We start from the raw sequence: 113,595 nt of genomic DNA on the forward strand, positions 1-113,595 counted from the left end.
TCTTCGGCTCTTGGCCCTCCCGACCTCCTGCGGCGGTTGAGTGCCCTGCGGGCGCGTCCTCAAGCGCCGGACAGGCTGAAAGTGAGCCTGTCCGGCGCTTGAGGACACCGCCGCGCGGCGGTGGTGCCCCGCGGGGCGCTCGCCGCAGCGGGCGAAGGCGCATCGGGCTGCCGTGCGGCGCGCCGCACGGGTAAGTTGAGCGCCCTGGGACTCCGCGTGGGCGGAACGGGGGGAGGTCGGTCGTGGACGCTCTGCTGGTGGCCGGTCAGGTGGCGCCGTACGTCACGACGGCGGTCGGTGCGTACGGGACGGCGGTGATGACGCGCGTGAGCGACGCGGGCGCCGATGCGACGGTGTCGCTCGGGCAGCGGATCCTGCAACGCGTGTGGCGGCGGGAGGAGAGCCGCGAGGACATCGAGGGAGCGGTCGACGCGCTCGCCGCCGCGCCCGACGACGAGGACCTCCAGGCCCTGCTGCGGGCGCAGCTCAAGCGGGCCCTGCTGGCCGACCCCGAACTCACCGCCGAGATCGCCCGGTTGCTGCCGCCCGCCGGGCCGGCGTTCACCGCCTCCGGTGCGGGTGCCGTCGCCGTGCAGCACAACTCCGGCATCATCAGCACCGGAAGCGAAGCCACCATCCAGCGATGACGCACCGGCACCAGGCGCCGGGAGAGGCATCCGGCCCCGGCGCGGTGGCCGCCGGCAGCAACCAGGGCATCATCAGCACCGGCGACGCGGCCACGATCGACAACCGCACGCTGCACCTTCCCGCCGAGGCGATCAGAGCAGCCGCCGACGTGCCGGCGCCACCCGGTCTGAACAACCTGCCCGCACCGCGCGGCACCGTCTTCGTCGGCCGGGACGCGGACCTGGCGCGGCTCGGCGCCGCGATCGACGGCGGGGGCGCCCCGCCCGTCGTGCACGGGCTCGGCGGCATGGGCAAGAGCACCCTCGCCCTGCATTACGCCCACCGCCACCGCGACCGCTACAACCCCGTCTGGTGGGTGCCCGCCGAGACCCCCGACGGCATCACCCTCGCCCTCGCCGACCTCGCCGCGCACCTCGACCCGTACGCCAACCTCACCGCCACCACCAGCGCGGAGGCCGCAGCCTGGGCCACCGCGTGGCTGCAGTCGCACGACGGCTGGCTGCTCGTTCTCGACAACGCCGAGGCACCGGACGCGCTCGCGCCGGTGATCGGCCCCCTCACGACGGGGCAGCACCTGATCACCAGTCGGCGCGCCACCGGCTGGCACCACCTCGCGCGGCCCCTGGCGCTGCGCACCCTCGCCGCCGACGCCTCGACGGACCTGCTCAAGCGCGTCATCGGCGAGCCGGACGCCCCCGACGGCGACTTCGGCGACGACCCCGCCCTGCCGGAGCTGGCGGCCGAACTCGGCCACCTCCCCCTGGCCTTGACCCAGGCCGCCGCGTACATCCAGCACACCGCCATCACCCCCGCCTCCTACCTGACGCGGCTGCGCCGCTACCCGGCACGGATGTTCGCCGCGTCCGCCACGGACGATCACGAGCGCACCGTCGCCCGCGTCTGGCAGCTCACCTTGCGGGCCATCGCCGCCCGGGACCCGCTCGCGGTCGACATCCTGCGGACGTTCGCCTGGCTCGGCCCCGACGACGTGCCGCGCGATCTGGCCGAGGCCCTCGACGACGACCCGATCGCCGTCGACGAGGCGCTGGCGCTGCTGCACGCGTACAGCATGATCACGCTCACCCCCCGGACCTGCACCGTCCACCGCCTCGTCCAGGCCGTGGCCCGCACCCCCGACCCGGCGGACGCCCAACGCGCCGAGGAGGCGATCGAGACGGCCCGCCGCCGTGCGGTCGGACTGCTCGTCGCCGCGCTTCCGGCGGACCCGCTGTTCAACGTGACCGGCTGGCCGCGCTGGCGGGAACTGCTCCCGCACATCGAGGCCCTCGCGACCCGGGTGACGTCCGACCGGGACGACGAGCACACCGACGCCCTCTGGCGTCAGACGTCGGCCTTCCTGCAGAGCGAGGTCCAGCCCGACCGGGCGATCACCTTCGCCGAGCGTTCCGTGGCGGCCTCGACGCGGCTGCGCGGCGCGGACGCCCCGCACACCCTCGCGTCCCGCTCCATCCTCGCCAGCGCCTACCGTTCGGCGGGCGAGCTGGAGAAGGCCGTCCCGCTGCTCGTCCGCAACCGCGACGACTGCGAGCGTGTCTTCGGCGCCGCCCACGAGGAAACGCTCGTCGCCCGGGGCAATCTCGCCTACCTCTACGGGATGACCGGCAACCTGGACCTGGCCACCGAGCAGCACAGCCGCAATCTCCTCGACTGCGAACGCCTCCTGGGCCCCGACGACGTGAACACCCTCTCCTCGCGCGCCAACCTGGCGAGCGCCTACCGGTCGGCGGGCGACCTGGCGAAAGCCGTCCCGCTGCACGAGCGGTGCGCCGCCGACTACGCACGCGTCCTGGGCCCCGACCACCCGGAGACGCTCACGGCCCGCAGCAACCTCGCGTTCGCCTACCAACTGGCGGGGGACCTCGCCCGGGCGGTCCCCCTCCACGAACACGTCCTGGCCACCCGCGACCGGGTCCTGGGCCCCACCCACCCCCACACGGAACTGGCCCGCGTACTGCTGTCCCAGGCCCGCCGGGACGCGGCGGCGCCGTAACGGGCTTGCGGTTTCCGTTGCGTCAACTTCTACGGTCTTCGTGTGGGGCCGGAGAGACCGGCCCGGCGATGGGAGGCGGGCCATGGCCTGGTCGATCGCGGAGGTGGCCCGGATGTCCGGTGTGACGTCCCGGACGCTGCGGCACTACGACGAGATCGGTCTGCTGCCGCCCGCGTGGATGGGGAGCAACGGGCACCGCTACTACGAGGAGGCCGACCTGCTGCGGCTGCAGCAGATCCTGCTGATGCGGGAACTGGGCCTGGGGCTGCGGGAGATCCAAGCGGTCCTGGACAGCCAGGTCGACCGGGTGGCCGTGCTCCGCGAGCACCACCAACGGCTGCTGGCGGAGCGGGACCGGCTGGAGACACTCGCCCGCACGGTCGGCCGCACCATCGCCGAACTGGAGGAACGGGAAGAAGGAGACACCGACATGGTGAAGATCAACAGGCCGGAAAACCTGTTCGAGGGATTCGACACCGCCACCACCGAGACCGACGCCGAGGTGCGGGAGCGATGGCCCAAGGCGTGGGAGCAGTCCCGGCCGGCCGTCGAGACGATGACCGAGGAGGACACGGAACGGTGGCAGCGGGAGGTGACGGCCCAGATGATCCGCTTCGCGGAGTTCATGGTCGCCGGCACACCGGTGGACGACCCCGCCGTGCAGGCCGAGGTGGACGCCCACTACCAGGGCGTCTGCCGGTTCTGGACCCCGAACGCGGCCGCGTACAAGGGCCTGGGCCAGACCTACGTCGACGACCCGCGGTTCCGCGCGAACTTCGACAAGATCGCCGACGGGCTGGCCGGCTACCAGCGCGACGCCATGGTCGCCTACGCCGACGCCCGGCTGAGCTGACCGGTGACGCACCCCCGGGGGCTGCGGAGCGGGGGGCCGCAGCCCCCTCGGGTGAGCACGTCCGGCCCGAGGGGGAGTCCGTCCGGCCCGAGGGGGGAGCACGTTCCGCCCGAGGGGGGAGCTTGTCAGCCGTCGGCCTTCGCCACGCCTACCGGGCAGCTCACGCCCGTGCCGCCGATGCCGCAGTAGCCCGCCGGGTTCTTGTCGAGGTACTGCTGGTGATGCGGCTCGGCCGGGTAGAAGGGGCCGGCCGGGAGGATCTCCGTGGTGATGTCGCCGTAGCCGGAGGCGCGCAGGACCGACTGGTAGGCCGTGCGCGAGGCCTCGGCCTCGGCCTGCTGGGCCGGGGAGTGGGTGTAGACCGCCGAGCGGTACTGCGTGCCGGTGTCGTTGCCCTGGCGGAAGCCCTGGGTGGGGTCGTGGGACTCCCAGAACAGCTTCAGGAGGGTCTCGTACGACACGGCCGAAGGGTCGAAGACCACGCGGACCGCCTCGGTGTGACCGGTCAGACCGCTGCACACCTCCTCGTACGCCGGGTTCGGGGTGTGGCCGCCCTGGTAGCCGACCAGGGTCGTCCACACGCCCGGGGTCTGCCAGAACTTGCGCTCGGCGCCCCAGAAGCAGCCGAGCCCGAAGTCCGCCACGGCCAGCCCCTCGGGGTACGGGCCCGCCAAGGGGTTGCCGAGGACGGTGTGGCGGTCGGGGAGGGCGAACTCCGGCTCGGGGCGGCCCTTGAGCGCCTCCTCCGGGGACGGCAGACGGGTCTCGGGGCGGTGGAACAGCATCTCGGCTCCAAGGTGACGCGGAAGGGGGCGGCACTCGTGGAACGGGCGGGGGCCTGGGCGAATTCCCCGGCCCTCGGCCCCCGGGCCCAGGCCCGCGCACCCCGGTCCGTCAGCCCCTCAGCCCCGGCCGCCCTGGGACTCCCAGCCCGCCACGGCCAGCGCCCGGTACGTCGCGTACGCCCCGACCGGGTCCGACTCGTACGTCCACGGCACCGCCCCGATGTGGCCGTCGACCTTGCGCAGCTGGTCCATGGCCTCCTGGAAGCGGTCCGCGCGCACCAGGAACCACACCAGCAGGTGCCGCACGTGCGGCAGCACGGGATGGTCGGCCGGCGCGTGCGCCACCGCGAACTGCGCGGCCTCGATCGCCTGCGTGACCACCGCGCTCTGGTAGAGACCGCGCACCAGGTTCACGTCCGACAGGTGGTCGTGGACGGCGAACAGCGGCAGCGCGGGCAGCAGGCTGCCCGCCGGGGCCGCGCCCGCCGCGCGCTGCGCGAAGGCGTCCGCGCGGTCCTGCGAGCCGTGCCACTTCGCGCTCCAGTAGCGCAGCGCCGCCAGATGCGCCCCCATGTGCCCCGGCGCGCGGGCCACGACGGTCTCCCACACCGACTGGAACTCCGCCTCGCTCGAACCGAGGCCCCGCTCGATGCCCAGCCGCACGATGTACGGAACGGCGTCGCCGGGGGCCAGCAGGGCCGCCTCGGCGCAGACCGTGCGGGCCTCCTCCAGGATCATGCGGTAGTCCTGCGAGGACGGGTCCCGCAGCGCCTGCTGGACCAGGAACTCGGCCTGCACGGCCGCGCCGCCCGCGTCCTTCGGCGCCACGACCCGCCAGTGCCGCAGCCACATACCGCCGGTGCCCGGCGCCTCCGCCAGCTCCTGGGCCGCGGCCCCCGCCAGGGTCTGCACACGCTGCCAGCGCAGCTCGGCGGCGGTGGTGGCGTCGGTGCGGGCCAGCAGTTCGGAGGCGGGCTTCCAGTCCTGCGTGCGGCGCGCCTCGGTGACGGCCGCGAGCAGCTCGGGGTCCGGGCCGGGCAGCCGCACGTCGAGCTGTTCGACGGGGACGAAGCCGTACGCCCCGGCCGGATCGACGGCGGCCCGGTGGCCGCGCACGGCGTCCTGCCCGGCGCGGCGGCGCCGCATCGCGGGCACCACCAGGACGCCGCAGATCATGACGAGGGCGAGCAGGATGAACAGAAACTCCATGAGGCGTCCTGAGAGCAGAGAACGTGGGCCGACGAGGGGACAACGCGGGGGACCGGCGGATCGTTCATCCGCCGGTTACAAGTGAACAGGAGTGTTTCGGTGAACCTGGTACTACCCTCGGTTCAATGAGCGACCAGCACTCCTTCGAAACCCTCGCCATCCACGCCGGACAGGAGCCGGATCCCTTGACGGGAGCCGTCGTCCCGCCCATTTACCAAGTCTCCACCTACAAGCAGGACGGCGTCGGCGGCCTGCGCGGTGGGTACGAGTACAGCCGTAGCGCCAACCCCACGCGCACCGCGCTGGAGGAGAACCTGGCGGCGCTCGAGGGCGGCACCCGCGGTCTTGCCTTCGCCTCGGGCCTGGCGGCCGAGGACTGCCTGCTGCGGGCCCTGCTGTCGCCCGGCGACCACGTCGTCATCCCGAACGACGCCTACGGCGGAACGTTCCGGCTCTTCGCGAAGGTCGTCAGCCGCTGGGGCGTCGAGTGGTCGGTCGCCGACACCTCCAGCCCGGACGCCGTCCGCGCCGCCATCCGGCCGGAGACGAAGGCGGTGTGGGTGGAGACCCCCTCCAACCCGCTGCTCGGCATCACCGACATCGCGGCCATCGCCACCGTCGCCCACGAGGCCGGCGCGAAGCTGGTCGTGGACAACACCTTCGCCAGCCCCTACCTGCAGCAGCCACTGTCCCTCGGCGCGGACGTCGTGGTCCACTCCACCACCAAGTACATGGGCGGTCACTCCGACGTCGTCGGCGGCGCGCTGATCACCGCCGACGCGGCCCTCGGCGAGGAGCTGGCCTACCACCAGAACGCCATGGGGGCCGTCGCCGGCCCGTTCGACTCCTGGCTGACCATGCGTGGCATCAAGACCCTGGCCGTGCGCATGGACCGCCACACCGCCAACGCCGAGCGCGTGGTGGAGCTGCTGGTCGCGCACCCGAAGGTGACGCAGGTCTACTACCCGGGCCTGCCCGAGCACCCGCTGCACGAGGTCGCGGCCAAGCAGATGCGCGCGTTCGGCGGCATGGTGTCCTTCCGCGTCGCGGGCGGCGAGGCGGCGGCGGTCGAGGTCTGCAACCGCACCAAGCTGTTCACGCTCGGTGAGTCCCTGGGCGGTGTCGAGTCGCTGATCGAGCACCCGGGGCGGATGACGCACGCCTCGGTGGCCGGCTCCGCGCTGGAGGTCCCGGCGGACCTGGTGCGCGCGTCGGTCGGCATCGAGTCGGCGGACGACCTGCTGGCGGACCTCACCCAGGCCCTGGGCTAGCCGCCTCCCTGAACACCGGACGGGCGGACCTCGGCTGAGCGCGGCCGGAAGCCGGGCCCGTCCGGCGGTCGGGGACGCCCTGCCGGGTGCCCGCCGCGGGTGCCCGTCATCGCGGGCGCCGGCATCGGTGGGCGCCGGCATCGCGGGCGCGGCATCGCGTACGCCGCGGAGCCCGTCACGGCTCCGGCGGTGGCGCCGACCAGGGCTGTTCGATCGCCGCCCAGACGGCGAAGGCCGCCACCGCGATCAGCAGCAGCACCCAGGCCACGGCCCGCACGGCCCGGCGGACCCGCAGGATCCGTTGGCCCCGGGCGGCGGCCCGCGCCGCCAGCTCCGGTGGGAGCCGCGGGTGCGGGAGATCCATCAGCCGCCGGACCTCGGCCTCCTCGCGGTCCTGCGCGCTCACGGCGCGGCGCCGTCGGACGCGGCCCGCCGCCCGGTGGCCGCCGGGGGCGGCGCCGGACGGCGGCGCAGGGTGCCGACCGCGCGGGAGCAGATGATCCGCACCCGGTCCGGTGACAGGCCCAGGGCGGCCGCGGTCTGCTCCTCGGCGACACCTTCGTGGAGCCGCAGGACGAGCACCAGGCGCTCCCGCGGGGTGAGCCGGTCCAGGACGCCGCCGCGGGGGCGGCGATGGCGCCGGGCGGACCGCGCGAAGCGGGCCGCCATCTCCTGCCGGGTGCGGGCGTAGGGATCCTCGCCGCGCAGCCGGTCCCAGTCCGCGTACGTACGGGCCAGGGCCGCCGTCAGCAGTCGCTCGGCGGCCTCGGCGCCATGGCTGGTGCCGGGGCCGGCGGACCGGCCCGGCTCCCCGGTCAGCAGGAGCGCGGCGCGCAGCAGCCGGCCGCCCGCGCCCGCGACGAACGACTCGAACTCCTGGGCGCGACGGCGTTCCCTGGCCGCACGCCGCTCGTTCACCGGGGCCTCCGTGGCACGTGCCCGTGGCGGGCATGTGCCCTCAAGGACACGGCAGCGACCCGCGCCGGGTCAAGAGGCCGGCGGCACCGGGGGAAGCGCGGTGTGCAGGTCGGACAGCGCCACGTTGAAACGGGTGAGCAGGGAGCAGAAGGAATCCCGCTCCGCCTCGGTCCAGCCCTCGGTCACCAGCGCCATCAGCTCACGCCGTGAGGCGCGCACCTCCTCCAGGCGGGCCTTGCCACGCGGGGAGAGCTGCAGGACGACGGCCCGTCCGTCCTCGGGGTGCGAGGTGCGCTTGACCAGACCGGTGTCGACCAGCGGCGCCACCTGCCGGGTCACGGTCGAGGAGTCGATGCCCATGCCCGCGGCGAGCGCCTTGACGCCCATCGGGCCTTCCTGATCGAGGCGGTTGAGCAGGAGGTAGGCGGCGCGGTCCATCGAATTGCGGACCTGGCCTACGCCACCGAGCCGGGTCTGTTCGGCGCGGCGGGCGAAGACGGCCACCTGGTGCTGGAGGGTGTCGAGGACACCGGGTGCGAGGTCGGTCGTCATGTCCGGAGGGGTGGGCATGGCCTGGGACTCACTTCGTGCGGCGGGGACGGAAAAAGGGCGGGGAAAAGCTCGGAAAACGCTGCGGAATGGGGGACAGAGTACGCGGCCGGACGGGCGGCCGTACCGGTGCTGCGCAAACCGGTCGGTTTGTGCGGCTCTGCGGGGCCGGGCCGGGGGCGAGCTGCGAGACTGGGCCCCATGGCTGCACGAGTTGGTGACGAGGACGGCCTCGGGGCGTCGCCCCGGCCCGCCGTACCCCACGCTGCGCCCGGGACCGCGCCCGAGATCGCGCGCGACGTCGAGCCCGAGATGCCCGCGAAGGTGCCCCCGCCGGCGCCCGCGCAGCGCCTTCCGATGTCCGGCCCGCCCCTTCCGGCGGCGGCGGGGGCCGTGCCGGCGGAAACCGGCGGGGGCGCCGGACCCGGTCCGCCGTCGGGTGGCCGGCCGTCGGGCGGGCCGTCGGCGGGCGACTCCGCTGCGACGAGCGAGGCGGCGACCGGACCGTCCGGCGGGCCCCCGCAAGATGCTCCCGTCCCGTCTGACCCGGCGCTCCTGCCCGTCCTGACCCTCGACGACGTGCGCCACGCGCAGAAGACGCTCTCCGGGGTCTCCCGGATCACGGCGCTGGAGGGCAGCCGCTATCTGTCCGGGCTGGTCGGCGCGCCCGTCCACCTCAAGTGCGAGAACCTCCAGCGCACCGGCTCCTTCAAGGTGCGCGGCGCGTATGTCCGGATCGCCGGTCTGACCGAGCGGGAGCGGGCGGCGGGCGTCGTCGCGGCCAGCGCCGGAAACCACGCGCAGGGCGTGGCGCTCGCGGCCTCCCTGCTGGGCGTGCGCTCCACGGTGTTCATGCCGGAGGGCGCGCCGCTGCCGAAGGTCGCCGCCACCCGTGACTACGGCGCGGAAGTACGGCTGCACGGCCAGATCGTGGACGACGCGATGCGGGCCGCCCAGGCCTACGCCCACGAGACCGGCGCGGTCTTCATCCACCCCTTCGACCACCCCGACGTCGTGGCGGGGCAGGGCACGGTGGGGCTGGAGATCCTGGAGCAGTGCCCCGAGGTGCGCACCGTGGTGGTGGGCGTCGGCGGCGGCGGGCTGGCGGCCGGGATCGCCGTGGCGGTCAAGGCGCTGCGGCCCGATGTGCGGATCGTCGGCGTACAGGCGGCGGGCGCCGCCGCGTACCCGCCCTCCCTGGCCGCCGGGCACCCGGTGTCGATACCGGCTCCGGTGACGATGGCGGACGGCATCAAGGTGGGGCGGCCGGGCGACGTACCGTTCAGGATCGTCGATGATCTGGTCGACGAGGTCGTCACGGTCACGGAGGACGACCTCTCCAGCGCGCTGCTGCTCTGCCTGGAGCGGGCGAAGCTCGTGGTGGAGCCCGCCGGGGCGAGCCCGGTGGCCGCGCTGCTGGCCGCGCCCGACTCGTTCGAGGGGCCGGTCGTCGCGGTGTTGTCGGGCGGCAACGTGGACCCGCTGCTCATGCAGCGCATCCTGCGGCACGGCATGGCCGCCGCGGGCCGCTACCTGTCGCTGCGGTTGCGGTTGACGGACCGCCCGGGGGCGCTGGCCGCGCTTCTGGAGGTGTTGTCGGGGCTGGACGCGAACGTCCTCGACGTGAGCCACGTGCGCACCGATCCGCGTCTCGGGCTCACGGAGGCGGAAGTGGAGCTGCATCTGGAGACCAAGGGGCCCGGACACTGCGCGGAGGTGGGTGAAGCCCTGCGGAATGCGGGCTATCTCGTCATGTGGTGACAAGTGGGGTGGTTCATTCCCGGGCGGGACGGGCCCCGCGAACGTAAAATCCTGTAATACGTCACCCGATACGGGGAGAACCTCCATGCCAGGCGCCATTTACGCCGAAGGCCTGGTCAAGACCTTCGGCGACGTCAGGGCTCTGGACGGCGTCGATCTCGACGTTCCGGAAGGAACCGTTCTAGGACTGCTGGGCCCCAACGGCGCCGGCAAGACCACCGCGGTACGCGTACTCACCACCTTGCTCAAACCCGACAGCGGCCGGGCCGTCGTCGCGGGCATCGACGTCCTGAGAAACCCCACCGAGGTCCGCCGTCACATCGGCCTGTCGGGCCAATTCGCCGCGGTGGACGAGTATCTGACGGGACGTGAGAATCTCCGGATGGTCGGTCAGCTCTACCAGATGAGCGCCCGCGACGCGAAGGTGCGGGCCGAACAGCTGCTGGAGCGCTTCCATCTCGAGGAGGCCGCCGACCGCACCGCCAAGACCTACTCCGGCGGCATGCGCCGCCGTCTCGACCTCGCGGCGGCCCTGGTCGTCAGCCCGCCCGTGATGTTCATGGACGAGCCGACCACCGGACTCGACCCGCGCAACCGGCAGCAGTTGTGGGAGGTCATCCAGGAACTGGTCGCCGGAGGGACCACCCTCCTGCTGACCACGCAGTATCTGGAGGAGGCCGACCACCTCGCCCACGACATCGCGGTCGTCGACCACGGCCGGGTCATCGCACGCGGCACCTCCGACCAGCTCAAGGCCCGTACGGGCGGGGAGCGCGTCGAAGTCGTCGTGCACGAGGCCGGCGACATATCCGTGGCCGACGAGATCCTGCGGTCCTTCGGCAAGGGCGACTCCAAGATCGAGGAGCACACCCGAAAGGTCACCGTCCCGGTCTCGGGCGGCGCGAAGCTGCTCGCCGAGGTCATCCGCGAGCTGGACGGGCGCGGCGTCGAGATCGACGACATCGGGCTCCGCCGGCCGACGCTGGACGACGTCTTCATCTCCCTCACCGGCCACGCGGCCGAGGCGGAGGAGGAGCGGAGAAACGGCGGCGACACGCGGGACGGGACGCCGACCGGGGCGCGGGGCGCGGTGCGGGAGGGGAAGCGGGAGCGTCGCCGTCCGGGGGCCGGAGGGCAGACGCGCGAGGACGAGGAGGCCGCCACATGAGTGCCATCGGCAACACCACCCTCGGGACGGCGGCCCCCAGAGCGCGCGGCGGTGTCATCCAGTCCGCGCGGGACTCCCTGGTCGTCGCCAAGCGCAACCTCATCCGCATGGCACGCATCCCGAATCCTGTTCGCGGAGATTCGATTCGATCCGACTCGCGCGGTTCCGGCTCCGGGAAGGAGCGGACCGCATGAGCGCCATGACTGACTCGCTCGTCATCGCCCAGCGGAACTTGATCAGAATGTCCCGGATTCCCGAGATGATCCTGTTTGGCCTCATCCAGCCGGTCATGTTCGTCGTCCTCTTCACATACGTGTTCGGCGGCTCGATGAAGATCGGCGACACGACCGACCCGGACGTCTACAAGAACTTCCTGATGGCCGGCGTCTTCGCCCAGACCGTCACCTTCGCCACCGCCGGAGCGGGCGCGGGCATCGCCGACGACATGCACAAGGGCCTGATCGACCGCTTCCGCTCCCTCCCCATGGCGCGCGGCGCGGTCCTGACGGGCCGCACCATGGCCGACGTCGCCCAGACGGCGCTGACGCTGACGGTCCTCGCGCTCGTCGCCCTACTCGTCGGCTGGCGCCCCGGCTCCGCGGAGCCGACCAACATCGGACGGATACTGAGCGGCTTCGCCCTGCTCCTCCTCCTGGGATACGCGTTCACGTGGATCGGCGCACTGATCGGCCTCTCGGTCCGCACCCCGGAAGCGGCAACGTCCGGCGGCCTGATCTGGCTCTTCCCGGTCACGTTCATCTCGAACGCGTTCGTCGACCCGGAGCAGATGACGCCGTGGCTGCGCCACATCGCCGAGTGGAACCCCTTCAGCGCGACCGTCCAGGCATGCCGCAAGCTCTTCGGCGACCCGGGCGTGGTCCAGTCCGACGCCTGGCCGATGCAGCACCCCGTGTGGGCGTCGCTGATCTACTCGATCCTGATCGTCACGGTCTTCCGCGCCCTCGCGGTCCGCAAATACCGTGCGGCGGACGGCTGACGTTCCGCCTGCCAGAAGGTGGCGCTCGGCCTCTCGGCTATCTAGAAACCCTAGAAAGCGATCGACGCGCGAGGCAAGAGGCCGGTATGGATCAAGGGCTTGCGGCGGTCCTAGGTTCTGTCCGACGGATACGGCAGTGCCGTAGCGATGCTTGAGCGCCGGTTGTTGCTCGCGGGCGGGCAGCAACCGGAACTCAACCACGGGTGGTACAGCGGTGGCCCGTTTGGAGATGGGCTCAGCAGAGCCGCTCGTCGCCTTCGGGTTCGTCCGCCGAGCGGCACCATTGCTGGAGAGGGCAACTGGCACAGTACGGTTCGCTGGGCAGGCAGTTCGTGTAGGCCAACTGCCTCAGTGCCGCCATGCGGACCGGTGCGTCGGCGCCGCCGCCGATGAGCCGAGCCATTTCGATACGTCCATCAGTAAGCCTGTTGGTACGATCCGAGTTGCTGGCAAACACCCTTGACGCCACACGCAACGGGCCTTGCTGGGCGAGCATGACATCCTCACCCAGGAGGAGTCGGAAGGTAGCACCCTCGGCAGGCTTCAATTTGAGCTGTCTGGCAAGCTCTTCCGTGTCTTGCCAAACATTCCGCTTCGACGTCAGTTCCTCTATGCGCTTCAGGCGCTGACGTGTCCGCGGATCGTCGATTGCCTCGTAGAGCTTTTGAAGCTCCTTTGATACCAGCTTCGGGCGCCCCTTGAGTTGTTGAATAGCCCATTCAAGATTACGGGCCCCTATGCGCTCTGCCCCAAGCAGCGACACTACGAGCGCGACGGCCTGCTGTACGTGTGGTCCAGGGTAAAGGAACCAGGACCTCCCATCACGTTGCCGATGTCCCCATGCTGCGAGCGCTCGGTGCAATTCAAGCCACTCGTTCTTATCAGGCGTGGATCCCGAGGTTGGCTTCAGCGCAGTCGCGGCTGCCTCACCGAGCCGGGGTGGCACAGCATTGCCGATCTGCCGGAACGCATCACTACGGGTACCCGAGAACCGAAAGTGGTCAGGGAAGGTCTGGATCCGAGCGGCCTCACGCACGGTGAGAGTGCGATGCTGCGAGGGGTGAATGTACCAGTAACCATCCTTTGCGATATGCGCAGTGATGGAGCGGCTATAGTCATCCCAATTGAGGCGCTTGTACTTGTCGTCAAAGGTGTCCGCTTTGTAGCGGCGAAGGTGTTCAGGAATGTCAGAGTAAAGCGTCTTGTGGGTCATACGCTTAAAGACTTCAAGATCATCGGCGCGTACCGGCCGGGTCATGTGATCGTGAATTACGTCAGGCTCCTCCGTCTCTTTCCTCATGAGCATCAGGAAATTAGACGGTTCCCCCGAGGGGGCGTAGGTTAGACGTCGATCGCCGACAGGGTTGTCCTCGGGGAGCGCGGGGAGATCGCCGATGGCCTGCCGGAGGTGAACGGGGTCGCTGGGGGCGGGCCAGGTGAATTCGGAGCTGTCCCGTCGCGCCAACACGATCAAGCGCTTTCGGTGTTGGGGGACGCCATACTGCCAGGCATCGACCAAGCGCACTTCGGTGAAGTAGTCGGCTTCTTCCAAGGAGTCAACGATCGTTCGTACGACGTGGAAGTCGTCGCCAAGCGCCATGTCCGGGACATTTTCCATGAGCACCGCACGCGGCTGGACCTCAAGGACGACTTCGAGGTAGGCACGCCACAGTTCCCTGCGGATGTCATTACTGTCACGAACCCCAGCGTCGACGAGGCTCTTGATCTTGCTGCGCCCAGCTCGACTGAAAGGCTGGCATGGAGGACCACCGGCGATCAGGTCGATGTCTGTCTGCCGCAACAAGCCGATGAGGCTGGCTCGCTGGTCGTCATCGCCTAGGTCCGTGCCCAAAGCCAACCCGGGGAAGTTCGCTCGGTGAGTCTCGAGTGCGCGTTGATCGGAGTCAACGGAGGCAGCGACAGTCCACCCAGCATGTTCTAGCCCCAGGCTCAAGCCACCCGCACCGGAAAAAAGATCCACAGCCAGACGGGCACCGGAGTTGATCCGGCTCGCGCACCATGTGGCGAAGGTCTCCTCGGTGCAAGCCTCGGGATGCTCGCTGAGCTGGAGTACGTCGCTGCGATGCAGCTTCACCCCGTAGAACGACACCCAAGCCTCCTTGATTCATGCTCTGTCAACGACCACCAGGACAACACAGTAGGACGCCCCAGACAAGCGCTTCGCGCAGGTCGCACAACTGAATGATGGCGTAGCTCAAGACCAAGTTCGTCGCAGTCGGTAGAAGCCGGCGCCTGCGCGGGGAGCATGAGATCACGTCTACGAAGAGGCCGCTGGCGTGCAGAGACAGCGGCTGTCCGTTCGAGAGCCTCGGGTGTCCCACGAGGCTGGCTTCAGGTCCTCACGGCTTGCCGCGCCTGCCCAGGAACCTTGGGCGAGAGGCCAGCCCACTGGATGTCCAGCACACTTTTCCAGCAGTCCTCCTTCTTACACCATTCAGTGACGTTTCCCGAACCCGGGGCGGCGAGAAGCACTTGGCGGACAGGCCCACTTAGCTCGTGCACCGCGTGCCGGATGTGGCCGGGGAGTCCCTGCTCCCGCCACACGGTGGCTAGGACGTCGTCCAAGTCGACTTCCGCGGCCAGTCGGGCCAGGGTGTAGGTCGTCACATTGGCCAAGTAGCCGGCACCTGGATTCAGTTTCCTGATCTCGGCTCTCCCGTGCTCGAAGAGGATCCTCTTCGCGACGAGAGCTTGGAAGTATATTTCGTCAGGCACTGCCGATGATACTGAGAGAAAATTCAGCGTCCATGACTGAAAGCATTTCTGCGCGCCAAGACTCACGAAGTGAGGCAACTGTCGAAATGTCATATCGTATTTTGCGGCGTCGGTCTTGGTGAACCGTTGGCTGCGGAGGTACTCGAGGTCGAAGGCTTTTTGTTTTGCTGACGTGTGACGTCGAGCTCGATCGACGTTGTACTGGCCCCGAACGCGCTCGTAGTACCAACGGCTTTGACGTGTTGAACCCGCCGCCGCGGGTGCCCAAATACTCCGCGAGAGGCGCTCAAGTTCAACATGAAATGGGCTGTTGGCCTCGAAGTCTGCTTCGTTAATCGTATTCTGTGAATTAGCGTACCTGGAGATCTTTGGGACGAGCTGGTCGAGTACATCTGGCTGCACGACCGTAATCTTTGCAGGGACCTGAATCTCACTAAGGTCCGCATTATCGCGTTTGGCGGCGTGATGAAGCGATGCTGTGGTTTGTCCGCCGTTAACGATTTGCAAGTCGCTTAGTTCAAGCAGGTAGGTCTCGCTGCCTCGCTGTTCGAGAGTTACTCCAGTTGCAGTGGCTGAGATCCCATTGTTGTACGCGAGGAATCGATCTGGACTTGTCTGGATCGTCTCGTTAATCCCCTTGTTCACCTTGCCGCGAGCTTGGAGGAAGGCTCGGACGTTTCGTTGCAACAACTTGGGTCCGTGGGCCTCATAGATGTCAGCGAGCAACTTGCCTGGCATCACGGTGAGTAGGCATTGATAGTCGCCGCCTGTGGGGGCAGGTAGGCAAGGCAGCGGATTTCCGAGTTTCTCAAAGTCGACGGAAATTGGCTCCTCATGGCGACCTGATGTGGCAAGTCTCCTGAGTCGCTCGATATCCCACAAATTATGGATTACGGGAATACCGCCGAGCTCGTCAGGGGGAGGATCCTGAAGGGTGCTACGGCCGTCGGTCAGTAGAAAGATTCGAATTTTGCCGATTTCTGGCCATCTGGAATGAATATCCTGCACCATGTCGAATTGGGCACTGGATTCCTCCATGTCGAGGTGATGCCCATCACGGCAGGCAGTTGCGAACAACGTTGCCCAGTTGTAGCGACGCCTCACTTGATCGCGTGAGATGGTTTGCCCGTGATTCCCGTAGTCGGCAGTCACCAGGTCCAGAACGCGCCCATCGTCACTAACTGAATAGCCCGCTACTTCCATGCGGCTGCGCCCAGAAGGGCTGACGAAGTAGCACACGTGTAGATCTTCCAGAGACCCGTCGTCCACAAGGTAGTCGCCGGCGACCTGCACAAAGGCATCGCGCTTCAACCACCCTGGCTCCTGCCCCAAGCGGTCCTCGATGGCCTGCTCGAGCGTGATGGCAAACTCTTGCACCGACTCGTCGTGCACGCGCTACCCCTCTGCCTTGTCGGCCTGCGCGACCGACGACTGCACCGATCGTTCGTCCACTCGATACGAACCGCAGTCAGACAGATCGACAATGTATGTTACCCCGGACACTCCTGACGGCAGGTCAGAGGGGGTCAGCCGCGGAAATCCTTCACCTACACGAAAGAATTGTCTGCGGCTCAGTGCGTACCGGTCGTTAACGTATTGATCTCTATGGGCATCAAGCCAGCCGGCTTCAAGTAGGCAGTTTTCGAACCATGCGCGTTCGTGCTGGACGCGAGGATCGCCGCGGAGCTCGTCAACGACGTCGGCTAGAGAGGCACCATTCTGCGAGCCTGCAACCACTTGGTGCACGAGGTACAGATCTGTCCCTGTAACGGCGTCCAGTTGGTGCTCGCTGCTGATTCGACATCTGCTTGAGTCTCTGCGTGAGACGGTCTTCACCTCAAGCGCAGTCGAGAAGTGTACGAAGTCCTTTGGTGCCCCTGAGGGGCCGACCCATGCAGTGATGCCAGCTGAGCCGATGGCCGGCAGCAGTACATCCTGGAGTGCCACCAATTCGCCAAACAGCCCAACGCGGGCTTCCGGAGTGAGGCCCGTCGGGAGGCCTCGGTCCAGCATCTTGCGCCAAGCGTTGAGTCGGCGCACCAGAGCTGATGTGGGAGTTGCTGTCGGGACATGGAGCTGCCGCACGAGATCGGCAAGCAGTGTGCAGAATAGGAACCGGTCCGTCTCAGGGCTGGCGACAACCTCCACGGAGCCGGTTCTGGTACGGCAGGTGAGCCCGGAGGCAAGCACCAGATCGCGGTCTTCGAGCTCTTCCGCGCTGTGGACCAGTAGCGCCCATTCACGGCTTGGGAAGCGGACTTCGGTGAAGACATTGAGAGATGACTCAGGCAAGAGCCTCCGGCGAATCGCGCCGGGGGTCTCACTGCCTTCGGCCTCAGCTTTGTAAAAGCTCTGTTCGAGTTGCTCTGGAGTGCTTGCAGTCATCACTCTTCACCCTCGGCATATTCGTCAACAGCTTTCCGGAGGCCGTCGAGAAATACCTGATTTACTCGGTACTTAATCTTCTCTGCTCGGTCGGAGTGGGGAAATACGACTGCGAAACCTACGACAGGGGTCGAAGGGTCTGGAACTTCGATTTCGGAAGCAAGTGGATCGATGGGGTATACGAGCAGCAAGCCCTCGCCGGGATCGCGAAGCCGGCGTAGGGTTTCGCCGCTTGCGCGCTTGGGTTCCCGAGCCTTTCCGCTATCGCGGAAATCTGCAACAGTCATATTGAATGCTCTGGTGACGGTACCCAAAGAAAGCCCTAGGGCCTCGTGGGCGGGGCTCACCAGAACGCCGAGTTCGCATTCCCCATCAAGTACCCTGGAGTGGGTGATCGTCCGCCTCTTCACGAGCGGAACGTCGAGGCCGGTGATGTTCAGGCGATTTGCTGAAACTCCTCCCGTGATTGCGACGGTCCATCGGAGGAGCTCGCCTTTCGCCACCTGGTTTCTGATGTACGGGATCAGATTCTCTGGATTGGCTGTGAGGACGCGTGGTGAGACGCTGAAGCCATCGAGAAAATCAAGAATATCCTGTGGTGGGACCTGCTGTCGGAAGAACCCCCTCCCCGCGCCGTTCAGATTTTCACTGGGCACGGGATCGAGCGGGAGAATCCGATCTACGAGCCGCTCGAGACGGGCGAAGTTTTCCGCCTGTGCTCGCTTGTCTGTTCGCATGACCAGGGTTTCCGCTCGAGTCGCAGAGAGGCTCACTGTCATGACCTGCGATGAGCGCATCTTCGTGGCAGCTGTTACCTGCAGGTTTCCCTTGCCGTCCAGCACCCGGAGGCCAACGTGCTTGGGTGTTTGCTGTGCTCGTGAAACGGCCGCGGTGAGGTCCATCAGCTCTCGGTTGGCGCGGGTGATGTGGACGTAGTAGTTGACTAGTTCCTTGGTGGTATACAGGCGAGTTACGTCCAGGTACCCCGGGCGATATCCGAACCACCGGCCCATTTGCAGGAGCGTGTCGTATGTCTTCGAAGCTCGGAGGTAATACGAGACCGTTAGGCCTTCGAGGGTGAGGCCACGGGAGAGTTTGTCGCCGCCCACTGCCACGACGGTCACCGGGGTAGTCGACTGGTATTCGAGCACGTCGGCCGCAGTGCCGTTGATCCGCTTCACATTGGAGGCCGCCTCTTCCAGAACGAGAGGAATGAACTGCTCGACGTTCTCCCAAGAGACTGGCGGGCCGGCAAGAGCGCTGACGTCATCACGCCCTACGATCTCTTCGCGGGTGGGGGAGATGTCCCGGTGCCAGAGATCGATTAGTCGTGACCGCAGTTCACGTCCGACCTTTCCGTAATCTCCCCAGTCGTCCGACATTCCTTGCAGATGATCCTCGATCTGCCTGGCGATCTCACCTTGGACATCAGTCCAACGGGTCACATGGACGAGCATGGTGTTGTGGCCGCCAGCTACGTCGTAATCCCTCGCACGCACTCTCCGTACTGCCGTGGAAAGCAAGAATGCGTCGAGTGCCTCCACGAGAGAAGGCGGCAGCTGATTGCCGGGGCGCTGCCCCTTCTTGTGCCCATCGGGAAGCCATGCCTCGTGGTCGTCCACATTGCGGATTATTGGCAGGGGTTCGCGGATTTCAGCAGCGGAGGGATCCTCCAAACCGAACACCACTTCGGGGCCGCAGTAATTGGACGGTGGTTCCAGCGCGACAAGGAAGCTCTTGGGGAATAGGTCATCTCCGTATTCGGGGTGCTCCGTGGCGTCAGGGATGAAGATGTTCGCGAACGGCGTTGCGGTATACGCGATATATGCCCGCTTCTCGAACAATTCCAGCAATCCGCGGATTGCCTTGTTGATGGCGGTGGGGTCGTGATCCGGGTCGCTCTGGTTGCTTCCCTTGCTTGGGCGTTTGGTGTCCACGGAGGCATAATCGGCCTCGTCGTCGATCAGGAGGAGTGGCAGGTTGCGAATGACGCGAGGCTCGCCGCTATCCCCCGTAGCGAAGTTGCCCAGCCAATCCTTCAAGTTTTCCAAGATGCGGGCATTCTTCTTGGAGACCACGAGGACGGAAACTTCATTGATGTTCACCGGCGTGCCCTGGAATTGGGCAGTAGTGAAGTCGCTCACCTGAGTGGTAACTGGCTGACAGATCGTCGGCTTCTTCATTCCCAGTGTGCCGACTCCGATGATGACAGAGCTGTCGGCGTCCGGATTCCTGCTGAGCTTGCTATTGAAGCCGAGGAATTCTTTGTCGAGTCGAGCCTGCGTCTGGTGGCGGAGACTCTCGTGCTGACTGGTCAGAACGACAACCACCTGATAGCCGGCGTCAGCGGCCTTGCAAATTAGGCCAGTGTAGCTAGCGGTCTTGCCGGACTGAACTTGTCCGTAGACCATCCCGTACGTCTTCCAGGAGCCGACGCGTTCTGGATTTTCAAGAAGCCCGAGGATCTGGTCCGTTGTTTCGTCGAGGGCCTCAACGGTGCTTGGCTTCCATGCCTTGGTGAGCCATTCTGCATATCGCTTCCAGTATGCAAAGTCAATCTCCTTGCGCCTATTCGGCAACCAAGGGATGTGGTCTCCGGGGTCGCTAACCACCACAGCCTGTGGAACCCAAACATCGAAATCGCCCTCAAGGAGCCGAGCAACCTCGTCCACGGAGACTGCCCCAGCGGCTGAGAGCATGTCGGCTGCCTCTTGTGCCAGCTGCTTGAATCGTTCGGTCGTGCGCTCGTGCTTCTCGAGCCCCAGGACCTTCTGTTTTGCCAATGTTAGCGCGGCGCCTGTGAGGTCGGTCACGGGTTACATCTCCTCGGGGGAATCAGTTTCGAAGATCTCTCTGACGAGGCCGGGATGGCGGCAGAAGGGCTCTGCCTTGATTAGTGCCTCGGCCAAGGCCGTTCGCTTTGAAGGATCCCGGGGGAGCTCTGCGAGCAGTGCGCGCAACATCGCCAGGACTGCCTCTGTGTCTGGCTGTTCCGGTTGGGGCCGAGGCTCCTCGGGACGGCCAGCGGCTATCTCCTGTGCGATGAGCTCGCGGGGCAGTGTGGTCTCGACGAGTCGCAGGATTCCCTCCAGCGCATCACCACCAGAGCCGGTCAGTACAGCGGCAACGAGCGGGTGTTCCCTGTTGATGGCGTACTCGGACTGCCCGATCCGACGGACTTGCTGCCACACAGGTTGGACTCGGGGCCGTTGCCCTCGGGTTCGAGTAGGAGTGCCGCGGTGGGTGAAAACCCTCTCGGATCTGGATCGGGCATCTTCCGCCAGCTCGATGAGCCTTTGCTCCAGTGGGGCGGGGGGCCGCAGGGTTGATTTTCTAACGTCGACTGCCCACGCCAGATCTACGCCGGGTGGGATCTCGAGCGAGATCCTGGCGAGTCGGGTGGGGGCGGAGTTATGCATGCCGCCCAATCCCAACCAGCCGCCGGCCACCACGAGACGCTCACCTCGGTACACATAGAAACCTTGCCGAGCGAGCATGCCTCCAGGGCCAGATGCCGAAGCTCTTTGCTCCTTGCTCAGCCTCGAGGGGTGGGGGAGGATGACAGGGTTGACCCTGATGCATTGGCCTTCGTAGGTCAGCTCTTCAATGCCTCGGTCTTGTGTCGATCGATGGCGTCTCAGGTAGGGGTCCATGGGCTCGATTTGATTACGCCCGATGGTTAGGTTGAGTCGCCCCTTCGCCAAGAATCGGTGGAACGTGAGGGATAGTTCACGCCCTGACTCGCTAACCTTCCGGGAGAGAGACCTTCCGTGGCCGAGCTTGTCTGTGTTCCGCCAGATTATGGCTGTGCCCTGTCCGGTGAATCCGACTTGATCCGCGATGCGGAGGGCCCCGTCATCGGGCTGAGTGAGGACAAGCCACTCTTTGCGTTGGGCAACGTAGTCGATGTCCCACGTCCTGGCTGCAAGTTGACCGACAACGGTTCTTGAGAGAACGGTCAGTCGTCGCGCTTGGGACAGCGACGCAGTCTTCAGGCCCAAGCCGAACCGCCCCAGGTCCCCATTGTCTCTGGGCTGGTTCGGGTTCCGTGCGAAGCGCATGGCTGCGTGCAGCTCGGACTCGTCCATCCCGTGGCCATCGTCGACGATGGCCACCCAGGCATCGTCTGGATCTGAGCAGTACGCCACGCGGACGTTCTTCGCGTCTGCAGCGATGCTGTTGTCCACGAGATCGGCTAGCGCGGTGGGGAGGTCGTAGCCGAAGGCGCGCAGAGACTCGATGAGGTCTTCAGCGTATGGGTCGAGACGCTCTTCAGCGAGCACACTTGCCTGCATGCGGTGCTCCGGCCCTCCCTCGTCACTCGGCACTGGTTGAGAGGTTAGAGGAACGACCTGAGGGGTGTGGCCAGAGCGGCATATCTGGGACGCCGCTTCGAAGGCTGAGGGTCGCTTGATTCGTCCGCAGTCTCCGCGGCGTGGTTCTACAGGGCGGCGGACGCGAGGAGCCCTTCGGTGCGGCTTTCGAGGGACCTCGACGTCCGTCCCGAGGTGCGCGAACTCCTCTTCCTCCACGTCCCAGGTGGAGGACCTTCGCGGGGAGCTCCACCGCCTTCAGCGTCACGAGGGGCCTCGCGTGCGGCAGATGCGCGCTACAGCCCTGTCTGCCGGTCGGCAGTCCGGTGGCAGTGGGCGCCCTGAAAAGATGCCAGAGGTTGAGGGCACAGGTTGGGGACCCTTGGGTGCCCGGTTGCCTTCCAGGATTTTCGTCACCTCTATTGCGATGCCAGCCGCATGTCTGCCCGCTCCGCCTGAGTCGCTGAACCGGGCGGTCTCAGTTCGTCACCTCTGGCGGCCGGACTGAGCACGCATGTTTGTCCGGCCTTGCTGGAAGGTCTGGACATTAGACAAGGTCACCCTCGCAGTCCTCGCTGCATTCAGGCTCCTCAGCTTGACCCTCGGCTTCTGCGCAAGGCTCGGCCGTGAGGTAGAAGAGCTGCTTGACGCATGGCGAGGGCCAGCCGCTCGTATTCGTCGCTGGTGGCATGACTGACGGAATCGACCTTGACCTCCATGGCCTCGGCATACGTGCTGGTCAGGGCGGCAACGGACAAGAGGCGCGTCGCACGCTCACCCCATCGACATCCGCACCGTTTCGGCAAGCGTTGCCGCACGCACATCGTCCGAGCCGCTGATGATGTGGTTCATCACGTATCCAAAAGCGATGCCGTGCTCGGGGTCGGCGAAGGCGAGTGAGCCTCCGCGCCCGGTGTGGCCGAAGGCGTTCGGGCCGGTCATGAGGTTGCCCTCGGTGGGGAGCATGTATCCGGTGCTGAATCGGCTCGGGAACATCAGCACCTGGTCCCTGCCGCTGGCCTGCTCCTCGGTCGCGGACGTCAAGGTCTCCGGGGCGAGCAGGCGCACGCCGTCCACCTCCCCGATCAGCGCGGCGTACATGCGGGCGAGTGCTTGCGCGGTGCCGATTCCGTTGGAGGACGGAAGCTCGGCGGCCTGCACCTCGGGTGAGTCGAAGTCGATCGCGGCCGGGTCGGTGACTGCGTAGGCCCGGTTACTGAACGAGTTCGGGTCCCGCCAGGCGGCTACCTGTTCGCGGAGTTCCTCGGGAACGGCCTCCGCCGGCACTGTCGTGAGGTCGATGGCCGGTCGCCGGTATGCCAGGCGGCTGACGCGATCACGTTCGCCCGTCGGCAGGCCGATGTAGAAGTCCAGCCCGAGAGGGCTCGCGATCTCGTCGGCGAAGAAGCGGCCCGGCGAGCGACCGGAGACTCGGCGGATCACCTCGCCGACCAGCCAGCCCCAGGTTCGCCCGTGGTATCCGTGTGCGGTGCCCGGGGTCCACTGCGGGCGCTGGGCTGCCAGTGCTGCCGCCATGGGGTGCCAGGCCAGCGCCTCGGCCAGTGGGAGTGGCTCGTCCAGGGCAACCAGGCCCGCCTGGTGGGACAGAAGCCAGCGGACAGGGATGTCCGCCTTGCCGTTCGCCGCGAACTCTGGCCAGTACTTCGCCACCGGGGCATCGAGGTCGAGCATGCCGCGCTCGACAAGCATGTGCACCGCCGTCGCCGTGGCTCCCTTGGTCGCCGAGTAGACCAGTTGCAGGGTGTCCCGGTTCCACGGCCGGCCGGTCTCAGGGTCGGCGACACCGCCCCACAGATCGACAACCGGCCGACCGTGCCAGTAGACGCACACGGCCGCGCCGATGTCCCCGTGCTGGGTGAAGTTCGCGGCGAACGCCTCTCGGACCGGCTCGAATCCGGGCGCTACCTCACCGTTGATCGTCGTCATGCCGTTCATCCTGGCAGCGGTGCTGCCCCATCTGACAGGGGAACTGGCCTGAGTTCAACAGCGCTCGGCGTCGACCCGTACGACAAGGGTCACGCGCTCGCCCCTGGTGATCGGCCGACGCCGTGGATGTGGTCGCGGGTGGCGGGGAAAGCGACCAGGCTGCCGCAGGGGGGCTTCATCTCCTGGGCGGGGTTCTCGAAGAACAGCTCGCCCCCGCCGTAGGAGTCCGGGGTGTTGAGACAGATCACGAGGGTGAGGTCGCCGCCGACGACGGGCTGGCCGTTGGTTCGGGCCCGCTCACGCTCGATGTCGGTGACCTCGTCGTGGTGGGCGACGAAGCCGACGCCGGGGCCGTAGCGGTAGACGACAGCCGGCTGGTTGGGTATGCGCGTCGGGGCGATCTCGAAGTGGCTGCGGATGTGGGCGGCGCAGTGGGACATGACCGCCTCCTCCAGGTGCGTCGGAACCTCGACGTACTCGCTCTTGCGGAGCGATTCGTCGATGACGCCCTGATAGGTGCGCGGGCGGGCGGTGTGGTTCTTCACGTGGTCCATCAGCACTCCGCAGAGGCTGAGGGGGATGGCGCTCTCTACGACGAGCGGTAAGCGGTTCTTCCAGGTCATGAAGTCGTCTCCTTCCACCATCGGGTGCCTTCGGGCGAATCCTCAAGGACGACGCCCTGCTGGGTGAGCTGCTCGCGGATGGTGTCGGCCTCGGCGAACTTCCTCGCCGCGCGGAGCCGGTCGCGTCCCTTCACGAGTTCGTCGACGGCGGCGTCGCTCTGGGCGGAGCCGGGGATGTCGAACGTTCCGAAGAGGTTGTTCACGTCCTCGATCAGTCGCAGAGCAGCCGGACCGGCCGGCTCCTCCAGACGGTTCTGCTCGCGGATGTACTGGAACAGGGCGGCGAGGGCACCGGGGGTGTCGAAGTCGTCGTCCAGGCGCTCACGCATCTCGTTCCAGGCGTCGGCCGCGCGTTCGGCGTTGGCCTGGCTGTCGGTGTGCGCGGGGTCGATGGTCCGGGCGAAGTTCTCGATCCGGCGGCGGGCCCCTCGGGCCTGCTCCAGCGTGGAGTCGTTCAGCTCCATGGAGGAGCGGTAGTGCTGGGAGAGGAAGGCGTGTCGCAGGGTGCGGAAGTCCGTCCGGGCGAGGGCTTCGCGGATGGTCAGGAAGTTGCCGGTGCTCTTCGACATCTTCTCGCCGTCGACCCGCAGCAGGCCGGTGTGCATCCAGTACCGAGCCAGCGGCTCGATGCCGGACGCCGCTTCCATCTGGGCGACTTCGGCTTCGTGGTGCGGGAAGATCAGGTCGACGGCGCCACCGTGCAGGTCGTACGAGGGCCCGAAGAACGTCTCCGTGATCGCGGTGTCCTCGATGTGCCAGCCCGGCCGGCCTTGGCCGAGCTCGGTCTCCCAGAAAGGCTCGCCGTCCTTGCGGCCCTTCCACAGGGCGAAGTCGCCCGGGTTGCGCTTCTTCGTGTTGTCGTCGATCCGCGACACCGAGTCCTCCGGGCGCAGGTCGGTGCGGCCGGAGAGCTTGCCGTAGGCGGGAACGAAGCCAGGTCGAAGTACCAGCCGTCGTCGAGCTGGTAGGCGTGGCCGCGGTCGATCAGCCGCTTGATCTGGTCCACGATCGCGTTGATGTGGTCGTGGGCCCGCGCGTGGACGTCGACGCGGGTGTTCCCGAGCGCGGCCATGTCCTCCAGGTACTGCTTCTCGAAGAGGGCAGCGATCTCCTCAGGAGTGGAGCCCTCCTCCGCCGAGCGCCGGATGATCTTGTCGTCCACGTCGGTGATGTTCTGGAGGTACGTGACCTTGTACCCGCTCGCCTCCAGGTACCGGGCGATGAAGTCGAACTGCGTGTACGTCTTCGCGTGCCCGACGTGGCTGGGGCCGTACACGGTGGGTCCGCACACGAACATCCGTACCTCGGCCTCCCGCTCGGGGCGGAACTCCTCCGTGCGGCCGGTCAGCGTGTTGTGGACCTTGATCGACATCATGCCTCCTGTGTAAGCGGATCACGCAGCGTACTGACGCTCTGACGCCAGCTCCTAACTGGAACCGCCGTACTCACCGAAGGGGGCGAATCGCGGGGACGGCAGGGAGGCGAAGACCGAGGCTTCCTCCCCCAGCAGGTGGTGGTTGGCCTGCTGGTACGCCCTCCGCACCGCCGCGATTGCCCCAGGGCTCAGGTCCATGCCAACGTTCATGCTCGACGCCGACGGGAACCCTGCCCTCAACCCGGCGGAGGTCGAGCAGATCGAAGCGTTCGCCGACTTCATGACCAACGCGCCCGAGCCTGTGACGAGGGAGGACGGCGCCCGCCATCTCAACGCACTTGGCTACCGCACGCGCCGCGGGAAGCTCTGGGAGGGCGGGAACCTCGTCGCCCGGGTCCTGAAGGGGCTCAAGGGATACGTCGACTTCACGTTCGCCGGAGAGAACGAGGACGGCGACGAGATCACCACCAGCTATCGCGTCGAGATTCCCAAGACGCTTCCCGACGCCAAGGCTGAGGAGCTACTCGCCGCACTCGCACGAGGCGCACGCGTCAAGGGTCAGCACGGCAAGTACCTCCTGACGAATCGGTTGTTCAGCGTGTGCGGCGCACACCGGACCGGCGCGAGCGTCACGGAAGGACGTGCCGTCAACACTGCCGGTCGCTACTACCGGTGTTCCGCAGGCCGTCAGGACAACCCGACCCCGGACGCTCACCAGGACTGCTGGGAAATCCCCTGCGAGGACGTGGACGCGGCGGTCTGGGAGGAGGTGAAGACGCTGATGTCCGACAAGCAGAAGCTCCATGACCTCTTCCGGGAGTCCCTGGGGACGGTGCCCGAGCGAGCAGCCTCCTACCGCCGGCGCCTGGCGGAACTCGACGCGCAGATCGACAAGAAGCGGGGAACCCGCAAGCGCAAGATGGCTCTCCTGCTGGCATCGGTCGAAGAGAGCGACGAGGACGATGCCAGGCTCGTCGAAGAGCTGAGGACCGAGTTGCGGGAGCAGGAGGCGGAACTCGTACGGGAGCGTAAGCGCGTCTCGGAGTGGCTGGACGAGGTGGAGGGGCAGGAGGCGCGCGTCGCAACGACACTGGAGATGATCGACGGGGTCGAGAGCCCACTGAACGGCTTCACCTTCGAGCAGCAGGCCGATCTGCTTGACCTCCTGGACGTGCACGTCCAGATCGTCGGGAAGGGCGTCCCCCGGCACAAGGGGCTTGCCGATCCGATCGTGGAGTGGCACCGGGAGACCGGCGTCAAGATCCCCCTTGAGGTCACCGACGAGATGTGGGACTCCGTGCGCGGCATCCTCTCCGGGAATCGGCAGTGGGCCGACCCGCGCGGCGGCTTCGAGGTGATGCTCGAAAAGCTCCGTGAGGGGCGCGCGTGGAAGGAGTACAGCGGCTCCGAGCGCATCGGCGGACGCAGCTACGGCGCCCTGTACCGGCGTGTGACCCACTGGTTCCGGAGCGGCGAGTATGAGCGCGCCTTGGACGCCCTGGCGCCGTACGACGGCGTCCTCGTGCCTCCCGCGTACGTGTTGCCCCCGATGGTGGTCACCGGCGCGGCAGATCCGAAGTACACCACCCACTCCGCAAGAGAGGGGAGCCGCGACCGAGAGCGTAATGGCGCGAAGATCGGGGTGCAGGCTTCCCCGAGGTGGTCATTTTCGGGCTGATCCAGCCGATCATGTTCGTGGTGCTGTTCAGCTACGTGTTCGGCGGCTCGATCGCCGTGGGCGGCAACACCGACCCCTCCGCGTACCGGCAGTTCCTGATGGCGGGCATCTTCGCCCAGACCGTCACCTTCGCCACGGCCGGTGCCGGCGCGGGGATCGCCGACGACATGCACAAGGGGCTCATCGACCGCTTCCGGTCACTGCCCATGGCGCGCGGGGCCGTCCTCACGGGCCGTACGCTCGCCGACCTCGTCCAGACCGCGCTGACGCTGGTGGTGCTGGCGATCGTCGCCGTGATCGTGGGGTGGCGCACGCACGAGGGCATCCACAAGGTGCTCGCCGGCTTCGCCCTGCTTCTGCTGCTCGGTTACGCCTTCTCCTGGATCGGCGCGCTGATCGGACTGACGGTACGGACCCCCGAGGCGGCCACCTCGGGCGGCCTGATCTGGCTCTTTCCGCTGACCTTCATCTCGAACGCCTTCGTGCCGTCCGACAACATGCCGACCGCGCTGCGCTACATCGCCGAGTGGAACCCGTTCAGCGCGACGGTTCAGGCGGCCCGCCGGCTGTTCGGCAATCTGCCGGACGGCTACCCGGTACCGGCGGCGTGGCCGATGCAGCACCCGGTGTGGGCGTCGCTGATCTGGTCGGTGGTGATCATCGCCGTCTTCCGTGCCCTGTCGGTCCGCAAATACCGCTCGGCGACGGCTTGAGCCGATGGGTCCGGTACTGGGCGACGGGCCCGGCACGGGGCGGACGGGTGGGACGCGAAGAGCCCCGGACATCGAAGGAGGTCCGGGGCTCTTCGCGCGCGCCCGGGGGCCGGGCGCGCTCGGTTCAGGGCCGGTCAGGCCTGGTAGGGCTTGGCCTCCAGGATGCGGACCTTGGCCTTCTTGCCGTTCGGCAGCTCGTACTCGGCGTCCTCGCCGATCTTCTTGCCGTTCACGCCGGTGCCCAGCGGGGACTGGGGCGAGTACGTCTCGATGTCCGAGCTGGCGTACTCGCGGGAGGCGAGCAGGAAGTCGAGCGTGTCGTCCGGGTCGCCGTCGAAGGCGATGGTCACGACCATGCCGGGTGCGACCACACCGGTCGCGGCGGGAGCCTCACCGACCTTCGCGGCCTCCAGCAGCTGCGTGAGCTGACGCACACGGAGCTCCTGCTTGCCCTGCTCCTCCTTGGCCGCGTGGTACCCGCCGTTCTCTCGCAGGTCACCCTCCTCGCGGGCCGCCGCGATCTTCATCGCGATCTCGGTGCGAGCGGGACCAGACAGGTACTCCAGCTCGGCCTTGAGCTGGTCGTACGCCTCCTGAGTCAGCCAGGTGACGTTGTCGCTGGTCTGGGTCACAGGTGCTCCTCGTCGGTACTGGGAATGCTTGGGGATACATCGCGATACAAATGAACGCCCTACTCAGAAGGGTGCGCCTTCAGAGGTGGGCGAAACCACGAGCCTAACAATTCCGCGGGGGAAGGGGGAAGGAGCAAGCGGGCGAAACCGCGCAAGAATCACGTCAATGCAGGTCAGCGCGGTGTGATCAGCCGTTCGAAGCGAGCTTGCAACCCTCGAGTTGCGTCGCATACGCCCGCTGCGTCGTGCGGAGCGTGACCAGCTCGGTGAAATGGCTCTCCCGGCGGTCGAGCGTGACGTCCTTGCGCCCGGCCTCACTGCCGTCCTTGGCCAGCGAGCGCAGGGTGCACACCGCGTCGGCGTCCTTCTCCTTGCGGATCTCCAGCACCGCCTGAACGCTGGTGTCCGACATCGGCTTCGACCGGACGAGCTCACCGCTGACATCCGTCCCGGTGATGTAGTGCACACCCGACCAGGCGACCACACCGAGCAGCGCCGCGCCCAGCACCGCACCGATGATCTTGAGCTTGCGGTCCGCGCGCTCGTCCGCCGTACGGCCGTACCGACCCTCGGGCAGTCCGTCACGCACCGCAGCCATGATCTTTCCTCCTGGTCGGGGGGCCGGTGGAAGACCGGTAGTGGAACCCGGAATGAATCGACCCCTGCTTCGGTCACTATAGGAGGCGTCTCCCGTGACCAGTGACTGAGGATCGAGCCTTGACTGAGCAGCTCCGACTGATGGCCGTTCACGCCCACCCCGACGACGAGTCGAGCAAGGGCGCGGCCACGATGGCCAAGTACGTGTCCGAGGGGGTGGACGTGCTGGTCGCCACCTGCACGGGTGGTGAGCGTGGCTCCATCCTGAACCCCAAGCTCCAAGGCGATGCCTACATCGAGGAGCACATCCACGAGGTCCGCGCCAAGGAGATGGCGGAAGCGCGCGACATCCTCGGCGTCAAGCAGGAGTGGCTGGGCTTCGTCGACTCCGGGCTGCCCGAGGGCGACCCGCTGCCGCCGCTGCCCGAGGGCTGCTTCGCGCTCCAGGACGTCGAGGAGGCGACCGGCGCGCTGGTCAAGCTGATCCGCGAGTTCAAGCCGCACGTGATCACCACGTACGACGAGAACGGCGGCTACCCGCACCCCGACCACATCATGACCCACAAGATCTCGGTGCTCGCCTTCGAGACGGCCGGTGACCCCTCCCGCTACCCCGAGGCCGGCGAGCCCTGGCAGCCGCTGAAGCTCTACTACAACCAGGGCTTCAACCGGCAGCGCACCCTGGCGCTCCACGAGGCGCTGCTGGCGCGCGGCATGGAGTCCCCGTACGGGGAGTGGCTGGAGCGCTGGCTCACGGCCGGCCGTGAGCGCACTTTGACCACGTTCGTCCCGTGCGGTGACTTCTTCGAGATCCGTGACAAGGCGCTGATCGCGCACGCCACGCAGATCGACCCGGACGGCGGCTGGTTCCGCGTGCCGCTGGACCTCCAGCGGGAGGTCTGGCCGACCGAGGAATACGAGCTGGCGCAGTCCCGCGTCGGCACGTCCCTCCCCGAGGACGACCTCTTCGCGGGCATCCGCAACAATTGACCCCATGATGAGCGCGACCGCTTCCCTCGCCGTCACCCACCTGGTGCCGTTCGCCGCTGATGACCTGGACAAGAACAAGGTCACTCCCGGTGTGCTCGGTTTCATCGTCTTCGCCCTCATCGGCGGTGCCGTATGGCTGCTGATGAAGAGCATGAACAAGCACATGAAGAAGGTGGACTTCGAGGAGACCCCGGCGAGCCCGGACCAGGGTGGTGCGGGGCGGGGCGGCAACACCGCCCGGACCACCGCCACCGACAGCCCCAAGGGCGCCGTGCCCGAGGGCAAGCCCGCCACCTGACCGGCGGGCACGGCCGGCCCGGCCGGTGAGACCGGTCGCCCGAACGGGCGACCGCTTGACCACCGGGTGAGGCCGGCGTGCCCGACGGGCGGGCCCTGGCGGGCGGCCGGCCCCCTGACGTTCGGGGCCGCCCCCCGGCGTGACGCTCCGGCCTGCCCTAAAGGCGCCTCGGGCCTGGGCCGTACGACGGTCGGCCAACGGCTGTCGATGACTGTCTGACGGCTGTCTGACGGTCGCGCGACCTGCCGCGGGAGGCTCAGGCCTCCCGGGGCAGCACCGCCATGACCTCGCGGGCCCGGCGGTTCGGCACCATGCCGAGCCGCCATGCCTGCCACCCCGTTTCCGGCGGGGAACCTCTCCGCAGCATCAGGGCGTACGCCTCCGCGTAGTCCTCCAGAGCCGGGTCGCCCGCCCAGTCCGCGTCCCGCAGCTCCCGCTGCAGCGCGGCCAGCTCCTCCTCGGCGACCGCCGCCCCCACCACCGCGCCTCCCGGCGAGGCGTACGGCAGCAGCGTGCAGCGCAGGAACCGGGCCCAGCTCCCACCGCGCCGGTCGCCGTACCCCGCGAAGAGTCCTGCCGCCTCCTCGAGCAGCGGCAGGGCCTGCACCGTCCGGCCATTGCCCGCGTCGACCACCGCCAGCTCCACACAGGACCACGCCTCGCCGTGCGGGACCCCCAGGCGCCGGAAGTCCGCCCGGGCGTCCTGCAGCAACTGCCGCGCGAATCCGCTGTTGCGCAGGCTCCCCGTCTGCGCCGCCCGCTGATCACGGGTGACCCGGCCCGAGTGATGCCGGGCGCAGGCCAGCCCGTACCCGTCCCGCATGCGGTTGAACATCGTGCGCGCCCGCTCCAGGGACCGCACGGCCGCTGCCTGGTCCCCGCACTCCTCCAGCGACTGGCCCAGGTAGTACAGCGACCAGGCCTCGCCGCGCGCGTCCTCGTTCTCCCGGTGACGGGCCGTCGCCCGCCGCAGTTGGTCCGCCGCCCTGGCCGGATCCCCGGCCACCAGGCGGGCCCGCGCCAGCTGGGTCAGCGCCCAGGCCTCACCTCGGCTGTCGCGCGTCCGCCCGTAGCTCTCCAGGGCCTCGCGGAGTTCCGCCTCCGCGCGCGACACCTGCCCCATGCGCAGCCGCACCTGGCCGAGCTGGAAGTGCGCCCACGCCTGACCGTGCACGCTCTCGCTCCGCCGGTGCAGCTCCAGCGCCTCGGTCAGCAGCTCCAGCGCTTGCGCTATCCGCGCCCGGTCCCGCTCGACGGCCGCCAGGGCGTGCATGGTCCAGGCCCGGTCCCCGCTCAGCTCCGGCGCCACCTGGAGATCGAGCGCCTCCCGGAGCTTCACCGCCGCCTCCTGGAGATTGCCCTGATGCTGCAAGGTGACGCCCAGGTCACGCAGTGCCCGGGCGGCACCCGCCGGATGCCGGGCGTCGAAGTACAGATCGACGACGGACGACAGGGTCGTACGGGACTTGTCCAGCTCGCCCAGCTGCCGGGCCGCGATACCCGTGCGCCACTGCACCGACCGTGACAGCAGGCCCCGGTCCGCGGCCTGTGTCAGCTCACTCAACTCGCCCAGTCGGTAGAGATCGCCACGCAGCAGGCAGTAGTCGCACAGGGCGCCCAGCAGATGCAGCACCGCCGCCTGGTCGACGCCCTCCGCGTGGCGCAGCGCCGCGGTGATGAAACTCGACTCGTCGTCCAGCCAGCGCAGCGCCGCGGCCAGCGAGGCGAAGCCGTGGCCCCCGGCGGCGCCCTGGGTGAACATGTCCGCCCGGGTCGAGGTCTTTCCGTCGACCATGCGGATCACCGTGTCGGCCAGCTCCGCGTAGCTGCGGATCAGCCTCTCCTGAGCCGCAGCCCGCGCCTCGGGTGCCTCCTCGGCGAGCAGTCTGGTCTGTGCGAAGTCCCGGACGAGATCGTGCATCCGGTACCGGTTGGCGCGTACGTTCTCGATCAGCCCGGCCCGGGCGAGTGCCGCCAGCTGATGCGCCGCCTCCTGCTCGTCGGTCGCCAGCAGTGCCGCCGCCGCGGCCGCCCCGAGCGAGGCCCGCCCCGCCAGCGCCAGCCGCCGCAGCAGCCGGCGGGCGCTGTCCTCCAGGTCGGCGTAGCGCAGGCGCAGGGCCCGCTCCACCGGATCGGCCGTTTCGTCCGCCTCCAGTGCCGCCTCCAGGTCCGCCGCCAGCGCCCGCGGGCTGCGGACCCCCAGCGCGGAGCCGGCCACGCGCAGGGCGAGCGGCAGCCCGCCGCACAGCTCCCGCACCCGCGCCATGGCCTTCTCGTCGTCCGGTCCCGCGGCATCCGGTCCCCCGGCGTCCGGGCCGGGGTGCTCCCCCGACCCGTCCGAGCCGCCCGGCGCGGGGGCCGGGGGAGATGCCTCGGCCGCCGTACGCAGCAGCTCCTCCGCGCCCGTCTCGTCCAGCGGCTCGACCGACAGCTCGTGCACCCAGGCCACCAGGTCCGGGGGCAGGGGCAGCGGCGCGCGGGCCGTGATCAGGACCAGACTGTCGGAGCGCTCCGGGATCAAGGTGCGGACCTGCTCCGCGTCCGAGGCGTCCTCCAGGACCACCGTCACCGGCAGCCCGGTCAGGTGCCGGTGGTAGAGCTCGGACAACCGCCGCAGATGCCGCTCCTGCGGCGAGCGCTCCCGGAACAGCAGTTGATCACGCGGCGCGCCCAGCCTGTTGAGCAGATGGAGCAGTGCGTCCCGCGTCGGCAGGGGCGGCGCGCCCTGGACGTCCCCGCGCAGGTCCACCACGCACGCGCCCCGGAACTGGTCGCGCAGATGGTGGGCGGCCCGCACCGCGAGCGTCGAACGGCCCGACCCGGGCGGCCCGTGCAGCAGGACGACCGTCGGTCTGGTCTCCGTGCTCGCCCGCGCCTGATGGACCCACTGGGCGATCTGCGCGATCTGTGCCCTGCGCCCCGCGAACAGGCCGTCCGGGGCCGGGAGGTGGTCGAAGGACTGCTCCAGCACGCTGCGCCGCAGGGCGGCCGCGCTGCGGTCCGTTCCCCGTCGCAGCGGGTCATGGCCCACGGGGTCCGGGCCGGACTGCCCGACCGTGCCATGAGCGCGCGTGGCCGCCGACAGGATGCGCTGCTGGTCCAGGAACGGGCGGATACCCCGCACCTCCACCGCCGTCAGCCACTGCAGACGCAACTGCTCGGCCCCGCCGGGCTGCCCCCGCAGCCCCGCCCGCCGGTGCGCGGCCGGCCAGTGCCCGGCCGTCAGCTTGAGCAGGGTGGCGGCCGAACCGGCCACCGCCACCAGGGCACCCGCGCCGAGCGCGGCCCCGGCCGGGCTTCCGTGCGCCAGGTCGGCACCGAATGCTGTCACCGCCGCCACGGCCGTGACCAGCAGCGGAGTGCTGAGCGAGGCGCGGGAGAGACGAGTCGTCAGCGGACGTGCCGACATCGCCTCCTCGTCGAGGGCGCGCACATACGCGCCGTACTCCTCGGCCGCCGTGGCCGCTATGGCGGTGAGCTCCTCACGCGCCCGGCGCAGCAGCACCACACCATCGGCCCGGCCACCCGAACGGCGCACCTCCTCCTCGACGGCGCGCCCCAACAAGCCCTCGATATCCGTGCGGTGGATCTCTCGCAGTACGGCCAGCGAACCCGGCATGTGGTTCCCCCTCCACCAGCGATTGCTCTGTGTCCCACGTGGCCTCACGTGTCCGCCCCAAGTGTTCCGGCTGGGCAAGATTTCCGGCAGCCCTGTGGATAACCGGAGGGCCGCGCTTGCCGCGCCTGTGGATAACTCACCATCGGGCTCGGGTTGGGGTAAGGATGGGGTCATGCCGAACCGCCTGGCGCATGAGACGTCCCCGTATCTCCTCCAGCACGCGCAGAATCCGGTCGACTGGTGGCCCTGGTCCCCCGAGGCCTTCGACGAGGCCCGGCGCCGTGGTGTGCCCGTGCTGCTGAGCGTCGGGTATTCGAGCTGCCACTGGTGCCATGTCATGGCCCACGAATCGTTCGAGGACGAGCCGACCGCGGGCTTCCTCAACGAGCACTTCGTGTCCGTCAAGGTCGACCGCGAGGAGCGGCCGGACATCGACGCCGTGTACATGGAGGCCGTCCAGGCCGCCACCGGGCAGGGCGGCTGGCCGATGACGGTCTTCCTCACCCCCGAGGCCGAGCCCTTCTACTTCGGCACCTACTTCCCGCCCGCCCCCAAGCACGGCATGCCCTCGTTCCGGCAGGTGCTGGAGGGGGTCAAGGTCGCCTGGACCGACCGCCGCGAAGAGGTCGGGGAGGTCGCCGGCCGTATCGTGCGGGATCTGTCCGAGCGCACCCTGGCCTTCGGGGTGCCGACGTCGGAGGACGGGGGCCCGGCCGCCCCGCAGCCGCCCACCGTCGAAGACCCGCACCGGGCGCTGATGGCGCTGACCCGCGACTTCGACGCCGTACGCGGAGGCTTCGGAGGTGCGCCCAAATTCCCGCCGTCCATGACGCTGGAGTTCCTGCTGCGCCACCACGCCCGCACCGGTTCGGCGGCCGCCCTGCAAATGGCGCAGGCCACCTGCGAGGCGATGGCCCGCGGCGGGATCTACGACCAGCTCGGCGGGGGTTTCGCGCGGTATTCCGTCGACGCCTCGTGGGTCGTACCGCACTTCGAGAAGATGCTGTACGACAACGCCCTGCTGTGCCGGGTCTACGCCCATCTGTGGCGTACCACCGGCTCCGAACTCGCCCGGCGGGTGGCGCTGGAGACGGCCGACTTCCTCGTGCGTGAGATGCGCACCGAACAGGGCGGCTTCGCCTCCGCGCTGGACGCCGACAGCGCGGTGCCGGGCGACGCGAGCGGCAAGCACGTCGAGGGCGCCTACTACGTCTGGACCCCCGATCAACTGCGGGACGTGCTGGGCGAGCAGGACGCGGCGCTCGCCGCCGCCCATTTCGGGGTCACCGAGGACGGCACGTTCGAGGAGGGCGCCTCCGTGCTGCGGCTTCCCGACACCGAGCGGCTCATGGAAGCGGGGAAGGTCGCCTCCGTACGCGCCCGGCTGCTCGCGGCGCGCGAGGAGCGGCCGCGCCCCGGCCGTGACGACAAGGTCGTGGCCGCCTGGGACGGGCTGGCCATCGCCGCCCTCGCCGAGACCGGCGCCTACTTCGACCGCCCCGACCTCGTCCAGGCCGCGACGGACGCCGCGGACCTGCTCGTACGCACCCATATGGACTGGCAGGGGCGGCTGTTCCGCACCTCCCTCGACGGCGTGGCGGGCTCCCACGCCGGCGTCCTGGAGGACTACGCCGACGTCGCCGAGGGCTTCCTCGCGCTCTCCGGCGTCACCGGGGAAGGGGTGTGGGTCGACTTCGCGGGGCTGCTCCTGGACACCGTCCTGGTCCACTTCACCGCCCCGAACGGCACGCTGTACGACACCGCCGACGACGCCGAGGCCCTCATCCGACGCCCGCAGGACCCCACGGACAATGCCACGCCCTCCGGGTGGACGGCCGCCGCCGGGGCGTTGCTGTCCTACGCCGCCTACACCGGCAGCTCCGCGCACCGGGAGGCGGCGGAGCGCGCGCTCGGTGTGGTGCGGGTGCTGGGCCCCAAGGCCCCACGCTTCATCAGTTGGGGCCTGGCCGTCACGGAGGCGCTGCTGGACGGGCCCCGGGAGGTTGCCGTCGTCGGCCCGCACGACCACCCGGCCACCGGCGCACTGCACCGCACCGCCCTGCTGGCCACGGCACCCGGCCTGGTCGTCGCCGTGGGCGAGCCGCCGTCGGGCGCCGGCGAGGAGCAGGTGGAGGTACCGCTGCTGGCCGGCCGTTCGCTCGTCGACGCCCGTCCGGCCGCCTATGTGTGCCGCCACTTCACCTGCGACGCGCCGACGACCGACCCGAAGGACCTGGAGGAGCGGCTGGCAGGACAGGACTGAGGGCCCGCGGGAGGGGACGTCAGAGGGTCAGGCCGCGGGCCAGGACGTCCAGGCTCCGGCCGATGATCGGCATCAGGTCGGCACCCTGGCCGCGGTCGACCCAGGTCATCATGGCCTCCTGTATCGCCGCGAGGATCGCGACGGCGGCCACCCGCAACTCCAGGTCGTCCGCCGGGCGCCCCGTACGCTCCGCCAGGACGGCGCGGAGCACGCGGGACGATTCCGCCGCCCCCTCCGCCGTTCTGCCGCGCAGCGCCGGGACCGCCCGGACGAGTCTGGTGCGCTGCACGAGTTCGGTGAAGTCGTTCTCCATGGTGTGCCGCAGGGAGTCCATGACGCCCTGTCGGACGGCCTCCAGGGGTGGTTCGTGCGCCGGCCGGGCCCTGATCGCGGCTGCCATGACGCGGTCGTACTCGTCGGCGAGGACGAGGTCTTCCTTGGTCGGGAAGTACCGGAACACGGTGCTGGGCGAGACGTCGGCGGCCTCCGCGATCTGGTCGACCGGGGTCGCGTCGTACCCCTGCCGCTCGAAGAGCCGGTAGGCGGCGCGGCGGATCGCCTGCCGGGTCTGGATCTTCTTCCGCTCGCGCAGCCCGAGCCTGGGCTGGGGCTGGGCCGCGGATGATGTCTGAGCTGAGGCCATGGAGAGCATTCTCAGGCATGTGTGTTTTGCGGAACGACATCGCCCGCACGCGGGAGTTGGCGTGGAAAGAGGGCGACTTCCAAAAGCGTGCGGCCCTCAATCGTCCGGTCTTGATGGCACGCTGATGCCCAGGGGGGTGTGTCACGTTCAGTGGTGGGCAAGGCTTGGCTCAGTGAGGAACGGAGGGGACATGCTGGTAGGTGCTATCGCAAAGCTGTTCGCCACGGTGGTCGCGGCGTTATGCGTCGGAGGCTTCCTGGTCGGGGGTGAGGTCGCGGTGCTGTCCGTGGTCCTGGCCGGAATAGGGGCCCTGACATGGCGAGTGGCCGTGGCGTCGAGGCCACGGCCACCGCGAAGAAGCCGTCGGGCGCGTGTCGCGCCGGGTGTCTCAGGCGTGCGAATAGGCCACCAGGGAGATGCCCACATAGTGCACGGCGAAGGCCGCCAGGGTCAGTGAGTGGAAGACCTCGTGGAAGCCGAACCACCGCGGTGAGGGATTGGGCCGCTTGATGCCGTAGATCACGCCGCCCGCGCTGTAGAGCAGGCCGCCGACGATCACGCAGACGAGTACGGCGACACCGCCCTTGTGCAGGAAGTCGGGGAGGAAGAAGACGGCGGCCCAGCCCATGGCGATGTAGCAGGGCGTGTAGAGCCAGCGCGGGGCGCCGACCCAGAAGACCCGGAAGACGATGCCGGCCACGGCGGCCGCCCAGACCGCCCACAGCAGCGCCTGCCCCCGGCCGCCGGGCACCAGCAGCATGGTCAGCGGCGTATAGGTGCCCGCGATGATCAGGAAGATGTTCGCGTGGTCGAGGCGCCGCAGTACGGCGTTGACGCGCGGGCTCCAGTCGCCCCGGTGATAGAGCGCGCTGATGCCGAACAGCAGGCACGCGGTGAGGATGTAGACCGCACAGGCGATCCGGCCGCGGGTGCTGTCGGCCAGGGCGGTCAGGAAGACGCCGGCGACCAGAACGGCGGGGAACATCCCGGCGTGCAGCCAGCCGCGCAGTCGCGGCTTGACGGAATTCACCGGATCCGGAGGCGTGCCGTCGGGGGGTGCGACGGTCGCGGCGCCGGCGGGAGCGGGGGGAGCGCTGTGCGCTGCGTCGGGCGCGGATGTCATGCCCGACATGCTACCTACGCCACCGTAGGTTACGGACCGGTATCACGTGGCGATGGTCACGGGGGTGCCCCCTGGACAGAACGGAAGAGGAGTCGGATGATCAAATGAGTGCGGGCGGCACCGGATGAGCGGTCACGAAGCGTCTGGGTCGCAGCCCCCAAGGGGCATCCATCACGAAGCGGACTTCGCCGGCAGAACGGCAACAGGGCAAGGTCCGTTCCACCCTCAACATCTGACGCCGGGCACCGCGGGTTCCGGCGGGACGGAGCGATCGTGGCGCGCAGCAATGCGGCTCCCACCAGCCTCACCAACCACCAGGAACTGATCTCCTGGGTCGACGAGATCGCCGCCCTCACCGAGCCGGCCCAGGTGGTCTGGTGCGACGGTTCCGAAGCCGAGTACGAGCGCCTGTGCGAGGAGCTCGTCGCCAAGGGCACCTTCAAGAAGCTCGACCCGGTCAAGCGCCCGAACTCCTACTACGCCGCCTCCGACCCCAGCGACGTGGCACGTGTCGAGGACCGCACCTTCATCTGCTCCGAGAAGGAGGAGGACGCGGGCCCGACCAACCACTGGAAGGCCCCGGCCGAGATGCGGGAGATCTTCTCGGGTGAGGAGGGCATCTTCCGCGGCTCGATGCGTGGCCGCACCATGTATGTCGTGCCGTTCTGCATGGGCCCGCTCGGCTCGCCGCTGTCCGCGATCGGCGTCGAGATCACCGACTCGGCGTACGTCGCCGTCTCGATGCGCACCATGACCCGGATGGGCCGCCCCGTCCTCGACGAGCTGGGCTCCGACGGCTTCTTCGTCAAGGCGGTGCACACCCTCGGTGCCCCGCTGGCCGAGGGCGAGACCGACGTCCCGTGGCCGTGCAACAGCACCAAGTACATCTCGCACTTCCCCGAGGACCGCGAGATCTGGTCCTACGGCTCCGGCTACGGCGGCAACGCCCTGCTGGGCAAGAAGTGCTACGCCCTGCGCATCGCCTCCGTCATGGCCCGCGACGAGGGCTGGCTGGCTGAGCACATGCTCATCCTCAAGCTCACCCCGCCCGTCGGTGAGTCCAAGTACGTCGCCGCCGCGTTCCCGTCCGCCTGCGGCAAGACCAACCTCGCCATGCTGGAGCCGACCATCTCCGGCTGGACCGTGGAGACCATCGGCGACGACATCGCCTGGATGCGCTTCGGCGAGGACGGCCGCCTGTACGCCATCAACCCCGAAGCCGGCTTCTTCGGCGTCGCTCCCGGTACCGGTGAGGCCACCAACGCCAACGCCATGAAGACCCTCTGGGGCAACTCGGTCTTCACCAACGTCGCCCTCACCGACGACAACGACGTCTGGTGGGAGGGCATGACGGAGGAGCAGCCCGCACATCTGACGGACTGGAAGGGCAACGACTGGACCCCGGCCTCCGGAACCCCGGCCGCCCACCCCAACGCCCGCTTCACCACCCCGGCCTCCCAGTGCCCGATCATCGCGCCCGAGTGGGAGGACCCCAAGGGCGTGCCGATCTCGGCGATCCTCTTCGGCGGCCGCCGCGCCTCGGCCGTGCCGCTGGTGACCGAGTCCTTCGACTGGCAGCACGGTGTCTTCCTCGGGGCCAACGTCGCCTCCGAGAAGACCGCCGCCGCCGAGGGCAAGGTCGGCGAGCTGCGCCGCGACCCGTTCGCCATGCTGCCCTTCTGCGGGTACAACATGGGCGACTACATGGGCCACTGGCTCAAGGTCGGAAAGGACAAGGACCAGGCGAAGCTCCCGAAGATCTACTACGTCAACTGGTTCCGCAAGGACGCGGAGGGCCGCTTCGTGTGGCCCGGCTTCGGCGAGAACGGCCGGGTGCTGAAGTGGATCGTGGAGCGCCTGGAAGGCAAGGCGGAAGGGGTCGAGACGCCGATCGGCGTGCTGCCGACGCGTGCGGCGCTCGACACCGACGGTCTGGACATCGCCGACGCCGACCTCGATCTGCTGCTCACGGTCGACAAGGAGGTGTGGCGCGAGGAGGCGGCGCTCGTGCCCGAGCACCTCAACACCTTCGGTGACCACACCCCGGCGGAGCTGTGGGACGAGTACCGCGCGCTGGTCCAGCGCCTGGGCTGACCGGCCGCTTTCCGCGCACGCCGCGAGTTTCCGTGGGCCCGGTCCGACCTGTCTCGGACCGGGCCCACGGGCGTGCGCGGGACCGGCGAGGCGGACGAGACCGGCGAGACGGAGTGGGCGTCAGGCGGCTTCGGAGATGCCCAGTACGGCGGCGTGGGCGCGCAGCCGCTCGGCGGCCAGCGCCGAGCCGCCGACGTCACCGCGCGAGGTGGCGACCACCAGCGCCTGCCCGGCGAGGGTGTGCGCGCGCTGGTGCAGCGAGGCGACCCGGGAGGCCGTCCGGGCGGCGGTGCCCGCCGACGGTGCGGCCCGCAGGGGCGCATGGCCGCCGCTGAGCCGCGCCACCCGCTCAGTGAGCCGGTGCGCGGCGTCGTCCAGCGAGGCGTCGGGCGTGAGCGCGCGCAGCTCGTCGGTGACGGTCAGCAGTGCGGTCAGATGCCCCGCCAGCCGTATGTCCAGCTCCTCCTCACGGGAGCGGTGCGGGCCGCGCCTCACACGGGTCTCGGCCATGGTGTGGACCGATTTGGTACGGATCGGCTCGTACATGGATGGCCTCCTGAACGGTCTCAGAAGGCCATCCTAACTTAGACGGCGTCTAAAGTTGTTTCGCTTACAGATCGGATGTGGGGCGCGGCACGCCGTGACCGGCGGTCACGGCTGGCTGTAGCCGTCCAGGAAGGTGCCGATCCGGGTGACCGCTTCCGCCAGATCCTTCGCGTTCGGCAGGGTGACCAGCCGGAAGTGGTCCGGCTCCGGCCAGTTGAAGCCCGTGCCGTGCACAACCATGATCTTTTCGGCCCGGAGCAGGTCCAGGACCATCTGCCGGTCGTCCTTGATCTTGTAGACCTTCGGGTCGAGCCTCGGGAAGGCGTACAGCGCGCCCTTGGGCTTGACGCAGCTGACGCCCGGGATCTGGCTCAGCAGCTCGTACGCCACGTCGCGCTGCTCCAGCAGCCGGCCGCCCGGCAGCACCAGGTCGTTGATCGACTGCCGGCCGCCGAGGGCCGTGGCCACCGCGTGCTGCGCGGGCATGTTCGCGCACAACCGCATGTTCGCCAGGATCGTCAGGCCCTCGATGTAGCTGTCGGCGTGTGCCTTCGGGCCGCAGACCGCCATCCAGCCGCTGCGGTACCCCGCCACCCGGTAGGACTTGGACAGCCCGTTGAAGGTCAGCGTCAGCAGGTCGGGGGCGATCGCGGCGGTCGGCGTGTGGGTCACACCGTCGTAGAGGATCTTGTCGTAGATCTCGTCGGAGCAGACGATCAGATTGTGGCGACGGGCGATCTCGGTGAGGCCGCGCAGCATCTCGTCGTCGTAGACGGCGCCCGTCGGGTTGTTCGGGTTGATGATGACGATGGCCTTGGTGCGGTCGGTGACCTTGCGCTCGATGTCGGCGAGGTCCGGCATCCAGTCCGACTGCTCGTCGCAGCGGTAGTGCACCGCCGTGCCGCCCGCCAGGGACACCGAGGCGGTCCACAGCGGGTAGTCCGGGGCGGGGACGAGCACCTCGTCGCCGTCGTCGAGCAGCGCCTGCATCGACATCTGGATCAGCTCGGAGACACCGTTGCCGAGGTAGACGTCCTCGACGGACAGCTCGATGCCCCTGGTCTCGTAGTGCTGCACCACCGCGCGCCGGGCCGAGAGCAGCCCCTTGGCGTCGCCGTAGCCGTGCGCGTCGCCCACGTTGCGCAGCATGTCCTCGAGGATCTCCGGCGGGCACTCGAACCCGAAGATCGCGGGGTTGCCGGTGTTGAGCTTGAGGATGCGGTGACCTGCCGCCTCCAGCCGCATGGCCTCCTCGAGCACCGGGCCACGGATTTCGTAGCAGACGTTTGCGAGCTTCGTTGACTGGATCACCTGCATGACGGCCACCATACGGGGGCACGAAAAGAGGCGCCCACCGTTTAGCGCCGGGCGTGCCTCACACCGGCGGGGCCCACGCGCACCGGATCAGCCGACCGGCGTGCGCCGTACCGCGCGCCCTGCCAGGACGTCCGTACGCTGCCCGTCTTTCATCACAAAGCGACCGTCGATCAGGACGTACGGAATGCCGGTCGGAAGGGTGCGGGGGGCTTCGAAAGTGGCACCGTCGGCCACCGTCTCGGGGTCGAAGAGCACGAGGTCAGCACGGTATCCCGGGCGGACGAGACCCCGGTCCGGCAGCCGCAGCCGGGCGGCGGGACGCGACGTGAGATGCGCCACGCACTCCTCCAGCGGCAGTACGCCCAGCTCGCGGACGTACCGGCCCAGATACCGGGGGAAGGTCCCGTACGCGCGCGGGTGCGGCTTCCCGCCGTGCAGGATGCCGTCGCTGCCACCGGTGTGCGCCGGGTGCCGCATGATCGTCCGGACGTTCTCCTCGTGCCCCACGTGCTGGAGGATCGTGGTGCCCAGCCGGTCGGCGATCAGCAGCCGCCGGGCCGTGCTCCACGGCTCCTCGCCGCGCTCGCGGGCACAGCGGGCGACGCTCCGGCCGACGTGCGCGGCCAGGCCCACGTCCGCGACCCCGGAGATCTCGACGGTGTCCCAGTCGATCGGCACGCCGTGACAGCCGTCCGCGCCCTCGACCTCCACGGCCCGCCGGATCCGCTCGGCCGTCGCGTCGTCGCGCAGCCGCGCGAGCACCGCCTCCGGACCGCCCTCGCCGGCCCAGCTCGGCAGCACGGCGACGAGCGTGGTGCAGCCCGGGGTGTACGGATAGGTGTCCAGGGAGATGTCGGCGCCCGCCGCGAGCGCGGTGTCGAGGAGGTCCAGCAACTTGGGGGCGCGGCCCTGGTTCACGTCGAAGTTCATGACGGCGTGGGCCAGGTGCAGGGCGCAGCCCGCCGCGCGGGTGAGGGCGATCATCTCCTCGTAGGCCCGCAGCGCGTGCGCCCCGTAGGAGCGGTGGTGCGGGCAGTAGTAGCCGCCGTACCGGGCCACCACCCGGCACAGCTCGGTCAGCTCGGCGTCGGTGGCGTACATGCCGGGCGTGTACGTCAGGCCCGAGGAGAGCCCGACCGCGCCCTGTTCCAGCCCCTCGGCGACCAGGCGCTTCATCCGCCCGGTCTCCTCGGCCGTGGCGGCACGGCGCCCCCAGCCCATGGCGAGCATCCGCACGCTGCCCTGGGGCACGAGGTACGCGGCGTTGACGGCGATGCCCCCGCCGTCGAAACCGTGGTCGAGGCGGTCGAGGTACTCGCCCACGCCGCGCCAGGTGAAGTCGATGTCGTGGCCGTCGCCGTTCCAGCCGGTGATCTGGGAGCGGATCTCGGCGAGGGTGCGGTCGTCGGCCGGCGCGTACGACAGGCCGTCCTGGCCGATGACCTCCAGCGTCACGCCCTGCGCGGCCTTCGCCTCGTGGCCGGGGTCGCGCAGGAGGGCGAGGTCGCTGTGGGCGTGCATGTCGATGAAGCCGGGCGCCAGCGCCAGGCCGTGCGCGTCCAGGACGCCGGTGCCCCCGGGGCGGCGGCCGTCACCCTCCCGGTGGATCGCGGCGATCCGGCCGTCGGAGAGCGCCACGTCCGCCCGGTAGGAGGCACCGCCGGTGCCGTCGATGACGCGGGTGTCGCGGATGACGAGGTCCATGGGGGCGTGCCCTTCTCTCGGCCGGACGGGCGTGCTCCGCGTGTCCTCACCCGCCGTACGGGCCGCCGTGACCGGGGCGGGCCCGTCCGGGAGTGAGCACCGGGGTCTAGAAGAACGTGCGGATGTAGTCCGTGACCGTTCCGTCCGCCTCGGCCAGCGGGATCAGCTGCCACTTGTCGAAGACCGTGCAGGGGTGCGACAGGCCCAGCCCCACCCAGTCCCCGACCTCCAGCTCCACACCCTCCGCCACCTCGACGTAGGCGTGCTGGTCGGCTAGCGCGGTGATCCGCAGCCCCTCGGCGGGGCGTTGCGCGCCGTCCCGGGCGGACCGTACGACCTGGGCCTCCGGCAGGTCGAGGTCGTACGCGGCGTCACGCTTGCCCGCGTTGAGGTAGGCCCGGCCGGGCTCGGGCCGCGAGACGACCTGCGCCCACAGCCGGAACGCGGGCTGGAGGGCGCCCTCCTCGGGGTGGCGGTTGAAGGGGGTCTTGCGCCGGTACTGGCCGTCGTCGTGGGTGACGTACGCGCCGGAGCGGAGCAGCCTGAGCACCGGTGCGGACAGCGCCGGCAGCTCCGCGAAGACCTCGGCCACGGCGTCGAACCAGGCACTGCCGCCCGCGCTGACGACGATCTCCGGCACGCCCGCGAAGTGGCCCGCCTTGTCGAGCGTGACGGCGAGCGCGGTGAGCCGGCGCAGCCAGGCACGTACCTTTTCGTCGTCGGCCTGCGGGACGTCCGCCTCGTAGCAGGCGACGCCGACCAGGCGCAGGGTGCCGGTGGCCGCCACGGCGTCCGCGAGCGCCAGGCTCTCGGCCTCGGTCCGGACGCCCGTGCGGCCGCCCGCGACGCCCAGCTCGATGACGACGTCGAGCCGGCGCCCGGCACCGGCGTCACGCAGGGCGGCGTCCATCAGCTCGACACCGCGCGCGGAGTCGACGTAGGTGACCAGCTGGAATTCGGGGTCGGCGGCCAGCTCGCCCGCGATCCAGCGCAGCGCGGCCGCGTCCACCACCTCGTTGGCGAGGAAGATCCGCCGTACGCCGAAGGCGCGGTAGACGCGGACCTGGGTGGGGACGGCGGCGGTGATGCCCCAGGCACCGTGGTCGAGCTGCCGCTCGAAGAGCTGCGGGGCGAGCGTGGTCTTGCCGTGCGGGGCGAACGCCAGGCCGTGCTCGGCGGAGTAGCGCTCCATGAGGGCGAGGTTGTGCGCGAGCGCCTCGGCGGAGAGGGCGAGCACGGGCGTGGTGAAGCCGCCGGTGAACAGCGAACGGCGCTCGGCGGCCAGCTCGCCGACGGTCAGCCCTTCCGCGTCCGGGGGCAGCCCCTTGAAGCGGTGGTCCACCCGTTCCAGGGCGAGACGGGTGACGGCGTCGTGGGCGGCCAAGAGAGCCTCCGGAGAAGTCGGTTGCAGTATGCGCAACACCCATTGCGTGCAGCGATCGGTGCTGTCTAACATCCGGGCAAGCGCCCGGTCAACGGTGTCCGGGACTCCTGGGGAGACCGTCACAGAATGCGTGCACAGCGCGGATCGAGGAGGGCGGGGCCGTGACCGCGGCCGCCCCGCCGCCGCCCCCCGGCGGCGGGCCCGGGGACGTCGACGTCGTGTGCCTGGGCGAGTCCATGGTCACCTTCCGTCCGTCCGGCCCGGGGCGCCTCGCCGATGTGCCGGCCTTCGTCCGGGGCATCGGCGGTGCCGAATCGAACGTCGCCTGTGTGCTCGCCCGCGCGGGCCACCGCGCCCGCTGGGTCAGCCGGGTCGGCGCCGACGGCTTCGGCGACCACCTCGTGGCGGCGGTCGCCTCCTACGGCGTGGACACCTCCCAGGTCCGGCGCGATCCCCACCGGCCGACCGGTGTTTATTTCCGCACGTCGGGTGAACGGGCGCTCGAGGTGTCGCCACCGGGCGGGACGGGTGAGCACCTGGCCGAAGTCGTCTACTACCGGTCCGGTTCCGCGGCCTCGGCCATGGCCCCCGGACCGGCCGTCCGCGCCGCCGCACGGTCCGGACGGTTTCTGCACCTGACCGGCATCACCGCGGCGCTCTCCGCCGGCTGCCTCGCCCTGATGCGTGAACTGACGACGCGCCACCCCGGCCGCCCCCTCGTCTCCTTCGACGTCAACCACCGGGTGGGCCTGTGGCAGGGCACCCGGCACGGCCCGGAGGTCCTCGCCGAACTCGCCCGTGGCTGCGACCTCGTCTTCGTCGGCGAGGACGAGGCGGCCGCGGCCTGGGGCCTGCGGGACGCCGCCGCCGTCCGGGCCGCCCTCCCGGAGCCCGCGGTGCTGGTCGTCAAACGGGGCGCGGCGGGCGCCACGGTGTACGCGCGGGAAGCCGGTGACGGGATTGCCGGGGCGCTCGGGGGTGTCGAGTGCGACGGGGGCACCGGGGCCGCCCGGGCAGTGTCCCCGCGCGTCCCCGACGTCGTCGTCTCGGTGCCGGCGCCACGCGTCGACGTCGTCGCCCCCGTCGGGGCGGGCGACGCCTTCGCCGCCGGATTCCTGTCCGGGACGCTCCGGGGGCTGACGCTCCACGAGCGGCTGCGGCACGGCCACCTCATGGCCGCCGCCGCCCTGACCACGCCCGGTGATCTCGGCGAGCCGCCCAGCCGGGCCCACGCCGACCGATGGGCGGCCCTCGACGCCGACGGCTGGGGGAGACTGCGACTGGGGCCCGGCTGGACCGGGTGCCCCGCCGGGGCCGAGAACGGCTCCGCAAGGGTGGAGGACCACACCGTATGAGCCAGACCGTCGACCGCGCCCTGCGCATCCTGCCGCTGCTCGCCGAGGGGCCCGCCAATCTGGAGAAGGTGGCGGGCCGGCTCGGGGTCCACAAGTCCACCGCGTTGCGCCTGCTGCGCACGCTGCACGAGCACGGCATGGTCTACCGCCAGCAGGACCAGCGCTACCGTCTCGGGGCCCGGCTGTTCGCCCTCGCCCAGGAGGCCGTCGAGCACCTCGACGTGCGGGAGATCGCCCACCCCCATCTCGCGGCCCTCAACGAACAGTGCGGGCACACCGTCCACCTCGCCGTCCACGAGGACGACGAGGTCCTCTACATCGACAAGATCGAGAGCCGCTATCCGGTGCGCATGTACTCCCGCATCGGCAAGCCCGTGGCGATCACCGTCGCCGCCGTCGCCAAACTGCTCCTCGCCGACCTGCCCGAACCCGAGCGGCGTGCCGTCGCCGAGCGGCTCGACTACCCGGCCTACACCTCCCGTTCGACGCCGAACGCCGCGGCCTTCCTGAGGGAGCTGGCCACCGTCCGGGACCAGGGCTGGGCCACCGACCTCGGCGGTCACGAGGAGTCCATCAACTGCGTCGGCGCCCCCATCCGCGGCACCGACGGGCGCACCGTCGCCGCCTGCTCGATCTCCGCGCCGAACGTCGTCGTCACCGCCGAGGAACTCCTCGCGCTGCTCCCGCTGGTGCGCCGCACCGCCGACGCCATCAGCGCCGAGTACTCCGGAAGCCCCCCACCCGCGAACCCTGCGAAGGCACTGTCATGACCGCGAAGACCGCCATCACCCCGGCCACCCACACGACCCCGCCCGCCAGGTTCTCCCACGGGGTACGGAAGGGCAACATCCTCCAGGTCGCCGGTCAGGTCGGCTTCCTGCCCGCCGTCCCGGGCCAGGCCCCCACGGTGGCCGGCCCCACTCTGCGCGAGCAGACCCTGCAGACGCTCGCCAACGTGCGATCGGTCCTCGAAGCGGGCGGCGCGACGTGGGAGGACGTGATGATGCTGCGCGTCTACCTCACCGACACCGCCCACTTCGCCGAGATGAACGCGCTCTACAACGACTACTTCGCCGACCTGAAGGAAGCCCCGGCGGCCCGGACGACGGTGTACGTCGGCCTGCCCGAGGGGCTGCTCATCGAGATCGACGCCCTGGCCGTCCTCGGCTGAGCGCCTGCGCCTGCGCCCGCGCCGAACCGCCCCGCCGGATCCGTGGATCCGGCGGGGCGGAGCGCTTGTCCGGCGGCTGCGGGCCGTCGTTGCCGCCCGCGGCGGCAAGCGCCCTGCGGGCGCGCCCTCAAACGCCGGACGGGCTGGGTGGGCAGGCCCTACGTGCAGTACTGCCCTTCCTTGCCGATGGACCGGTACATGCAGTCCGCGTTCTCCAGCAGTTGGAGCACCGCGTCACGGTTGCGGGCCGTCTCCCGGCCGATCACCTCGTCGGGCGGGTAGAAGCCGCCGGAGCCGTTGGGGCCGGGGTACATCTCGAAGGTGTAGGCGAAGATCTTCTGGTTGCCCCACAGCCAGTCGTCGATCGAACCGTCGGTGATGTAGAGGTCGCTGGACTGTTCGGGCGTGTAGCGGTTGGAGGCGGCCATCGACTTGCCGATGGCCGCGAAGGCGTCGCGGTCGTCCTTGGTCATGCCGGTGGTGGTGTCGTCGTAGGTCCAGCCGAACGGCCAGAGCACCAGCTCGCTGTAGGTGTGGAAGTCGATCGCGGCCTTGATCTGCTGCTTGCCGCCGACGACCCGGCTGCGGGCGAAGTCGGCCACGACCTTCACCTCGGGCGCCGACTCGGGGGCGGTGCCGCGGTACGTCTCGGAGCCCGTGCTGCCCGAGGAGCCCCCGCAGCAGCCCCACTTGTAGTCCCAGTTGCGATTGAGGTCGGTGCCGCGCGCGGAGGAGCCGGCGTTGGGCTGGCGGTTCTTGCGCCAGCTGCGGTACGACCCGGTCGCGATGTCGTATTCTCCGCCGTCGGGGTTGACGTCGGGCACGATCCAGATCTCCCGGCTGTCGACCATCTTGGTGACGCGCGGGTCGCTGCCGTACTTGCCGCCGAACTCCTTCAGCAGGTAGAGCGCCATCTCCACGGTCAGGTGCTCACGCGCGTGCTGGTGGGCGGTGAAGAGCACCTCCGGCTCGGCCTCGTCCGTGCCGACGTTGTCGCTGATCTTGACGGCGATGATGTCGCGGCCCTCGTAGGACTTGCCGATGACCTTCTTCGTCATGATCGAGGGGTGCGCGGCGACCCCGGCGTTGATCTCCGCGAGCGCCTCGCTGTAGTTGTGGTAGCCGGAGTCGGCGGGCGGGAAGTCGTACGGCTTGACCTTGCCGCCGCCGCTCCGCTCGGGGGGACCGGCCAGCCGCTTCAGCCGGTAGCCGAGCCGTCGTACGGCGTCGGCCTGCGCGTCGTCCGCCGTGATGACGACGGAGCGTTCGCGGACGGCGTCCACGGAGGCGCCGGTGGCGGCGAGGGCCGTGCGCTCGGCGGCGGTACCGGCGCCGGTGACCTCGTACGCGTGGGCCGGGTCCGTGTCGGCGGGGGTGTCGGCGGGGGAGGCGGGCGCGGCGAGGGCCAGGGTGAGCAGGGCGGCGAGGGCGGTGGCCCATCTGCCCTGGGAACGCAGTCGCATGCGGTCTCCTGGAGGGTCCGTGAGTGCGACGGGTGGGGGGTGTGAGCCTTTCCAGTGTTCGAGTGTTGGCATGCAACGGTCAAGGTGCCGGGTGGGGGTGAAACAGGCCAACTTCCCTGGCACTTGCGTCCGGTTGATTGCTCATCGGCCTCACCCGTACCAACAATGAACACGTCAAAACCGAAAAGCACGTCGGTCTAGAGAGGACCACCCCCCATGAGACGACCTCTCGTCGGTGCGCTCGCGACGCTCCTCCTCACCGGAGCCACCGTCGGCGTCGGCACGACCTCCGCCCACGCGACCTCGCAGGAGAAGGCGGACAGCAGGACGGCCGTGGCCGCGCCGGCCGCGGCCGGCGCGGCCACGGCCGGACAGGCCCCGGTCAAGCCCAAGGCCGTCGACTTCGCCGGCACGGTCGCGCTCAGCAACTGCTCCGGTTCGCTGATCCGCATGCCCAGCTCGGCCGACAACGACCCGGCCCTCGTCATGACCAACGGCCACTGTCTGGAGACCGGCATGCCGGGCCCCGGCGAGGTCGTCACCGACAAGCCCTCCAGCCGTACCTTCAGCCTGCTCAACTCCACGGCGGGCAAGGTCGCGACGCTGCGCGCGACCAAGGTCTCGTACGCGACGATGACGGACACCGACGTCACGCTCTACGAGCTGAACACCACGTACGCGCAGATCAAGCAGCGGTACAACATCAACGCCCTCAGCCTGTCGGGCGACCACCCCACCGCGGGCACCGCGATAAAGGTCGTCTCCGGTTACTGGAAGCGGATCTACTCCTGCGACGCCGACGCGTTCGTCTACCGGCTCAAGGAGGGGGACTGGACCTGGAAGGACTCCCTGCGCTACACCGCGTCCTGCAACACGATAGGCGGCACCTCGGGCTCCCCGGTGATCGACGTCAGCTCCGGCAAGGTCGTCGCCATCAACAACACCGGCAACGAGAACGGTGAGCGCTGCACGGAGAACAACCCGTGCGAGGTGGACGAGAAGGGCCAGGTCACGGTCCGCAAGGGCATCAACTACGCCCAGCAGACCTACCAGATCACCCGGTGCGTCGGCACCGGCAACAAGATCGACCTCGGCCGGCCGGGCTGCACCCTGCCCAAGCCGTAACCGCCGCGCTCCGAGTGCCGGACGGGCCACGGGCCCGTCCGGCACGCGCGCGTCCCGCGCGGCCTTACGGCAGGGCGTGGACGTGCGGGCCCACCGCGTTCGACCAGGCGCTGCCGTTCGCGGCGTCCCAGTTGGTCGACCAGGTCATCGCACCCCGGATGCCCGGATAGGTCCGGGCGGGCTTGAAGGAGCCGCAGCCCGTGCCCTTGGCGAGGCAGTCGAGCGCGTTGTTGACGACGGACGGGGCGACGTAACCGCCGCCCGCCCCGCGGGGCGAGGCCGGCAGGCCGAGGCCGACCTGTGAAGGGGCGAGGCCGCCTTCGAGCTGGACGCAGGCCAGCGCGGTGAGGAAGTCAACCGAACCCTGTGCGTAGACCTTGCCGTCACAGCCGTTCATGGAACCGCTGTTGTAGTACTGCGTGTTGACGACGGTCAGGATGTCCTTGATGTTCAGGGCGGTCCTGAAGTAACCGGCCGAGGTCGACTGCATGTCGATCGTCTGCGGAGCCATGGTGATGACGAGCTTGCTGCCCGCCTTCGCCGACAGGGCGCGCAGCGCCTGCGTCATGTACGTCGCGTCGATCCCGTTCTCCAGGTCGATGTCGACGCCGTCGAAGCCGTACTTCCGCATCAGCGCGTGGACGGAGTCGGCGAAGTTGGCGGCGGAGGCCGCGTCGTTGACGGTGACCGTGCCCCGTTCGCCGCCGACGGAGAGGACGACGGACTTGCCCGCCGCCTGTTTGGCGGCGATATCGCTCTTGAACCGCTCTTCCGGGTACTTCAGGGCCGGGTCGAGGGTGAAGTCGACGGCCCCGCGCGTGGTGGTCGCGTCGGCGAAGGCGACGGCGATGATGTCGTACTGGTCCTGTACGTCGCTGATCCTCTGGACCGTGGCGCCGTTGTCGAAGTTCTGCCAGTAGCCCGTGACGGCGTGCTTGGGCACCCCCGGGCCGTTGCCGCTCCCGGCGGTGGTCGTGCCGGTGACCGCCGCCGACCTCGGGGACTCGCCCGCCGCGTTCGTCGCCGTCACCTCGAACCGGTACGCCGTCGAGGGCGCGAGCCCCGTCACCGTCGCCGAAGTGCCGCTGGCGGAAGCGACTTCGGTGCCGTCCCGGTAGACGCGGTAGCCGGTGGCGCCGCCGACCGGGTTCCAGGCCAGGGCGACGGACGAGGACGTCGTGGCGCCCACCTTCAGGCCGTCCGGGGCGCCGGGGACGGGATCGCCCGGGTCGGTGCCGCCGGGACCGGACAGCTCGACGTCGTCGGCCACGTAGGCGGGCTGTCCGTACCAGCCATGGGTGTAGACGGTGACGGAGGTGGTGTTCGCGCCCGTGGTGAAGCGGGTGGTGAGCTGCTGCCATCCGCTCGCCGAGGGGGTCCACGTCGACACGTCCGTGGTGCCGGTGCCGCTCGCGCCGAGGTAGACGTAGGAGCCCTGGACCCACGCGCTCAGCGTGTAGGAGGAACCGGGCCGGACGGTCACGGTCTGCGCGCACCTGGCGTGGTCCGCCCCGGCGGGGGTGGCCTTGAGGGCGGCCGAGCCCGAACGCGCGGGCGAGGTGACCGGCAGGCCGCTGCCGCCCGAACAGGTCCAGTCGGCGAGCCCCGACTCGAAGCCGGGGTTCTTGACCAGGTTGGCCGGGCCGGCCGCCGCGGCGGGCGCGCCGCCGGTGGCCACGAGCGGGCCGGCCGCGAGGAGGAGGGCGGTGAGGACGCCGCCGAGCCGGCGTCTTCCTCTGGGGGAGCCGGTGGAGCCGATGTGCCGGGTCCGATCCACGAATGCCTCCGGTGGGAAGGGAGTTGACGGGGACGAGCCAGAGCCCTGGGGGGTGTGCCCGTGGGGGTGAAGGGCTCCTTGTGCGCGTAAAGATGGTCCAGACCAATACTCGCGTCAAGGGCCGGGAACGATTCGGTGAACTCCCGTCCACGTCGCGTCGGGGCGCCGGTGGCAATGCCCGAAGAACGGTTCTCAGCCGCTCCATTCGTGGATAAAGTGCGGAGGCACCAGCACCGGGCAGTATCGATCCGGGTCCGCCGGAGCCCCCCGCGGCCGGAGTGAACGGGGAAGCCGACGTGCCCATCGCGATAGCGGTCACCAGCTCCGATCTGGTGCTCCCGCCCCCCGACGGGAAGACCCCGCCCTCCGCCGTCCTCCAGCCGCCCGAGGCGCAGCCACTGGAGACCGCGGTCACCCAGGCGGGTGTCCTGCTCGACCAGTGCGGCCATCTGGTCGTCCTCTACCCGGACTCGCTCCCCGCCCCCTACGTCCGGCGTCTGCACACGGTCCGGTCCGTCCTGGAGAGCGACCGGGTGGCCCTGCTGCCCCTCGCGCTGCCGCCGCTGGCCGTCGGCGTACTCGCCCGCCAGTTACGGCAGTTGTCCGTGTCCGACTTGAGCCCCGGGGTGCTCGCGTCCGCCGCCCGGCTGCTCGCCCACTACGTCTACGCGGGGGCCCACCTCTCCAGCGTCACCCGGCTCGACCGGGCGGACGTCGGCCTCGGCGACCATCTGGCGTCCCTGCTGCCCGGCGCCCGCTTCGCGGTCCTCGTCAACCCCGTCCGCCGGCTGTTACGGACCGGCGCCGGGGAGCCCCCCGACGGGCCCGGCTTCGGCACCCGGCTGACGCTCGCCCGCGGCAGACCCACCGGCGGCGAGGACTGGGTCCTGGACACCCTCGCCCCTCACTGGCGGGTCCAGGGCGTCCAGGAAGCCGTCTTCCCCGCCGGGTCCGCGCGCTGGTGGGGCACCCGCAGGGCCGTCGAGTTCGCCGCCGCCATCGAGGACCCCTCCGTGCTCTACCAGCTCGTCACGTCCGTACGACGGGAGGAGTGCCGCTGGTGCGGCCTCGAACTCATCGGTGACCGCTGCGGGTTCTGCCGCGCGGCCGTGCCGCGTGCCGCGCCGGGGGCCCTCGGGCCGCCCGCCCGGGCGGGGACGCCCGCTCCGCACGGCCGCCGCTGATTCCCGCCGCGTCCCCGCCGCGTCCCCGCCGCGTCTCCTCCGTGAGCCCGGCCGCCGCCGGCCCCGCCGGGCCGCCCCACCCGGTCACATCAGACGAACGAGGTCCGCCGCCCCATGAATTCACGCCAGCGCCGCGGGATCATCCTGCTGCTCCTGTCGGTCCTCTGCGCCGTCGGCGCGTTCGCCGGAGTGTTCTCGGTCATCGACGACGTCGAATCGAAGGTCGGCCCCGAAATCACCGCCTACCGGCTGAGGACCGACGTCCCCGCCTACCGGACCCTCGAAGCGGACGCGTTCGAGAAGGTCTCGATGCCCAGGCGCTGGCTCCCGGCCACCGCCGTCACGGACCTCGCCCGGGTCCACGGGAAGATCGCCGTCACCCCGCTGCGCAAGGGCTCACTGCTCCAGAACGACATGATCGTCGCCCGCCCGGCGCTGGCCCCCGGACAGCAGGAGATCGCCATCATGATCGACGCGGCGACGGGTGTGGCGGGCAAGATCAACCCGGGCGCGAAGGTCAATATCTACGCGACCTTCGACGCCAAGGAACAGGGTGCCAAGCCCGTCTCCAAGGTCATCGTCAGCGGCGCCCAGGTCATCGACGTCGGCAGACTCACCCCCCTCGACCGCGAAGGCGGCAGCCGTGGGGGCGGCACCACGCGCAAGGCGGCCGGTGACGCGGTACCGATCACCTTCGCGCTGGGCACCAAGGACGCCCAGCGCGTCGCGTACGCCGAGTCGTTCGCCTCGCACGTCCGGCTCGCCCTCGTCGCCCCCGGCGGCGACGACACGGTCAGCGAGGGTGACCGCACCTACACCCTCGACGGCGACAAGTAGCGGCACAAGACAGACAAGGGGCCACGGTGACGATCAGAATCCTCCCGGCCATCGGCGATCCGGACACCGCCCGCTCCCTGGGCGGTCTGCTCGGCCAGCTCCCCGGCGTCGAGCCACTGCCGACCGTCGGTGACACCACCCGGCTCCTCGACACCCTCGCCGTCCTGGCCGCCGCCTCCCTCGAAGAGCTGCCCGAAGTCGTCCTCGTCCACGAGCGCGTCGGCCCGCTGCCCGCCCTCGAACTCATCCGCGAGGTGGCCCTCCGCTTCCCGGCCACCGGGGTCGTCCTAGCCGCCGCCGACGCCGGGCCCGCCCTGTACGCCGCCGCCATGGACGCCGGGGCGCGCGGCCTCGTCGGCACACCACCGGCGTACGCGGAACTGGGCGCCCGCGTCCAGGCCGCCGCGCAGTGGGCGAGCGGGGTCCGCCGGCATCTGGGCGGCACCGGTGACGTCCTCCCCGGGGGCGGGCCCGGGGGCCGGCTCGTCGCCGTCGTCGGTGCCAAGGGCGGTGTCGGGACGACCGTCACCGCCGTACAGCTCGCGCTCGCCGCGTGCGCGGCCGGCCGTGATGCCGCCCTGGCCGACATGGATCTCCAGTCCGGCGACGTAGCCTCCTACCTGGACGTCCAGTTCCGCCGGTCCGTCGCCGACCTGGCCGGCATCAACGACATCTCCGCCCGGGTCCTGCAGGACGCCGTCTTCCCCCACCCCACCGGGCTCGGGCTGCTGCTCGCCCCGGCGGAGGGCGAGCGCGGCGAGGACGTCGGCGATCTCGCCGCCCGCCAGGTCACCGCGGCGCTGCGCAGCCGCTACGAACTCGTCGTCGTCGACTGCGGCACCCAGATCACGGCCGCCGGTGCGGCCGTGATCGAGACCGCCGACCTGGCCCTGCTGGTCACCACTCCGGACGTGGTCTCGGTACGGGCCGCCAAGCGGATGGTCCGGCTCTGGGACCGGCTCCAGATCCGCAAGGCCGAGGAGACCACGACCGTCGTCAACCGCCACACCCGCACCGCCGAGATCCAGCCGTCGCTCGTCGAACGGACCACGGGCACCAAGACCGCGCGGACCACGATCCCCGCCGGGTACAAGGAGCTCCAGGCCGCCGTCGACGCCGGCCGCATGCAGGACCTGGACGCCAAGTCCTCCGTACGGGGCGCCCTGTGGGCACTGGCCGCTGAACTGGGCCTGGCCGACGCCCCCGGCGCACGACCCGCGCACGACGGGGCGCACGCCGCCCACGCCGACCGCTCGCTCGGGGGCGGCCCGCGCCGCCGACGGGCCATAGGGGGCCCCGCCCCCGCCGCCGGCGGCATCGGCCCGGACCAGCTCGCCCCGGTGCCGACCAGCCGCTTCCGCAGGCGCGGCGGCGGCGACCGGGGACAGGTCGCGGTGGAGTTCGCGGGCGTACTGCCGCTGATCCTGGTGGTGCTGGCCGTGGTCTGGCAGTGCGTCCTGGTCGGCTACACCTACTCCCTCGCCGGGAACGCGGCGGACAAGGGCGCCCGTGCCGGAGCGGTGGGCGGCGACTGCGCCGCCGCGGCCCAAGCGGACTTACCCGGCGCCTGGGACGGCGAGGGAGTCGGCTGCGGCGAGGAGAACGGGGTGTACCGCGCGACGGTCTCCCTGGACGTCCCGGTGCTCTTCCCGGGGGCGGTGAGCTGGCCCTGGCAGGTGGAGGGCTCGGCCGGCGCGGCGCGGGAGGACTGAGCGATGCGACGGCGCACCCGGCCCCGGCCGGTGGACGAGGGCGACCCTCCCGGCCGGCCCGCCCCGGCGGCCGGTCACCGCGGGGCGTGGCCCGGGGCGTCCGGTGCGTGCGATCGCGAGGCGGAGGGCCGTCCTCGTACTGGACGTACTCGGGCGACCCCGGCAGCGCGGCGAGCGGGTGTGCCGGACGCCGTGCCAGGAGCCCCGGGCCGGGCGGGACGTTCCGGACACGGCCCGGACCGCGGCGTCGTGTCGATCGAGTTCCTCGGCTTCCTGCCCCTATTGCTGCTCGTCGCCCTGGCCGCCGTCCAGCTGGGGCTGGCTGCCTTCGCCACGCAGCAGGCGGGCAGCGCGGCCCGCGCCGCGGCCCGTACGGCGACCCTGGACCGCACGCCGGGCGGGGAGGCTCCCGATCCGGAGGCGGCGGCCCGGTCCGCGATGACCGGCTGGGTCACGGACCGCGCCGTCATCGGCGCGCCGGCGTGCCCGGACGGCGGTGAGGTCACCGCGACCGTCACCGTCACCGTCCCCGAGATCATCCCCGGCACCGGATTCAGTACGACCCGACGCGCCACGATGCCCTGCCCCGCCGCCCCCGCGTCCGGCCGGCCCCCCTATTCGCCCCCGTACCCGAGGAGCGCGCCATGAGCCTACGGGCACGGATCGTCACCCCCGAAGCACCCGCCGACGGGCGGGAGTCGAGCCACCTCGTCCCCGTCTACCGCGCCAAGCTGCTGGAGGAGATCGACCTCGCCGAGATGTCCGCGCTGGCCGCCGCGGAGCGGCGCACCCGGCTGGAGCGGGTGCTCGGCCACATCATCAGCCGCGAGGGACCGGTGCTGTCCACCGCCGAGCGCGACCGGCTGATCCGCCGGGTCGTGGACGAGGCGCTGGGCCTCGGTGTCCTCGAACCCCTCCTGGAGGACCCCTCCGTCACCGAGATCATGGTCAACGGTCCCGATCAGGTCTTCGTCGAACGCGCGGGCCGCGTCGAACCCGTCCCCGTACGGTTCGCCTCCCACGAGCAACTGCTGCAGACCATCGAACGCATCGTCTCCACCGTCAACCGCCGCGTGGACGAGTCGAATCCGATGGTCGACGCCCGGCTGCCGAGCGGGGAGCGCGTCAACGTGATTATTCCGCCCCTCGCGCTGAACGGCGCGACCCTGACGATCCGCCGCTTCCCTCGCGCCTACACACTGCGCGAACTCATCGGCATGGGCACGCTGGACGAACCGACCCTGCTGCTCCTGGCGGCACTCGTGCGCGCCAAGTTCAACGTGCTCGTCTCCGGGCCGACCGGCTCCGGCAAGACCACCCTGCTGAACGCCCTCTCCGGGCTGATCCCGGAGGGGGAGCGCATCATCACCGTCGAGGACGCGGCCGAGCTGCAACTCCAGCAGACCCACGTCATCCGCCTCGAATCCCGGCCCCCGAACGTCGAGGGCAAGGGCCGTATCACCATCCGCGACCTCGTCCGCAACTCCCTGCGGATGCGCCCGGACCGCATCATCGTCGGTGAGGTGCGCGGCGGCGAGACCCTCGACATGCTCCAGGCCATGTCCACCGGGCACGACGGCTCGCTGGCCACCGTCCACGCCAACAGTGCCGAGGACGCCCTCATGCGGCTCCAGACCCTGGCGTCCATGTCCGAGGTCAGGATCCCGTACGAGGCCCTGCGGGACCAGATCAACAGTGCCGTCGACTGCCTCGTCCAGCTCACCCGCAACGCCGACGGCTCACGCCGCGTCGCCGAGGTCGCCCTCCTCGACTCGCACGGCCGGGAGGACTACCGTCTCGCCACCGTCTGCCGCTTCGACGCCCGCCCGATGGGCGCCGACCGCGTCGTCCGCGGGCACTTCACCCACTTCCCCGTACCCCAGCGGGTCGCGGAGCGGCTGCGGCTGGCCGACGAGGCCGTGCCACCGGCCTTCGGCGTCGCCGCGTCACCCACCGAACGCAACCCCCGAGAGGCCGGACAGAGGTAACGCCGGACATGGACCGACTCGCAACCGTCACCGCCGGACTCACGCTGGTGTGCGGCGCCCTCGGGGTCGCCGGCGTGCACCTGTATGCCACCGGCCGGGCCCGCCGTCAGGCATTGGCCGACCGGCTCTCCGACACCCCTGCCCTGCCGCCCGCCGGCCGGGCCCGGCACTTCACCGGCCTCGACCGGATGCTGCGCGGCACCCGGTTCGGGAGGCGCCTGGAGGCACGGATCGCCTCGACGGGACTGGACGTCACCCCTGCCGAGTTCGCCCTGTGCGCGCTCGCCGCGGCGGCCGGTCTGTGGCTCGTCGCGGCCGTCTCCCTCGCACCGTTCTTCGGCCCGCTGGCGGGGGTCGTCGCGATCTGGTCCGCGTCCGCCTTCCTGGCCTGGCAGCGTCGCAAACGCATCGAGAAGTTCATCAACCAGCTCCCCGAGCTGTCCCGCATCCTCGCCAACGCCACCCAGGCCGGACTCGCCCTCCGCACCGCCCTCGGCATGGCGGCGGACGAGATGGAGGCCCCGGCGGGCGAGGAACTCGCCAAGGTGGCCGACAAACTGGCCGTCGGACACTCCGTCGACGCGGCACTCGACGAACTCACCGACCGGCTGCCCTCACGTGAACTGGCCGTCCTCGTCACGACCCTGGTGCTGTCGAACAAGGCGGGCGGCACCGTCGTCAGCTCGCTGCGCAACCTCACGACGACACTGGAGGAGCGCAAGGAGACCCGGCGGGAGGTCCGCACCCAGCTCTCCCAGGTGACCGTGACGGCGTACGTCGTCCCCCTGATGGGCATCGGCACGCTGCTGCTCATGGACCGCATCGCACCGGGCTCGATCGTCCGGATGACCGCCGGCTTCCCCGGGCGGGCGGCCGTGGTCGCCGCCTTCGCGCTGTACGGGCTCGGCTTCTTCCTCATCCGCCGCATGTCCAAGATCGACGTCTGAGGGGCGGCCGGAATGGGACTTCTGCTGGCGCTGCTGACCGGCCTCTCCGTGGCGGGTGCCTGCTACGGCCTCGCTCTCTGCCGCAGCGAGGCCAAACTGCCCGCCGACCTGGCGCTTGCCCTGGAGGTCGGCGCGACCCGGACGACCGCCGTGGGCTCGGCTGTCGACCGGCTCGGCATGCGCTACGCCCCGCTCGTGCTGCGCGTGATGGGCGGCAAACGGGTCGCGAAGGTCCGCACCCGCATCGACCGGGCCGGCAATCCCGGCGGCCTCACCGTCGACCGGTACGCGGCACGCCGCGCGGTCTACGGCTTCCTCGGCTTCGGCGGCGCGCTGGTGATGCTGCTCGAAGGGCACCTCCTCATGGCGCTGCTGCTCGTCGCCTTCGGCCTCTTCTGGATCGAGGTCGGCATCTGGGTGGCCGTACGGGAACGCAAGGACGCGATCGAGCGCACCCTGCCGGACTTCCTCGACGTCCTCGCGGTGGTGGTGAGCGCGGGGCTGGGCTTCCGGCAGGCCCTGGACCGGGTCTCGGAGAAGTACGAGGGGCCGTGGGCCGACGAACTGCGGATCACCCTGCGCCAGATGGACATGGGCGTCAGCCGCCGCCAGGCGTTCGAGGAGCTGCGTCAGCGCAACGACTCCGAACAGGTCGCCCAGTTCGTCACGGCGCTGCAGCAGGGCGAGGAGCTGGGGGCCCCGATCGTCGACACGCTCATCGACATCGCCAACGACATGCGCCGCACCGATGCCCAGCGGGCCCGCCGCCGCGCGGCCCGGGCCGTACCGAAGGCGACCATGGTCGTCACCACCTTCATGGTGCCGGGCACGATGATCCTGCTGATCGCGGGCTTCTTCTTCGGCTCGGGCACGGATTTCGGCTCCCTCACGGGGGATTGACCCCCTCCGCCCCTCGCCCGCACCGCCGTACAAGGAGACCCCCCATGGAAACCCCGCCCCACCCCGCCCGACCACCCGAGGGCACGGCCCGGCAGCACCCGTACGACCCCGGCGCCGGCCGGCACGCCTCCCAGCACACGTCCGCGCACCATGCCCCGCCGTGCTCGGAGCGGGCTCGTCCGACGGAAGCCGGGGCCGGGAGGGGAGCTTTTGGACGGCCATCCTCCGGCGGGTCTCCCGAGGGGCTGTCCGAGGGCCCTTCCGACGGCCCGTCGGCGGACCTGACGAAGCGGTGCTGAGACCCATGCGACGCCCGGGGCGAGTGTGGTTCAGGAGACTTCTGGTGTCTCAACTCCCCCACGGGAGAGGGGATTGGTGCTCCGCCACCTGTTCCGCCACCGCCGATTCGGCGTACTTTTCTGATGCCGCGAACGGGGACGCGGGTCGCACCACGGTGATTCACCCGCCGGACCGGACGGGCCCGGCTGCCCATGGAGGGGAAGACGATGGGAAAGCGGTTCGGGGAAGACGGCCCGGGGCACCGCCCGGGAGGCGGCCGGAACGACGACCGGGACGGCGGCCGCGGTGGCCGTCCGGGCACTGGCCGGGCCGACGACCGGGGGCAGACCTCGATCGAGTACCTGGGCATCATCGCCGTGGTCGTGGCGATCATCCTGGTGCTGACGACGACCGACTTCGGCACGATGATCGCCACGGCCATCACCAACCAGATCTCCCAGATCACCGGGTGAGGCGCGCGCCCTCCGCGCGTCACCCGACCGACGCCGGGCAGGTCTTCCCCCTCTACATCACCGCGGTGGCGGGCCTGCTCTTCCTCGCCCTGGCCTTCTTCACGGTCGGCCGGGCGGGAGCCGTGAAGAACGGTGCCCAGACGGCGGCGGACGCCGCGGCACTCGCGGTGGCGCAGGACTACCGCGATCAGCTGGGCGCGGGTTTCCTGAACGCGCTCCGCACCGGCGCGGCCTGGCAGGGCATCGTCCTCGACGGGCGGTTGCCGGACGCCGTCGACGTCTGCGGCCAGGCGCCGCGGTTCGCGAAGCGCAACGGCGCCTCGGTACGCGACTGCGTACCGGCCTACCCGCCTCCGGCCTTCACGGTCGGGGTCGAGTCCCTCAAGGGCGTGGGCGCCTCGGTGATCCCCGGCACGGAGGGCAAGAAGGCCACCGCCACGGCGACGGCGGTCGTCACACCGCTGTGTGTGCCGGACGCCCCGCCGCCGAAGGAGGAACCGACGGCCTCACCGTCGAAGGACAAGGGCGGCGGGGGAGACGACGGGGACAAGGACGGTGGGGGCGACAGGGGCAAGGGCGGCGGGAAGCCCCCCGAGAAGCCCCCCGTCCTCCTTCTCGACTGCGACGGCAAGCACGTGACGATCGACCCGGGCCACCTCGACCGGCTTCCGGACACGGCGGAGCTGTTCGCCGTGCGCCTCGCCGACTGACAGCGAAGGAAAGGAGCCCATGAGCATGCGGCAGACGACGACGGCCCGGAGGGGCACGGCCGCCGCGGCACTGGCGGCCGTCATGGCCCTCGCCGTGGCGGGCTGCGGGGGCGACGGCGGGAAGAAGGACGAACAGGGCACCCCCAGGGCGTCCGGCGCCCCCCGTACGGCCGGGGACAAGCCCGCGCCGACGCCGAGCGAGACCATCGGCGAGATCAAGGGGCCCGACGGCGTGGTCGTCGTCCTCCACTCCGCCGTGCGGGACACCGGGGGGTTCGTCACGGTCAGCGGGGTGGTCGCGAACCGCGGCACGAAGCCCTACACCCCGCTGACCTGGCGTTCCAAGGAGACGGAGATGAAGTCCCAGTCGTCGGTGTCCGGGGCGTCGCTCGTGGACCGGGCCGGCAAGAAGCGGTACCTCGTGCTCCGGGACACCGACGGCGAGTGTCTGTGCACCACGGGCCTGGTCAACATCCGGCCCGACGAGAGCCGGCCCGTCTTCGCCCAGTTCCCCGCGCCGCCCGAGAACGTCACGGACATCGACTTCCAACTGCCCACCATGCCGACCGTCCGCATCAAGATCTCGGGGTGACCATCCCATGCCGACGCATCGGGCCCGCCACGGCGCGGCCGTCGCCACCACCGTGTTCGCCGCACTGGTGGCCCTCGCGCCGCCCCCCACGCCCGCCCGCGCTGCCGGCGGCCCCGGCGGGCCCGCCGACACCGCCCCGCCCGTGCGCATCGACGGTGGTGATCCGGACCTCAAGATGCGCGCCGGGTCGAAGCTCGCGCCGGGACGGGTCCTCGACATCAAGTCGGTGGTCGAGACGGACGACGGTGACGAACGCCGCGAGGTCACCAACGTCAATGTGACCTTCGCTCTCCAGGCCGAGGTGCTCTTCGACAAGGACAGCGCGACCCTCAACAACGCGGCCAGCGCCAGGATCCGGACCATCGCCGACGAGGTCACCCAACACCACGCGACCACCGTGCGCGTCTTCGGCTTCACCGACAGCCTCGGCTCCTCGGGCCACGGCTTGGTGCTCTCCAAACAGCGCGCCGACGCCGTACAACGCCAACTCGCGCAGGACGTCGGCCCGTCGGCGGGGTCGTCGCGCATCAACTACCAGATCCGCGGCTACGGCGAGCAGTACCCGATCGCCGACAACACCACGGAAGAGGGCCGCCGGAAGAACCGCCGCGTGGAGGTCAGCTTTCCCCGCCGGTCGTAGCGCGTCGGACGGGCTGGTGTTGGCCGAGGCCGAGCGAAATCAAGCCCGTCCGGCGCTTGAGGACGCGCCCGAAGGGCGCCCGCCGCCGCAGGCGGCATGACGTGCCGGTAGTCGTGCATCCCCCGGAGGGGCTGGTGTTGGCCGAGGCCGAGCGAAATCAAGCCCGTCCGGCGCTTGAGGACGCGCCCGAAGGGCGCTCGCCGCCGCGGGCGGCACCAGGCCCGTAATCGGCGAACCGCCGGCCAGGCGAGAGGCGCGCACCGCGCCCCCGCGCTCCCACTCCCGTCCAGGAGCCGGCCGAGCCGGTGTGCGGGGGTGTCCGGCGGGGCAGGATGGGGCAGCCCGAAGGTTGGGGGAGAGCTGAGGGAGGCGTGAGATGAGGGGCCGGCGGACAGCCAGAGGCGGGCTCGTCGGGATGGCCACGGTGGGGGTTTTGATGACGGCCACTCCGGTGGGAGCGGCCGGGAACGCCGAAGACGGGGGTGCGTACCGGATGGCGCCCGGGGCGAACCCCGTCAAAGGCGCGGCGAGCGCGGGCGAGGCGCCCCCGCTCGCCGAAGGGGTGTACACGGACAGCATCACGTCGGGGGCGACGAAGTACTACAGCGTCGAGCTGGACGACGCGTCGAGCGCGTACGTCTCGGCGATCGCCGTACCCCGGGTGGGCAGTGTGCCGGGGTCCCAGGACGGCATCGGAGTGTCGCTGCGCACCGAGGACGGCAGGCGGTGCGGTCTCGCACACCAGCGCACCTTCGCGGCGCAGGGCGGCGCGTATCCGACGGGCGACTACGCGGAGCGGGTCGTCGAGCCGCGCGGTGTGTGCCGGGGTGCCGGGCGCTATGTCGTCGCGGTGACGCGGGGGGAGGCCGCCGGCGGCGAGAGCGCGGAGGCGATACCCCTTGAGCTGGCGTACATGTCCGAGCCCCCCGTGCGAAAGGGAACGGAGGGCTCCCCGGTGGCCGTCGGCAAGGGAACGCCGGAGAGGGCCCCCCAGCCCGCGGCCTCCCCGTCGGCGGACGCGGGCGGGGCGGAGCAGAGAGCCGAGGGCGGCACGGGCTTCAGCGACGCCGCCGAGGTGCGGGCCGGTTCGGTGAAGGGGGCGGTCGAACCCGGCGGTACGCGGTTCTACCGGGTGCCGGTCGGATGGGGGCAGCGGTTGCGGGTCACGGCGGAATTCGGCGCGGCTCCCGCCGGGTCCTCGTTCCACGCGGCGAACGGTGTGCGGCTGGCGTTGAGCAACACCGCGCGGGGCCTGGTCGCCAACCGGAACGGCGCCTATCAGGGAAAGTCGAAGTCCCTCGCCCTGGAGACGGCTCCGGCTGCCTACGCCAACCGGCTGGGGGCGGGTCTGGACGCGGCCACCAGGGCGATGCGTTTCGCGGGTGCCTATTACCTCCAGGTCAGCGTCAATCCGGCCGTGGCCGGGAAGGTCTCCGGAAGTGTGCCGTTCACCTTGCGCGTCGGGGTGGAGGGCGAGCCCGGCAAGGGGCCGGACTACGCGAAGGACCCGGGGGAGTTCGGGGGCGGGATGCTTCCCCTCGCGGGCGACGGAGCGGGGTCCGGCAGCGCGCGTGACGGCGGCTCAGACCGGAGCGGCCGGCTGCGGCTGGTCGGGTACGCGGGTGTCGGCACGGGGTCCGTGCTGCTGCTCGGGCTCGGCGGGTGGACGCTGGCCGCGCGACGCTGGAAGAGCTGACGGCGGCACCGCCCGGTCCCGGCACCCGGCGGGCGTCAGGGGCGGATCTCCACGCGGACGCCCGGCCGAAGCCCCCACCGGGCCATGGCGCCCGCCGTCGCCTCCAGCACATGACGGGCCCGGAGCCGCGGCAGGCCGAGACGGCCGGGCGGCATGGTCCGTACGGCCAGGACGGTCAGGTGCCGGTCCAGATAGGCGACGTCGATGGCGAAGCGCATCCGGAAGGTGTGCACGCTGCCGGCGGGCGTGAGCAACAGCGCCCCCTCGATGCCGTCCCGGCCGAGCAGCCCCCGGGTGCGTGACCGAAGGGAAGCGGCGATCTCCAGCGGGACGCTCAGGTGCGGCGGCCCAGCGTCCGCCGTCGCCCCGTCGGCCACCGTGCCCGCAGGGACGAGGAGTCGGGCGCTTCCGTCCTGCCGGTGCGGCATGCCGCGCTCCCTTCGGCCGGTCGCCCGTGCCGGGTGCGCGGCGCGTCCCCGGCCACTTTATCCACAGGCCCCAGCGGGGATTCCGTGGTGTGCGTAGCCTCGGGGCATGTACTCGCTGCTGATCGTCGCCGCCGCCGTATTCGGCTGCGTGGCGGGCCTGTTGGTGCCGCGCGCACGGTATCGGCTGTCCGTCGGGGCCGAGGAGGAATGGCGGTCGGCGGGCCCGTGCGGGCATGCCGTCGGCGGATGGGTCGGGCGGGCCCGCTGCGTGGTGTGCGAAGGGGGGTACGGGGTGGGCGCGTGGGGCTCGGCGGCGCTGACGGCCCTGGTGTGCGCGAGCCTCGCGGCGGTGGTGGGGATACGCCCCGAGCTGGTGGTGTGGCTCGCGGCGGCGCCGTTGGCCGTGCTGCTGGCGGGGGTCGACGTGGCGGTCCGCCGTCTGCCGGATGTGCTGACCGTGCCGTTGGCGGCGGGGGTGGCGGTGCTGCTGGGGGTGGCCGCGCTGATCCCCGGTGCGGCGGGGTCGTGGTGGGGGGCGTTGTGGGGCGGGCTGGTCATGGGGGGTGGGTATTTCGGGCTGTTCCTCGCCCACCCGGGCGGGATGGGCTTCGGTGACGCGAAGCTGGCGGTCGGGCTGGGGTGCGTCCTGGGCTGGTACGGGTGGGCGGTGCTGTTCCTCGGGGCGTTCGCGGGTCTGCTGCTGGGGTCGCTGTACGGGCTGGCGCTGCTGGCGACGCGGCGGGCGCGGCGCGGGGAGGCGCTGGCCTTCGGGCCGTTCATGATCGCGGGGGCGTGGCTGGGGGTGCTGATAGGTGGCGCGACGAGCGGGTGAGGTCCGCCGGGTCGGCGCGGCGATGGGCGCGGCCGCCCTGCCGACGACCGCCCTGGCCGCCGCTTCGGAGCGGCGCGAGGGTGCGGGCCCGCCCGGTCGCCGGCCGGGGCTCCGACGGCGGCCGATACCGCGCCACGTCGTCCGTGTGGCGTCAATGACGTCACACCGGTGATGAATTTGTCAGACGTTCGGGGAAGACGCGGTGGGCGCCATTCCGGCCGGAACGCGCGGGGTGTTCTACGCCGTATGCCCAGTGCTGGCGGGGCCGACGGGATTTCCCGGGACCGCGTCCGCCGAACCGTTCAAGATCAATAACTCCGTCGCACGTCAGCCCGCCACGGATTGTCACCCCCGAGGATGCGCGAAGCATGCCCTCCGACCGGTTATGGTGGAAACCCCCCCTCGGGCCGGTCCGTATCCCCCCCACGGACCGGCCCGTTTTCTTTCCCGGCCCTCACTCTCCGTGTGCATTCATGTGCCACGCATCGGTTGGCCGAGAAGTTGATCAAAGCCTGACCGGAAGTCGATCTAGGACCGGCGGGCCCAGATATTGACGCCTTCCGTGCTCACCGCGAGGGCGTCGATCTCCGCCAGCTCCGCTTCGGTCAGCTTCGCCGAGCCGAGCGCCGCCACATTCGCCTCCAGCTGGCCGACGCTGGACGCCCCGATCAGCGCCGAGGTCATTCGCTCGTCCCGCAGCACCCAGGTCAGGGCGAGCTGGGCGAGGGACTGGCCGCGGCGGCTCGCGATCTCGTTCAGCCCGCGCAGCCGGCGCACGACGTCATCGGTGAGCAGCCCCGGGTCCAGCGACTTCCCCTGGGCCGCGCGCGAACCCTCCGGGATGCCCGTCAGGTACTTGTCGGTCAGCAGCCCCTGCGCGAGCGGCGCGAAGGAGATGCAGCCCATGCCCTCCGCCTCCAGGGTGTCGAGCAGCCCGTCGTCCTCCGTCCACCGGTTGATCATGGAGTAGGACGGCTGGTGGATGAGTGCCGGGACGCCCATCTCGCGCAGCAGCCGGGCGGCTTCGCGGGTCTGCTCCGCGCTGTACGAGGAGACGCCCGCGTACAGCGCCTTGCCCTGGCGGACGGCGGACGCGAGCGCGCCCATCGTCTCCTCCAGCGGGGTTTCCGGGTCGAACCGGTGCGAATAGAAGATGTCGACGTAGTCCACCCCCATTCGGCCCAGCGACGCGTCGAGCGAGGACAGCAGGTACTTCCGCGAGCCCCACTCGCCGTACGGGCCGGGGTGCATGAGATAGCCGGCCTTGGTGGAGAGGACCAGCTCGTCCCGGTACGGGCGGAAGTCCTGGGCGAACAGCTTGCCGAAGTTCAGCTCGGCGGATCCCGGCGGCGGGCCGTAGTTGTTGGCCAGGTCGAAGTGTGTGATGCCCAGGTCGAAGGCGCGCCGCAGGATGGCACGCTGCGACTCCAGGGTGCGGTCGTCGCCGAAGTTGTGCCACAGTCCCAGGGAAATGGCGGGAAGCTTGAGGCCACTGCGGCCCGTACGCCGGTACTCCATGGAGTCGTACCGGCTTTCGGCCGCGCGGAAATGCGTGGAATCGGTCATGTCCATCTGAGTATCACGCTCTTGTGACAGACCGAGTTGGGTCCCCGTGACACGCGGGCAGTAGGGTGGCGCCTTCGGGGCGACCGCCATGACATGGAGGGGCTGGGAAGACGTGAAGTTGCGCGACCTGGTGTACAGGCTCTACGCACGCCGGGTGGAAGGCCGCCTCGACCATGCGCAGGTGCCCAAGCACATCGGTGTCATCCTCGATGGCAACCGCCGCTGGGCGCGCGCGGACGGCCGTACGACGGAACAGGGCCATCAGGCGGGTGCCGACAAGATCCAGGAGCTGCTCGGCTGGTGCGCCGAGACCGACGTCGAGGTCGTGACGCTCTGGATGCTGTCCACCGACAACCTGGACCGGCCCGCCGTCGAGCTCAACCCGCTGCTGGGCATCATCGAGAACACCGTGCGCGGCCTGGCCGGCGACGGGCGGTGGCGCGTCCACCACGTGGGCACCCTCGATCTGCTCCCGGCCCGCACCCAGCAGGTGCTGAAGGAAGCCGAGCAGGCCACCGACGACATCGCCGGAATACTGGTCAACGTCGCCGTCGGCTACGGCGGCCGGCAGGAGATCGCGGACGCGGTCCGCTCCCTGGTGCTGGAGGCAGCGGAGAACGGCAGCTCCTTCGAGGAACTGGCGGAGACCGTCGACGTCGAGCACATCTCCAAGCACCTCTACACCCGTGGCCAGCCCGACCCGGACCTCGTGATCCGAACCAGCGGTGAACAGCGGCTGTCGGGCTTCATGCTCTGGCAGAGCGCGCACTCGGAGTACTACTTCTGCGAGGTCTTCTGGCCCGCCTTCCGGAAGGTCGACTTCCTGCGGGCCCTGCGCGACTACGCGGCCCGCCACCGCCGCTACGGCTTCTGACGCCCTTCGGACGGCGCCGGCCGCGGCCGGTGGAGAACGACTGAGCGTGTCCGAGCCGCGCGCCGCTCGGAGTACGGCGGCTGACGGATCGATCGTTCACTTGGTCGTCGCATATGCCGTTGCATGGGCGAGCGCTCGGAAGGGAATATCCCCTCCAGGCCGACGGTCTGTCCTAAGACCGTCGCTCTGCCAGCGGGCGGCATGGGGCCGCCCGCCCGGGAGGCCCTTTGCACACGGACGACGACCGTGCGGACCGAGCGGACCCTCGCGGTCGCGCGGTCGACGCGGAGGGCCGGTGTCCGGCCCTCGCAGGGCCAGCACCCGGCCCCTTACGCCGCGACGCCGTCGCGCCCCGACCTCTCCCCGAGGGGGTTCGTCCACCCGTGGTGACCAGCAAGAATCGCCGTGAGAACGACCGGCGCACGTATGTCCTCGACACCAGCGTCCTGCTGGCCGACCCAGGAGCCATGGCCCGCTTCGAGGAGCACGAGGTCGTGCTGCCCGTCGTGGTGGTCACGGAGTTGGAGGCCAAAAGGCACCACCCGGAGCTCGGATACTTCGCCCGGAAGGCACTGCGCCTCCTGGACGAATACCGGGTGCAATTCGGCCGTCTAGATTCACCGATTCCGATCGGCGAACTGGGCGGAACGCTGCGGGTCGAGCTCAATCATTCCGATCCGGGCATACTGCCCGCCGGTTTCCGCCTCGGTGACAACGATTCGCGGATCCTCGCGGTCGCCCGCAATCTCCAGGCCGAGGGGTACGACGTCACCGTCGTCTCCAAGGACCTGCCGCTGCGGATCAAGGCGTCGGCGGTCGGGCTGCTCGCGGAGGAGTACCGCGCCGAGCTGGCCATCACCGACTCGGGCTGGACGGGGATGGCGGAGCTGGCCGTCACCGCCGAGCAGGTCGACGAACTCTTCGCCGACGAGCGCGTGTATGTGCCCGAAGCGGCCGAACTGCCCGTGCACACCGGCCTCGTGCTGCAGTCCGAGCGCGGCAAGGCGCTGGGGAGGGTCTGCGCCGACGGTTCGGTGCGGCTCGTGCGGGGCGACCGGGAGGCCTTCGGCATCCACGGCCGCAGCGCCGAGCAGCGCGTCGCGCTCGATCTGCTGCTGGACCCCGACATCGGGATCGTCTCGATGGGCGGCCGGGCGGGCACGGGCAAGTCGGCGCTGGCCCTGTGTGCCGGGCTGGAAGCGGTGCTGGAGCGCCGCCAGCACCGGAAGGTGATGGTCTTCCGGCCGCTGTACGCGGTGGGCGGCCAGGAGTTGGGCTATCTGCCGGGCAGTGAGGCGGAGAAGATGAGCCCGTGGGCGCAGGCCGTCTTCGACACGCTCTCGGCGGTGACGAGCGCCGAGGTGATCGAGGAAGTCGTCGGGCGCGGCATGCTGGAGGTGCTGCCGCTCACGCACATCCGCGGCCGGTCGCTGCACGACGCGTTCGTGATCGTCGACGAGGCGCAGTCGCTCGAACGGAACGTTCTTCTGACCGTGCTGTCCCGGATCGGCGCCAATTCGCGGGTGGTCCTCACCCATGACGTGGCGCAACGGGACAATCTGCGCGTCGGGCGGTACGACGGCGTGGTCGCCGTGGTCGAGAAGCTGAAGGGGCATCCCCTCTTCTCGCACGTCACCCTGACGCGGTCGGAGCGGTCGCCCATCGCGGCCCTGGTGACCGAGATGCTGGAGGACGGCCGTATCTGAGGGGCGCCTCGGGAGTGGTGACCTCACAGCGCGGTGCGCGGCAAAGCGAGAGAGCTTAGCCGCGCACCGTTGCGTGGCGCCAAGCTTTCCGCAAAACCCGAGGAGTAAACGGCGTGTGAGCTTTCCCACGCAACGAAGAATTGCTTCGGGGTAGCCCCGTCGGGCAAAGTCTGGGGCCTGTCAGGCCCCGCATACGGCACACCTGCATCCTCAGGGATGTGGCACCACAGAACTCAACAGCGTTGCCGTATGCCACCCGAGCACCATGCGGACCTCCTTCGCGGGAGGGCCCACCGGGTCAGTGCCTTCCGTGACCAACCGGTCCCCCGGTACCCCGGGGCCGGTCCGAGTGGAGGCCAGCGCCAGGGGCACGATTGCGCCCGCGAGGTCACCTATGCGGGCGATGCTGGAAGGAAACCGTGTGAGCCGGATTTCGGTCCGGGGATTCGCCGTGGCATCCGCCACCGCGGTCACCACCGTCGGCGCCGTCGTAGGTGTCGCCTCGGGCAACGAGCAGGGCACGACCAACCAGGTCGAGGCCACTGCCGCCGACGCGACGATCCTCGCGGAAATCCCCGCCGGACAGCAGCTCCAGGCCCAGACCGCGTCCCTCACGGAGCAGGCGGACACGCAGTCCGCCGCCGCCGAGACGGCGGCGAAGAAGGAAGCCGAGGAGGCCGCGCGCAAGCAGGCCGCCGAGGACGCCTCCGCCAAGAAGGAAGCCGCCGAGGAGGCGGAGAAGAAAGAGGCCGAGGAGAAGGCCGAGAAGGAGCGCGAGAAGGAAGAGGTCAGCAGCCGTTCGGCCACGCGTGACGCTTCCAGCTTCGCGACCAAGGGCTCCTACTCCACCGCCGAGGTCCAGGCGATGGCCCGGCAGATGGTCCCCGGCGACCAGTTCCAGTGCTTCAGCAACATCGTGAACAACGAGAGCACCTGGGACTACACCGCGGAGAACCCTTCCTCCGGTGCGTACGGCCTCGTGCAGTCCCTCCCCGGCTCCAAGATGGCTTCCGCCGGCGCCGACTGGCGGACCAACCCGGCCACCCAGATCAAGTGGGGCCTCGGCTACATGAACGAGCGCTACGGCAGCCCCTGCGGTGCCTGGTCGTTCTGGCAGGCCAATCAGTGGTACTAGGCCACCCCCTTCATCTTCACCGAGCCCCCGACCGCAACCGGTCGGGGGTTTTGTGCGTCCTGCCCGGCCACGGGCCTCATGACGACAGCCGCTTTGACGACAGGCCGCGCGTGCGGCGGAGGCGGGCACAGGTAACGTCGTCACGATGACCACGGGGGAGTGGGGTAGAGGAAGAGAAATGTCCAAATTGCCACAGTGGGTCGGCGGCTTGGGGGCGGGCCTGACACGGTTCGCCCAGCGGCTCGACGAACGCACAGCGCAGACACCGGGGGCCACGGCCGCGCCGGGGGAGGCGTATGCGCCGACTCGGGCGGATACGAGCGACTCCTCCGACGCGCGCGGTTCATCAGGTTCGTCGGGTTGGTCCGAATCGTCCGGCGTGACGAAGGCGGCTGCCGGGCGGGCCTCCGCCGGCGTGGCCGTCTCCGAGCACGAGCACGTGCCGCCGCCGCCCGGCTACGCGCCCTCCGTCGCGCCCCGCCCGGACCCGGTGGCCGCCGTCCCCTGGGGCGTACGGGTCGCGGCCGAGGTGGCCTGGCGGCTGCTGCTCCTCGCCGCCTCGCTGTGGGTGCTGATGCGGATGATCAGCGCGGTGCAGCTGGTGGTGCTGGCCTTCGTCGCGGCCCTGCTCATCACGGCGCTGCTCCAGCCCTCCGTCGCGCTGCTGCGGCGCTGCGGGGTGCCGCACGGCCTCGCCACGGCGATGACCTTCATCTCGGGCTTCGTCATCATGGGCCTGGTCTGCTGGTTCGTGGTGTGGCAGGTGACGGAGAACCTCGACGATCTGACCGAGAACGTGCAGCACGGCATCACCGAGCTGAAGCACTGGCTGCTGAACAGCCCGTTCCATGTCACCGAGGACCAGATCAACAACATCGCCGACAATCTCAGCAAGGCGATCGGCACCAACACCAAGGACATCACCTCGGCCGGCATCGAGGGCGTCACGGTCATCATCGAGGTGCTCACCGGCATCCTGCTGGCGATGTTCTCGACGCTGTTCCTGCTCTACGACGGCCCCAAGATCTGGGGCTGGCTGCTGAAGCTGTTCCCGGCGGCGGCCCGCGACGGTGTCGCGGGCGCGGGCCCGCGCGCGTGGGCGACGCTGACCGCCTATGTGCGCGGCACGGTGATAGTGGCCCTGATCGACGCGATCTTCATCGGCATCGGGCTGTTCTTCCTCGATGTGCCGATGGCGGTGCCGCTGGCCGTGTTCATCTTCCTCTTCGCCTTCATCCCGCTCGTCGGTGCCGTCGTCTCCGGCGCCCTCGCGGTCGTCGTGGCGCTGGTGACGCGCGACATGTTCACCGCGACGATGGTGCTCGCGGTCGTGCTGGCGGTGCAGCAGATCGAGGGGCACGTCCTGCAGCCCTTCATCCTGGGCCGCGCCGTGCGCGTCCACCCGCTCGCGGTGGTCCTCTCGGTGGCCGCGGGCTCGCTGATGGCGGGCATCGGCGGTGCGGTGGTCGCCGTCCCGCTGGTGGCGGTCACCAATACCGTCGTGGGATACCTCCGCGCGTACGCCCGGGAGAACGCGCTGCGGACCGCCGCCGCCGGGGAGCCCTCGCCGGGGGAGCCCGGGCAGACCGTCCCGGCCGTGAGCGCGGACCCGCCGGAGCAGGACCGGGGCTGACCGCCCCGGCCCGCCGCCCGCCCCCGCCGCACACGACGAAACCGCCCGCCGACCTCGAAAGGTCGGCGGGCGGTTTCGTGATGCGGTGCGGCGGACGGCCTCAGCCGTTCAGCACGGCCTCGGAGTCGAGGGTCGCGCCGACGGCCTGGAGGACGGCGGCGATCTTGAAGGCTTCCTGGATCGTCTCGCGGTCCACACCGGCCTTGCGGAGCACCTGCTCGTGGGAGTCGAGGCACATGCCGCAGCCGTTGATGGCCGAGACGGCCAGGGACCACAGCTCGAAGTCGACCTTCTCCACGCCCGGGTTGCCGATGACGTTCATCCGCAGGCCCGCGCGCAGGTTGCCATACTCGGGGTCCGACAGCAGGTGCCGGGTCCGGTAGTAGACGTTGTTCATCGCCATGATGGCGGCGGCGGACTTGGCGGCGGTGTACGCCTCCGGGGAGAGGTTGGCCTTGGCCTCCGGCTCCAGCTCCTTGAGCACGCGCGGCGAACGCGAGGCGATCGCGCAGGCGAGCACGGTGCCCCACAGCTGCTGCTGCGGGAGGTCGGAGTTGCCGATGACCGAGCCGAGGTTCAGCTTCAGGTCCTTGGCGAAGTCCGGTATCGCGGACTTCAGCTCGTCGAGGGCCATGTCAGATCACTCGCCCGCGAGCAGCGCGACCGGGTCAAGGGTGGTCTCGCCCTTGCTCCAGTTGCAGGGGCACAGCTCGTCCGTCTGCAGGGCGTCGAGGACCCGGAGGACCTCCTTGGGGTTACGGCCGACGGAACCGGCGGTCACCATGGTGAACTGGATCTCGTTGTTCGGGTCCACGATGAAGACGGCGCGCTGGGCGTAGCCGTCCTCGCCCTCGACGCCGCACGCGCGCATGAGGTCGTGCTTGGCGTCGGCCAGCATCGGGAAGGGCAGGTCACGCAGGTCGGCGTGGTCCTTGCGCCAGGCGTGGTGAACGAACTCGGAGTCGCCGGAGACGCCGAGGATCTGGGCGTCGCGGTCCGCGAACTCGTCGTTCAGCTTGCCGAACGCCGCGATCTCGGTCGGGCAGACGAAGGTGAAGTCCTTCGGCCAGAAGAAGACGACCTTCCACTTGCCCTCGTAGGTCTTGTGGTCGATCTGCGCGAAGGCCTTGTCCGCGTCGAGGTCCACACAGGCGGTCAGGTCGAACTCGGGGAACTTGTCACCGACAGTGAGCACGCGCTCTCCTTGCAACGGGAGATCCCGGTCGGGATCTCCTGTGGGGGTTGGACAACGTCCACATTGCCACAGGAGGCATTGATAGCGGAAATAGCTAGACTGAGTGGTGTTGATCGGAGGTGGCTATCAGTGAAGCCCATATCCCAGCCGTCCGGCGGCGGCCGAGGCCCGTCGCGAGGCACCGGGACCGGCCCCGCCAGGGGGCCCGCGAAGGTCCCGCAGGCGCGTCCCCGCCAGCCCAGCCTGGCCCAGCTGCGGGCCTTCGCCGCCGTGGCGGAACACCTCCACTTCCGTGACGCGGCGACCGCCATCGGCATGAGCCAGCCCGCCCTCTCGGGCGCCGTCGCGGCGCTGGAGGAGGCGCTCGGAGTGCAACTCCTCGAGCGTACGACGAGAAAGGTGCTGCTCAGTCCCGCGGGGGAGCGGCTCGCGGCACGCGCCCGTACCGTCCTGGACGCCGTCGGCGCCTTCATGGAAGAGGCCGACGCGGCCCGCGCGCCCTTCACGGGTGTGCTCCGGCTCGGCGTCATCCCGACCGTGGCGCCCTATCTGCTCCCCACCGTCCTGCGCCTGGTCCACCGGTCCTATCCCGACCTCGATCTACAGGTGCACGAGGAACAGACCTCCTCGCTGCTGGACGGGCTCACCCAAGGGCGGCTGGACCTGCTGCTGCTCGCCGTGCCGCTGGGCGCGCCCGGCGTCACCGAGATCCCGCTCTTCGACGAGGACTTCGTGCTCGTCACTCCCAGTGACCACTGGCTGGCCGGGCGCGGTGACATCCCGCGGGCCGCGCTGCGCGAGCTGGAGCTGCTGCTGCTGGACGAGGGGCACTGCCTGCGCGACCAGGCCCTCGACATCTGCCGCGAGGCGGGCCGCACGGACGGGGCCCCGGTCACGACCAGCGCCGCCGGTCTGTCCACCCTGGTGCAGCTGGTGGGCGGCGGCCTCGGGGTCACCCTGCTGCCGCGTACGGCCCTGCGCGTGGAGACCGGGCGCAACGACCAGCTCTCCACCGGCTACTTCGCCGACCCCGCGCCCTCCCGGCGCATCGCCCTGGCCATGCGCGCCGGCGCGGCGCGGCAAGGTGAGTTCGAGGAATTCGCGGCCGCCCTGCGGGTCGCTCTGCGGGGGTTGCCGGTACGGATCGCGGACTGACGCCCGCCCGTCCGCCCGCCCGCCCGCACCACCGCTGCGCGGCGGTGTCCTCAATCGCCGGACGGGCTCGGGGTGGCTGAGCCCGCCCAAAACCAGCCCGTCCGGCGATTGAGGACGCGCCCGCAGGGCGCCGGCCGCGGCCTACCGGTCCGGCGGAGGGGCGGACTTGGGCGGCCGCCCCCGACGCGGCATCGCGCCGGTGTCCCGCGGCAGCCGCCCGGCGTCACCGAGTGCCTTGCGCAGCAGGAACTCGATCTGCGCGTTGGCGCTGCGCAGTTCCTCGCCCGCCCAGCGCGCCAGCGCGTCGTGGACCAAGGGGTCCAGCCGCAGCAGCACCTGTTTGCGCTGCCGCGGCCGGTCCTTCGGTGGTCGCTCGTCCGTCACTGGTAGAGGGTGCCGGTGTTGAGGACGGGCTGGGCGGCCCGGTCGCCGCACAGCACCACCATCAGGTTGCTCACCATGGCCGCCTTCCGCTCCTCGTCCAATTCCACGATGCCCTGCTCGCTGATGCGCTCCAGAGCCTGCTCGACCATGCCGACGGCGCCTTCCACGATCAGCTTGCGGGCGGCGACGACCGCGCCCGCCTGCTGACGCTGGAGCATCGCGGAGGCGATCTCCGGAGCGTAGGCGAGATGCGTGAAGCGCGACTCGATGATGTGCACACCGGCGGCCTCGACGCGGGCGTGCAGCTCCACCGCGAGCATGTCGGTGATCTCCTCGGCGTTCCCGCGGAGCGAGAGGCCGCCCTCCTCGTGCGCGTCATAGGGGTACTCGATGGCGATGTGCCGCACCGCCGCCTCGGTCTGGGTGGCGACGAACTCCTGGAAGTCCTCCACCGCGAACGTGGCCTGCGCGGTGTCCTCGACGCGCCACACGACCACGGCCGCCAGCTCGATGGGGTTGCCGTAGGCGTCGTTGACCTTCAGTACGGCCGTCTCGTGGTTGCGCACCCGGATGGAGACCTTCTCGCGGCTGGTGAAGGGGTTGACCCAGCGCAGGCCCTCGTTGCGGATCGTGCCCCGGTAGCGGCCGAAGAGCTGGACGACGCGCGTCTCACCGGGGGAGATCGTGTTCAGTCCGCACATCGCGATGATCGAACCGAGGCCGATGAGGATGCCGGCCGCGACGAACGCGGCGCACAGGCCGGGCTTGTCGTCCTTGCCGAAGGCGACGCCGACGGCCACGGCGCCCGCGCCGACGAGCAGCCCCAGCAGACCGAGCAGCAGGGCCAGCCCGCCGCCGATGTCACGCGCCGGGGTCTCCCGCACGATCTGCTTGGTCACGATGGGCACCGCCTCGGGTGGGGCGGTCTCTGTGGTGCCGGTGGTGCCGGTGGTGCCGGTCATGGGCGGGTCCCCCGTATCTGATGGCGCGCGCACGGCCGTGACCGGCCCGACGCGCGGCTAACGCTGTCTAGCAAAGTGATATCACTTTAGCGCCCTGTACGGTTTCCCGCACTACGCCGTACCCGGGTTCCCGCCTTCCGGGGTGCTGTATGTCACGTGTGTCGAAGCCTTGATCGATGGGCGTTTGGTGCCAGTTGCGGTGTTAGCTTCGTGAGCTGGGTTGGGGGCGGACAGACTGGAGCTACGGGAGAGATGGGCCGAGCGGAAGCGCGACGGGCGCAGGACAGCACCCGCAATGCAAAGGGCAAGAAGCCCAAGAAGACCGGCATACGCCGGTTCTTCACATGGAAGATGCTGCTTGCCTACTTCGTGGCGGTCATCGGGCTGGGGATGGGTGCCTTCCTGGCGCTCTACTTCTATGTCGACGTCCCCAAGGACGGCAACGGCGCGGCCAAGTTGCAGAGCAACGTCTACAAGGACAGCAACGGCAAGGTGCTGGCCCGCATCGGCGAGGTCAACCGCGAGGAAGTCCCGCTCGCGAAGATCCCCGAGAACGTGCAGCACGCCGTCGTCGCCGCCGAGAACAAGAACTTCTGGACCGACCCCGGTGTGGATGTGAAGGGCACCGCCCGAGGCATCTTCAACACCGTCATGGGCCGGGGCAAGCAGGGTGGTTCGACCATCACCCAGCAGTACGTCAAGAACTACTACCTCGACCAGCGGCAGACCGTGACCCGCAAGGTCAAGGAACTGATCATCTCGCTGAAGGTGCAGAAGGAAACCCCCAAGGAGAAGATCCTCGAGGGGTACCTGAACACCAGCTACTACGGGCGCGGCGCCTACGGCATCCAGGCCGCGTCCCGTGCGTACTACCAGAAGGACGTCGGCAGCCTCACCACCGAGGAGGGCGCCTACCTCGCCGCGCTGCTCCAGGCCCCGAGCCAGTACGACTTCGGGCCGGCGGCCACCGAGGCCGGCAAGCAGAACGCCAAGCGGCGCTGGGGGTACGTCCTCGACAAGATGGTCGAGATGGACTGGCTGGACAAGGGCAAGCGGCAGGGCATGACGTTCCGCGACCCGAAGGCGCCGAAGGCGGCCCCGGGTCTGTCGGGCCAGAACGGCTACTTCATCGACGCGGCCAAGCGCGAGGTCATCAAAACCCTGGAGAAGCAGGGCCGCAAGGAGAGCGACTTCGCCGCCGGCGGCTGGACCGTCACGCTCAGCATCGACCCGAAGAAGCAGCGGGCGCTGGAGCAGGCGGTCAAGGAGCAGCTGCTCGACGAGCTGGACCCCAAGTCCCGTGAGGTCGACAAGAACGTCCAGGTCGGCGCGGTGTCGGTGGACCCGAAGAACGGCCGTATCCAGGCGCTGTACGGCGGCCCGGACTACCTCAAGCACTACACCAACAACGCCACCCGCGAGGACTTCCAGCCGGCGTCCACCTTCAAGCCGATCATCCTCGCCTCCGCGTTGCAGAACGAGTCCAGGACGCAGGACAACGAGCCGATCACGCCCAGCACGATCTACGACGGCACCAGCGAGCGGCCGGTCGTGGGCAGCGATGTGCACTTCGCCCCGGAGAACGAGGACGGTTACTCCGAGAAGGCCGTCACCGTGCAGAAGGCGATGAACGACTCGGTCAACTCCGTGTTCGCGCAGATGGCCGTGGACGTGAAGCTCGACAAGGTCAAGAAGACGGCCGTCGAGCTGGGCATGAACGGCAAGCAGCCCGGCTTCGTGGAAGCCCCCGCGATGTCGCTGGGCTCCATGGGCGCGAGCCCGCTCGACATGGCCGCGGTCTACGCCACCTTGGACAACCACGGCAAGAAGGTCACCCCGACCATTCTGAAGTCCGCGTCCCAGAACGGCGTGGAACTCAAGCGTGACGGCGCGATCGGTGACCAGGCCGTCTCCCGCAACACCGCCGACGGCGTCACCCGGGTCCTGCGGGGCGTGGTCAACGACGGCACGGCGTCCGTGGTGGCCAGTGCCAACTACCCGGTGGCGGGCAAGACCGGCACCTCCGACGACAACAAGTCGGCCTGGTTCGCGGGCTACACCCCCAGCCTCGTCACCACCGTCGGCCTCTTCGGTGAGGGCCCCGGCGGTAAGCAGGTGACCCTGCAGGGCACCGGTGGCGGCGGCCGGGTCAACGGTGGCAAGTACCCCGCCCAGATCTGGTCCGCCTACACGGCGGCCGCGCTCGGTGGCGCGGGCGACGACGAGTTCGACCTGGACACCGACATCAGCGCCGGGTCGGTCCAGGCGCCGGCCACGGCGCCCGCGGCGACGCCCACCAAGGGCGCGACGCCGACCCCGACGGCGACGAAGTCGGGCGGCGCCACCGGTAAGCCCACGCCGAACCCGACGAAGACCGGCGGTCCGACGGGGAAGCCGACGCCGACCACGCCGAGGCCCACCCCCACCACGCCGAAGCCGACGTCGTCGTCCGCGACGTCGTCGCCCACCGGCGGCGGCGGTACCCGGCCCAACGGCGGCACGGAGACGGACGGCATCCTGCGGCCCTGATCCGGTCCTCCGCGGCAGCACGCGCCACCGGCCGCCGGCCTCTTCACGAGGCCGGCGGCCGGTGGTGTTTTCCGGTGGGCCGCCGCCGGGGTCAGCCGCCGTTGACCTCGGTGGCGATCCGGTCGCCGATGTTCTTGTCGATGTGCCGCCAGTACCGCAGCGCGCGCTCCAGTACGGGTCCGCTCACGCCCTGGCGCAGATGCCCGGAGACGTTGGAGACCAGACGGGCGCGCTCGGCGTCGTCGAGGACCTGGCGGACCATCGTGCCCGGCTGGCCCCAGTCGTCGTCGTCACGACGCAGCCGGTAGGCCTCGCGCACCATCTCGCCCGCCGTCTCCCAGCCCGCCGGCTCGCCGAAGCGCACCGTGTCGGCGGCCGGGCCGCCGTAGGAGTTGGGGGCGTACACCGCACCCGTACGGGCCGGCTCGTACCGCATCGGGCCGTCCTTCGCGTACGAGCGGACCGGCGAGTGCGGCCGGTTGGGCGGCAGCTGGGCGTAGTTCGGGCCGATGCGGTAGCGGTGGGTGTCGGGGTAGGAGAAGAGCCTGCCGAGCAGCATCTTGTCCGGGGAGGGGCCGATGCCGGGAACGAGGTTGGAGGGCTCGAAGGCGGCCTGCTCGATGTGGACGAAGTGGTCCTCGGGGTTCTTGTCGAGCGTCATCCGGCCGACCTCGATCAGCGGGTAGTCGCCGTGCGGCCACACCTTGGTCAGGTCGAAGGGGTTGAACCGGTAGTCCGGCGCGTCCTCGAAGGGCATGACCTGGACGTGCATCGTCCAGGAGGGGGCGTTGCCCCCTTCGATGGCCTCGAACAGATCGCGGCGGTGTTTGTCGGCGTCCGAGCCCGCCAGCTCGTCCGCCTCGGCCTGGGTGAGGAAGTCGATGCCCTGGTCGGTCTTGAAGTGGTACTTGACCCAGAACTTCGCACCGCCCGCGTTCACCCACAGGTAGGTGTGCGAGCCGTAGCCGTTCATGTGCCGCCAGGTCTTCGGGATACCGCGGTCACCCATCAGCCAGGTGACCATGTGCGCGGACTCCGGCGACAGCGTCCAGAAGTCCCACTGCATGTCGTTGCTGCGCAGCCCCGTCCGCGGATGGCGCTTCTGACTGCGGATGAAGTCCTGGAACTTCTGCGGGTCACGGACGAAGAAGACGGGGGTGTTGTTGCCGACCAGGTCGTAGTTGCCGTGCTCGGTGTAGAACTTCAGCGCGAAACCGCGCGGGTCCCGCCAGGTGTCGGGGCTGCCCAGCTCGCCCGCCACGGTCGAGAAGCGGGCCAGCATCTCGCACCGCTTGCCGGGCTGGAACAGATCGGCCTTCGTGAACTGGCTCACGTCGTTGGTGACTTCGAAGAAGCCGTAGGCGCCGCCGCCCTTGGCGTGCACCACCCGCTCGGGCACCCGCTCGCGGTTGAACTGGGCCATCTTCTCGATCAGGTAATGGTCCTGGAGGAGGATGGGACCGTCCGGGCCGACGGTCAGCGAGTGCTCGTCGCTCTCCACCGGTATACCGGCGTTGTTGGTGGTGTACGGAACCTGGTGCGCGGAGTCGGTCACGGGACGTCTCCCATCGCGGGGGAAGGCGGGACGGTGAGGGCGCTCTTCCGCCCTCCCAATCCAGCAGTCAACCCCGCCGACGACCTGTCGGCAACAGCACTCTGGACACTGTCCAGATTTACACCCGCCCGGCAACGGGCCGTCCTTGACGCCGGCTCAGCGGGCGTGTCCCGGCAGCGCCAGCTCGAACCACACCACCTTGCCCGTGCTCAGCCGGGTGGCCCCCCACCGGCGGGCCAGCTTGTTCACCAGGTATAGCCCCCGGCCGCCCTCGTCCGAGGGCCGGGCCTGCCGCAGCCGCGGCAGCTGCGGCACGTCGTCGCCGACCTCGCAGCGCAGCACGTCCGTGCGCAGCAGCCGCAGGGTCACCGGCCGCTCCGCGTACCGCACGGCATTGGTGACCACCTCGCTGACCAGCAACTCCACGCTGTCGGTCAGCTCCTCCAGCCCCCAGCGGGCCAGCGCCCGCCGCGCCAGCCGGCGCGCCTGCCCGGCCGTCTGCGGGCGCGGGTCGAGGAACCAGTACGCCACGTCGCTCGGTGCGATGCCCTCGAAGCGGGCCGCGAGCAGCGCGATGTCGTCGTCGCGGTCGCCGGGACCCAGCATGCCGAGGACCTCGTCGCACAACGGCTCCAGCGGCGGCGGGTTCGGGCCGGTCAGCCGGGCCGTGTCGATCAGCCGCTCGCGCAGCTGCTCTATGCCCGTCCACACGTCCCGGATCCGGGACTCCACCAGACCGTCCGTGTACAGCAGCAGCGTCGCCCCGGCGGGCGCGTCCAGCTCCACGGCCTCGAAGTCCACCCCGCCCACGCCGATCGGCGCGCCCGGCGGGACGCGCAGCACCTCGGCCCGGCCGCCGCGGTGCAGCAGGATGGGCGGGGGATGACCGGCGTTGGCGATCACGATGCGGTGGGCGACCGGGTCGTACACCGCGTACAGGCAGGTGGCCATGCGGTCGCTGCCCAGGCGCTGCGCCTGCTCGTCGAGGTGGTGCAGCACCTCGGCCGGGGGCAGGTCCAGCCCGGCGAGCGTCTGCGCGGTGGTGCGCAACTGGCCCATGATCGCCGCGGAGGTCATGGAGTGCCCCATGACGTCACCGACGACGAGCGCCACCCGGTTGCCGGGGAGGGGGATCGCGTCGTACCAGTCCCCGCCGACGCGGGCGGTCTCGGCCGCCGGGAGATAGCGGCTGGCGAGCCGGACCCCGGTCGGCTGGGGGAGGGAGTCGGGAAGCATCGTGCGCTGGAGCTCGTCCGCGATGTAGACCTCACGGCCGTAGAGCACGGCCTTGTCCACACCGAGGGCGGTGTGGGTCGCCAGCTGGGCCGCGACGAGGAGGTCGTCGCTTTCGAACGCGGGCCGGTCCGTCCGGCGTATGAACACCGCCGCGCCGATCACCCGGCGGCGGCCGCGCAGCGGCGCGAGGATCGTACGCTGCCGGTCGGGGACGTTCTGCTCGTCGCCCAGCAGTTCGGGGAGCGCCGCCCGGGCGGCGGAGGAGTCGCCGAATACGGGCCTGACCCCTCGCAGCACCTCCGCGAGCGGCCCGCCTATCCGCACCTCGCAGCGCTCGGCCGCGCCGCCCGCGAGGTCGGGGACGGGCTCGGCCCGGTCCTGCGGGGCGTCCGGGTCGTCCAGGCCGCGCACGTGCTCGGGCAGCTGGTCGGTGCGGCGCAGCCGGAGCACGACGGGGCCCACGGGCCGCTCGTCGCCGACCGGCAGCGGATCGCGCAGATAGACCAGGATGGCGTCCGCGAAGGTCGGCACGGTCGCCCGGCACAGCCCCAGCACGATCTCGTCCAGGTCGATGCCGCGGGCGATCCGCCGGGTGGCGGCGCCCACGAACCGCAGCCGCTCCCCGCCGGTGGTCCCGGCGAGGCCTCTGCCGGCGCCCCCGTCCCCGTCCGCGCCACCGGACGCCGGGCTGCCGGGGCCGGCGGGGCTGCCCGGGCCCTCGGAGCCGTCGGCACCGCCGGGGCCCGCCGGGCCGGTGCTGCCGGGCACGGCCGTGCCCCGGTCGCCGCCGCCCTGTGCGGCGCTCCCACGGGCCGCCTCCGGCCCGCCGGAGCGGGGGACGGCCGGGCGGGGCGCACCCGGCTCGGGGTGCGCCTCACCACGCGCTCTGGCGCGCGGGGACAGTGCCGCTGCGCCGGGCTCGCGCGCCGGGCGCGGCAGAGCCGGCTCGGGGCCCTCGTGGCCGGGCAGCCGGACGGGCACGGGGGACTCCGCGCGGCGGGTTCCCTCCGGCTCGTCCGCGACCGCCCGGGCGCGGTCCGGTTCCGGGGCGGGGACGGCCGACTGGCGGGCCTGCGCGGTCCGCTGTCTTCCGGGGGAGGTGGGGTGCTCCGTCACGTGTGGGGTTCCATCCGTCGGGGCCGTACGCCCAATCGCAGGGGGCGCACCGTGGATCAGGCGCGTCGCAGATTGAGGAAGAGCTGGATCTCGGGTGGGACGTCCGTACTCGCGGGGGCGTACGCCGGCGAGCTCTCCCCGGTGATCTCGAAACCCGCCTCGCGCACGACCTGACGCAATTCGTCCCGCAGGTATCCGGATACCCGGATCGTGTTGCCCAGGAACGGAATCGCGAAGTCGTCCACGTCCGCTTCCACCATCGAGAGCGCCAGCAGCCCCCCGGGCCTCAGCATTCCGTACAGCATCCGCAGCGCGTGCGGGATTTCGGGGCGCGGCAGCATCAGCAGGGTGAAGAAGGCGGCGATGCCGTCGAAGGTGCCGAGCCGCCCGTCGCGCAGCTCGGCCAGATCGGCCAGATAAAATTCGGCGCCGGGGACGTTGTCGCGGGCGAGCTTGAGCATGCCGGGCGAGAGGTCGACGCCCACGACGTGGTGGCCGGCGTCGGCGAGCCGGCGGGCGGTCGGCAGCCCCGTACCACAGCCGAGGTCGAGGACCCGGGAGCCGGGCGGCAGCTCGGACCCCAGCCAGTCACCGGCCTCGAGCTGGCCCTCCTTGTGCGGGAAGGCCTCGTCATAGCGGATGCCGATGTTGTCGAAGGCCTCGGCCTGTCCGCTGCGGTCCAGCCCTAACCGGGCGTAACCGTCGTAGTCCCGCTCGTCGTCACCGCTCACGGCTCCGCCCTTCCTGCGACTGTCGTCTGTGACCAGGTGTCACATGCCGTGCTCTGATCGTGCCGTGCTGCTGTGCAGTATCGCGGAGGCCGATCCTACGGTTGTCCCACGGGGAGACACCAAGCGGTTCACGCCCCGAGCCGCGCCGGGGTGCGGTCCCAGTCGTCCGGGAGCGTCGGCACCGTCCACGCCGGGTCGGGCCGCCAGTCCTCCCAGCCGTCGGCGAACGGCGCGCCCCACGACTCGATCCGCTCGACGGCCGCGTGCCCGGCCGCCCGCACCCGCCCGGCCTGTGCGGCGGACATCAGGCCCGCCCGCTGTGCCTGCGCGAACTCGTCCTCGTCCTTCCATTCCCAACTACGGTCGGGGTAGACGGCGATGTCCAGGAAATGGTCCTCGGAATCCACTCCGCCGGACCACCGGGCGAGGGGCTCCTCGAGGTTCACGTACCAGTTCTTGAACTGCCAGCCGGGATCCCAGAAGAGCCAGACCGACCAGGCCTCGCCGGGGCGGGCGAGCTTGAGGACGCCGGTGCCGAACCAGCGGGACGTGGTGGTGGTGCGCGGTTTGGTGTAACGGGTGGCCAGCGGCTCCCGGTGCACGGGGGTGCCGTCGGCGAGCAGCGGTTTGACGCAGTCGGTGCCGGGGGCCATCCAGACGGCGAGCAGGTCGTCGGTGTCCTGGACGACGGTCACCGGACGGCAGATGTGGACGCTGTCGGTGGCATTGCCCCGATAACGCCAGAGGATGTGATCTCCCGGCGCCCAGGGGGCGGTGCCTGCCGTACCCGTCGTTCCCACCGTGTCCGCTGTCATGCGCAGATCTTAGGTGCCCCGCCCACTGATGCGCCGTGACGTGCGCCGCAATAGGTACGGTCCAAGCGCGCGGGTTGACGCGCCCCGCCCGGCCGGCGGTTCTCCGGCCGACCACCGGCCTTACCGCCCGCGCGGCGGGGTGCGCCCGGACGCGGTTCTCAGGGGTGCGTCATCCGCAGCACGTCCAGGGCCTCGTCGAGCTGTTCCCTCGTCAGCAGTCCGCGGTCGACGTAGCCGGACTCCAGGACGACCTCCCGGATCGTCTTCCGCTCGGCCAGCGACTTCTTGGCCACCTTGGCCGCCTCCTCGTAGCCGATGTAGCGGTTGAGGGGGGTGACCACGGACGGGGAGGACTCGGCGTACGTCCGGGCCCGCTCGACGTTGGCGGTGATGCCGTCGATCGTGCGGTCGGCGAGCAGCCGGGAGGCGTTCGCGAGCAGCCGTACCGACTCCAGCAGGTTCTTCGCCATGACCGGGAGCATCACATTGAGCTCGAAGTTCCCCGCCGCGCCCGCCGTGGCCACGGTCGCGTCGTTGCCGATCACCTGGGCGGCCACCATGAGGACGGCCTCGGGAATCACCGGGTTGACCTTGCCCGGCATGATCGAGGAGCCCGGCTGGAGGTCGGGGAGGTTGATCTCGGCGAGGCCGGTGCGCGGACCGGAGGCCATCCAGCGCAGGTCGTTGGCGATTTTGGTGAGGCCCACGGCGATGGTGCGCAGCTGGCCGCTGGTCTCCACCAGACCGTCGCGGGCGCCCTGGGCCTCGAAGTGGTCGCGGGCCTCGGTCAGCGGCAGCCCGGTGGTGCGGGCCACTTCGGCGATGACGGCGGCGGCGAAGCCGGGCGGGGTGTTGATGCCGGTTCCGACGGCCGTGCCGCCGAGGGGAAGTTCGGCCAGCCGCGGCAGCGAGGCGCGCAGCCGCTCGACGCCGTAGCGGACCTGGGCGGCGTAGCCGCCGAACTCCTGGCCGAGCGTCACCGGGGTGGCGTCCATCAGGTGCGTACGGCCGGACTTGACGACCTCCGCGAACTCCGCGGCCTTGCGCTCCAGCGCCCCGGCGAGATGCTCCAGCGCCGGGACGAGATCGCCGGTGACGGCCGCGGTCGCCGCGATGTGGATGCTGGAGGGGAACACGTCGTTGGACGACTGCGAGGCGTTGACGTGGTCGTTGGGGTGCACGTCGCGGCCCAGGCGCTCGGTGGCGAGGGTGGCGAGGACCTCGTTGGTGTTCATGTTGGACGACGTGCCCGAGCCGGTCTGGAAGACGTCGACGGGGAAGTGGTCGTCCCAGCGGCCCTCCGCGACCTCGGCGGCGGCCGCCTCGATGGCCTCCGCCACGTCCTTGCCGACCACGCCCAACTCGGCGTTCACCTTGGCCGCGGCGGCCTTGATCCGGGCCAGCGCCTCGATGTGCGAGCGTTCGAGCCGCTGTCCGCTCAGGGGGAAGTTCTCCACCGCCCGCTGGGTCTGCGCCCGCCACTTGGCGTGTGCGGGCACCCGGACCTCTCCCATGGAATCGTGCTCGATCCGGTACTGATCACTGTCGGTCATCGTTGCTTACCTCCTGACAAACAAAAGCGTTTGTCTCGTTCACAGTGTTCCCAAAAGCACTTACCGACTAGTAAATACCGCGAGTAACAACAGAAACCGGGGAGGCTCCATGACACGCAGACCCACCCTGCGCTGTACCCTCGCCGCCGTCGCCGCGTTCGCCGCGGCGCTCGGCGGGGTGGCCGCGACCGGGTCCTCGGCGCACGCGGACCCGCGCACCACCGCCTCGGTCCCCCTCGCGCCCGAACTCGAGAAGGTCCGCGCCGCCGAGGCCGCGAAGCTCTACGGCAGCGCCGCCGAGCGGCCGCTCGCCGAACGCAAGACGTCCCTCGTCTCGCTGGGCGACAGCGAGATATCCGGGGAGGGGGTCGGCACCTACGAGCCCGGCACCAACGGCCCCGACAACTGGTGCCACCGCTCGCCCGACGCCGCCATCCACCGCACGGCGATCCCCGCCGACGTCACCTACAACGTCGCCTGCTCCGGCGCCTCCACCGGAAACATCCGGATCGGCGGCAGCAAGCAGTACGCGGACGAACTGGTCCAGAGCGACAACCTCGCCGTCAAGGCCCGCAACACGCGCGTGAAGATGGTGCTGCTGGTCGCCGGCGCCAACGACGACCTGCAGTTCGGGCCCGTCATCACCGACTGCGTCACCCGCTATCTGACCCTCCAGGGCCCCTGCGAACCGAAGTACGCCCCCGGCTGGCAGTCCCGTGTCGACGCCCTCGTGCCCAAGGTCGAGCAGACCGTACGGGACCTGCGGACCGTCATGAAGGACGCGGGCTACGCCGACACCGACTACAAGCTCGTCGTCATGGGCTACCCGAGCCCCATCGGCCCCGACTTCGAGGACAACCCGAACTTCCCCGGCAAGCTCCCCGGCGGCTGCGTCGGCCACACCTCCGACTCCGCCTGGGGCCGCAATACGGCCGTGCCCGCCTTCGAACGCGGCATGCGCCGCGCCGCCGAGAACACCGGCGCGCTCTTCCTCGACAACTCCCGCCTCTTCCACGGCCACGAGGTGTGCATGGAGGACACCTGGGCACGCGGCCTCTACGTCGACCTGACCAACCCCTTCCCGCCCGACGCGAACTCCGTGCGGCAGTCCTTCCACCCCAACGCGCGCGGCCACGCCGCCTTCGCGTCCTGCCTCACCCAGCTCTACCGCTCCGGCTACCGGGAGGCGGGCTGCGCGGACCCGGCGAGCACGGGGTCGCCCGTGCTGACGAAGGGCGCCTGGGACGACGCCTTCCGCCCCCTGCGCGGCGAGGCCACGGGGACGTGCCTGGACGCGTACGGGGCGAGCAGCCGCAACGGCACGACGGTCGGCGGCTGGGACTGCACCGGCAGCCGCAACCAGCAGTGGGCCCACGACGCCGGCACCAAGGCGCTGCGCACCGGCCTGACACACGACCGGTGCCTGGACGTCCCGAACGGCGCCTACCGCGCCGGGACGGCCGTGGTGCTGTGGAACTGCCACGGCGGCACGAACCAGCAGTTCGTCCGCACCGGCTCCGGCTTCCACCCGGCGGCGGCCGACGGCCTCTGCCTGACGCTCGCCGCACCTAAGGAGGCCCTGCGCCTGCAGCAGTGCGACGGCTCTGCGAGCCAGCGCTTCGCGTAGGCCTTGCCGGCCAGTGCCGGACGGGCTTGGTGTGGCTGAGCTCAGCCACACCAAGCCCGTCCGGCGATTGAGGACGCGCCCGCAGGGCGCCTCGCCGCCGTAGGCGGCCAAGACGGCCGGTCAGTCGACCAACCGCCGGAGGCCATCGGCACCACCGCTGCGCGGCGGTCGTCCTCAAACGCCGGACGGGCTGGTTGGGCTGAGCCCAGCCGCATAAAGGCTGCCCGGCACTTGAGGACGCGCCGCAGGGCGCGCCGCGTGCCCGCCGTCGCAGGCGGCAAGACGAGCCGTTAGCCGGACTTCCCGACCCGCACCGGAATGCTCGTGAACGTCGGCGCCGGTGCCGGGTCGACGAAGAAGTCGTTGCCCTTGTCGTCCACGACGATGAACGCCGGGAAGTCCTCGACCTCGATCTTCCAGACCGCCTCCATGCCCAGCTCCTGGTACTCCAGGACCTCGACCTTCTTGATGCAGTCCTGCGCCAGACGGGCCGCCGGGCCGCCGATCGAACCCAGGTAGAAGCCGCCGTGCGCGTCACACGCGTCGGTGACCTGCCGGGAGCGGTTGCCCTTGGCGAGCATGACCTTGGAGCCGCCCGCCGCCTGGAACTGGTCGACGTAGCTGTCCATGCGGCCGGCCGTGGTCGGGCCGAAGGAGCCGGAGGCGTAGCCCTCGGGGGTCTTGGCCGGGCCCGCGTAGTAGACCGGGTGGTCCTTGAGGTACTGCGGCATCTCCTCGCCCGCGTCCAGCCGCTCCTTGATCTTCGCGTGCGCGATGTCGCGCGCCACGACCAGCGGGCCGGTCAGCGAGAGCCGGGTCTTGACCGGGTACTTCGTCAGCTCGGCGAGGATCTCGTCCATCGGACGGGTCAGGTCGATCTTCACGACCTCGCCGGCCTCGTCCAGGTGCGCGTCCGTGGTGTCGGGCAGGAAGCGCGCCGGGTCGGTCTCCAGCTGCTCCAGGAAGACACCCTCGGCGGTGATCTTCGCGACCGCCTGGCGGTCGGCCGAGCAGGAGACGGCGATGGCGACGGGCAGCGAGGCGCCGTGGCGCGGCAGCCGGACCACGCGGACGTCGTGGCAGAAGTACTTGCCGCCGAACTGCGCGCCGATGCCGATCTTCTGCGTCAGCTCGAAGACCTTCTCCTCCAGCTCCTTGTCGCGGAAGCCGTGACCGGTGGGGGAGCCCTCGGCGGGCAGCTCGTCGAGGTAGTGCGCGGAGGCGTACTTCGCGGTCTTGAGCGCGAACTCCGCGGACGTACCGCCCACGACGATCGCCAGGTGGTACGGCGGGCACGCGGCGGTGCCCAGCGAGCGGATCTTCTCCTCCAGGAACTTCATCATGGAGGCCTCGTTGAGGACCGCCTTCGTCTCCTGGTAGAGGAAGGACTTGTTGGCCGAGCCGCCGCCCTTGGCCATGAAGAGGAACTTGTACGCGCCGCCGTCGGTCGCGTACAGCTCGATCTGCGCGGGCAGGTTCGAGCCGGTGTTCTTCTCGTCCCACATGGCCAGCGGGGCCATCTGCGAGTACCGCAGGTTGAGCTTGGTGTAGGCGTCGAAGATGCCGTGCGAGAGGGCCTTCTCGTCGCCGCCCTCGGTCAGCACGTTCTGGCCGCGCTTGCCCATGACGATCGCCGTGCCGGTGTCCTGGCACATCGGCAGCACGCCCGCGGCCGCGATGTTCGCGTTCTTCAGCAGGTCGAGGGCGACGAACTTGTCGTTCGCCGACGCCTCGGGGTCGTCGAGGATCCGGCGCAGCTGCGCCAGGTGCGCCGGTCGCAGGTAGTGGGAGATGTCGTGCATCGCCTCGGCGGCCAGCTTCCGCAGCGCCTCCGGCTCGACCTTGAGGAACGTACGGCCGTCGGCCTCGAAGGTGCTCACACCCTCGGCGGTCACCAGACGGTACGGCGTGTCGTCCTCGCCCAGGGGCAGGAGATCCGTATAGGCGAACTCAGACTGGGCAGACATTGCGGCGATTCCTCACTCGGCAGGCAACGGTGGCTGGCATCCTCGACAGCGCCCTCCAGCCTAGGACGCTCCGCCGGTGACCGGTTGGTGAGGTAAGGCTCACTTCGCGGTGCCGGGCGGGCTCGCGGCCCGGTGCCGCGGCCGGTATCGGGCCCGTGGGCCCGCCGGTGCGCAAACCGGTGAGCAAAGGGTGAGTCACGGCTCACTCCGTGCCGCCCGGCGCGGCCGCACCTCCGTACCCCCCTGACGCGATCTATCGCGTTTGGCTAGGGTGGCGGCCGTGGACGAGTCTGCCGGAAAGCCGGTGTCACTGACCAAGGGCGCGGAGCCCGCCCCCGCGTCGCGCGCCTCCGACGCGGACCGGGACCGCACCGCGGACATCCTGCGCGAGGCGCTGGCGGAGGGCCGGCTCACCGCGGAGGAGCACGCCGAACGGATCGGCGCGGTGTACGGGGCGCGGACCCACGCCGAGCTGGAGCCACTGGTGCGCGACCTGCCCTCGGGGCGGCGTCCCTCGCCCGCGGGCCCGCTGCCCTACCCCGTCGCGTCGGCCGCCACCGAGAACCTCGTCGCCGTGTTCGGCGGCGCGGCCCGCAAGGGCCGCTGGCGGGTCGGGCTGCGGACGAACGCCTTCGCCCTGTTCGGCGAGGTGGAGATCGATCTGTCCGAGGCGCTCTTCACCCGGCGGGAGATCGTGATCAACGCCACCGCCGTCTTCGGCGGCGTCGACATCAAGGTCCCGGAGAACGTCTCGGTGCGCTGCGCGGGCACCGGGGTCTTCGGCGGTTTCGACGTCCGGACCCACGAGAGCCACGAGCCCGACGCACCGGTCGTGGTGATCACGGGTTTCGCCCTTTTCGGCGGGGTGAAGGCCCGGCCGCGGCGCGGCAAGCGGATCAAGAACCTCCTCGCGCCCGGCTGATCACAGGGCTGATCACACGGCTGATCGTCCGCCCGCGAGGCCCCCGGCGGCCCCGTCCGACGGGCACCGGCGGGGCCGCTACGCGGCTTATCGCGTTCCGGTCATGACAACGGTGTGAATAAGAGCGCGCACAGCGGGTAAAGCTTGGTGCATCGTCTCTCGTACGGCTGCGGGTGCGAATGGTCGTGCGCAGCGAGACGGGCAAAGGTGACTCAATCGGCCCAGCAAAGCCGTCGTCAGGAGTAGACCGTGCTGCTACCGCATCAGCCCCGGCAGGAAGCCGCCGTACCGTCTCAGCGGATCGCCGCTCGGGATCAGGCCGGCCCCTGGCATTCGGAGGCGGTGTGCCGCCGGGATGAAGCCGGATTGTTCTTCGCACCATCCAAGGAACCCACGGCCGCCCGTCTGTCACGGGAAGAGGCCGCGAAACGCGTGTGCGCCCGTTGCCCGGTGATGGTCGCCTGCCGGGAGCACGCGCTGCTCCAGCCCGAGCCTTACGGGGTGTGGGGCGGGCTGACCGCGGCCGAGCGCAGGGTCGTGCTCGCCAGGCGCCGGCGGCGGGACGCGGAGCTGCAGCGCTCCGCGCGGGTCGCCGCCGCGGGCTGAGCGCGGACAATACGGGCCGGGCCCCGCCGGATTCACGGCGGGGCCCGGCCCGTTGCGCTTCGGTGCCGGCCCGTCGGTGCCGGGCCGGCACCGATCAGCTGGGGCGCTCGAAATCGACGGTGCTGTACGCGCGCAGCTTCGACAGCCGGTGCGTGGAGTCGATCTGCCGGATCGTGCCGGACTTGGAGCGCATGACCAGCGACTGCGTGGTCGCGGTCTCCGCGCGGTAGCGCACGCCGCGCAGCAGCTCGCCGTCGGTGATGCCGGTGGCGACGAAGAACACGTTGTCGCCGCTGACGAGGTCGTCGGTGTGCAGGACCTTGTCGAGGTCGTGGCCCGCGTCGAGCGCCCGCTGACGCTCCTCGTCGTCCTTGGGCCACAGCTTGGCCTGGATGGTGCCGCCGAGGCACTTGATCGCGCAGGCCGCGATGATGCCCTCGGGCGTGCCGCCGACGCCGAGCAGCAGATCGATGCCGGTGCCCTCGCGCACGGCCATGATCGCGCCGGCCACGTCGCCGTCGGAGATGAACTTGATGCGGGCGCCCGCCTCGCGGATCTCCTTGACGATGCCGTCGTGACGCGGGCGGTCCAGAACGACGACCGTCACATCCTCGGGCGAGGAGTGCTTTGCCTTCGCGACGCGGCGGATGTTGACCGCCACCGGGGCGTTGATGTCGACGTAGTCGGCCGCCTCGGGGCCGGTCACCAGCTTGTCCATGTAGAACACGGCGGACGGGTCGAACATGGAGCCGCGGTCGGCGACGGCCATGACGGAGACGGCGTTGGCCATGCCCTTGGCGGTCAGCGTCGTGCCGTCGACCGGGTCGACGGCCACGTCGCACTCCGCGCCGGTCCCGTCGCCGACCCGCTCGCCGTTGTAGAGCATCGGGGCGTTGTCCTTCTCGCCCTCGCCGATGACGACGACACCGTTCATGGAAACGGTGCCGATCAGGGCCCGCATGGCCTTGACCGCGGCGCCGTCGGCGCCGTTCTTGTCACCGCGGCCCACCCAGCGGCCCGACGCCATGGCGCCCGCCTCGGTGACCCGGACGAGCTCGAGTGCGAGGTTGCGGTCGGGGGCCTCGGGGCTGACCTCGAGCTGGGACGGCAGGTGATGATCGGTCATCGGAACGCACCTTTCTGTACGGCGACGGCCGTGGGACCTCTGTCCCGTAAGGGCCAGGAGGGTGAGGGTGCTGATGACTTTATCGGTTCATTGCGAGAGTGAGCAGAGCGCCCCACGCATGAGCGGCGTCAAGGTGGGCGATGCGGTTGCGAACGATGGCCGGATGACGCGCGGCACTCGTCCGGCACGTCCGCCGGTACCCGGCCGCCCGTCGCCGCACGCCGGGCGGGCACCCCCGTCAAGATCGGACGGGGCATGGGGGACGATAGGGGGCGTGGCAGGTAGGAACGGAAAGACGCAGACCATCCGGAACATGATGCTGTCGATGGCGGTGGTCATCCCCGCGGCGGTCGTCAGCTATCTCTTCATCCCGCACGACGAGGACCACGACCCCATCAAGACGGTCGGCTACCGCGTGGAGCTGGACACGGCCCGGCGCGCGGCGCCGTACGCGGTGGCCGCGCCCGAGGGGCTGGGCAAGGGCTGGCGCGCGACGTCGGTCTCGTACAAGGCGCGCACCGAGGACGGCTCGGTCTGGCACCTGGGCTTCCTCGACCCGCAGCGGCAGTACGTCGCGGTCGAGCAGAGCGACGGCCCGGCGCGCGGCTTCATCCGCACCGCGAGCCAGCGTGCCGAGAAGACGGACCGGACGGAGCGGGTGGGGAACACCACCTGGCAGCGCTACGAGGGCGAGAAGTACAACGCCCTGGTGCGTGAGGAGCGCGGGGTGACCACCGTGGTCACGGGCACCGCCCCGCACGAGCGGCTCGTGGAGATGGCCGCGGCGCTCAAGGCCGAGTCGGCCGGCGCCGGGCCGTCGAACTGAGCCACGGCCCATCGCGGCCCGTCCGGCACTTGTCGGGCCCGTCCGGCGCTTGAGGACACCGCCGTGCGGCGGTGTGGCGCGGACGGCGTCCCGCGGCGCCCGTGCGCACGCCCCTCCGGAGACGATTGAGGCCCGTCCGCCTGGGGGGGTAGGCGGACGGGCCGGAGTCCGACCGTCGGGGGGAGACGGTCAGACGGTCGTGACGACCTGGTCGTAGGCCAGGCGCGGCGAGCGGGGGTGGCTGGCGTCGACGCCCGGCTTGCCGATGTTGATCACCATGAGCGGCGTGTGGTCGTCGTCCAGGAACTCCTTCTGGACGCCGGCGAAGTCGAAGCCGGTCATCGGGCCCGCGGCCAGACCGGCGGCGCGGATGCCCAGGATGAAGTAACCGGCCTGCAGGGCGCCGTTGAGCGCGGCCGACCCCTCACGGGCGGGACGCTCGGAGAAGAAGAGGTCCTTCGCCTGCGGGAAGTGCGGCATCAGGTACGGCAGGTCCTCGTGGAACTCGTTGTCCGTGGCGAGGATCGCGACCAGCGGCGCGGTGCGCGTCTTGGGGCGGTTGCCCTCGGCCATGTGCGACACCAGGCGCTCGCGGGCCTCTTCGGAGCGGACCAGCACCACGCGCAGCGGCGTCGAGTTGAACGCGGTGGGCGCGTACTGGATCAGGTCGTAGACGGCCTGCATCTGCTCGTCGGACACCGGCTCGTCGGTGAAGGTGTTGGCCGTGTGGGCCGCACGGAAGAGCAGGTCCTGAGCGGCGGCGTCGAGTGCGAGAGTCATGGGGACCACTCTACGCGAGGTGTATGAACTTTCAACTAAAACGGGGGGTTCGTGACCGGTCTCACACACCCCGCCGGTGGAGTGCGGGCGGGACGCCCGGGCCGGTGGGGGCGGGACGCCGGGCCGGTGGGGACGGTCAGCCCTCCTCGGCGGGCCGCTCGTCGTCGGACTCCGCCAGCGCCGCGTCGAGCCGCGCCCGGGCGCCCTCCAGCCAGCGGCGGCACACCTTCGCCAGCGCCTCGCCCCGCTCCCACAGGGCGAGCGACTCCTCCAGCGACGTACCACCGGCCTCCAGGCGGCGGACGACGTCGATCAGCTCGTCGCGCGCCTGCTCGTACCCCAGGGCGTCGTCGCCCCCCGGGGCACCTTCGTTCGTGTCCATCGCACCCGTCTTCGCCATGGGGTCCAGCCTATGCGGGCGGTGTGACGGCGGGGGGCACGGCGACGGCCCGCACCGTGAACCCGCCCTCCGCGACCCGCGCCCGCAGCTCCTCGTCCGCCGTCACCTCGTCGGCGGCGCGTACCACCGAGCCGTCCGCGTGCTGGAGCACCGCGTAGCCGCGCCGCAGCGTCGCCGCCGGGGACAGCGCGACCACGCGCGCCCGGGTGTGCGCCAACTCGGAGTCCGCCCGGTCGAGCAGATGCCCGAGCGTGCGCCGGCCGCGGTCCGCGAGCGCGGTGATCTGCTGTTCCCGCTCGTCCACCATCCGCTGCGGCCGCTCCATGCACGGCCGCGCCCGCGCCGCCGCCAGACCGCGCTCCTCGCTGTCCAGGTGCGCGGTGACACAGCGCAGCGCGCGCCCGCGCAGCTGCCCGACCCGGGCCAGCTCCTCACCCACGTCCGGTACGACCCGCTTCGCCGCGTCGGTGGGGGTGGAAGCGCGCAGATCGGCCACGAGGTCGAGCAGGGGCGAGTCCGGCTCGTGGCCGATGGCCGACACCAGCGGCGTACGGCACGCGGCCACGGTCCGTACGAGCTGCTCGTCCGAGAACGGCAGCAGGTCCTCCACGCTGCCGCCGCCACGGGCCACGATGATCACGTCCACGTCCGGCGCGGCGTCCAGCTCCTCGATCGCCGCCACGACCCCCGGCACGGCGTGCACGCCCTGCACGGGGACGTTGCGCACCTCGAACCGCACGGCGGGCCAGCGGTGCCGGGCGTTCTCCAGCACGTCGCGCTCGGCGGCGGAGGCCCGGCCGCAGACCAGCCCGATGAGCTGCGGCAGGAACGGCAGCGGCCGCTTGCGTTCGGCGGCGAACAACCCCTCCGCCGCCAGGGACTTCTTCAACCGCTCCAGCCGCGCCAGCAGCTCCCCGACCCCGACCGGCTTGATCTCGACCGCCCGCAGCGACAGCGAGCCGCGCGGCGCGTACCACTCGGGCTTGGCGTGCACGACGACGCGCGCGCCCTCCGAGACGACGTCCGCCACCTGGTCGAAGACGGCCCGGTAGCAGGTGACGGAGAGGGAGATGTCGTGCGAGGGGTCACGCAACGTCAAGAACACGACCCCGGCCCCGGGCCGCCGCGACAACTGAGTGATCTGGCCCTCCACCCACACGGCACCCAGCCGGTCGATCCAACCGCCGATCAGCCGGGACACCTGACCGACGGGGATCGGGGTCTCGGGGGACGTGTTGAGAGCCATGGGGCGAGGGTAGCGGGTCGTACGCGGCGGGTTGTTGTGCTGTGTCCTCAAGCGCCGGACGGCTCAGTTGCGGTCGAGCTCAGCCGAATCAAGCCCGTCCGGCGCTCGAGGCCGCGCCCGCAGGGCGCCCGCCGCCGCAGGCGGCAAGACGGCCCGCGGCCGGCGCGACAGGCGGCATGAGACGGCCTCACTCCGCCGTCGTCCGCCGCAGCGTCTGCGCACCCAGGACCCCCAAGCCGGCGGCCAGCCACACCGCCCCGACGATCTGCGCCGTGGCCGCCGCCTCCACGATGACCGCGATCGTCACCGCCAGCCCCAGCAGCGGCAGCACCACATGCCGTACCGGATGCGGCGCCCCGCCCCGCTTGCGGACCGCGAACCAGCCGATCACCGACAGGTGCAGCAGCGCGAACGCCACCAGCGCCCCCACGTCCACCACCGACACCAGCCGGTCCAGACCGTCGTCCCGCCGGGCGGCCCACACCGCCGCCACCAGCGTCACCGCGGCGGCGGACAGCAGGGCGAGGCGCGGCACCCCCGATCCCCGGTCCACCTTCGACAGAAGGGCCGGCAGCCGCCGGTCGCGGGCCATGGCGAACAGCAGCCGGCCCGCCGCCGCCTGGCCGGCCAGGGCGGCGAAGGCCGCGCCGATCGCCTTGCTGACGGCCACCAGGTCGTGCAGCCAGCTCCCGGTGGCCGAGTCGACCGTGTCGTAGAACGCCGCCCCCTGGCTCTCCGGCTTCGCCGCCAGTTCCGCCGGTGACATCGGCGCCAGCAGCGAAGCGAGGTACGTCTGCGCCACGAACAGCACACCCGCCACCACCAGACACGTCAGCACCGCCCGGGCCACCCGCTCCGACCCGCCCGTCGCCTCCTCCGCGAAGGAGGCGATCGCGTCGAAGCCCAGATAGGACAGCACCGCGACCGACACCGCCCCCAGCACGGCCGTCATGGAGAAGCCGCCCTCGCCCGCCAGCGGCGACAGCCAGCCGCGCCGCGCCCCGTCCTGGGCCAGCGCGACGACGGCCGCCACCAGGAAGACCAGCAGCACGACGATCTCCAAGGCCAGCACGAGGAAGCCGACCAGCGCCGCGGCCCGTACGCCCGACAGGTTCAGCACGGTCGTCACGACCACGGCGATCGCCGTCCACACCCACTGGTGCACGGCCGGCACCAGGGCGTGCATCGCGATGCCGGAGAAGAGGTACGCGACGGCCGGGATCAGCAGGTAGTCCAGCATCGCCATCCACCCGGCGACGAACCCCGCACTCTCGCCGAGCCCCAGGCGCGCGTACGTGAACACCGACCCCGCCTTCGGGGCGACCCGCACCATCTGCGCGTAGGAGAACGCCGTGAAGGCCATCGCGGCCGTCGCCACGAGGTAGACCAGCGCCACGGCCCCGTGCGACTTCGCGTCCAGCGTGCCGAAGACGCCCACCGGCGCCATGGGGGCGATGAACAGCAGGCCGTAGACGACCAGATCCCGGAAGGACAGCGTCCGGCGGAGCGCGCCGTCGTCGCCGGCGGGTGGTGCGGACATGGAGGCCCCCTCGCTGGTGCGGCGAATCGTTCCCCCAGCTTCGGCCACCACGCCGGTCCGACGACCGGGGGCGCGCCGGTGGGACGGGCCCGTACGATGGACGGCATGACTGCCACGCCCGCCCGTAAGGTCCTGCTCGCCGCCCCCCGTGGCTACTGCGCGGGTGTCGACCGTGCCGTGATCGCCGTCGAGAAGGCCCTTGAGCAGTACGGTGCGCCGGTCTATGTGCGCCACGAGATCGTCCACAACAAATACGTGGTCAAGACGCTCGAGAAGAAGGGCGCCATCTTCGTCGAGGAGACGGCCGAGGTGCCCGAGGGCAACATCGTGATCTTCTCGGCGCACGGTGTCGCCCCGGTCGTCCACGACGAGGCCGCCCGCGGCAAGCTGGCCACCATCGACGCCACGTGCCCGCTGGTCACCAAGGTCCACAAGGAAGCCGTCCGCTTCGCCAACGAGGACTACGACATCCTCCTCATCGGCCACGAGGGCCACGAAGAGGTCATCGGCACCAGCGGCGAGGCCCCGGACCACATCCAGCTCGTCGACGGCCCCAAGGACGTCGCCAACGTGGAGGTCCGTGACGAGTCCAAGGTCGTCTGGCTCTCCCAGACCACCCTCTCCGTCGACGAGACGATGGAGACCGTGGACGCGCTGAAGACCAAGTTCCCGCAGCTCATCAGCCCGCCCAGCGACGACATCTGCTACGCCACGCAGAACCGCCAGACCGCGGTCAAGCAGATGGGCGCCGACGCCGACCTCGTCATCGTCGTCGGCTCCAAGAACTCCTCCAACTCCGTCCGGCTGGTCGAGGTGGCCCTCGGCGCGGGCGCCCGCGCCGCCCACCTGGTGGACTTCGCCGACGAGATCGACGAGGCGTGGCTGGAGGGCGTGGCCACGGTCGGCGTGACCTCCGGCGCCTCGGTGCCCGAGATCCTCGTCGACGGCGTCCTGGAGTGGCTCGCCCAGCACGGCTACGCCGATGTCGAGGTCATCACCGCCGCCAAGGAGTCCATCACCTTCTCGCTGCCCAAGGAGCTGCGCCGCGATCTGCGGGCCGAGGCCGCGGAGCTCTCGGCGGAGTCCGCCGGGTCGGCGGAGACCGCCTGATCGTCCCGCCGGGGCCGCACGTACGGGGGGTGTCGCGCGGCGGCACCCCTTAGCGTGGTCGTCATGGACGTATTCGGCGTGGACATCGGCGGATCGGGCATCAAGGGCGCACCGGTCGATCTGGCCCGGGGTGAGCTGGCGGAGGAGCGTTTCAAGGTCCTCACCCCTCATCCGGCGACCCCGGACGCGGTGGCGGACCGCGTCCGCGAGGTCGTGGAGCACTTCGGCTGGTCCGGCGGCCCGATCGGGGCGACCTTCCCCGGCGTGGTCGTCGACGGCACGACGCGCACGGCGGCGAACGTCGCCGCGGAGTGGGTGAACCGGGACGCGGCGGGCCTGCTGCGCGAGCGGCTCGGGGCGCCGGTGACGGTGCTGAACGACGCGGACGCCGCCGGACTCGCCGAAATGCACTACGGCGCGGGCCGCGGCCGCAAGGGCACGGTCATCGTTCTCACCTTCGGCACGGGCATCGGCAGCGCCGTGTTCATCGACGGCAGGCTCGTGCCCAACACGGAGCTGGGCCATCTGGAGCTGCGCGGTCACGACGCGGAGAAGCGCGCCTCGACTCGGGCCAAGGAGGACAAGGGCCTGAGCTGGGAGCGCTGGGCCAAGCGGGTCGAAAGGTACCTGCTGCACGTCGAGGGGCTCTTCTCGCCCGAGCTGTTCGTGATCGGCGGCGGTGTCAGCCGCAAGGCGGACAAGTTCCTGCCGCTGATCAAGGGGGTCAGCGCGGAGATCGTTCCCGCCCGGCTGGAGAACGGTGCGGGGATCGTGGGGGCCGCGATGGCCGCTTCCGCTGCCGGTTCCGCTCCCGCCTTCGCGCTCTGATCAGCGTGATCCTGCGGACGAGGGCGATCAGGGCGGCCAGCAGGGTTCCGGCGTAGAGCCACCCGGCGTTCAGCGACAGCAGGGTGACCAGCCCCATGACGCGGTCGCCGAGGCCGCTCCCGCCACCGCTGACCGGCACCCCGCCGACGGCGTACGCGATGGGCGCGCTGATCGGCGCGGTGACCAGGTCGGCGGGCCGCACCCACAGCGCGCAGGCCGCGCCGGCGATGAGGAAGAACACACCGTAGACGGCGGGGGAGCCGTCCAGCAGTGCCGCGTCCGCCGCGCCGATCGCCAGCATCGCCAAGGCGGTGAGCAGCCCACTGCCGAGCCCCGTGAGCCGGGCCGCGGGCATCCGCTCCAGGGCCTGCCGCAGCGGCGGCAGCCCGGGCCCCGGCCCGGTCCGGTGGACCATCGCGCGCTCGCCCTGTCCTACGGGGGCAGCGGGGCGCGGCACGGGCGACGTGCGGCGGGCCTTGCGCTGCGGGGTACGTGTGCTGGGTTGCTCCACCCGACCAAAGTAGGTCGAGAAGCGGGAGGAATCCGGCATGGGACACGCCCTTTGAGTCACCTTGTCCAAGCGTTCGAAGGACTGCCCGTTCGGGGCGGGCTCGCGGCGCGGACCCGTAGACTGGTTGACCGGCCCCGCCCGGGGGCCGGGACCCTTTACACCATTCCCGGACGACGCACGGCGCACCGCCGCCCGCGTCGCTACGGGAATCTCGCTACGGGAAGTCGCCACGTGTCGCTCACGATCGGAATCGTCGGTCTGCCGAATGTCGGCAAGTCGACCCTGTTCAACGCCCTGACCAAGAACGACGTACTGGCGGCCAACTACCCGTTCGCCACCATCGAGCCCAACGTCGGTGTCGTCGGCGTCCCCGACCCCCGGCTGCAGAAGCTCGCGGAGATCTTCAATTCGCAGAAGATCCTCCCCGCCACGGTCGACTTCGTCGACATCGCGGGCATCGTGCGCGGTGCCTCGGAGGGTGAGGGCCTGGGCAACAAGTTCCTCGCGAACATCCGTGAGTCCGACGCGATCTGCCAGGTCATCCGTGCCTTCAAGGACGAGAACGTCGTCCACGTCGACGGCAAGGTCTCGCCCAAGGACGACATCGAGACCATCAACACCGAGCTGATCCTCGCGGACCTCCAGTCCGTCGAGAAGGCCGTCCCGCGCCTGACCAAGGAGTCCCGTCTCCAGAAGGAGAAGGTCGCGGTCCTGGCCGCCGTGGAGTCCGCCCGGAAGATCCTCGAGTCCGGCCAGACGTTGTTCTCGGCCGGCATCACCAAGGGCACCGAGCAGGGCGACCTGCTGCACGAGCTGCACCTGCTGACCACCAAGCCGTTCCTCTACGTCTTCAACGTCGACGAGGACGAGCTGGTCGACGAGGACTTCAAGAACGAGCAGCGCGCCCTGGTCGCCCCGGCCGAGGCGATCTTCCTCAACGCGAAGATCGAGTCCGAGCTGATCGAGCTGGACGACGACGAGGCGCTGGAGCTTCTGCAGTCCATGGGCCAGGAAGAGCCCGGCCTGGCCACCCTCGGCCGCGTCGGCTTCGCCACCCTGGGCCTGCAGACCTACCTGACGGCCGGCCCGAAGGAAACCCGCGCCTGGACCATCAAGAAGGGCGCCACGGCCCCCGAGGCGGCCGGTGTCATCCACACCGACTTCCAGAAGGGCTTCATCAAGGCCGAGGTCATCTCCTTCGACGACCTCGTCGCCACCGGCTCCGTCGCCGAAGCCCGCGCGGCCGGCAAGGCCCGCATGGAGGGCAAGGAGTACGTGATGGCGGACGGCGATGTGGTGGAGTTCCGCTTCAACGTCTGAGCGTGTGCATTAGCACCACGTCGCTCACTGGATAAACTTGCAGGTCAGAAGGGCCCGCCTCCTCGGAGACGGGCCCTTGGCCTTTTCCCGTGCTGGGATGGTGCTGGGGCGGCGGACAGTCCGTCAGGTCCATCTCCCTGCTCGGCGGCGCTGAGAGTGGTACGTTATTAGGTACCACTTGAGGGAAGAGGTAGGGGTATGTCCATAACTGCGAGCGAAGCCCGCAAGGAACTCTTTCCGCTGATCAAGAAGGTCAACGAGAACCACGAGGCCATCGAGATCGTCTCGAAGCACGGTAACGCCGTGCTCGTCTCGGCTGAGGACTATGCGGCGCTGCGCGAGGGCTCGTACCTGCTGCGCTCGCCGGCGAACGCGCGCCGGTTGCTCAAGGCGTACGAGAACGCCCTGGCCCACGTCAACGTGTCGGAGCGGGAGCTGATCGATCCGGATTCGACGGACGCGGGTGCGGGTGCCGCGTGAGGCTTGTCTTTGAGGATCAGGGCTGGGAGGACTACACGTCCTGGCTCAAGAACGACCGCAAGATGCTCGCCCGGATCAACAAGCTCATCGAGGACGTCAGGCGCGACCCGTTCACGGGTATCGGCAAGCCTGAGCCGTTGAAGTACCACTTGCCCGGGGCGTGGTCGCGACGGATCGACGACGAGCACCGCCTCGTGTACCTGGTGACAGACAAGGAAATCGTCGTCCTTGCGGCTCGTTACCACTACTGACCGCCCGTGCTGACCTGGTGCCGACCCCGAATCGTGGTGTCAGCTCGACAGGTCCGGTGCCAGCTTGTCCAGATCGAGACTGATCTCGAACGGCAAGGAGCGCTGGAGCGCGTGGCGGAAGATTCCCGCCGGCGCGTACGAGCCGGTCGGCTCATCCAGCTCGTATACGTGCACGGCGGGGACGGTGCCCTCGTCATCGATGCACCAGTAGTGCCGGATACCGGCCTCGGCGTACTTGCGAAGCTTGACGGTCCGGTCGCGGTGGGCGGATTCCGGCGAGACCACCTCGACGACGAGCTGGACGTCTTCGGGAGCGAACCAGGTGCGGTCAGGGTCGTACGGGGCCGTGGTCACCACGAGGTCCGGCTCCGGGCGGTTTCGGGCATCGAGGCGGATCGTCATCTCCCGACCGACCCTGAAACCCGCTGGGGCCTGCGCCCTGAGGGCCAACGTGAGGTCGGTGACGATCTCTCCGTGCCACCAGCGCTGGGGCGACAGCCTGAAGACGAGGGCGCCGTCGATCAGCTCGGTGTGGCGCGGCGCTTCCGGGAGGCGGTCCAGGTCCTCCGCGAACCAGCCTTCCGCGCGCGGCGGGCGCATCCACTCGGGCAGTGCGGTCATGGCTGCACGGTAGCGGCCCGCAGCTGAGGCTGGAGAGTCAATGATCCCGGCCGGGGGAATTGCCGCATCACTTGCCGCACGATAACCGGCCACCATCTAACATCCGCCCATGAGCGACTCATCGGTTCCCGTTGCCGGGTGGGGCACAAGCTCCTGGAAGTTTTTAGTCGCTGAACGGTTCGAGCATCGGCTGGAAGGCGGAGTCCTCCTCATCGGGAACGTACGGGAGGAAGCCATCGGGGACGGTGCGGGCGGCGGCGGTGAGGAGGCGGTCGAGGACTTCCCGTTCGGTGGCCGGGGGAAGCCGCAGGGCGGCGAGGAGGCGGTCGCGGACGGTGGGGTGGTCCGGGTGGTCGTCGAGATAGTCGGAGTTGAGGGCAGGAGGACGGAAGCCGGCCAGGGCGTCGTGCCAGGACGGGAGGACGATGGCGAGCGTCAGGGCCTCGGCGAGCGACTCGGCGATGAGAGAGGCCCGGCCCTCGGAGTCGGTGTAGAGGACGGGCCGGAGGCCGCCCGGGGCGGCCGGACCGCAGAGGTAGTGGGTACCGCCCGCGTTGCAGCCGGCGACGGGCTCCACCGGGAGGCCGTTGGGCAGGGCGATCGGCTCGATCGGGTCGGTGCGGGCGAGGTCGAACTCGCCGTCGCGGGCAAGGTGGGCGGCGACCTCGGAATGTGCGGCGACCCTGCGGAGAAGTGCGTCGTCCGAGAAGGCGGCCGGGTTGAGGGCCGTGGCCATCGCAGGCGTGAGGGGATGTCCGGCGAGGAGATGACGGACGGCGTCGAGGGGGACGGGACGCTCGTAGTAATCCTCGAAGTGGGCCTGGACCGCCTCGGGGGACCGGTCAGTGAGAAGGCCGAAGAGGAAGCCGGAGCCATCCGGATCCTCGCTGCCGGACGGGAAGTCGATCGCCGAGCCGGTGCGCCAGGCGGTGTCGCCGGTCTCCCGCCACAGGCAGGCGGTGACGCGAGGGGCGTCAATGCCCTCGTCGTGGAAGGCGGGTTCGTCCAGGAGCGGGCGCAGCGCGGCGGGCACTTCGTCGATGACGCCGGGCCAGACCTGCTCGTCGTCCGTCCCGTACGGGCTCATCTCCGACTCGTGGTCGAAGCCGCGTATGAGTACACCGGCCGGGGTGAAGTGGACGGAGAAGTCGTCTCCCGAGCCGTTGTCCATCAGGGCCACCTCCGCTCCGGGGCCCGAGGTGGCGTCGAAGGTGTAGGAGCGGAACCGCGGATCATCGCCGACCGTGGCATCCAGAACCGACAGTGCGCGCAGGTGGACGCGGAGTTCGGCGGGGTCGGGGAGGAGCGAGGCGGCCTCGTGCGCAGTACTCATGGCGCCATGAAAGCAGCGGCCACTGACAGTCCGGCGCGACCGACCCGCGGCGCAGGGATCAGGTGTCGTAAACGGTGGAGTGGTGCTCGGCGTGGACGACCCAGACCACCAGCTCTCCGTTGTCGATCGTGTAGACGACGCGGTAGTCGCCGAAACGCAGACGGCGTCGCTCGGGCTGGGACACGAGTGCGGTGGTGTTGAAGAGGGGTGTTGTGCCGCTGATCCATCATGGGCGAATGGATGTCGTCGGGATACTTGAGGCCGCCTCGCTGCTGGTACCCGACGGAGTGGCGACCGGCAACGACATCACCGTCTCCGATGTCTGGGACTACCTGGCGCACGACGAGTGGGAAGTGGCACTCGACCTGCTGCAGGAGCTGAGTGACGGATGGACCGCGCCGACGGGTTTCTGGGACGAGCTGGCACGCGCGGCCGGGATGCTGGGGTTCGAACGGAGCCGCGAGTGGTGCTCGTGGCGGGGTGCGGAGACGGGAGTGGGCGTCATCCGGGCCCAACTGGTCCTCCGCCCGGCCGGTGAGATGTTCCGGCGTACGCCGATACCCGGAGCCGGGATGCTGCGGCCGATGTGGGACATCGGCAACCGGACGGACGGCGGAGCGCCTGAACTGGACATCGCCCGGCTGTGGGTCGAGTTCGCCGGTGACCTCGCGCCCGGTGCGCGGACTACGGTGCGGCTCCTGCCCCTGACGGCGGCGCGGTGGAGGCACCTCGGGCCGGGCGACCGGATCACGATGTACGAGAGCACAGTGGCGGGCGGGACGGCGACGATTCTGGACGTGCGCCCCCCGCCGGGGTAGCGGCGGCCAGGCGGGCCACCCGCGCGAGGGCGCCGGCTCTCTCTCGCGGGGTGCCCCCTTCCGGGCGTAGCGTTGAAGGGTACGAGGCATCCGGGCCGGACCCGTGGCGTCCAGTGGTCATCGGGTCACAGGCATGAGCGGGTGAGCCGATGACTGACGAGTTGCGTCTGTACCTTCGCGAGGACGGCGCGGACACGGAGTACCTGAACAGCCTCGCCGGCTATTTGCGGGAGGAACTCCTTCGGCTCGACGTGGCGGACGTGGCTCCGCTGTCCGCCGGGCCCGCGCCTGAGGGCGCGCGGGCCTTCGATGCCGCGGCGGCCGGCGGTCTCGTGGTGAGCCTGGGGCAGTCGGCCGTGATGCTCCAGTCGGTCGTGCGCGCCGTGCGCCAATGGCTGAGCCGCAGCCAGGGCGTCTCGCGGACCGTGCGACTGGAACTCGGTGACGACGTCCTGGAACTTTCCGACGTGTCGCCCGCCGACCGGGAGAGGCTGGTGGAGCTGTTCGTCAGCCGGCATGTGGGCACCGGAGGCTGACCATGGAAGGCAAGCGGCTTGCTCTGATCGTCGCCAATGACACGTACGAGGACACGGGCCTGGAACGACTCAGGTCGCCGGCCGAGGACGCCCTGGCCCTCGGTCGCGTACTCGAAGACCCGCGCATCGGTGACTTCGACGTACAGGTCGTGCGCAACCAGCCGGCCCACGTCACCGAGGAGAGGATCGAGGGGTTCTTCAGTGAGGGCGGCGTCGCCGACCTCCTTCTTCTGCATTTCTCCTGTCACGGGCTGAAGAACCAGTCCGGGAATCTGTATTTCGCCGCCTCCAACACCCGGTTGAACAGGCTGGCGGCCTCGGGCATATCCGCCCAGTTCGTGCAGCAGTGCATGGCGGAGAGCCGGTCGCGCAGTGTGGTGCTGCTCCTGGACTGCTGCTACGGGGGCGCTTTCGCGCAGGGCGCCCACGTCCGCGCGGCGGGGGACATGCACGTGCTCGATGCCTTCGGTGATCTCGGGGGCGGGCGTGGCCGGGCGGTCATCACCGCCTCCGACGCGATGGGGTACTCCTTCGAGGGGGAACGGCTCGCCGATGACGCGGAGCCGGAGCCCTCGGTCTTCACCAGCGCCGTGGTGGAGGCGCTCGAGACGGGCAAGGCGGACCGGGACGAGGACGGCCGCATATCGCTGAACGAGCTGTACGACTACGTCTTCGACCAGGTGCGTGCGCGCAATCCGAGTCAGACGCCGGGCAGGAAGTTCGATTTGCAGGGCGATCTGTTCGTCGCCCGCAGCCGGCGGCGCCGGATTCGCCCCGAACCGATTCCGGCCGCCTTGCGCACGGCATTGACCGATTCCAACATGTTCACCCGCCTCGGGGCCGTCACGGAGCTGAAAGCCCGTTTGTGGAGTGAGGATCTCGGTATTGCCTGCGGAGCCCACGAGGCGTTGACCGAGGTGGTCCGTACCGACATCCAAACGGTCTCCCAGGCTGCCGCACAGGTGTTGGAAGAGGTGGCGGTGAGCCCCGAGACTTGGGTCGACTTCGGGACCGTGGCCCAGCACGCGCCCAGCCCGTCCGAGACCGTGCCCCCCGGGCAGCCCCCGATCGCGTGCAGTGGCGTGCCGGAGTCGTCGGACAGCTGGTTGCGTGCCACCGAGTCGCCGGACGGCACCGAGATCTCCGTGGACACCTCACGCGCGGGTTCGTTGCGGGGCGAGGTCACCTTGCGGGGGCCCGTGGGCGAGGCCCTGATCCATGTGGCCGCCGAGGTGACCGATCAGCCGACGGACGGGACGGGCCCCACGGATCCCACGGAAGAGGACCGGCGAAAGCCCCGTGAACCGAAGACCGCGCAGGAGCCCTGGGCGGCGGCCTCCGCGACGGTGCCGGTGCACACGCAGGCCAAACTGGCCCTGGGGCTGGCTCTGGGAGCCCTTCCGCTCAGTCTCTTCTTCGCGCTCGGGCTGATCCCCGCGATCTTCTCGCTCAAGCAGGCGCGGACCTCCGACGCGGCCATCAAGTCCTCGTCCGGTGCGTACGGGGGCAGAGGTCTCAATACGGCCGCCAGAGTCATCGCCTGGGTGGCCATCGGCCTGTCCTTGCTGTTCCTTCCGTTCACGATTCAGGAACTCCTCAAAGGGTCCCCCTAGGACACGCCGCCCCTCGCCGCCCCTCCACGATGGGTCACGCTCCGTATTCGCTCCGTCCGTGAGTGATAACCGGATGTGCCCCGGGGTAGTGCTGTGCGCATGTGCGCGCGTCGCCCGATCACACGCCGCTGAGCTGCAATTCACCACATCTAGTGAATGCTTGGCCTTGAGTTGCGGATCACAACCGTCGGTTGCCAAGCTGTTGCGGACTGTCAACTTGATGGGAGTGGACGTGGCCTTCGGTGACCAGCCCGCATATCTCCGCGTCGCCGGTGATCTTCGCCAGAAGATCGTCGCAGGCGAGTTGCCGCCGCATACCCGACTCCCCTCGCAAGCGCGCATCCGCGAGCAGTACGGCGTCTCCGACACCGTCGCCCTGGAGGCGCGCAAGGTGCTGATGGCCGAGGGGCTGGTCGAGGGCCGGTCCGGGTCGGGGACGTATGTGCGGGAGCAGCCCGTGCCGCGGGCGCTCGTGCGGACGGGGTACCGGTCGGTGGGGGATTCCACGCCGTTCCGGCAGGAGCAGGCCGACGACCGGGTCAAGGGGACCTGGGAGTCGCGCAGTGAGCAGGTCGCGGCCGGTGCCGAGGTGGCGCGGCGGCTGCGGATCGCGGTCGGCGACCGGGTGATGCGGACGCATTACCTCTTCCGGGCCGCGGGGGAGCCGGCCATGCTCTCCACCTCCTGGGAGCCGCTGGCCGTCACCGGGCGGACGCCCGTGATGCTGCCCGAGGAGGGGCCGCTGGCCGGCAAGGGGGTGGTCGAGCGGATGGCCGCCATCGATCTGATCGTGGACAACGTCACCGAGGAGGTCAGCGCGCGCCCCGGGCTGGCCGAGGAGGCGCTGGCGCTCGGCGGGGTGCCCGGCCACTGCGTGCTGGTCGTCTCGCGCACCTACCTCGCGGGGGGCTGCCCGGTCGAGACGGCGGACGTGGTCATGCTCGCCGAGCGGCACCGCGTCGCCTACCACCTGCCGGTGAAGTGAAGATGACGTGAAGGTGAAGCGGCCGTCTCAAGGGTGATTCGATGACGGCCGTGGCGAGTTGACGTCCGGAAATGTGGCCTACGTCGGCTTGTGCCCCCGGAAGATTATGCGCACCTTGGGCCATAATGTCCTGATTCGGCAAGGTGGATCTTTGTGTTGCAAACCTCACATACGCCCAGGTCAGAGCGTTTTTGCGGAAGGGACCCGGCCAATTCGCTCGTACGATGGCGCGGTTTGTGTCGTGCCGTGGGGGAGTAGAAAGTAAAGGAGATCCGGGGCTTGAGTACCGAACAGGGTTCCCACTCGCATTACCGCCGGAGCTTGGGCACGGCGGCCCTGACGGCCGTCGGTCTCGGGTCGATCATCGGCTCCGGCTGGCTCTTCGGAGCCGAGCGAGCCGCCGCGCTGGCCGGTCCGGCCGCGATTCTCGCCTGGGTCATCGGTGCCGTCGTGGCGCTGACCATCGCCCTCACCTACACCGAGCTGGGCTCGATGTTCCCGAAGGCCGGCGGCATGGTGCGGTTCGGCCAGTACTCGCACGGCTCGCTCGCCGGGTACATGGCCGCCTGGGCCAACTGGATAGCGATCGTCTCCGTCATCCCCGGCGAGGCGACGGCGTCCATCCAGTACATGAGCTCCTGGGACTTCGGCTGGGCGGAGGGCCTGTTCGACGGCAAGGAACTCACCGGCACCGGCCTGGCCTGCGCCAGCGTCCTGGTGGTCTTCTACTTCTTCCTGAACTGGTTCGCGATCACCCTGTTCGCCAAGACGAACAACGCGATCACGGTGTTCAAGATCGTTGTGCCGGTGCTCACCGCGGGCGCGCTGATCTTCGCGCACTTCGACACCGGCAATGTGACCGACCACGGCGGGTTCGCCCCGAACGGCTGGAGCGCGGTCTTCAGCGCCGTCGCCGTCGCCGGCATCGTCTGGGCCTTCAACGGCTTCCAGTCCCCGCTGAACATGGCCGCCGAGGCCCGTAACCCGGGCAAGTCGCTGCCGAAGGCCGTCATAGGCTCGATCCTGATCGCCCTGGTGATCTACATCGCCCTCCAGGTCGCGTTCCTGATGGCCGTCCCGGCCCAGGACCTCACCGCGGCCGGCGGCTGGAACGCGCTGGGCTACAAGTCCCCGCTCGCTGACCTCTCCGTCGCCTGGGGCCTGAACTGGCTGGCGCTGCTGCTGTACGCGGACGCGTTCGTCTCCCCGTCCGGCACCGGCATGATCTACGCGGCCACCACCTCGCGCATGATCAACGGTGTCCAGGAGAACGGCCACCTGCCCAAGGTCTTCGGCAAGGTCGACCCCAAGACGGGCGTGCCGAAGCCGGCCCTGCTGCTCAATCTGGTGATCTCGTTCATCTTCCTGGCCGTCTTCCGCGGCTGGGGCTCGATAGCCGAGATCGTCGGTGTGGCCACGGTCATCTCGTACATCACCGGACCGGTCGCCGTGATGTCGCTGCGCCGGATCGCGCCCGGCATGAAGCGCCCGGTCAAGCTGAAGGCCATGCCGGTCATCGCGCCCATAGCGATGATCTTCGGTTCGCTGGTCATGTACTGGGCGCGCTGGCCGCTGACGGGCAAGGTCATCTTCATCATGGCCATCGGTCTGCCGATCTGGGCCTGGTACGAGCTGCGCAAGCCGTGGGCCGAGCTGAAGCCGCATCTGCAGGCCGGCGCCTGGATGGTGACGTATCTGCTGGTCATGGCCTTCGTGTCCTGGGCCGGCGGCACCGAGTTCGGCGGCAAGGGCTACCTCGCCCAGGGCTGGGACATCGTCGTGGTCATCATGATCGCCCTCGCCTTCTACTTCTGGGGCGTGCGCAGCGCCTGGCGCAACCCCACCCTGGTGGAGGTCGAGAAGGAGATGACGGCGCTCGCCGAGGCCGAGGAGCGCGCGGAGGCGGAACTCGCCAAGACCGCCGAGAAGCAGGCGGCGAAGGCGTAGCCTTCCCGTCGAGCGAACGCTGATTTGGCCACCCACGGATGCCCGTGGGTGGCCAAATGCTTACCTCTTCGTGAAAACCCATATCCGCTGCGTAAAGGTCGGGCGTACGCTCGGGCATATGCGGACTGCGGTTTCTTCGGAAGGCGCCGACGGGCGTACGCCGGTGTGCAACGCCACAGCGGAAGGGCGGGGCGATGAATGAGACTGGACCGGTCCTGCCCTGGCTGGTGATCCGCCAGGACGAGAACGGCAACCGCTACCGCGTCGGCCGCTACGCCACGAAGACCGAGGCCGAGAAGGTGGCCGACCGGCTGGACACCCGCGGTCACCCCCAGCTCTACATAGTGGAGCGCGTGGGGCGGGCGGTCTCGTAGCGGGGCGTCGCGCGCGGTCTCCCGGTAGGCGCGCGTGGTCCCGCGGCACATAGGCTCCGCCCATGACGACGGTACGTGTGGTGGTGGGTGGAGCGGTCCTCGACCGGGGGCGGCTGCTCGCCGCGCGGCGCAGCGCCCCGCCCGAACTGGCGGGCCGGTGGGAGCTGCCCGGCGGCAAGGTCGAGCCCGGCGAGAGTGCCCGGCAGGCGCTCGTACGCGAGCTGCGCGAGGAGCTGGGCGTCGAGGCGGAACCGCTCGCGCGCATCGAGGGCGAGTGGCCGCTGAAGCCGCCGTATGTCCTCCACGTCTGGACGGCACGGCTGTCGGCGGGTGAGCCCCGTCCGCTCCAGGACCACGACGAGCTGCGCTGGCTCACCCCGGACCGGGTGGACGAGGTCGACTGGATCGAGGCGGACCGCCCCGCGGTCGCCGCCGCCGTACGTCTGCTCTCCGCTGGAGTGACCGATTCCGATACGCCATCCGTGCCACAGGGGGCGGTCCGGGACCACTGAGGAAGATAGTCAGGCGCGATATCCGGGTATGTGCTGATTATTCTCCCTTAATCCGGGCATACCGGTGGGGTCGCAGCGGTCTGGGAAGTGGTCGGCGTGAGCGACAGCGCAGGGACCTTGGCATCCACGCCCGGATTCGCCGAGTGGAGCTTCCCCGCGGAGCCGGGCGCCGTGCGCACCGCCCGCACCCTGGTGCGCGACACGCTCGAGGAGTGGGGGATGTCGGGCGTCACCGATGTGACGGTCCTGCTGGTCAGCGAGCTGGTCACCAATTCCCTGCGGTACGCGAGCGGCCCGATCGGGGTGCGGATGTACTCGCACGCGGGCCCGGTCCTCCTCGTCGAGGTCTCCGATCCGCTGCCCGACCCGCCCCGCGAGCGCGTCGCCGAACCCGACGACGAGGGGGGCCGGGGGCTGCAACTGGTGGCTCTCGCCTCGCGCCGCTGGGGGACCCGGCGCGGGAACACCGGCAAAACGGTGTGGTTCGAGCTGGGCTTGCCCGGTTAGGAACCCGGGGAGAAGACATAGCGGGTTGAGACCGTGCTGTGATCGTGAAGTCCGTGTTCCGAAGGGCCCCTGTGCTGGATACTCGGCCTTCTGATGCCGGTGCGAGCACATGAGCCGGAGGGGACGGGCACGTGAGCGAAAAGCCAGCGGGTACGGCGGGAACGCCGGGGGGACCGGATGCCGCAGCGATGTGGCAGAACAGTCCGCCCGGATCCCTCTACGACTACATTCGCGTGGCGTCCTTCTCCCTCGGGCCCGACGGGCGGATCGAGCAATGGAGCGAGCGGGCCGCCGAGCTCTTCGGAATAACGGCCCGCCAAGCCGTCGGCAAGGACCCCCTCGATGTCTTCGTCCCCGCCGTACCGGGCCAACGGCGCGAGTCCGCCGCTCCCTTCCTCGGTGAAGGCGGTCTCGACGGCCGCGAATGGACCGGCCTAGTCCCCTACCGGCGCGACGGCCACGAGCCGGGCCTCGCCGAGATCTATGTGATGCCCAGTGAGAACGAGCGCGGGGAGCGCGCCGCGCTCTGTGTGGCCGTTGATGTACGGGCCCTGCGGGCGATAGAGACCGACATTGCCGCATCGGAGGCCGTTTTCGGCCAATCTCCCCTCGGCTTCTTCTTCTTCGGTACGGATTTGACGCTTCTGCGGGTCAACGAGAGCTTCGCCCAGACCTTCGGCCGCCCGGCCGGCTGGCACCGCGGCCGCACTCCGCACGACTTCCTGCCCCGCAGCGAGGCGGACCGGCTGACCTCCGCGCTGCGCCAGGTCCTCGACAGCGGCAAACCCGTGTCGGACATCCAGCTCGTCGGGCCCGTGCCCGGGCGCAGTGAGCGCCGCCGCTGGTCGGTGTCGCTGTACCGGCTGCACAGCGGCAGCGGGCGGCCGATCGGGGTGGCCGCGCTGGCCACCGACGTCACCGGGCGCCGCCGCGCCGAGCGGGAGGCCGCGGGCGTCCGCCGGAACCTGGCGCTGCTCAACGAGGCGGGCGCGCGGATCGGCAACTCTTTGGACCTGGAGACCACCGCGCGGGAGCTGCTGGACGTCGCCGTCCCGCAGTTCTGCGATCTGGCCTCCGTCGATCTGTACCAAGGCCTGCTCGTCGGTGACGAGGCGCCGCCCGGTCTCGCCGACGGCAGCGGCGAGCTGCGGCGCGTCGCGTACGCCAGCGCGGTGTCCGGCGCGCCGGTCGACGGGACCGACAAGCCCATCCAGGTCGGCGAGGTGCACCGCTACCCCTTCCACTCGCCGTGCGCGGGGGCCCTGCGGACCGCGCACGTCCAGACCATTCCGCGCCGCGAGAGCGAGGAGGGGCCGGAGCTGGGCGCGGTCGTGCAGTCGACCCTGGTCGTGCCGATGGTCGCCCGGGACACGGTCGTGGGGCTGGTGCAGTTCGCCCGGACCAAGGGCAGCGAGCCCTTCGGCGAGCGCGACACCGCGCTGGCCGTGGAGCTGGCGGCCCGGGCGGCGGTCTGCATCGACAACGCGTGGCTGTACCGGCGCGAGCACGAACGGGCGCTGATCCTCCAGCGCAGTCTGCTGCCCCCGGGCGCCCCGGAGGCGGCCGGGCTGGAGATCGCCGCCCGCTATCTCCCCGGCAACACGGCCACCGAGGTGGGCGGCGACTGGTTCGACGTCATCGAGCTGCCCGGGCACCGTACGGCGCTCGTCGTCGGCGACGTGATGGGCCGGGGGCTGCGGGCCGCCGTCGCCATGGGCGAGCTGCGGACGGCCGTCCGGACCCTCGCCATGCTCGACCTGGAGCCCGCCGAGGTGCTCTCCGCGCTGGACGAGATCGCCCACGGGCTGGGCACGCCCGGCGGCAAACAATCCGCCTCGCGCGGGGTGCGGGGCAGCGTACGGGCCGAGGACCTCTCCGAGGTGTACCTGGCGACGTGCGTCTACGCGGTGTACGACCCGGTGACCCGGCGGGCCACGGTCGCCAACGCCGGGCATCTGCCGCCGGTGCTGGTCGAGGCGGGCCGGCCCGCGCGGCTGCTGGACGTCCTGCCGGGCATGCCGCTCGGCGTCGGCGGCGAGCCGTTCGAGGAGACCGAGATCGACCTGCCGGACGGCGCGCTGCTCGCCCTCTACACCGACGGCCTGGTCGAGTCCCGCGACCACCCCCTCGACGAGGGCCTGCAGGCCTTCGTCGACGCCCTCACCGACCCGTCCCGCCCGCTGGAGGAGGTGTGCGACCACGTACTGAGCGCCCTGGACACCCATCACGGCGAGGACGACATCGCGCTCCTCATGGCACGGCTGCGGGGCCTGCCCCAGACGCACGTGGGCGACTGGACGCTCCCGCCCGAGGCCCGCTCGGTGGCACGGGCCCGCGAGATGGCCCGCGACCAGCTGCAGGCGTGGGACCTCGAGAATCTGGTGGACACCACCGAGCTGCTGGTCAGCGAGCTGGTGACGAACGCCCTGCGGTACGGGGAGGGGGAGATCCGCCTCCGGCTGCTCCTGGACCGCACCCTGGTGTGCGAGGTGTGGGACGGCGGTCTCGTCCAGCCGCGCCGCCGTCGCGCCCGTGACACGGACGAGGGCGGCCGGGGCCTGCAGCTCGTCGGGCTGCTCAGCGCGGCCTGGGGCAGCCGCCGCACCCCGATCGGCAAGACCGTCTGGTTCGAACTCGCCCTGCCCGACGGCGATTCCCCGCCGCCGGACGCGGTGGAGGCACTGCTGAGCCTCTACTGACGCCGTCGGGGCGCCCGTCTCATCCCGCCAGCCGCCCCCGGGTCGCCCCGCCGCCGAACGAGGCGGGGAGCAGCCCCGCCAGGATGATGCCGCCGAGGAGGGCGCCGCCCAGGGCACGGGTGGGCCGGGGGGTCGCCGCGTCGTAGGGGGTGCCGTAGCTGCCGACGTCGTGCTCGGCGAGGGCCCGGGCCTGGCGGGCCAGGGAGTCCGCCTCTCCCGTCTCGCGCAGCGCGGCGGGCCCGTCCGTCCGGGCCAGGGATCCGGCCAGGGCAAGATGGCGCTCGGCCTCGGCCAGCCGGGTGCGGGCGCGGCTGCCGATCGCGCCCCGGTGGGTGCTGATGAAGTCCCGGGCCGCCGCCACCTCGCCCCGCGTGGCCGGCATCGCGCGTGCGAGGCGGGCCCGGCGGCGGGCGGCGCCGTGGTCCGGTGGCATCCCGGAGGCCTCGTCGAACAGCGCCGCCGACTCCTCGACCCGGCGCAGCAGGACCCCCGGGTCGTAGCGCCCGGTCGCCATCTCCCGTTCGGCCTCGGCCAGTACCTCGGCGGCCCGTGCGGTCCGGCGGTCGGGGCCCGCCGCCCCGCCCGAGGCTGCCCCGCCCGGCGCCGTTCCGCCCCGGGCGGCCGCGGCCCTGGCGTCGGCCAGGGCGGCGTGCAGCCGTGCGGTCGCGCCGGTGAGTTCGCCCGCGCGGCGCAGGACGGCGGTGGT

At 70.4% G+C, this 113,595-nt stretch carries 100 protein-coding genes and 3 pseudogenes (1 of these 103 running past the window's edge); 55 read left to right on the forward strand and 48 right to left on the reverse strand.

Annotated features, from left to right (window positions below; genetic code table 11):
* The first annotated feature begins 242 nt into the window (after positions 1 to 242).
* From ACZ6MA_RS14235 to ACZ6MA_RS14245, 3 genes are all read left to right on the forward strand, one after another.
* On the forward strand, positions 243 to 647 hold the full coding sequence (locus tag ACZ6MA_RS14235) for a hypothetical protein (RefSeq protein WP_469433694.1): 405 nt from the start codon (positions 243 to 245) through the stop codon (positions 645 to 647).
* The gene (locus tag ACZ6MA_RS14240; protein ID WP_469433696.1) at positions 644 to 2,659 is read left to right on the forward strand and encodes a tetratricopeptide repeat protein; all 2,016 of its coding nucleotides are present in this window, start codon (positions 644 to 646) and stop codon (positions 2,657 to 2,659) included. Before ACZ6MA_RS14235 ends, ACZ6MA_RS14240 begins: the two co-directional genes overlap by 4 nt.
* 82 nt (positions 2,660 to 2,741) lie before the next feature.
* Complete coding sequence (locus tag ACZ6MA_RS14245) at positions 2,742 to 3,512, forward strand: MerR family transcriptional regulator (RefSeq protein WP_469433698.1); 771 nt, start codon at positions 2,742 to 2,744, stop codon at positions 3,510 to 3,512.
* 125 nt (positions 3,513 to 3,637) lie between these two features.
* On the opposite strand, the gene msrA is transcribed toward ACZ6MA_RS14245, so the two are convergent.
* Complete coding sequence (gene msrA, locus ACZ6MA_RS14250) at positions 3,638 to 4,297, reverse strand: peptide-methionine (S)-S-oxide reductase MsrA (RefSeq protein WP_469433699.1); 660 nt, start codon at positions 4,295 to 4,297, stop codon at positions 3,638 to 3,640.
* A gap of 117 nt (positions 4,298 to 4,414) precedes the next feature.
* The gene (locus ACZ6MA_RS14255; protein WP_469433700.1) at positions 4,415 to 5,506 is read right to left on the reverse strand and encodes a hypothetical protein; all 1,092 of its coding nucleotides are present in this window, start codon (positions 5,504 to 5,506) and stop codon (positions 4,415 to 4,417) included.
* Between the two features lie 125 nt (positions 5,507 to 5,631).
* Between ACZ6MA_RS14255 and ACZ6MA_RS14260 the strand changes: the two genes are divergently transcribed.
* Complete coding sequence (locus ACZ6MA_RS14260) at positions 5,632 to 6,777, forward strand: cystathionine gamma-synthase (protein ID WP_469433702.1); 1,146 nt, start codon at positions 5,632 to 5,634, stop codon at positions 6,775 to 6,777.
* Between the two features lie 175 nt (positions 6,778 to 6,952).
* Here the strand turns inward: ACZ6MA_RS14260 and ACZ6MA_RS14265 are convergent, their stop codons facing one another.
* The 3 genes from ACZ6MA_RS14265 to ACZ6MA_RS14275 all read right to left on the reverse strand — a co-directional run bounded on the left by ACZ6MA_RS14265 (position 6,953) and on the right by ACZ6MA_RS14275 (position 8,265).
* Complete coding sequence (locus tag ACZ6MA_RS14265; RefSeq protein WP_469433704.1) at positions 6,953 to 7,183, reverse strand: hypothetical protein; 231 nt, start codon at positions 7,181 to 7,183, stop codon at positions 6,953 to 6,955.
* Complete coding sequence (locus ACZ6MA_RS14270) at positions 7,180 to 7,695, reverse strand: sigma factor-like helix-turn-helix DNA-binding protein (RefSeq protein ID WP_469433706.1); 516 nt, start codon at positions 7,693 to 7,695, stop codon at positions 7,180 to 7,182. The genes ACZ6MA_RS14265 and ACZ6MA_RS14270 overlap by 4 nt, the downstream gene beginning before the upstream one ends.
* A 69-nt stretch (positions 7,696 to 7,764) precedes the next feature.
* Entirely contained in the window at positions 7,765 to 8,265 is a 501-nt protein-coding gene (locus tag ACZ6MA_RS14275; RefSeq protein WP_469433707.1) for a MarR family winged helix-turn-helix transcriptional regulator, read from the reverse strand.
* 336 nt (positions 8,266 to 8,601) lie between these two features.
* Between ACZ6MA_RS14275 and ilvA the strand changes: the two genes are divergently transcribed.
* The 4 genes from ilvA (at position 8,602) to ACZ6MA_RS14295 (ending at position 12,170) form a co-directional block, all read left to right on the forward strand.
* Positions 8,602 to 10,005, forward strand: coding sequence for a threonine ammonia-lyase (gene ilvA / locus ACZ6MA_RS14280; RefSeq protein WP_469434117.1), 1,404 nt, complete (start codon positions 8,602 to 8,604; stop codon positions 10,003 to 10,005).
* 85 nt (positions 10,006 to 10,090) lie between these two features.
* Complete coding sequence (locus tag ACZ6MA_RS14285) at positions 10,091 to 11,173, forward strand: ATP-binding cassette domain-containing protein (RefSeq protein WP_469433708.1); 1,083 nt, start codon at positions 10,091 to 10,093, stop codon at positions 11,171 to 11,173.
* Positions 11,170 to 11,367 carry a hypothetical protein gene (locus tag ACZ6MA_RS14290; RefSeq protein WP_469433710.1) on the forward strand — a complete coding sequence of 66 codons (198 nt, stop codon included), beginning with the start codon at positions 11,170 to 11,172 and terminating at the stop codon, positions 11,365 to 11,367. The genes ACZ6MA_RS14285 and ACZ6MA_RS14290 overlap by 4 nt, the downstream gene beginning before the upstream one ends.
* Positions 11,364 to 12,170 (forward strand): ABC transporter permease, encoded by an 807-nt coding sequence (locus ACZ6MA_RS14295; RefSeq protein WP_469433711.1) that lies wholly within the window; start codon positions 11,364 to 11,366, stop codon positions 12,168 to 12,170. Before ACZ6MA_RS14290 ends, ACZ6MA_RS14295 begins: the two co-directional genes overlap by 4 nt.
* 235 nt (positions 12,171 to 12,405) lie before the next feature.
* On the opposite strand, the gene ACZ6MA_RS14300 is transcribed toward ACZ6MA_RS14295, so the two are convergent.
* From ACZ6MA_RS14300 to ACZ6MA_RS14345, 10 genes and pseudogenes are all read right to left on the reverse strand, one after another.
* Positions 12,406 to 14,280: a DNA cytosine methyltransferase gene (locus ACZ6MA_RS14300; RefSeq protein WP_469433712.1), complete on the reverse strand. Its 1,875-nt coding sequence runs from the start codon at positions 14,278 to 14,280 to the stop codon at positions 12,406 to 12,408.
* Positions 14,281 to 14,522: 242 nt separating this feature from the next.
* Entirely contained in the window at positions 14,523 to 16,298 is a 1,776-nt protein-coding gene (locus ACZ6MA_RS14305; RefSeq protein ID WP_469433714.1) for an AIPR family protein, read from the reverse strand.
* Between the two features lie 3 nt (positions 16,299 to 16,301).
* Positions 16,302 to 17,291: a PD-(D/E)XK motif protein gene (locus ACZ6MA_RS14310; RefSeq protein ID WP_469433715.1), complete on the reverse strand. Its 990-nt coding sequence runs from the start codon at positions 17,289 to 17,291 to the stop codon at positions 16,302 to 16,304.
* The gene (locus ACZ6MA_RS14315; RefSeq protein WP_469433717.1) at positions 17,291 to 20,104 is read right to left on the reverse strand and encodes a Z1 domain-containing protein; all 2,814 of its coding nucleotides are present in this window, start codon (positions 20,102 to 20,104) and stop codon (positions 17,291 to 17,293) included. Before ACZ6MA_RS14315 ends, ACZ6MA_RS14310 begins: the two co-directional genes overlap by 1 nt.
* 3 nt (positions 20,105 to 20,107) lie before the next feature.
* Positions 20,108 to 21,574, reverse strand: a complete 1,467-nt coding sequence (locus ACZ6MA_RS14320) for an ATP-binding protein (protein ID WP_469433718.1) — start codon at positions 21,572 to 21,574, stop codon at positions 20,108 to 20,110.
* Between the two features lie 804 nt (positions 21,575 to 22,378).
* Entirely contained in the window at positions 22,379 to 23,551 is a 1,173-nt protein-coding gene (locus ACZ6MA_RS14325) for a serine hydrolase domain-containing protein (RefSeq protein WP_469433719.1), read from the reverse strand.
* 89 nt (positions 23,552 to 23,640) lie between these two features.
* Entirely contained in the window at positions 23,641 to 24,174 is a 534-nt protein-coding gene (locus ACZ6MA_RS14330) for a 2OG-Fe(II) oxygenase (protein ID WP_469433720.1), read from the reverse strand.
* A complete protein-coding gene (locus ACZ6MA_RS14335) occupies positions 24,171 to 24,638 on the reverse strand; it encodes a DALR domain-containing protein (RefSeq protein ID WP_469434118.1) in 468 nt (155 codons plus the stop codon). The genes ACZ6MA_RS14330 and ACZ6MA_RS14335 overlap by 4 nt, the downstream gene beginning before the upstream one ends.
* A gap of 24 nt (positions 24,639 to 24,662) precedes the next feature.
* Positions 24,663 to 25,549: pseudogene (gene cysS / locus ACZ6MA_RS14340) on the reverse strand (cysteine--tRNA ligase); the annotation flags it as partial.
* A 51-nt stretch (positions 25,550 to 25,600) separates the two neighbouring features.
* Positions 25,601 to 25,747, reverse strand: coding sequence for a hypothetical protein (locus tag ACZ6MA_RS14345; RefSeq protein ID WP_469433722.1), 147 nt, complete (start codon positions 25,745 to 25,747; stop codon positions 25,601 to 25,603).
* 10 nt (positions 25,748 to 25,757) lie between these two features.
* On the opposite strand from ACZ6MA_RS14345, the gene ACZ6MA_RS14350 reads away from it, so the two are divergent.
* Positions 25,758 to 27,227 (forward strand): recombinase zinc ribbon domain-containing protein, encoded by a 1,470-nt coding sequence (locus ACZ6MA_RS14350; protein ID WP_469433723.1) that lies wholly within the window; start codon positions 25,758 to 25,760, stop codon positions 27,225 to 27,227.
* Positions 27,203 to 27,940: pseudogene (locus ACZ6MA_RS14355) on the forward strand (ABC transporter permease); the annotation flags it as partial. The gene ACZ6MA_RS14350 and the pseudogene ACZ6MA_RS14355, both read left to right, overlap by 25 nt.
* Positions 27,941 to 28,074: 134 nt before the next feature.
* Here the strand turns inward: ACZ6MA_RS14355 and greA are convergent.
* Together greA and ACZ6MA_RS14365 are read right to left on the reverse strand one after the other, a co-directional pair.
* Positions 28,075 to 28,572: a transcription elongation factor GreA gene (gene greA / locus ACZ6MA_RS14360; RefSeq protein WP_130879623.1), complete on the reverse strand. Its 498-nt coding sequence runs from the start codon at positions 28,570 to 28,572 to the stop codon at positions 28,075 to 28,077.
* A 187-nt stretch (positions 28,573 to 28,759) separates the two neighbouring features.
* Complete coding sequence (locus tag ACZ6MA_RS14365) at positions 28,760 to 29,170, reverse strand: DUF4307 domain-containing protein (protein WP_469433724.1); 411 nt, start codon at positions 29,168 to 29,170, stop codon at positions 28,760 to 28,762.
* 119 nt (positions 29,171 to 29,289) lie between these two features.
* On the opposite strand from ACZ6MA_RS14365, the gene mca reads away from it, so the two are divergent.
* Together mca and ACZ6MA_RS14375 are read left to right on the forward strand one after the other, a co-directional pair.
* The gene (gene mca, locus ACZ6MA_RS14370) at positions 29,290 to 30,159 is read left to right on the forward strand and encodes a mycothiol conjugate amidase Mca (protein WP_469433725.1); all 870 of its coding nucleotides are present in this window, start codon (positions 29,290 to 29,292) and stop codon (positions 30,157 to 30,159) included.
* A 4-nt stretch (positions 30,160 to 30,163) separates the two neighbouring features.
* Positions 30,164 to 30,457: a hypothetical protein gene (locus ACZ6MA_RS14375; RefSeq protein WP_469433727.1), complete on the forward strand. Its 294-nt coding sequence runs from the start codon at positions 30,164 to 30,166 to the stop codon at positions 30,455 to 30,457.
* A 256-nt stretch (positions 30,458 to 30,713) separates the two neighbouring features.
* On the opposite strand, the gene ACZ6MA_RS14380 is transcribed toward ACZ6MA_RS14375, so the two are convergent.
* Positions 30,714 to 34,076 (reverse strand): tetratricopeptide repeat protein, encoded by a 3,363-nt coding sequence (locus ACZ6MA_RS14380; protein ID WP_469433729.1) that lies wholly within the window; start codon positions 34,074 to 34,076, stop codon positions 30,714 to 30,716.
* Between the two features lie 172 nt (positions 34,077 to 34,248).
* Here ACZ6MA_RS14380 and ACZ6MA_RS14385 point away from each other — a divergent pair, with 172 nt between their 5' ends.
* Positions 34,249 to 36,339, forward strand: a complete 2,091-nt coding sequence (locus ACZ6MA_RS14385) for a thioredoxin domain-containing protein (protein WP_469433730.1) — start codon at positions 34,249 to 34,251, stop codon at positions 36,337 to 36,339.
* 19 nt (positions 36,340 to 36,358) lie between these two features.
* Here ACZ6MA_RS14385 and ACZ6MA_RS14390 read toward each other — a convergent pair whose 3' ends face one another.
* Both ACZ6MA_RS14390 and trhA read right to left on the reverse strand, forming a co-directional pair.
* Complete coding sequence (locus ACZ6MA_RS14390) at positions 36,359 to 36,991, reverse strand: TetR/AcrR family transcriptional regulator (RefSeq protein ID WP_469433732.1); 633 nt, start codon at positions 36,989 to 36,991, stop codon at positions 36,359 to 36,361.
* Positions 36,992 to 37,370: 379 nt separating this feature from the next.
* A complete protein-coding gene (gene trhA / locus ACZ6MA_RS14395; RefSeq protein ID WP_469433733.1) occupies positions 37,371 to 38,105 on the reverse strand; it encodes a PAQR family membrane homeostasis protein TrhA in 735 nt (244 codons plus the stop codon).
* A gap of 273 nt (positions 38,106 to 38,378) precedes the next feature.
* Here trhA and ACZ6MA_RS14400 point away from each other — a divergent pair, with 273 nt between their 5' ends.
* Entirely contained in the window at positions 38,379 to 40,199 is a 1,821-nt protein-coding gene (locus ACZ6MA_RS14400) for a phosphoenolpyruvate carboxykinase (GTP) (protein ID WP_469433735.1), read from the forward strand.
* Between the two features lie 120 nt (positions 40,200 to 40,319).
* Here the strand turns inward: ACZ6MA_RS14400 and ACZ6MA_RS14405 are convergent, their stop codons facing one another.
* The 4 genes from ACZ6MA_RS14405 to ACZ6MA_RS14420 form a co-directional block, all read right to left on the reverse strand.
* Complete coding sequence (locus tag ACZ6MA_RS14405) at positions 40,320 to 40,745, reverse strand: SCO4983 family protein (protein ID WP_469433737.1); 426 nt, start codon at positions 40,743 to 40,745, stop codon at positions 40,320 to 40,322.
* A 105-nt stretch (positions 40,746 to 40,850) separates the two neighbouring features.
* On the reverse strand, positions 40,851 to 42,062 hold the full coding sequence (locus ACZ6MA_RS14410) for a pyridoxal phosphate-dependent aminotransferase (RefSeq protein WP_469433738.1): 1,212 nt from the start codon (positions 42,060 to 42,062) through the stop codon (positions 40,851 to 40,853).
* A gap of 87 nt (positions 42,063 to 42,149) precedes the next feature.
* Complete coding sequence (locus tag ACZ6MA_RS14415; RefSeq protein ID WP_469433740.1) at positions 42,150 to 43,766, reverse strand: N-acyl-D-amino-acid deacylase family protein; 1,617 nt, start codon at positions 43,764 to 43,766, stop codon at positions 42,150 to 42,152.
* Positions 43,767 to 43,872: 106 nt separating this feature from the next.
* Positions 43,873 to 45,222 (reverse strand): amino acid deaminase, encoded by a 1,350-nt coding sequence (locus ACZ6MA_RS14420; protein ID WP_469433741.1) that lies wholly within the window; start codon positions 45,220 to 45,222, stop codon positions 43,873 to 43,875.
* An 89-nt stretch (positions 45,223 to 45,311) separates the two neighbouring features.
* On the opposite strand from ACZ6MA_RS14420, the gene ACZ6MA_RS14425 reads away from it, so the two are divergent.
* The 3 genes from ACZ6MA_RS14425 to ACZ6MA_RS14435 are packed head-to-tail and all read left to right on the forward strand — an operon-like array spanning position 45,312 to position 47,676.
* Positions 45,312 to 46,505, forward strand: a complete 1,194-nt coding sequence (locus ACZ6MA_RS14425) for a sugar kinase (RefSeq protein WP_469433742.1) — start codon at positions 45,312 to 45,314, stop codon at positions 46,503 to 46,505.
* Entirely contained in the window at positions 46,502 to 47,275 is a 774-nt protein-coding gene (locus ACZ6MA_RS14430) for an IclR family transcriptional regulator (RefSeq protein WP_469433744.1), read from the forward strand. The genes ACZ6MA_RS14425 and ACZ6MA_RS14430 overlap by 4 nt, the downstream gene beginning before the upstream one ends.
* The gene (locus ACZ6MA_RS14435) at positions 47,272 to 47,676 is read left to right on the forward strand and encodes a RidA family protein (protein WP_469433746.1); all 405 of its coding nucleotides are present in this window, start codon (positions 47,272 to 47,274) and stop codon (positions 47,674 to 47,676) included. The genes ACZ6MA_RS14430 and ACZ6MA_RS14435 overlap by 4 nt, the downstream gene beginning before the upstream one ends.
* A 158-nt stretch (positions 47,677 to 47,834) precedes the next feature.
* Here ACZ6MA_RS14435 and ACZ6MA_RS14440 read toward each other — a convergent pair whose 3' ends face one another.
* Positions 47,835 to 49,139 (reverse strand): M14 family metallopeptidase, encoded by a 1,305-nt coding sequence (locus ACZ6MA_RS14440; RefSeq protein WP_469433747.1) that lies wholly within the window; start codon positions 49,137 to 49,139, stop codon positions 47,835 to 47,837.
* Between the two features lie 216 nt (positions 49,140 to 49,355).
* Here ACZ6MA_RS14440 and ACZ6MA_RS14445 point away from each other — a divergent pair, with 216 nt between their 5' ends.
* A complete protein-coding gene (locus tag ACZ6MA_RS14445) occupies positions 49,356 to 50,264 on the forward strand; it encodes a trypsin-like serine peptidase (RefSeq protein WP_469433749.1) in 909 nt (302 codons plus the stop codon).
* 64 nt (positions 50,265 to 50,328) lie between these two features.
* On the opposite strand, the gene ACZ6MA_RS14450 is transcribed toward ACZ6MA_RS14445, so the two are convergent.
* A complete protein-coding gene (locus ACZ6MA_RS14450) occupies positions 50,329 to 52,041 on the reverse strand; it encodes a chitinase (RefSeq protein ID WP_469433750.1) in 1,713 nt (570 codons plus the stop codon).
* Between the two features lie 296 nt (positions 52,042 to 52,337).
* Between ACZ6MA_RS14450 and ACZ6MA_RS14455 the strand changes: the two genes are divergently transcribed.
* From ACZ6MA_RS14455 to ACZ6MA_RS14510, 12 genes are all read left to right on the forward strand, one after another.
* A complete protein-coding gene (locus ACZ6MA_RS14455) occupies positions 52,338 to 53,225 on the forward strand; it encodes a hypothetical protein (RefSeq protein ID WP_469433752.1) in 888 nt (295 codons plus the stop codon).
* Positions 53,226 to 53,339: 114 nt separating this feature from the next.
* A complete protein-coding gene (gene cpaB, locus ACZ6MA_RS14460; protein ID WP_469433753.1) occupies positions 53,340 to 54,062 on the forward strand; it encodes a Flp pilus assembly protein CpaB in 723 nt (240 codons plus the stop codon).
* Positions 54,063 to 54,088: 26 nt separating this feature from the next.
* Positions 54,089 to 55,774 carry a TadE/TadG family type IV pilus assembly protein gene (locus ACZ6MA_RS14465; RefSeq protein ID WP_469433754.1) on the forward strand — a complete coding sequence of 562 codons (1,686 nt, stop codon included), beginning with the start codon at positions 54,089 to 54,091 and terminating at the stop codon, positions 55,772 to 55,774.
* A 249-nt stretch (positions 55,775 to 56,023) separates the two neighbouring features.
* On the forward strand, positions 56,024 to 56,422 hold the full coding sequence (locus ACZ6MA_RS14470) for a TadE/TadG family type IV pilus assembly protein (RefSeq protein WP_469433756.1): 399 nt from the start codon (positions 56,024 to 56,026) through the stop codon (positions 56,420 to 56,422).
* Entirely contained in the window at positions 56,419 to 57,762 is a 1,344-nt protein-coding gene (locus tag ACZ6MA_RS14475) for a CpaF family protein (protein ID WP_469433758.1), read from the forward strand. The genes ACZ6MA_RS14470 and ACZ6MA_RS14475 overlap by 4 nt, the downstream gene beginning before the upstream one ends.
* Positions 57,763 to 57,770: 8 nt before the next feature.
* Positions 57,771 to 58,709: a type II secretion system F family protein gene (locus ACZ6MA_RS14480; protein WP_469433759.1), complete on the forward strand. Its 939-nt coding sequence runs from the start codon at positions 57,771 to 57,773 to the stop codon at positions 58,707 to 58,709.
* A 12-nt stretch (positions 58,710 to 58,721) separates the two neighbouring features.
* A complete protein-coding gene (locus tag ACZ6MA_RS14485; RefSeq protein ID WP_469433760.1) occupies positions 58,722 to 59,609 on the forward strand; it encodes a DUF5936 domain-containing protein in 888 nt (295 codons plus the stop codon).
* Between the two features lie 506 nt (positions 59,610 to 60,115).
* Positions 60,116 to 60,361 (forward strand): Flp family type IVb pilin, encoded by a 246-nt coding sequence (locus ACZ6MA_RS14490; RefSeq protein ID WP_469434138.1) that lies wholly within the window; start codon positions 60,116 to 60,118, stop codon positions 60,359 to 60,361.
* The gene (locus ACZ6MA_RS14495; RefSeq protein WP_469433762.1) at positions 60,358 to 61,071 is read left to right on the forward strand and encodes a pilus assembly protein TadG-related protein; all 714 of its coding nucleotides are present in this window, start codon (positions 60,358 to 60,360) and stop codon (positions 61,069 to 61,071) included. Before ACZ6MA_RS14490 ends, ACZ6MA_RS14495 begins: the two co-directional genes overlap by 4 nt.
* A 19-nt stretch (positions 61,072 to 61,090) precedes the next feature.
* On the forward strand, positions 61,091 to 61,663 hold the full coding sequence (locus ACZ6MA_RS14500; protein ID WP_469433764.1) for a hypothetical protein: 573 nt from the start codon (positions 61,091 to 61,093) through the stop codon (positions 61,661 to 61,663).
* 7 nt (positions 61,664 to 61,670) lie between these two features.
* Positions 61,671 to 62,303: an OmpA family protein gene (locus ACZ6MA_RS14505; RefSeq protein ID WP_469433765.1), complete on the forward strand. Its 633-nt coding sequence runs from the start codon at positions 61,671 to 61,673 to the stop codon at positions 62,301 to 62,303.
* 436 nt (positions 62,304 to 62,739) lie between these two features.
* Positions 62,740 to 63,999 (forward strand): hypothetical protein, encoded by a 1,260-nt coding sequence (locus ACZ6MA_RS14510; RefSeq protein WP_469433768.1) that lies wholly within the window; start codon positions 62,740 to 62,742, stop codon positions 63,997 to 63,999.
* Positions 64,000 to 64,034: 35 nt separating this feature from the next.
* Here the strand turns inward: ACZ6MA_RS14510 and ACZ6MA_RS14515 are convergent, their stop codons facing one another.
* Positions 64,035 to 64,427 carry a DUF192 domain-containing protein gene (locus ACZ6MA_RS14515; RefSeq protein ID WP_469433770.1) on the reverse strand — a complete coding sequence of 131 codons (393 nt, stop codon included), beginning with the start codon at positions 64,425 to 64,427 and terminating at the stop codon, positions 64,035 to 64,037.
* Positions 64,428 to 64,533: 106 nt separating this feature from the next.
* On the opposite strand from ACZ6MA_RS14515, the gene ACZ6MA_RS14520 reads away from it, so the two are divergent.
* Positions 64,534 to 65,259 (forward strand): prepilin peptidase, encoded by a 726-nt coding sequence (locus ACZ6MA_RS14520; protein ID WP_469433771.1) that lies wholly within the window; start codon positions 64,534 to 64,536, stop codon positions 65,257 to 65,259.
* A 528-nt stretch (positions 65,260 to 65,787) separates the two neighbouring features.
* Here the strand turns inward: ACZ6MA_RS14520 and mgrA are convergent.
* Positions 65,788 to 66,825 carry an L-glyceraldehyde 3-phosphate reductase gene (gene mgrA, locus ACZ6MA_RS14525; protein ID WP_469433772.1) on the reverse strand — a complete coding sequence of 346 codons (1,038 nt, stop codon included), beginning with the start codon at positions 66,823 to 66,825 and terminating at the stop codon, positions 65,788 to 65,790.
* 112 nt (positions 66,826 to 66,937) lie between these two features.
* On the opposite strand from mgrA, the gene ACZ6MA_RS14530 reads away from it, so the two are divergent.
* The 4 genes from ACZ6MA_RS14530 to ACZ6MA_RS14545 all read left to right on the forward strand — a co-directional run bounded on the left by ACZ6MA_RS14530 (position 66,938) and on the right by ACZ6MA_RS14545 (position 72,173).
* Positions 66,938 to 67,699, forward strand: a complete 762-nt coding sequence (locus tag ACZ6MA_RS14530) for an isoprenyl transferase (RefSeq protein WP_469433774.1) — start codon at positions 66,938 to 66,940, stop codon at positions 67,697 to 67,699.
* Between the two features lie 383 nt (positions 67,700 to 68,082).
* Positions 68,083 to 69,405, forward strand: coding sequence for a PhoH family protein (locus ACZ6MA_RS14535; protein ID WP_469433776.1), 1,323 nt, complete (start codon positions 68,083 to 68,085; stop codon positions 69,403 to 69,405).
* Between the two features lie 421 nt (positions 69,406 to 69,826).
* A complete protein-coding gene (locus ACZ6MA_RS14540; RefSeq protein WP_469433777.1) occupies positions 69,827 to 70,540 on the forward strand; it encodes an aggregation-promoting factor C-terminal-like domain-containing protein in 714 nt (237 codons plus the stop codon).
* Positions 70,541 to 70,718: 178 nt separating this feature from the next.
* A complete protein-coding gene (locus ACZ6MA_RS14545; RefSeq protein WP_469433778.1) occupies positions 70,719 to 72,173 on the forward strand; it encodes an AI-2E family transporter in 1,455 nt (484 codons plus the stop codon).
* Between the two features lie 100 nt (positions 72,174 to 72,273).
* Here the strand turns inward: ACZ6MA_RS14545 and ACZ6MA_RS14550 are convergent, their stop codons facing one another.
* Together ACZ6MA_RS14550 and ACZ6MA_RS14555 are read right to left on the reverse strand one after the other, a co-directional pair.
* Positions 72,274 to 72,807 (reverse strand): alkyl hydroperoxide reductase, encoded by a 534-nt coding sequence (locus tag ACZ6MA_RS14550; RefSeq protein ID WP_184733101.1) that lies wholly within the window; start codon positions 72,805 to 72,807, stop codon positions 72,274 to 72,276.
* Between the two features lie 6 nt (positions 72,808 to 72,813).
* Positions 72,814 to 73,368: a peroxiredoxin gene (locus tag ACZ6MA_RS14555; protein ID WP_469433780.1), complete on the reverse strand. Its 555-nt coding sequence runs from the start codon at positions 73,366 to 73,368 to the stop codon at positions 72,814 to 72,816.
* 243 nt (positions 73,369 to 73,611) lie between these two features.
* Here ACZ6MA_RS14555 and ACZ6MA_RS14560 point away from each other — a divergent pair, with 243 nt between their 5' ends.
* Positions 73,612 to 74,523 carry a LysR substrate-binding domain-containing protein gene (locus ACZ6MA_RS14560; RefSeq protein WP_469434119.1) on the forward strand — a complete coding sequence of 304 codons (912 nt, stop codon included), beginning with the start codon at positions 73,612 to 73,614 and terminating at the stop codon, positions 74,521 to 74,523.
* A 141-nt stretch (positions 74,524 to 74,664) separates the two neighbouring features.
* Here ACZ6MA_RS14560 and ACZ6MA_RS14565 read toward each other — a convergent pair whose 3' ends face one another.
* Both ACZ6MA_RS14565 and ACZ6MA_RS14570 read right to left on the reverse strand, forming a co-directional pair.
* A complete protein-coding gene (locus ACZ6MA_RS14565; RefSeq protein WP_469433782.1) occupies positions 74,665 to 74,907 on the reverse strand; it encodes a type II toxin-antitoxin system antitoxin in 243 nt (80 codons plus the stop codon).
* On the reverse strand, positions 74,904 to 75,869 hold the full coding sequence (locus tag ACZ6MA_RS14570; protein WP_469433784.1) for an SPFH domain-containing protein: 966 nt from the start codon (positions 75,867 to 75,869) through the stop codon (positions 74,904 to 74,906). The genes ACZ6MA_RS14565 and ACZ6MA_RS14570 overlap by 4 nt, the downstream gene beginning before the upstream one ends.
* 252 nt (positions 75,870 to 76,121) lie before the next feature.
* On the opposite strand from ACZ6MA_RS14570, the gene ACZ6MA_RS14575 reads away from it, so the two are divergent.
* Complete coding sequence (locus ACZ6MA_RS14575) at positions 76,122 to 78,398, forward strand: transglycosylase domain-containing protein (RefSeq protein WP_469433785.1); 2,277 nt, start codon at positions 76,122 to 76,124, stop codon at positions 78,396 to 78,398.
* Between the two features lie 91 nt (positions 78,399 to 78,489).
* On the opposite strand, the gene ACZ6MA_RS14580 is transcribed toward ACZ6MA_RS14575, so the two are convergent.
* The 5 genes from ACZ6MA_RS14580 to ACZ6MA_RS14600 form a co-directional block, all read right to left on the reverse strand.
* Positions 78,490 to 79,953, reverse strand: coding sequence for a catalase (locus tag ACZ6MA_RS14580; protein WP_469433786.1), 1,464 nt, complete (start codon positions 79,951 to 79,953; stop codon positions 78,490 to 78,492).
* 156 nt (positions 79,954 to 80,109) lie between these two features.
* Positions 80,110 to 82,305 carry a SpoIIE family protein phosphatase gene (locus ACZ6MA_RS14585; protein WP_469433788.1) on the reverse strand — a complete coding sequence of 732 codons (2,196 nt, stop codon included), beginning with the start codon at positions 82,303 to 82,305 and terminating at the stop codon, positions 80,110 to 80,112.
* Between the two features lie 56 nt (positions 82,306 to 82,361).
* Positions 82,362 to 83,036, reverse strand: a complete 675-nt coding sequence (locus ACZ6MA_RS14590) for a class I SAM-dependent DNA methyltransferase (RefSeq protein ID WP_469433789.1) — start codon at positions 83,034 to 83,036, stop codon at positions 82,362 to 82,364.
* 128 nt (positions 83,037 to 83,164) lie between these two features.
* On the reverse strand, positions 83,165 to 83,851 hold the full coding sequence (gene fomD, locus ACZ6MA_RS14595) for a cytidylyl-2-hydroxypropylphosphonate hydrolase (RefSeq protein ID WP_469433791.1): 687 nt from the start codon (positions 83,849 to 83,851) through the stop codon (positions 83,165 to 83,167).
* 158 nt (positions 83,852 to 84,009) lie between these two features.
* Positions 84,010 to 85,404: a class II fumarate hydratase gene (locus tag ACZ6MA_RS14600; RefSeq protein WP_469433793.1), complete on the reverse strand. Its 1,395-nt coding sequence runs from the start codon at positions 85,402 to 85,404 to the stop codon at positions 84,010 to 84,012.
* Positions 85,405 to 85,513: 109 nt separating this feature from the next.
* Here ACZ6MA_RS14600 and ACZ6MA_RS14605 point away from each other — a divergent pair, with 109 nt between their 5' ends.
* Positions 85,514 to 87,031 (forward strand): ricin-type beta-trefoil lectin domain protein, encoded by a 1,518-nt coding sequence (locus ACZ6MA_RS14605; RefSeq protein WP_469433794.1) that lies wholly within the window; start codon positions 85,514 to 85,516, stop codon positions 87,029 to 87,031.
* 290 nt (positions 87,032 to 87,321) lie between these two features.
* Here ACZ6MA_RS14605 and ACZ6MA_RS14610 read toward each other — a convergent pair whose 3' ends face one another.
* Entirely contained in the window at positions 87,322 to 88,998 is a 1,677-nt protein-coding gene (locus ACZ6MA_RS14610; RefSeq protein WP_469433795.1) for a fumarate hydratase, read from the reverse strand.
* Positions 88,999 to 89,278: 280 nt separating this feature from the next.
* Here ACZ6MA_RS14610 and ACZ6MA_RS14615 point away from each other — a divergent pair, with 280 nt between their 5' ends.
* Together ACZ6MA_RS14615 and ACZ6MA_RS14620 are read left to right on the forward strand one after the other, a co-directional pair.
* Positions 89,279 to 89,920 carry a DUF1707 SHOCT-like domain-containing protein gene (locus ACZ6MA_RS14615; RefSeq protein WP_469433797.1) on the forward strand — a complete coding sequence of 214 codons (642 nt, stop codon included), beginning with the start codon at positions 89,279 to 89,281 and terminating at the stop codon, positions 89,918 to 89,920.
* A 249-nt stretch (positions 89,921 to 90,169) separates the two neighbouring features.
* Positions 90,170 to 90,526, forward strand: coding sequence for a WhiB family transcriptional regulator (locus ACZ6MA_RS14620; RefSeq protein WP_130879671.1), 357 nt, complete (start codon positions 90,170 to 90,172; stop codon positions 90,524 to 90,526).
* Positions 90,527 to 90,620: 94 nt separating this feature from the next.
* Here ACZ6MA_RS14620 and glpX read toward each other — a convergent pair whose 3' ends face one another.
* On the reverse strand, positions 90,621 to 91,652 hold the full coding sequence (gene glpX / locus ACZ6MA_RS14625; protein WP_469433799.1) for a class II fructose-bisphosphatase: 1,032 nt from the start codon (positions 91,650 to 91,652) through the stop codon (positions 90,621 to 90,623).
* Positions 91,653 to 91,926: 274 nt separating this feature from the next.
* Between glpX and ACZ6MA_RS14630 the strand changes: the two genes are divergently transcribed.
* Positions 91,927 to 92,478 (forward strand): DUF4245 domain-containing protein, encoded by a 552-nt coding sequence (locus tag ACZ6MA_RS14630; protein WP_469433801.1) that lies wholly within the window; start codon positions 91,927 to 91,929, stop codon positions 92,476 to 92,478.
* 189 nt (positions 92,479 to 92,667) lie between these two features.
* On the opposite strand, the gene ACZ6MA_RS14635 is transcribed toward ACZ6MA_RS14630, so the two are convergent.
* The 4 genes from ACZ6MA_RS14635 to ACZ6MA_RS14650 form a co-directional block, all read right to left on the reverse strand.
* Entirely contained in the window at positions 92,668 to 93,258 is a 591-nt protein-coding gene (locus ACZ6MA_RS14635) for a malonic semialdehyde reductase (protein WP_469433802.1), read from the reverse strand.
* 136 nt (positions 93,259 to 93,394) lie between these two features.
* Positions 93,395 to 93,658: an exodeoxyribonuclease VII small subunit gene (locus ACZ6MA_RS14640; protein ID WP_469433803.1), complete on the reverse strand. Its 264-nt coding sequence runs from the start codon at positions 93,656 to 93,658 to the stop codon at positions 93,395 to 93,397.
* Between the two features lie 10 nt (positions 93,659 to 93,668).
* A complete protein-coding gene (xseA, locus tag ACZ6MA_RS14645; RefSeq protein ID WP_469433805.1) occupies positions 93,669 to 94,904 on the reverse strand; it encodes an exodeoxyribonuclease VII large subunit in 1,236 nt (411 codons plus the stop codon).
* A 187-nt stretch (positions 94,905 to 95,091) separates the two neighbouring features.
* A complete protein-coding gene (locus ACZ6MA_RS14650; RefSeq protein WP_469433807.1) occupies positions 95,092 to 96,444 on the reverse strand; it encodes an APC family permease in 1,353 nt (450 codons plus the stop codon).
* Positions 96,445 to 96,540: 96 nt separating this feature from the next.
* On the opposite strand from ACZ6MA_RS14650, the gene ACZ6MA_RS14655 reads away from it, so the two are divergent.
* Together ACZ6MA_RS14655 and ppgK are read left to right on the forward strand one after the other, a co-directional pair.
* The gene (locus ACZ6MA_RS14655) at positions 96,541 to 97,554 is read left to right on the forward strand and encodes a 4-hydroxy-3-methylbut-2-enyl diphosphate reductase (RefSeq protein WP_469433809.1); all 1,014 of its coding nucleotides are present in this window, start codon (positions 96,541 to 96,543) and stop codon (positions 97,552 to 97,554) included.
* Between the two features lie 63 nt (positions 97,555 to 97,617).
* Positions 97,618 to 98,382, forward strand: a complete 765-nt coding sequence (gene ppgK, locus ACZ6MA_RS14660) for a polyphosphate--glucose phosphotransferase (protein WP_469433810.1) — start codon at positions 97,618 to 97,620, stop codon at positions 98,380 to 98,382.
* Here ppgK and ACZ6MA_RS14665 read toward each other — a convergent pair.
* Positions 98,279 to 98,893: a DUF6542 domain-containing protein gene (locus tag ACZ6MA_RS14665; RefSeq protein ID WP_469433812.1), complete on the reverse strand. Its 615-nt coding sequence runs from the start codon at positions 98,891 to 98,893 to the stop codon at positions 98,279 to 98,281. The genes ppgK and ACZ6MA_RS14665 overlap by 104 nt on opposite strands.
* A gap of 231 nt (positions 98,894 to 99,124) precedes the next feature.
* Between ACZ6MA_RS14665 and ychF the strand changes: the two genes are divergently transcribed.
* From ychF to ACZ6MA_RS14680, 3 genes are all read left to right on the forward strand, one after another.
* Positions 99,125 to 100,213 (forward strand): redox-regulated ATPase YchF, encoded by a 1,089-nt coding sequence (ychF, locus tag ACZ6MA_RS14670; RefSeq protein ID WP_469433814.1) that lies wholly within the window; start codon positions 99,125 to 99,127, stop codon positions 100,211 to 100,213.
* 198 nt (positions 100,214 to 100,411) lie between these two features.
* Positions 100,412 to 100,693: a type II toxin-antitoxin system Phd/YefM family antitoxin gene (locus ACZ6MA_RS14675; protein ID WP_469062375.1), complete on the forward strand. Its 282-nt coding sequence runs from the start codon at positions 100,412 to 100,414 to the stop codon at positions 100,691 to 100,693.
* The gene (locus ACZ6MA_RS14680) at positions 100,690 to 100,944 is read left to right on the forward strand and encodes a Txe/YoeB family addiction module toxin (RefSeq protein ID WP_351032907.1); all 255 of its coding nucleotides are present in this window, start codon (positions 100,690 to 100,692) and stop codon (positions 100,942 to 100,944) included. The genes ACZ6MA_RS14675 and ACZ6MA_RS14680 overlap by 4 nt, the downstream gene beginning before the upstream one ends.
* A 39-nt stretch (positions 100,945 to 100,983) precedes the next feature.
* On the opposite strand, the gene ACZ6MA_RS14685 is transcribed toward ACZ6MA_RS14680, so the two are convergent.
* From ACZ6MA_RS14685 to ACZ6MA_RS14695, 3 genes and pseudogenes are all read right to left on the reverse strand, one after another.
* Positions 100,984 to 101,565, reverse strand: a complete 582-nt coding sequence (locus ACZ6MA_RS14685; protein WP_469433816.1) for a Uma2 family endonuclease — start codon at positions 101,563 to 101,565, stop codon at positions 100,984 to 100,986.
* A 163-nt stretch (positions 101,566 to 101,728) separates the two neighbouring features.
* Positions 101,729 to 102,898 carry a hypothetical protein gene (locus ACZ6MA_RS14690; RefSeq protein WP_469433817.1) on the reverse strand — a complete coding sequence of 390 codons (1,170 nt, stop codon included), beginning with the start codon at positions 102,896 to 102,898 and terminating at the stop codon, positions 101,729 to 101,731.
* Positions 102,899 to 102,956: 58 nt separating this feature from the next.
* Positions 102,957 to 103,112 (reverse strand): annotated as a pseudogene (locus ACZ6MA_RS14695) (type II toxin-antitoxin system RelE family toxin); the annotation flags it as partial.
* A 22-nt stretch (positions 103,113 to 103,134) separates the two neighbouring features.
* On the opposite strand from ACZ6MA_RS14695, the gene ACZ6MA_RS14700 reads away from it, so the two are divergent.
* The 9 genes from ACZ6MA_RS14700 (at position 103,135) to ACZ6MA_RS14740 (ending at position 112,889) form a co-directional block, all read left to right on the forward strand.
* Positions 103,135 to 103,716 carry a hypothetical protein gene (locus ACZ6MA_RS14700; RefSeq protein ID WP_469433818.1) on the forward strand — a complete coding sequence of 194 codons (582 nt, stop codon included), beginning with the start codon at positions 103,135 to 103,137 and terminating at the stop codon, positions 103,714 to 103,716.
* A gap of 149 nt (positions 103,717 to 103,865) precedes the next feature.
* Complete coding sequence (locus tag ACZ6MA_RS14705) at positions 103,866 to 104,252, forward strand: hypothetical protein (protein ID WP_469433820.1); 387 nt, start codon at positions 103,866 to 103,868, stop codon at positions 104,250 to 104,252.
* 2 nt (positions 104,253 to 104,254) lie between these two features.
* On the forward strand, positions 104,255 to 105,865 hold the full coding sequence (locus tag ACZ6MA_RS14710) for a caspase family protein (RefSeq protein WP_469433822.1): 1,611 nt from the start codon (positions 104,255 to 104,257) through the stop codon (positions 105,863 to 105,865).
* Between the two features lie 232 nt (positions 105,866 to 106,097).
* Positions 106,098 to 106,850, forward strand: coding sequence for a GntR family transcriptional regulator (locus ACZ6MA_RS14715; RefSeq protein WP_469434121.1), 753 nt, complete (start codon positions 106,098 to 106,100; stop codon positions 106,848 to 106,850).
* 279 nt (positions 106,851 to 107,129) lie between these two features.
* Positions 107,130 to 108,797: an APC family permease gene (locus ACZ6MA_RS14720; protein WP_469433823.1), complete on the forward strand. Its 1,668-nt coding sequence runs from the start codon at positions 107,130 to 107,132 to the stop codon at positions 108,795 to 108,797.
* 194 nt (positions 108,798 to 108,991) lie between these two features.
* A complete protein-coding gene (locus ACZ6MA_RS14725) occupies positions 108,992 to 109,171 on the forward strand; it encodes an SPOR domain-containing protein (RefSeq protein WP_362219544.1) in 180 nt (59 codons plus the stop codon).
* A 62-nt stretch (positions 109,172 to 109,233) separates the two neighbouring features.
* Positions 109,234 to 109,683, forward strand: a complete 450-nt coding sequence (locus ACZ6MA_RS14730; RefSeq protein ID WP_469433825.1) for a (deoxy)nucleoside triphosphate pyrophosphohydrolase — start codon at positions 109,234 to 109,236, stop codon at positions 109,681 to 109,683.
* A gap of 87 nt (positions 109,684 to 109,770) precedes the next feature.
* A complete protein-coding gene (locus ACZ6MA_RS14735; protein WP_469433826.1) occupies positions 109,771 to 110,190 on the forward strand; it encodes an ATP-binding protein in 420 nt (139 codons plus the stop codon).
* Positions 110,191 to 110,378: 188 nt separating this feature from the next.
* Complete coding sequence (locus tag ACZ6MA_RS14740) at positions 110,379 to 112,889, forward strand: SpoIIE family protein phosphatase (RefSeq protein WP_469433828.1); 2,511 nt, start codon at positions 110,379 to 110,381, stop codon at positions 112,887 to 112,889.
* A gap of 19 nt (positions 112,890 to 112,908) precedes the next feature.
* Here the strand turns inward: ACZ6MA_RS14740 and ACZ6MA_RS14745 are convergent, their stop codons facing one another.
* Positions 112,909 to 113,595, reverse strand: partial view of a TPM domain-containing protein gene (locus ACZ6MA_RS14745; RefSeq protein WP_469433830.1) — the 3' end only. Its footprint extends 1,332 nt past the window's final position; the window shows 687 of its 2,019 coding nt (coding positions 1,333-2,019); its start codon lies off the right edge, out of view — the gene reads right to left on this strand; it ends in the stop codon at positions 112,909 to 112,911.

The sequence above is a fragment of the Streptomyces sp. NPDC042259 genome (assembly GCF_055582085.1).

Coding starts and splice junctions, on each gene's coding strand:
- ilvA (WP_469434117.1), top strand. CDS start 8,602: ATGTCCGGCCCGCCCCTTCCGGCGGCGGCGGGGGCCGTGCCGGCGGAA.
- ACZ6MA_RS14260 (WP_469433702.1), top strand. CDS start 5,632: ATGAGCGACCAGCACTCCTTCGAAACCCTCGCCATCCACGCCGGACAG.
- ACZ6MA_RS14335 (WP_469434118.1), bottom strand. CDS start 24,638: ATGGAGCTGAACGACTCCACGCTGGAGCAGGCCCGAGGGGCCCGCCGC.
- ACZ6MA_RS14440 (WP_469433747.1), bottom strand. CDS start 49,139: ATGCGACTGCGTTCCCAGGGCAGATGGGCCACCGCCCTCGCCGCCCTG.
- ACZ6MA_RS14365 (WP_469433724.1), bottom strand. CDS start 29,170: ATGGCTGCGGTGCGTGACGGACTGCCCGAGGGTCGGTACGGCCGTACG.
- ACZ6MA_RS14635 (WP_469433802.1), bottom strand. CDS start 93,258: ATGACTCTCGCACTCGACGCCGCCGCTCAGGACCTGCTCTTCCGTGCG.
- ACZ6MA_RS14285 (WP_469433708.1), top strand. CDS start 10,091: ATGCCAGGCGCCATTTACGCCGAAGGCCTGGTCAAGACCTTCGGCGAC.
- ACZ6MA_RS14610 (WP_469433795.1), bottom strand. CDS start 88,998: ATGTCTGCCCAGTCTGAGTTCGCCTATACGGATCTCCTGCCCCTGGGC.
- ACZ6MA_RS14240 (WP_469433696.1), top strand. CDS start 644: ATGACGCACCGGCACCAGGCGCCGGGAGAGGCATCCGGCCCCGGCGCG.
- ACZ6MA_RS14550 (WP_184733101.1), bottom strand. CDS start 72,807: ATGGCCCTCGACGAGCTGAAGTCCGCGATACCGGACTTCGCCAAGGAC.
- ppgK (WP_469433810.1), top strand. CDS start 97,618: ATGGACGTATTCGGCGTGGACATCGGCGGATCGGGCATCAAGGGCGCA.
- ACZ6MA_RS14545 (WP_469433778.1), top strand. CDS start 70,719: ATGTCCAAATTGCCACAGTGGGTCGGCGGCTTGGGGGCGGGCCTGACA.
- mgrA (WP_469433772.1), bottom strand. CDS start 66,825: ATGACCGATTCCACGCATTTCCGCGCGGCCGAAAGCCGGTACGACTCC.
- ACZ6MA_RS14675 (WP_469062375.1), top strand. CDS start 100,412: ATGTCCATAACTGCGAGCGAAGCCCGCAAGGAACTCTTTCCGCTGATC.
- ACZ6MA_RS14475 (WP_469433758.1), top strand. CDS start 56,419: ATGAGCCTACGGGCACGGATCGTCACCCCCGAAGCACCCGCCGACGGG.
- trhA (WP_469433733.1), bottom strand. CDS start 38,105: ATGACATCCGCGCCCGACGCAGCGCACAGCGCTCCCCCCGCTCCCGCC.
- ACZ6MA_RS14430 (WP_469433744.1), top strand. CDS start 46,502: ATGAGCCAGACCGTCGACCGCGCCCTGCGCATCCTGCCGCTGCTCGCC.
- ACZ6MA_RS14330 (WP_469433720.1), bottom strand. CDS start 24,174: ATGACCTGGAAGAACCGCTTACCGCTCGTCGTAGAGAGCGCCATCCCC.
- ACZ6MA_RS14405 (WP_469433737.1), bottom strand. CDS start 40,745: ATGTACGAGCCGATCCGTACCAAATCGGTCCACACCATGGCCGAGACC.
- xseA (WP_469433805.1), bottom strand. CDS start 94,904: ATGGCTCTCAACACGTCCCCCGAGACCCCGATCCCCGTCGGTCAGGTG.
- ACZ6MA_RS14510 (WP_469433768.1), top strand. CDS start 62,740: ATGACGGCCACTCCGGTGGGAGCGGCCGGGAACGCCGAAGACGGGGGT.
- msrA (WP_469433699.1), bottom strand. CDS start 4,297: ATGCTGTTCCACCGCCCCGAGACCCGTCTGCCGTCCCCGGAGGAGGCG.
- ACZ6MA_RS14570 (WP_469433784.1), bottom strand. CDS start 75,869: ATGACCGGCACCACCGGCACCACCGGCACCACAGAGACCGCCCCACCC.
- ACZ6MA_RS14410 (WP_469433738.1), bottom strand. CDS start 42,062: ATGCAGGTGATCCAGTCAACGAAGCTCGCAAACGTCTGCTACGAAATC.
- ACZ6MA_RS14480 (WP_469433759.1), top strand. CDS start 57,771: ATGGACCGACTCGCAACCGTCACCGCCGGACTCACGCTGGTGTGCGGC.
- ACZ6MA_RS14350 (WP_469433723.1), top strand. CDS start 25,758: ATGCTCGACGCCGACGGGAACCCTGCCCTCAACCCGGCGGAGGTCGAG.
- ACZ6MA_RS14380 (WP_469433729.1), bottom strand. CDS start 34,076: ATGCCGGGTTCGCTGGCCGTACTGCGAGAGATCCACCGCACGGATATC.
- ACZ6MA_RS14290 (WP_469433710.1), top strand. CDS start 11,170: ATGAGTGCCATCGGCAACACCACCCTCGGGACGGCGGCCCCCAGAGCG.
- ACZ6MA_RS14485 (WP_469433760.1), top strand. CDS start 58,722: ATGGGACTTCTGCTGGCGCTGCTGACCGGCCTCTCCGTGGCGGGTGCC.
- ACZ6MA_RS14655 (WP_469433809.1), top strand. CDS start 96,541: ATGGACGGCATGACTGCCACGCCCGCCCGTAAGGTCCTGCTCGCCGCC.
- ACZ6MA_RS14515 (WP_469433770.1), bottom strand. CDS start 64,427: ATGCCGCACCGGCAGGACGGAAGCGCCCGACTCCTCGTCCCTGCGGGC.
- glpX (WP_469433799.1), bottom strand. CDS start 91,652: ATGACCGATCATCACCTGCCGTCCCAGCTCGAGGTCAGCCCCGAGGCC.
- ACZ6MA_RS14600 (WP_469433793.1), bottom strand. CDS start 85,404: ATGACCGACAGTGATCAGTACCGGATCGAGCACGATTCCATGGGAGAG.
- ACZ6MA_RS14710 (WP_469433822.1), top strand. CDS start 104,255: ATGGAAGGCAAGCGGCTTGCTCTGATCGTCGCCAATGACACGTACGAG.
- ACZ6MA_RS14640 (WP_469433803.1), bottom strand. CDS start 93,658: ATGGCGAAGACGGGTGCGATGGACACGAACGAAGGTGCCCCGGGGGGC.
- ACZ6MA_RS14730 (WP_469433825.1), top strand. CDS start 109,234: ATGACGACGGTACGTGTGGTGGTGGGTGGAGCGGTCCTCGACCGGGGG.
- ACZ6MA_RS14490 (WP_469434138.1), top strand. CDS start 60,116: ATGGGAAAGCGGTTCGGGGAAGACGGCCCGGGGCACCGCCCGGGAGGC.
- ACZ6MA_RS14390 (WP_469433732.1), bottom strand. CDS start 36,991: ATGCTCTCCATGGCCTCAGCTCAGACATCATCCGCGGCCCAGCCCCAG.
- ACZ6MA_RS14685 (WP_469433816.1), bottom strand. CDS start 101,565: ATGACCGCACTGCCCGAGTGGATGCGCCCGCCGCGCGCGGAAGGCTGG.
- ACZ6MA_RS14505 (WP_469433765.1), top strand. CDS start 61,671: ATGCCGACGCATCGGGCCCGCCACGGCGCGGCCGTCGCCACCACCGTG.
- ACZ6MA_RS14445 (WP_469433749.1), top strand. CDS start 49,356: ATGAGACGACCTCTCGTCGGTGCGCTCGCGACGCTCCTCCTCACCGGA.
- ACZ6MA_RS14375 (WP_469433727.1), top strand. CDS start 30,164: ATGATGAGCGCGACCGCTTCCCTCGCCGTCACCCACCTGGTGCCGTTC.
- ACZ6MA_RS14325 (WP_469433719.1), bottom strand. CDS start 23,551: ATGACGACGATCAACGGTGAGGTAGCGCCCGGATTCGAGCCGGTCCGA.
- ACZ6MA_RS14705 (WP_469433820.1), top strand. CDS start 103,866: ATGACTGACGAGTTGCGTCTGTACCTTCGCGAGGACGGCGCGGACACG.
- ACZ6MA_RS14275 (WP_469433707.1), bottom strand. CDS start 8,265: ATGCCCACCCCTCCGGACATGACGACCGACCTCGCACCCGGTGTCCTC.
- cpaB (WP_469433753.1), top strand. CDS start 53,340: ATGAATTCACGCCAGCGCCGCGGGATCATCCTGCTGCTCCTGTCGGTC.
- ACZ6MA_RS14650 (WP_469433807.1), bottom strand. CDS start 96,444: ATGTCCGCACCACCCGCCGGCGACGACGGCGCGCTCCGCCGGACGCTG.
- ACZ6MA_RS14295 (WP_469433711.1), top strand. CDS start 11,364: ATGAGCGCCATGACTGACTCGCTCGTCATCGCCCAGCGGAACTTGATC.
- ACZ6MA_RS14245 (WP_469433698.1), top strand. CDS start 2,742: ATGGCCTGGTCGATCGCGGAGGTGGCCCGGATGTCCGGTGTGACGTCC.
- ACZ6MA_RS14690 (WP_469433817.1), bottom strand. CDS start 102,898: ATGAGTACTGCGCACGAGGCCGCCTCGCTCCTCCCCGACCCCGCCGAA.
- ACZ6MA_RS14740 (WP_469433828.1), top strand. CDS start 110,379: ATGTGGCAGAACAGTCCGCCCGGATCCCTCTACGACTACATTCGCGTG.
- ACZ6MA_RS14575 (WP_469433785.1), top strand. CDS start 76,122: ATGGGCCGAGCGGAAGCGCGACGGGCGCAGGACAGCACCCGCAATGCA.
- ACZ6MA_RS14725 (WP_362219544.1), top strand. CDS start 108,992: ATGAATGAGACTGGACCGGTCCTGCCCTGGCTGGTGATCCGCCAGGAC.
- fomD (WP_469433791.1), bottom strand. CDS start 83,851: ATGACAGCGGACACGGTGGGAACGACGGGTACGGCAGGCACCGCCCCC.
- ACZ6MA_RS14605 (WP_469433794.1), top strand. CDS start 85,514: ATGACACGCAGACCCACCCTGCGCTGTACCCTCGCCGCCGTCGCCGCG.
- ACZ6MA_RS14385 (WP_469433730.1), top strand. CDS start 34,249: ATGCCGAACCGCCTGGCGCATGAGACGTCCCCGTATCTCCTCCAGCAC.
- ACZ6MA_RS14345 (WP_469433722.1), bottom strand. CDS start 25,747: ATGGACCTGAGCCCTGGGGCAATCGCGGCGGTGCGGAGGGCGTACCAG.
- ACZ6MA_RS14310 (WP_469433715.1), bottom strand. CDS start 17,291: ATGACTGCAAGCACTCCAGAGCAACTCGAACAGAGCTTTTACAAAGCT.
- ACZ6MA_RS14500 (WP_469433764.1), top strand. CDS start 61,091: ATGAGCATGCGGCAGACGACGACGGCCCGGAGGGGCACGGCCGCCGCG.
- ACZ6MA_RS14435 (WP_469433746.1), top strand. CDS start 47,272: ATGACCGCGAAGACCGCCATCACCCCGGCCACCCACACGACCCCGCCC.
- ACZ6MA_RS14700 (WP_469433818.1), top strand. CDS start 103,135: ATGGATGTCGTCGGGATACTTGAGGCCGCCTCGCTGCTGGTACCCGAC.
- ACZ6MA_RS14420 (WP_469433741.1), bottom strand. CDS start 45,222: ATGTTAGACAGCACCGATCGCTGCACGCAATGGGTGTTGCGCATACTG.
- ACZ6MA_RS14520 (WP_469433771.1), top strand. CDS start 64,534: ATGTACTCGCTGCTGATCGTCGCCGCCGCCGTATTCGGCTGCGTGGCG.
- ACZ6MA_RS14415 (WP_469433740.1), bottom strand. CDS start 43,766: ATGGACCTCGTCATCCGCGACACCCGCGTCATCGACGGCACCGGCGGT.
- ACZ6MA_RS14255 (WP_469433700.1), bottom strand. CDS start 5,506: ATGGAGTTTCTGTTCATCCTGCTCGCCCTCGTCATGATCTGCGGCGTC.